102 protein-coding genes, 2 tRNA genes and 1 pseudogene (1 of these 105 cut by a window edge) are annotated in these 115,343 nt (G+C 40.7%); 50 read left to right on the top strand and 55 right to left on the bottom strand.

Annotation, left to right across the window (positions count from 1 at the left end; translation table 11 throughout):
• Nucleotides 1–56 precede the first annotated feature (56 nt).
• From AC2SLL_RS04000 to hemJ, 3 genes are all read left to right on the top strand, one after another.
• Nucleotides 57–563, top strand: coding sequence for a hypothetical protein (locus tag AC2SLL_RS04000; RefSeq protein WP_486530383.1), 507 nt, complete (start codon nt 57–59; stop codon nt 561–563).
• Nucleotides 564–1,069: 506 nt separating this feature from the next.
• Complete coding sequence (gene bioB, locus AC2SLL_RS03995) at nt 1,070–2,197, top strand: biotin synthase BioB (protein ID WP_486530382.1); 1,128 nt, start codon at nt 1,070–1,072, stop codon at nt 2,195–2,197.
• Between the two features lie 108 nt (nt 2,198–2,305).
• Nucleotides 2,306–2,740, top strand: coding sequence for a protoporphyrinogen oxidase HemJ (hemJ, locus tag AC2SLL_RS03990; RefSeq protein ID WP_486530381.1), 435 nt, complete (start codon nt 2,306–2,308; stop codon nt 2,738–2,740).
• A 188-nt stretch (nt 2,741–2,928) separates the two neighbouring features.
• On the opposite strand, the gene AC2SLL_RS03985 is transcribed toward hemJ, so the two are convergent.
• The 5 genes from AC2SLL_RS03985 to AC2SLL_RS03965 all read right to left on the bottom strand — a co-directional run bounded on the left by AC2SLL_RS03985 (nt 2,929) and on the right by AC2SLL_RS03965 (nt 9,166).
• Nucleotides 2,929–3,588, bottom strand: coding sequence for a hypothetical protein (locus tag AC2SLL_RS03985; protein WP_486530380.1), 660 nt, complete (start codon nt 3,586–3,588; stop codon nt 2,929–2,931).
• Nucleotides 3,589–3,834: 246 nt separating this feature from the next.
• Complete coding sequence (locus tag AC2SLL_RS03980; protein WP_486530379.1) at nt 3,835–4,320, bottom strand: hypothetical protein; 486 nt, start codon at nt 4,318–4,320, stop codon at nt 3,835–3,837.
• Between the two features lie 28 nt (nt 4,321–4,348).
• Entirely contained in the window at nt 4,349–5,065 is a 717-nt protein-coding gene (rph, locus tag AC2SLL_RS03975) for a ribonuclease PH (protein ID WP_486530378.1), read from the bottom strand.
• 185 nt (nt 5,066–5,250) lie between these two features.
• On the bottom strand, nt 5,251–7,017 hold the full coding sequence (locus AC2SLL_RS03970) for an AMP-binding protein (protein ID WP_486530377.1): 1,767 nt from the start codon (nt 7,015–7,017) through the stop codon (nt 5,251–5,253).
• Nucleotides 7,018–7,447: 430 nt separating this feature from the next.
• Nucleotides 7,448–9,166, bottom strand: a complete 1,719-nt coding sequence (locus AC2SLL_RS03965; RefSeq protein WP_486530376.1) for an AMP-binding protein — start codon at nt 9,164–9,166, stop codon at nt 7,448–7,450.
• Between the two features lie 828 nt (nt 9,167–9,994).
• On the opposite strand from AC2SLL_RS03965, the gene parC reads away from it, so the two are divergent.
• The gene (gene parC, locus AC2SLL_RS03960) at nt 9,995–12,307 is read left to right on the top strand and encodes a DNA topoisomerase IV subunit A (RefSeq protein ID WP_486530375.1); all 2,313 of its coding nucleotides are present in this window, start codon (nt 9,995–9,997) and stop codon (nt 12,305–12,307) included.
• Nucleotides 12,304–13,350 carry an NYN domain-containing protein gene (locus AC2SLL_RS03955; RefSeq protein ID WP_486530374.1) on the top strand — a complete coding sequence of 349 codons (1,047 nt, stop codon included), beginning with the start codon at nt 12,304–12,306 and terminating at the stop codon, nt 13,348–13,350. Before parC ends, AC2SLL_RS03955 begins: the two co-directional genes overlap by 4 nt.
• Before the next feature lie 136 nt (nt 13,351–13,486).
• Here AC2SLL_RS03955 and AC2SLL_RS03950 read toward each other — a convergent pair whose 3' ends face one another.
• The 3 genes from AC2SLL_RS03950 to AC2SLL_RS03940 all read right to left on the bottom strand — a co-directional run bounded on the left by AC2SLL_RS03950 (nt 13,487) and on the right by AC2SLL_RS03940 (nt 17,001).
• On the bottom strand, nt 13,487–14,500 hold the full coding sequence (locus tag AC2SLL_RS03950) for a branched-chain amino acid aminotransferase (protein WP_486530373.1): 1,014 nt from the start codon (nt 14,498–14,500) through the stop codon (nt 13,487–13,489).
• Between the two features lie 454 nt (nt 14,501–14,954).
• Nucleotides 14,955–16,313: an FUSC family protein gene (locus AC2SLL_RS03945; RefSeq protein WP_486530372.1), complete on the bottom strand. Its 1,359-nt coding sequence runs from the start codon at nt 16,311–16,313 to the stop codon at nt 14,955–14,957.
• 127 nt (nt 16,314–16,440) lie between these two features.
• Nucleotides 16,441–17,001: a DUF421 domain-containing protein gene (locus AC2SLL_RS03940; RefSeq protein WP_486530371.1), complete on the bottom strand. Its 561-nt coding sequence runs from the start codon at nt 16,999–17,001 to the stop codon at nt 16,441–16,443.
• Between the two features lie 302 nt (nt 17,002–17,303).
• Here AC2SLL_RS03940 and AC2SLL_RS03935 point away from each other — a divergent pair, with 302 nt between their 5' ends.
• The 6 genes from AC2SLL_RS03935 (at nt 17,304) to AC2SLL_RS03910 (ending at nt 22,464) form a co-directional block, all read left to right on the top strand.
• On the top strand, nt 17,304–17,459 hold the full coding sequence (locus tag AC2SLL_RS03935) for a DUF1328 domain-containing protein (protein WP_486530370.1): 156 nt from the start codon (nt 17,304–17,306) through the stop codon (nt 17,457–17,459).
• A 230-nt stretch (nt 17,460–17,689) separates the two neighbouring features.
• A complete protein-coding gene (locus AC2SLL_RS03930) occupies nt 17,690–18,652 on the top strand; it encodes a metallophosphoesterase (RefSeq protein ID WP_486530369.1) in 963 nt (320 codons plus the stop codon).
• 126 nt (nt 18,653–18,778) lie between these two features.
• Complete coding sequence (gene purE / locus AC2SLL_RS03925) at nt 18,779–19,327, top strand: 5-(carboxyamino)imidazole ribonucleotide mutase (RefSeq protein WP_486530368.1); 549 nt, start codon at nt 18,779–18,781, stop codon at nt 19,325–19,327.
• Between the two features lie 269 nt (nt 19,328–19,596).
• Nucleotides 19,597–20,796: a 5-(carboxyamino)imidazole ribonucleotide synthase gene (locus AC2SLL_RS03920; RefSeq protein WP_486530367.1), complete on the top strand. Its 1,200-nt coding sequence runs from the start codon at nt 19,597–19,599 to the stop codon at nt 20,794–20,796.
• Nucleotides 20,793–21,242 (top strand): YaiI/YqxD family protein, encoded by a 450-nt coding sequence (locus AC2SLL_RS03915; protein WP_486530366.1) that lies wholly within the window; start codon nt 20,793–20,795, stop codon nt 21,240–21,242. Before AC2SLL_RS03920 ends, AC2SLL_RS03915 begins: the two co-directional genes overlap by 4 nt.
• Nucleotides 21,243–21,417: 175 nt before the next feature.
• On the top strand, nt 21,418–22,464 hold the full coding sequence (locus AC2SLL_RS03910; RefSeq protein WP_486530365.1) for a threonine aldolase family protein: 1,047 nt from the start codon (nt 21,418–21,420) through the stop codon (nt 22,462–22,464).
• Nucleotides 22,465–22,797: 333 nt separating this feature from the next.
• On the opposite strand, the gene AC2SLL_RS03905 is transcribed toward AC2SLL_RS03910, so the two are convergent.
• Entirely contained in the window at nt 22,798–23,193 is a 396-nt protein-coding gene (locus AC2SLL_RS03905) for a GNAT family N-acetyltransferase (protein WP_486530428.1), read from the bottom strand.
• Between the two features lie 409 nt (nt 23,194–23,602).
• On the opposite strand from AC2SLL_RS03905, the gene AC2SLL_RS03900 reads away from it, so the two are divergent.
• From AC2SLL_RS03900 to AC2SLL_RS03870, 7 genes are all read left to right on the top strand, one after another.
• The gene (locus AC2SLL_RS03900) at nt 23,603–23,887 is read left to right on the top strand and encodes an HvfA family oxazolone/thioamide-modified RiPP metallophore (RefSeq protein ID WP_486530364.1); all 285 of its coding nucleotides are present in this window, start codon (nt 23,603–23,605) and stop codon (nt 23,885–23,887) included.
• 273 nt (nt 23,888–24,160) lie between these two features.
• The gene (locus AC2SLL_RS03895; RefSeq protein ID WP_486530363.1) at nt 24,161–24,475 is read left to right on the top strand and encodes an HvfA family oxazolone/thioamide-modified RiPP metallophore; all 315 of its coding nucleotides are present in this window, start codon (nt 24,161–24,163) and stop codon (nt 24,473–24,475) included.
• A 357-nt stretch (nt 24,476–24,832) separates the two neighbouring features.
• Nucleotides 24,833–25,939: an HvfB family MNIO-type RiPP peptide maturase gene (locus AC2SLL_RS03890; protein ID WP_486530362.1), complete on the top strand. Its 1,107-nt coding sequence runs from the start codon at nt 24,833–24,835 to the stop codon at nt 25,937–25,939.
• The gene (locus tag AC2SLL_RS03885) at nt 25,926–26,870 is read left to right on the top strand and encodes an HvfC family RiPP maturation protein (protein ID WP_486530361.1); all 945 of its coding nucleotides are present in this window, start codon (nt 25,926–25,928) and stop codon (nt 26,868–26,870) included. The genes AC2SLL_RS03890 and AC2SLL_RS03885 overlap by 14 nt, the downstream gene beginning before the upstream one ends.
• 157 nt (nt 26,871–27,027) lie before the next feature.
• A complete protein-coding gene (locus tag AC2SLL_RS03880; protein WP_486530360.1) occupies nt 27,028–27,708 on the top strand; it encodes an HvfX family Cu-binding RiPP maturation protein in 681 nt (226 codons plus the stop codon).
• Between the two features lie 34 nt (nt 27,709–27,742).
• Nucleotides 27,743–28,363: a sigma-70 family RNA polymerase sigma factor gene (locus AC2SLL_RS03875; RefSeq protein ID WP_486530359.1), complete on the top strand. Its 621-nt coding sequence runs from the start codon at nt 27,743–27,745 to the stop codon at nt 28,361–28,363.
• Nucleotides 28,364–28,568: 205 nt separating this feature from the next.
• Nucleotides 28,569–28,751 carry a zf-HC2 domain-containing protein gene (locus AC2SLL_RS03870; RefSeq protein ID WP_486530358.1) on the top strand — a complete coding sequence of 61 codons (183 nt, stop codon included), beginning with the start codon at nt 28,569–28,571 and terminating at the stop codon, nt 28,749–28,751.
• A gap of 91 nt (nt 28,752–28,842) precedes the next feature.
• On the opposite strand, the gene AC2SLL_RS03865 is transcribed toward AC2SLL_RS03870, so the two are convergent.
• The 8 genes from AC2SLL_RS03865 to AC2SLL_RS03830 all read right to left on the bottom strand — a co-directional run bounded on the left by AC2SLL_RS03865 (nt 28,843) and on the right by AC2SLL_RS03830 (nt 38,460).
• Nucleotides 28,843–29,730: an SDR family NAD(P)-dependent oxidoreductase gene (locus AC2SLL_RS03865; RefSeq protein ID WP_486530357.1), complete on the bottom strand. Its 888-nt coding sequence runs from the start codon at nt 29,728–29,730 to the stop codon at nt 28,843–28,845.
• A gap of 66 nt (nt 29,731–29,796) precedes the next feature.
• Nucleotides 29,797–30,789, bottom strand: a complete 993-nt coding sequence (gene epmA / locus AC2SLL_RS03860; RefSeq protein ID WP_486530356.1) for an EF-P lysine aminoacylase EpmA — start codon at nt 30,787–30,789, stop codon at nt 29,797–29,799.
• Between the two features lie 207 nt (nt 30,790–30,996).
• Nucleotides 30,997–31,200, bottom strand: coding sequence for a hypothetical protein (locus AC2SLL_RS03855; protein WP_486530355.1), 204 nt, complete (start codon nt 31,198–31,200; stop codon nt 30,997–30,999).
• A 30-nt stretch (nt 31,201–31,230) separates the two neighbouring features.
• Nucleotides 31,231–32,391, bottom strand: a complete 1,161-nt coding sequence (locus tag AC2SLL_RS03850; protein WP_486530354.1) for a 4-phosphoerythronate dehydrogenase — start codon at nt 32,389–32,391, stop codon at nt 31,231–31,233.
• Nucleotides 32,392–32,429: 38 nt separating this feature from the next.
• Nucleotides 32,430–33,659, bottom strand: a complete 1,230-nt coding sequence (locus AC2SLL_RS03845) for an AI-2E family transporter (RefSeq protein WP_486530353.1) — start codon at nt 33,657–33,659, stop codon at nt 32,430–32,432.
• A gap of 307 nt (nt 33,660–33,966) precedes the next feature.
• Nucleotides 33,967–36,060, bottom strand: coding sequence for a glycine--tRNA ligase subunit beta (glyS, locus tag AC2SLL_RS03840; RefSeq protein ID WP_486530352.1), 2,094 nt, complete (start codon nt 36,058–36,060; stop codon nt 33,967–33,969).
• Between the two features lie 695 nt (nt 36,061–36,755).
• Entirely contained in the window at nt 36,756–37,700 is a 945-nt protein-coding gene (glyQ, locus tag AC2SLL_RS03835) for a glycine--tRNA ligase subunit alpha (RefSeq protein ID WP_486530351.1), read from the bottom strand.
• 547 nt (nt 37,701–38,247) lie between these two features.
• Nucleotides 38,248–38,460 carry a PspC domain-containing protein gene (locus tag AC2SLL_RS03830; protein ID WP_486530350.1) on the bottom strand — a complete coding sequence of 71 codons (213 nt, stop codon included), beginning with the start codon at nt 38,458–38,460 and terminating at the stop codon, nt 38,248–38,250.
• Between the two features lie 285 nt (nt 38,461–38,745).
• On the opposite strand from AC2SLL_RS03830, the gene nadR reads away from it, so the two are divergent.
• The 4 genes from nadR to AC2SLL_RS03810 all read left to right on the top strand — a co-directional run bounded on the left by nadR (nt 38,746) and on the right by AC2SLL_RS03810 (nt 42,438).
• On the top strand, nt 38,746–39,801 hold the full coding sequence (gene nadR / locus AC2SLL_RS03825) for a multifunctional transcriptional regulator/nicotinamide-nucleotide adenylyltransferase/ribosylnicotinamide kinase NadR (protein ID WP_486530349.1): 1,056 nt from the start codon (nt 38,746–38,748) through the stop codon (nt 39,799–39,801).
• Between the two features lie 221 nt (nt 39,802–40,022).
• Entirely contained in the window at nt 40,023–40,772 is a 750-nt protein-coding gene (gene pnuC, locus AC2SLL_RS03820; protein WP_486530348.1) for a nicotinamide riboside transporter PnuC, read from the top strand.
• 131 nt (nt 40,773–40,903) lie between these two features.
• Nucleotides 40,904–41,350, top strand: a complete 447-nt coding sequence (locus tag AC2SLL_RS03815; RefSeq protein ID WP_486530347.1) for an Mpo1 family 2-hydroxy fatty acid dioxygenase — start codon at nt 40,904–40,906, stop codon at nt 41,348–41,350.
• 503 nt (nt 41,351–41,853) lie between these two features.
• Nucleotides 41,854–42,438, top strand: a complete 585-nt coding sequence (locus AC2SLL_RS03810) for a YceI family protein (protein WP_486530346.1) — start codon at nt 41,854–41,856, stop codon at nt 42,436–42,438.
• 119 nt (nt 42,439–42,557) lie between these two features.
• On the opposite strand, the gene AC2SLL_RS03805 is transcribed toward AC2SLL_RS03810, so the two are convergent.
• The 4 genes from AC2SLL_RS03805 to tyrS form a co-directional block, all read right to left on the bottom strand.
• The gene (locus tag AC2SLL_RS03805) at nt 42,558–42,887 is read right to left on the bottom strand and encodes a hypothetical protein (protein WP_486530345.1); all 330 of its coding nucleotides are present in this window, start codon (nt 42,885–42,887) and stop codon (nt 42,558–42,560) included.
• A 92-nt stretch (nt 42,888–42,979) separates the two neighbouring features.
• Entirely contained in the window at nt 42,980–43,228 is a 249-nt protein-coding gene (locus tag AC2SLL_RS03800; protein ID WP_486530344.1) for a DUF1653 domain-containing protein, read from the bottom strand.
• A complete protein-coding gene (locus AC2SLL_RS03795; protein WP_486530343.1) occupies nt 43,215–43,799 on the bottom strand; it encodes a GNAT family N-acetyltransferase in 585 nt (194 codons plus the stop codon). The genes AC2SLL_RS03800 and AC2SLL_RS03795 overlap by 14 nt, the downstream gene beginning before the upstream one ends.
• Before the next feature lie 62 nt (nt 43,800–43,861).
• Nucleotides 43,862–45,094, bottom strand: coding sequence for a tyrosine--tRNA ligase (gene tyrS, locus AC2SLL_RS03790; protein ID WP_486530342.1), 1,233 nt, complete (start codon nt 45,092–45,094; stop codon nt 43,862–43,864).
• Nucleotides 45,095–45,355: 261 nt separating this feature from the next.
• Between tyrS and AC2SLL_RS03785 the strand changes: the two genes are divergently transcribed.
• The gene (locus AC2SLL_RS03785) at nt 45,356–46,789 is read left to right on the top strand and encodes an anhydro-N-acetylmuramic acid kinase (RefSeq protein ID WP_486530341.1); all 1,434 of its coding nucleotides are present in this window, start codon (nt 45,356–45,358) and stop codon (nt 46,787–46,789) included.
• A gap of 420 nt (nt 46,790–47,209) precedes the next feature.
• Here the strand turns inward: AC2SLL_RS03785 and trxC are convergent, their stop codons facing one another.
• Nucleotides 47,210–47,653 carry a thioredoxin TrxC gene (trxC, locus tag AC2SLL_RS03780; RefSeq protein WP_486530340.1) on the bottom strand — a complete coding sequence of 148 codons (444 nt, stop codon included), beginning with the start codon at nt 47,651–47,653 and terminating at the stop codon, nt 47,210–47,212.
• Between the two features lie 900 nt (nt 47,654–48,553).
• Here trxC and AC2SLL_RS03775 point away from each other — a divergent pair.
• The 4 genes from AC2SLL_RS03775 (at nt 48,554) to AC2SLL_RS03760 (ending at nt 52,241) form a co-directional block, all read left to right on the top strand.
• Entirely contained in the window at nt 48,554–50,299 is a 1,746-nt protein-coding gene (locus AC2SLL_RS03775) for a SulP family inorganic anion transporter (RefSeq protein WP_486530427.1), read from the top strand.
• Between the two features lie 129 nt (nt 50,300–50,428).
• Nucleotides 50,429–50,755: a protein tyrosine phosphatase family protein gene (locus tag AC2SLL_RS03770; protein ID WP_486530339.1), complete on the top strand. Its 327-nt coding sequence runs from the start codon at nt 50,429–50,431 to the stop codon at nt 50,753–50,755.
• Between the two features lie 74 nt (nt 50,756–50,829).
• A complete protein-coding gene (locus AC2SLL_RS03765; RefSeq protein WP_486530338.1) occupies nt 50,830–51,162 on the top strand; it encodes a protein tyrosine phosphatase family protein in 333 nt (110 codons plus the stop codon).
• Between the two features lie 299 nt (nt 51,163–51,461).
• Nucleotides 51,462–52,241, top strand: coding sequence for a dienelactone hydrolase family protein (locus AC2SLL_RS03760; RefSeq protein ID WP_486530337.1), 780 nt, complete (start codon nt 51,462–51,464; stop codon nt 52,239–52,241).
• Nucleotides 52,242–52,274: 33 nt separating this feature from the next.
• Here AC2SLL_RS03760 and AC2SLL_RS03755 read toward each other — a convergent pair whose 3' ends face one another.
• Nucleotides 52,275–53,147 carry a LysR family transcriptional regulator gene (locus tag AC2SLL_RS03755; RefSeq protein ID WP_486530336.1) on the bottom strand — a complete coding sequence of 291 codons (873 nt, stop codon included), beginning with the start codon at nt 53,145–53,147 and terminating at the stop codon, nt 52,275–52,277.
• Between the two features lie 419 nt (nt 53,148–53,566).
• Here AC2SLL_RS03755 and AC2SLL_RS03750 point away from each other — a divergent pair, with 419 nt between their 5' ends.
• Nucleotides 53,567–54,340, top strand: coding sequence for a glutathione S-transferase (locus tag AC2SLL_RS03750; protein ID WP_486530335.1), 774 nt, complete (start codon nt 53,567–53,569; stop codon nt 54,338–54,340).
• Between the two features lie 45 nt (nt 54,341–54,385).
• Here the strand turns inward: AC2SLL_RS03750 and AC2SLL_RS03745 are convergent, their stop codons facing one another.
• The 3 genes from AC2SLL_RS03745 to ahpF all read right to left on the bottom strand — a co-directional run bounded on the left by AC2SLL_RS03745 (nt 54,386) and on the right by ahpF (nt 58,970).
• Nucleotides 54,386–55,174: a helix-turn-helix domain-containing protein gene (locus AC2SLL_RS03745; RefSeq protein WP_486530334.1), complete on the bottom strand. Its 789-nt coding sequence runs from the start codon at nt 55,172–55,174 to the stop codon at nt 54,386–54,388.
• Between the two features lie 304 nt (nt 55,175–55,478).
• On the bottom strand, nt 55,479–56,933 hold the full coding sequence (locus AC2SLL_RS03740) for an alanine/glycine:cation symporter family protein (RefSeq protein ID WP_486530333.1): 1,455 nt from the start codon (nt 56,931–56,933) through the stop codon (nt 55,479–55,481).
• Between the two features lie 444 nt (nt 56,934–57,377).
• Nucleotides 57,378–58,970: an alkyl hydroperoxide reductase subunit F gene (gene ahpF / locus AC2SLL_RS03735; protein WP_486530332.1), complete on the bottom strand. Its 1,593-nt coding sequence runs from the start codon at nt 58,968–58,970 to the stop codon at nt 57,378–57,380.
• 415 nt (nt 58,971–59,385) lie between these two features.
• Here ahpF and AC2SLL_RS03730 point away from each other — a divergent pair, with 415 nt between their 5' ends.
• From AC2SLL_RS03730 to AC2SLL_RS03720, 3 genes are all read left to right on the top strand, one after another.
• Complete coding sequence (locus AC2SLL_RS03730; protein WP_486530331.1) at nt 59,386–59,607, top strand: HP1242/YdcH family protein; 222 nt, start codon at nt 59,386–59,388, stop codon at nt 59,605–59,607.
• 463 nt (nt 59,608–60,070) lie between these two features.
• A complete protein-coding gene (gene rnr, locus AC2SLL_RS03725) occupies nt 60,071–62,374 on the top strand; it encodes a ribonuclease R (RefSeq protein WP_486530330.1) in 2,304 nt (767 codons plus the stop codon).
• A gap of 496 nt (nt 62,375–62,870) precedes the next feature.
• Entirely contained in the window at nt 62,871–63,080 is a 210-nt protein-coding gene (locus tag AC2SLL_RS03720) for a dodecin family protein (protein WP_486530329.1), read from the top strand.
• A gap of 396 nt (nt 63,081–63,476) precedes the next feature.
• Here the strand turns inward: AC2SLL_RS03720 and AC2SLL_RS03715 are convergent, their stop codons facing one another.
• The 3 genes from AC2SLL_RS03715 to AC2SLL_RS03705 all read right to left on the bottom strand — a co-directional run bounded on the left by AC2SLL_RS03715 (nt 63,477) and on the right by AC2SLL_RS03705 (nt 66,594).
• On the bottom strand, nt 63,477–64,076 hold the full coding sequence (locus AC2SLL_RS03715; RefSeq protein ID WP_486530328.1) for a class I SAM-dependent methyltransferase: 600 nt from the start codon (nt 64,074–64,076) through the stop codon (nt 63,477–63,479).
• A 315-nt stretch (nt 64,077–64,391) separates the two neighbouring features.
• On the bottom strand, nt 64,392–65,150 hold the full coding sequence (locus AC2SLL_RS03710) for an endonuclease/exonuclease/phosphatase family protein (protein WP_486530327.1): 759 nt from the start codon (nt 65,148–65,150) through the stop codon (nt 64,392–64,394).
• Nucleotides 65,151–65,484: 334 nt separating this feature from the next.
• Nucleotides 65,485–66,594: an AOC03_06830 family ribosome hibernation factor gene (locus AC2SLL_RS03705; RefSeq protein ID WP_486530326.1), complete on the bottom strand. Its 1,110-nt coding sequence runs from the start codon at nt 66,592–66,594 to the stop codon at nt 65,485–65,487.
• Between the two features lie 391 nt (nt 66,595–66,985).
• Between AC2SLL_RS03705 and AC2SLL_RS03700 the strand changes: the two genes are divergently transcribed.
• The 3 genes from AC2SLL_RS03700 to AC2SLL_RS03690 all read left to right on the top strand — a co-directional run bounded on the left by AC2SLL_RS03700 (nt 66,986) and on the right by AC2SLL_RS03690 (nt 69,628).
• Complete coding sequence (locus tag AC2SLL_RS03700; RefSeq protein WP_486530325.1) at nt 66,986–69,175, top strand: M3 family metallopeptidase; 2,190 nt, start codon at nt 66,986–66,988, stop codon at nt 69,173–69,175.
• A 1-nt stretch (nt 69,176) separates the two neighbouring features.
• On the top strand, nt 69,177–69,419 hold the full coding sequence (locus AC2SLL_RS03695; protein WP_486530324.1) for a YheV family putative metal-binding protein: 243 nt from the start codon (nt 69,177–69,179) through the stop codon (nt 69,417–69,419).
• A gap of 77 nt (nt 69,420–69,496) precedes the next feature.
• Nucleotides 69,497–69,628: a hypothetical protein gene (locus AC2SLL_RS03690; RefSeq protein WP_486530323.1), complete on the top strand. Its 132-nt coding sequence runs from the start codon at nt 69,497–69,499 to the stop codon at nt 69,626–69,628.
• Nucleotides 69,629–69,974: 346 nt separating this feature from the next.
• On the opposite strand, the gene AC2SLL_RS03685 is transcribed toward AC2SLL_RS03690, so the two are convergent.
• Nucleotides 69,975–70,796 (bottom strand): hypothetical protein, encoded by an 822-nt coding sequence (locus tag AC2SLL_RS03685; protein ID WP_486530322.1) that lies wholly within the window; start codon nt 70,794–70,796, stop codon nt 69,975–69,977.
• 556 nt (nt 70,797–71,352) lie between these two features.
• Between AC2SLL_RS03685 and AC2SLL_RS03680 the strand changes: the two are divergent.
• A pseudogene (locus AC2SLL_RS03680) lies at nt 71,353–72,390 on the top strand (serpin family protein).
• 152 nt (nt 72,391–72,542) lie between these two features.
• On the opposite strand, the gene AC2SLL_RS03675 reads toward AC2SLL_RS03680, so the two are convergent.
• From AC2SLL_RS03675 to tpiA, 17 genes are all read right to left on the bottom strand, one after another.
• The gene (locus AC2SLL_RS03675; RefSeq protein WP_486530321.1) at nt 72,543–73,034 is read right to left on the bottom strand and encodes a hypothetical protein; all 492 of its coding nucleotides are present in this window, start codon (nt 73,032–73,034) and stop codon (nt 72,543–72,545) included.
• Nucleotides 73,021–74,427 carry a chymotrypsin family serine protease gene (locus tag AC2SLL_RS03670; protein WP_486530320.1) on the bottom strand — a complete coding sequence of 469 codons (1,407 nt, stop codon included), beginning with the start codon at nt 74,425–74,427 and terminating at the stop codon, nt 73,021–73,023. Before AC2SLL_RS03670 ends, AC2SLL_RS03675 begins: the two co-directional genes overlap by 14 nt.
• Nucleotides 74,428–74,781: 354 nt before the next feature.
• Complete coding sequence (locus AC2SLL_RS03665; protein WP_486530319.1) at nt 74,782–75,141, bottom strand: hypothetical protein; 360 nt, start codon at nt 75,139–75,141, stop codon at nt 74,782–74,784.
• Nucleotides 75,142–75,637: 496 nt separating this feature from the next.
• Nucleotides 75,638–77,779, bottom strand: a complete 2,142-nt coding sequence (pnp, locus tag AC2SLL_RS03660; RefSeq protein WP_486530318.1) for a polyribonucleotide nucleotidyltransferase — start codon at nt 77,777–77,779, stop codon at nt 75,638–75,640.
• Nucleotides 77,780–78,325: 546 nt separating this feature from the next.
• Entirely contained in the window at nt 78,326–78,592 is a 267-nt protein-coding gene (gene rpsO, locus AC2SLL_RS03655; RefSeq protein ID WP_486530317.1) for a 30S ribosomal protein S15, read from the bottom strand.
• Nucleotides 78,593–78,758: 166 nt separating this feature from the next.
• Nucleotides 78,759–78,914: a hypothetical protein gene (locus AC2SLL_RS03650; protein ID WP_486530316.1), complete on the bottom strand. Its 156-nt coding sequence runs from the start codon at nt 78,912–78,914 to the stop codon at nt 78,759–78,761.
• Nucleotides 78,915–79,029: 115 nt separating this feature from the next.
• Entirely contained in the window at nt 79,030–79,194 is a 165-nt protein-coding gene (locus AC2SLL_RS03645; protein ID WP_486530315.1) for a hypothetical protein, read from the bottom strand.
• Between the two features lie 38 nt (nt 79,195–79,232).
• On the bottom strand, nt 79,233–79,760 hold the full coding sequence (locus AC2SLL_RS03640; protein ID WP_486530314.1) for a type 1 glutamine amidotransferase domain-containing protein: 528 nt from the start codon (nt 79,758–79,760) through the stop codon (nt 79,233–79,235).
• Nucleotides 79,761–80,179: 419 nt separating this feature from the next.
• Nucleotides 80,180–81,199 carry a tRNA pseudouridine(55) synthase TruB gene (truB, locus tag AC2SLL_RS03635; protein WP_486530313.1) on the bottom strand — a complete coding sequence of 340 codons (1,020 nt, stop codon included), beginning with the start codon at nt 81,197–81,199 and terminating at the stop codon, nt 80,180–80,182.
• A 12-nt stretch (nt 81,200–81,211) separates the two neighbouring features.
• A complete protein-coding gene (locus AC2SLL_RS03630) occupies nt 81,212–81,634 on the bottom strand; it encodes a ribosome-binding factor A (protein WP_486530312.1) in 423 nt (140 codons plus the stop codon).
• A gap of 264 nt (nt 81,635–81,898) precedes the next feature.
• Nucleotides 81,899–84,616, bottom strand: coding sequence for a translation initiation factor IF-2 (infB, locus tag AC2SLL_RS03625; RefSeq protein ID WP_486530311.1), 2,718 nt, complete (start codon nt 84,614–84,616; stop codon nt 81,899–81,901).
• An 18-nt stretch (nt 84,617–84,634) separates the two neighbouring features.
• Complete coding sequence (gene nusA, locus AC2SLL_RS03620; RefSeq protein WP_486530310.1) at nt 84,635–86,122, bottom strand: transcription termination factor NusA; 1,488 nt, start codon at nt 86,120–86,122, stop codon at nt 84,635–84,637.
• 241 nt (nt 86,123–86,363) lie between these two features.
• Nucleotides 86,364–86,870, bottom strand: a complete 507-nt coding sequence (gene rimP, locus AC2SLL_RS03615) for a ribosome maturation factor RimP (RefSeq protein WP_486530309.1) — start codon at nt 86,868–86,870, stop codon at nt 86,364–86,366.
• Nucleotides 86,871–87,011: 141 nt separating this feature from the next.
• Nucleotides 87,012–87,088: transfer RNA gene (locus AC2SLL_RS03610), tRNA-Met, on the bottom strand.
• 206 nt (nt 87,089–87,294) lie between these two features.
• Nucleotides 87,295–87,379, bottom strand: a tRNA-Leu gene (locus AC2SLL_RS03605).
• 232 nt (nt 87,380–87,611) lie between these two features.
• Complete coding sequence (secG, locus tag AC2SLL_RS03600) at nt 87,612–87,941, bottom strand: preprotein translocase subunit SecG (RefSeq protein WP_486530308.1); 330 nt, start codon at nt 87,939–87,941, stop codon at nt 87,612–87,614.
• Nucleotides 87,942–88,210: 269 nt separating this feature from the next.
• Nucleotides 88,211–88,990 carry a triose-phosphate isomerase gene (tpiA, locus tag AC2SLL_RS03595; protein ID WP_486530307.1) on the bottom strand — a complete coding sequence of 260 codons (780 nt, stop codon included), beginning with the start codon at nt 88,988–88,990 and terminating at the stop codon, nt 88,211–88,213.
• A gap of 635 nt (nt 88,991–89,625) precedes the next feature.
• Between tpiA and pilB the strand changes: the two genes are divergently transcribed.
• The 4 genes from pilB (at nt 89,626) to coaE (ending at nt 94,738) form a co-directional block, all read left to right on the top strand.
• Nucleotides 89,626–91,341, top strand: a complete 1,716-nt coding sequence (gene pilB / locus AC2SLL_RS03590; protein ID WP_486530306.1) for a type IV-A pilus assembly ATPase PilB — start codon at nt 89,626–89,628, stop codon at nt 91,339–91,341.
• A 103-nt stretch (nt 91,342–91,444) separates the two neighbouring features.
• A complete protein-coding gene (locus AC2SLL_RS03585; protein ID WP_486530305.1) occupies nt 91,445–92,668 on the top strand; it encodes a type II secretion system F family protein in 1,224 nt (407 codons plus the stop codon).
• Between the two features lie 159 nt (nt 92,669–92,827).
• The gene (locus AC2SLL_RS03580; RefSeq protein ID WP_486530304.1) at nt 92,828–93,724 is read left to right on the top strand and encodes a prepilin peptidase; all 897 of its coding nucleotides are present in this window, start codon (nt 92,828–92,830) and stop codon (nt 93,722–93,724) included.
• A 309-nt stretch (nt 93,725–94,033) separates the two neighbouring features.
• Complete coding sequence (gene coaE, locus AC2SLL_RS03575) at nt 94,034–94,738, top strand: dephospho-CoA kinase (protein WP_486530303.1); 705 nt, start codon at nt 94,034–94,036, stop codon at nt 94,736–94,738.
• Between the two features lie 152 nt (nt 94,739–94,890).
• Here the strand turns inward: coaE and rlmB are convergent, their stop codons facing one another.
• Both rlmB and AC2SLL_RS03565 read right to left on the bottom strand, forming a co-directional pair.
• Nucleotides 94,891–95,700 (bottom strand): 23S rRNA (guanosine(2251)-2'-O)-methyltransferase RlmB, encoded by an 810-nt coding sequence (gene rlmB / locus AC2SLL_RS03570; protein ID WP_486530302.1) that lies wholly within the window; start codon nt 95,698–95,700, stop codon nt 94,891–94,893.
• A 193-nt stretch (nt 95,701–95,893) separates the two neighbouring features.
• Nucleotides 95,894–96,226: a pyrimidine/purine nucleoside phosphorylase gene (locus tag AC2SLL_RS03565; RefSeq protein ID WP_486530301.1), complete on the bottom strand. Its 333-nt coding sequence runs from the start codon at nt 96,224–96,226 to the stop codon at nt 95,894–95,896.
• Between the two features lie 597 nt (nt 96,227–96,823).
• Between AC2SLL_RS03565 and AC2SLL_RS03560 the strand changes: the two genes are divergently transcribed.
• The 10 genes from AC2SLL_RS03560 to AC2SLL_RS03515 all read left to right on the top strand — a co-directional run bounded on the left by AC2SLL_RS03560 (nt 96,824) and on the right by AC2SLL_RS03515 (nt 105,951).
• Nucleotides 96,824–98,635: a DNA repair protein RecN gene (locus AC2SLL_RS03560; RefSeq protein ID WP_486530300.1), complete on the top strand. Its 1,812-nt coding sequence runs from the start codon at nt 96,824–96,826 to the stop codon at nt 98,633–98,635.
• A 163-nt stretch (nt 98,636–98,798) separates the two neighbouring features.
• Complete coding sequence (locus AC2SLL_RS03555; protein WP_486530299.1) at nt 98,799–99,362, top strand: YqgE/AlgH family protein; 564 nt, start codon at nt 98,799–98,801, stop codon at nt 99,360–99,362.
• 63 nt (nt 99,363–99,425) lie between these two features.
• Nucleotides 99,426–99,938 carry a Holliday junction resolvase RuvX gene (gene ruvX, locus AC2SLL_RS03550; protein ID WP_486530298.1) on the top strand — a complete coding sequence of 171 codons (513 nt, stop codon included), beginning with the start codon at nt 99,426–99,428 and terminating at the stop codon, nt 99,936–99,938.
• A 107-nt stretch (nt 99,939–100,045) separates the two neighbouring features.
• On the top strand, nt 100,046–100,543 hold the full coding sequence (locus AC2SLL_RS03545; protein ID WP_486530297.1) for a hypothetical protein: 498 nt from the start codon (nt 100,046–100,048) through the stop codon (nt 100,541–100,543).
• 170 nt (nt 100,544–100,713) lie between these two features.
• A complete protein-coding gene (tusA, locus tag AC2SLL_RS03540) occupies nt 100,714–101,007 on the top strand; it encodes a sulfurtransferase TusA (RefSeq protein WP_486530296.1) in 294 nt (97 codons plus the stop codon).
• A gap of 557 nt (nt 101,008–101,564) precedes the next feature.
• Nucleotides 101,565–103,100 (top strand): aldehyde dehydrogenase family protein, encoded by a 1,536-nt coding sequence (locus AC2SLL_RS03535; protein ID WP_486530295.1) that lies wholly within the window; start codon nt 101,565–101,567, stop codon nt 103,098–103,100.
• A gap of 325 nt (nt 103,101–103,425) precedes the next feature.
• Nucleotides 103,426–104,364, top strand: a complete 939-nt coding sequence (gene xerD, locus AC2SLL_RS03530) for a site-specific tyrosine recombinase XerD (protein WP_486530294.1) — start codon at nt 103,426–103,428, stop codon at nt 104,362–104,364.
• A 3-nt stretch (nt 104,365–104,367) separates the two neighbouring features.
• Nucleotides 104,368–104,667: a BrnT family toxin gene (locus tag AC2SLL_RS03525; protein ID WP_486530293.1), complete on the top strand. Its 300-nt coding sequence runs from the start codon at nt 104,368–104,370 to the stop codon at nt 104,665–104,667.
• A complete protein-coding gene (locus AC2SLL_RS03520) occupies nt 104,660–104,881 on the top strand; it encodes a hypothetical protein (RefSeq protein WP_486530292.1) in 222 nt (73 codons plus the stop codon). The genes AC2SLL_RS03525 and AC2SLL_RS03520 overlap by 8 nt, the downstream gene beginning before the upstream one ends.
• A 215-nt stretch (nt 104,882–105,096) precedes the next feature.
• Entirely contained in the window at nt 105,097–105,951 is an 855-nt protein-coding gene (locus tag AC2SLL_RS03515) for a DMT family transporter (RefSeq protein ID WP_486530291.1), read from the top strand.
• A 539-nt stretch (nt 105,952–106,490) separates the two neighbouring features.
• Here AC2SLL_RS03515 and AC2SLL_RS03510 read toward each other — a convergent pair.
• Together AC2SLL_RS03510 and mraY are read right to left on the bottom strand one after the other, a co-directional pair.
• Complete coding sequence (locus AC2SLL_RS03510) at nt 106,491–107,528, bottom strand: putative RNA methyltransferase (RefSeq protein ID WP_486530290.1); 1,038 nt, start codon at nt 107,526–107,528, stop codon at nt 106,491–106,493.
• A gap of 166 nt (nt 107,529–107,694) precedes the next feature.
• Complete coding sequence (gene mraY / locus AC2SLL_RS03505) at nt 107,695–108,789, bottom strand: phospho-N-acetylmuramoyl-pentapeptide-transferase (protein ID WP_486530426.1); 1,095 nt, start codon at nt 108,787–108,789, stop codon at nt 107,695–107,697.
• Here mraY and AC2SLL_RS03500 point away from each other — a divergent pair.
• Nucleotides 108,701–108,889 carry a hypothetical protein gene (locus tag AC2SLL_RS03500; RefSeq protein WP_486530432.1) on the top strand — a complete coding sequence of 63 codons (189 nt, stop codon included), beginning with the start codon at nt 108,701–108,703 and terminating at the stop codon, nt 108,887–108,889. The genes mraY and AC2SLL_RS03500 overlap by 89 nt on opposite strands.
• A 45-nt stretch (nt 108,890–108,934) precedes the next feature.
• On the opposite strand, the gene AC2SLL_RS03495 is transcribed toward AC2SLL_RS03500, so the two are convergent.
• The 4 genes from AC2SLL_RS03495 to ftsL form a co-directional block, all read right to left on the bottom strand.
• The gene (locus AC2SLL_RS03495) at nt 108,935–110,779 is read right to left on the bottom strand and encodes a UDP-N-acetylmuramoyl-tripeptide--D-alanyl-D-alanine ligase (RefSeq protein WP_486530289.1); all 1,845 of its coding nucleotides are present in this window, start codon (nt 110,777–110,779) and stop codon (nt 108,935–108,937) included.
• A 392-nt stretch (nt 110,780–111,171) separates the two neighbouring features.
• Entirely contained in the window at nt 111,172–112,884 is a 1,713-nt protein-coding gene (locus tag AC2SLL_RS03490; RefSeq protein ID WP_486530288.1) for a UDP-N-acetylmuramoyl-L-alanyl-D-glutamate--2,6-diaminopimelate ligase, read from the bottom strand.
• Nucleotides 112,885–113,154: 270 nt separating this feature from the next.
• Nucleotides 113,155–115,272: a peptidoglycan D,D-transpeptidase FtsI family protein gene (locus AC2SLL_RS03485; RefSeq protein WP_486530287.1), complete on the bottom strand. Its 2,118-nt coding sequence runs from the start codon at nt 115,270–115,272 to the stop codon at nt 113,155–113,157.
• Nucleotides 115,265–115,343, bottom strand: the final stretch of a protein-coding gene (gene ftsL / locus AC2SLL_RS03480; RefSeq protein WP_486530286.1) for a cell division protein FtsL. The gene runs 560 nt beyond the window's last position; only the last 79 of its 639 coding nucleotides appear in the window; its start codon lies off the right edge, out of view; it ends in the stop codon at nt 115,265–115,267. Before ftsL ends, AC2SLL_RS03485 begins: the two co-directional genes overlap by 8 nt.

The raw sequence follows: 115,343 nt of genomic DNA, 5'->3' as shown, positions 1-115,343 counted from the left end.
TAACCTATCGTTATGACATCACTTTATTAACTTTTGTTTAATTTCTGGACACTACTATGTTTACTATTCCTGTACTAAATATCAAAGCCGACCCATTAGATGGTCTATTAGCAGCAGTTGGCTATCGTTTATCTATGCTGGCAAATAGTGATAATGAAGACTTCGCTGCGCTATTAGACGGCCGCAATGTTACCATTCAAATTGGTAGCGCTGCCGCGGGTGTTTCTCGTTATTATACTTTTGAAGAAGGTAAATTTAGTCAATATAGTGGCGAAGCCGTTGAGCCAGACCTTAGTATTGACTTTCAAGACTCAGCGACTGGTATAAGATTATTGACGGGTGGTAATGTGGCTGCTTTTATGACGGCAGTGCAAGAAAAAGAAATGAGCATGGAGGGCGATTACAGTTTACTCATGTGGTTTAATAAGCTGTCTAAACACATCGTCCCTGAGATACCAGAAGAGATTAAGCCTTTGCTTCAAAAGGCAAAACCCTATGCTTATAAAGCACAAAGCTTAGCTTCAAATGTTATTGGAATGTTGAAGCATAAACTGTCGAAATGACCAAACGATTGGACAGACTTAATGAGAGCATGTTCTTTTTGACAATAATCTACAGGTTATGCATTAAAAATGGCTGTACTTGCGCTAACCTCTGGATGATTTCTCGTTAATATTTCATTGTTTTGGTTTAAATCAGTCCTGTTTGGCGACCTTTTATTCTTTTTTTTATGCTTATAAGTAAGGTTAATAAAAATACGCCCTAATTTTTAATCATTGCGTTCTTAATCGTTACATCATACTCGATTATAATAAGCGGTTTGCTGTCAGATGATAGGATTGTAAGACTATTGTATTGTTATAATAAGCCTATTTGGACGCCTAAACGCTATCATGCGCTTTAGGCGTTTTTCGTTTATTTAATATCATCAAATAAATGGTACAATTGTACACATAAACCCTAGATATATACTCTATTAACTGAATTATTTGAATTTTAAGAATTAGGTCACTTCATTAGGTATGCCTGAAACACACTCTTATACAAATAATTTGCAAAGGATTGTAGCATGACGATTTTGGTAAAAATTGCAGAGCCCAACTCTGCCGCTAACGATAATATGAATAATAGTTTAGACTACGCCGCTTATACAGATTTAGAGCATTCAAATTTGGATACCGCACCAGTAACTCGTGACCAAATTGCTGAGCTTTTTGAGTTGCCTTTTATGGACTTACTCCTTAAAGCCCAAACTGTACACCGTGAGCATTTCAACGCAAATGAAGTTCAAATCAGTACGTTATTGTCTATTAAAACAGGCAATTGTCCTGAGGACTGCGGCTACTGCTCACAATCAGGACATCACCGCGATAAAACCAAACTACAGGCAGAAAAACGTCTGGAAGTCGATAAAGTGCTAGCCGCTGCTAAACGAGCCAAAGCATCAGGCTCATCACGCTTCTGTATGGGTGCAGCATGGAAGCACCCAAGTAAAAAGGACATGCCGTATATCGCTGAACTTATCAAAGAAGTCAAAGCCTTAGGGATGGAAACCTGTATGACATTGGGTATGCTTAGCCCAGAGCAATCCTCACAACTTGCAGAAGCTGGACTTGATTATTACAACCATAACTTAGATACCTCGCGCCGATATTATAATGAGGTGGTCAGCACACGTAGCTATGATGACCGCCTTGACACCATTCAAAACGTGCGTGATGCTGGTATTAATGTGTGTAGTGGCAGTATTGTGGGTATGGGAGAGAGCCGTGACGACCGTATAGATTGGATTTATGAACTTACCAGCATGCCTCTTCCACCAGAGTCTATTCCTGTCAATCTACTGGTGCCCATTGCTGGCACACCTCTTGGCGATAAAGTCATCAGTGAGGGCCAACTGCCAGTACTGGAATGGATTCGTACCATTGCCGTGACACGTATTTGTTGTCCTAAAAGCTATGTACGGCTATCAGCAGGCCGTGAGAGCCTATCTGACTCTGAGCAAGCATTGGCATTCATGGCAGGCGCAAACTCGTTCTTTTATGGTGATAAACTATTAACCACAGGAAACTCTAGCCAATCTAATGATGATAGGCTAATGGCACAACTTGGGCTTAAGCCTACTAAAGCAATGCCCTCTACAGTACCTGTTGTTAATGCCATGAGTGGTACACGTAGCCATATACACAAAATTTAACAGCCTAACACTTTAACTAATCGTTTAGAGAATAGGCTGGCTAACCTTTTAAAAATGAGTTATAAAAGCGCTTAATCCTTAACACGCACTTAACTCGGTAACTAACCTATGGCAGACTACTTTAACTGGATAAAAGCAGCACATGTTATCTCTATGGTGTGCTGGTTTGCAGCCCTATTTTATCTCCCACGTTTATTCGTTTATCATGCGATGAGTGAAGATAAAGTTAGCCAAGATCGCTTTGTGATTATGGAGCGTAAACTATATCGCGGCATTATGACACCATCGATGATAGCCACTTGGGTGTTTGGCCTATGGATGGTATTTCTAGGATGGGATGTTTATAAGACGCAAGGTTGGCTACATGCCAAAATCTTACTCGTCGTTCTGCTCTCCGCTTATCATGGTATGTGCGGGGCGTATCGTAAGAAACTTGCGTTGAGCCCTCAGCATAAAACGCATGTGTATTGGCGCTGGTTTAACGAAATGCCTGTATTTGTATTGATTGGAGCCGTGTGCTTGGTTATCGTCAAACCCTTTTAACACGCCCGTCAAATTAAAAAACCTGTCAAACCTCTCCCCTTTATAGTGACATACTTAATAGTGACATACTTAAATAATTTCGCTACTAATTTCCCTAAAACGCAGGCGACCAACCCTAGATAGGACAACAAGTAGTATATTGAGGAAGGTCAACAAATACCGTAGCGGATTTATTTGAGACAGTCTAACTATATAGGCCGTATGACATTATAGACATGACTTAAGTCATATACCTTATAACGAGCCGGCTCTTGGCGATTTTCTCCTGCATAGCTCAAAATGAGAGCTTGACTGCTGTCAGGCTCTACCCTACCAATAAATAGGCCACTGTGTTCGACATCATTATATCCATGATTGATAAAATACAGCCAATCTCCTGAGCGCAATTGTTCACGACTAGCATAGGGCCCTGCTTCATAGCTACCTTTAAGCACTGTATCACGGCCTACAGTCGCTCTTGAGAATACCATATTTAAATAGTCCCAACAGCCACCACCGACGATGACTCTTTGGTTCAAGGTCATTACTCTTGCTTGTCGCAATACCCGCTTAGCAGGCTCTGAAGCCATTAACTCTGACGCCTGAACGATCGAAGCGTGTTGCATGGGTAAGTTACTATATGGAGTGCTTTGCAACGCAAAAAGCTGTGAGGGTTGCCACTCATCCGCCTGATAGATTGAATCCTCAGCGCTTGCTAAGGGCATTGTGCTAAGAGCCATGCAAGTGATGGTAAATGTTCTAATCTTCAGATCTGCTAGTAGGTTTGCTACTCTTATTATTGCTACGCTAACTTTATACGTCGTTGCTTCTAATTTAGATAAATTGGGTTTAAATAGGGGTAAAGTCATGGTAATAACCTCAATCTATACACTATGTTGACTGTATTATCTTTGGATGACGGATTCTACTGATGCTATAGTCAAGTAGTCTAAAACTGTTACTAGGTAACAAACAGTATTTAGTATTAGTTTGAATAATATATCATTATTACCGCATCTAAACCCACAAAAAAAGAGCCCGTATACTATTTTATACAGGCTTTTTTTATACAGGCTTTTTTAAAAAATAATGTAAGACTCATATTAGGCAGTGTCCTAGTTTGATTGCATTCTTATATTAGCATTACGCTTATCAAACTTCTGGCCCTGTAGCACAGCTTGCATCACTTGTGCTTCTTTAGGAGAATCAAACCCTGATACCTGACATTTAACGTTGCCATTGACATCAGTAATCAGCAATTCTGCGCCATTAATCTGAACCTTATCATTTGCATGAATAATAATTTGCTGCCGTTTACCAAGCACATTATGCACAAACATACCCTTTTGTACTTTTAGAACCCCATTATTAATTACCTCAGCCGCTTTAGCATTAGAGCGCAGCCTATTAAACACAAAGCTACCAATAATCAAAACAGCTAAAGCGCCAATGGCTAATCGTTCAGGAAGTAAACTCATCGCCAGTGCTACACCAACGGCGCCTATCAATAAGGCACTTGCAAACCAAAACAGTCCATCACCAAAGCCTTTCGCTTTGCCAGAGAGGGTTATATTGGCGCCATGGTCAGTCACTTGTAGCATAATTAACCTTTGAGTCTAGCCTATGAAATTACCAGCCCAATGCCGTTTGCTGTAGTTTCACTAAATCAGCAATACCTTTTTCAGCGACAATAAGCATTTTATCTGCTTCTGCACGGGTAAAAGGCTTTTCCTCAGCTGTTCCTTGAATCTCGATAAACTCACCTTTTTGTGTCATTACCACGTTAAGGTCGGTATCACAGCTTGAATCTTCGCTATAGTTTAGATCTAGCAATATGTCGCCATTTTTAACCCCAACAGAGACAGCAGCCACTAAACCAATCAGAGGATCTTCTTTGATTTTTTTGTTTCTTTGTAGGGTTTCTAAGGCATCAATCAATGCAACAGCCGCACCAGTGATACTGGCCGTACGGGTACCCCCATCTGCTTGGATCACATCACAATCAACATAAATTGTATTCTCGCCAAGTTTACTCATGTCGATCATAGCACGCAAGCTCCGACCAATCAGGCGCTGAATCTCTTGAGTACGTCCCGACTGCTTGCCACGAGCGGCTTCACGTTGGTTACGAGTGTTGGTGGCGCGCGGTAACATGCCATATTCAGCGGTTAACCAGCCTTGACCCTTACCTTTTAACCAGCGAGGAACGCCTGCTTCAACACTGGCTGTACACAGTACTTTGGTGTCGCCAAAACAGACCAGTACTGACCCTTCGGCATGTTTGGTATAGTTTCGTTCAAAAGTTATATTACGAAGTTCATCATGCTGACGGTTATCTATACGCATTGTTTAGCGGTATCCTTTATAAATTAGCTCGTTTATAAAATCGTTGTTTAGTATCTATTTGCTGTTATCGTAACGTCATGGCTACTCAATAGCAAGGCACACCCTTTTAAACAGCGCGATAGCTCAATCATTATCACTGAATTCTAGCGCCAAGTGTGAGCCTCAATCAGGTTTGCAAAATGCGTTTAATCTAAACCTTCCATCTTACGTAACTCTTTACGTAAGATTTTACCGACATTTGATTTAGGTAGCTCATCAACAAACTGTACATGGCGAGGACGTTTATAACCTGTCAACTGTTTTTTGCCAAAATCAAGTAACTCTTGTTCGGTAACATTACCCTTTTTGACCACAAATATTTTAGGCTCCTCGCCACGTTCTTCACTTGGTATACCAATAGCCCCAACCTCTAATACATTTGGATGCTCTGTCATTGCTTCTTCAATCTCATTAGGATACACATTGAAACCAGACACCAAAATCATATCTTTTTTGCGATCAACAATTTTGATAAATCCTTTTTCATCTATAATCCCAATATCGCCAGTCTTGAAATAGCCATCATCAGTGAAGCTATCAGCCGTCTCTTTAGGTCTGTTTTGATACCCTACCATGACTTGTGGTCCTTTGACGCAAATCTCTCCACGTTCGCCAATTGGCATAAGATTACCATCATCATCAATCAAAATAACATCAGTAGCGGGGGCTGGTACACCAATCTTTGCAGTAAAATCTGAAATCGTCATAGGGTTAAAAGTTACCACAGGGGAGGTTTCAGATAGTCCATAGCCTTCCACGATAGGTAAACCTGTTGCTTCGTGCCACTGTTTAGCAACACTTGGTAATACTGACATACCACCACCAATAGAAGCTTTAAGGTTCGAGAAGTCAAGACTTTTAAAGTCTTTGTGATTGACTAATGCATTAAATAAAGTGTTGACTGCTGGAATATAAGCAGGCTTGTACTTAGCCATATCTTTAATAAGACCATCTAAGTCACGCGGGTTTGGAATGAGTAAACCAGCAAGACCTTCATACATCGAATAAAGACCACAGACCATAAATGAGAAAACATGATACAGAGGCAAAGCTGTTAACATAATCTCCGTCTTATTCGGTGTATCTTCAAATGCCGCGCTGATTAAGTTATTTATCTGTAGCATGTTAGCAATCAAGTTGCCATGAGTCAGCATAGCACCTTTTGCCACACCAGTTGTGCCCCCAGTATACTGTAGTAAAGCAACATGACTTAAATCTAGCGTTGGCCTTTCGTATTGATGCGCAGAAACAGACTCAAGCACCTGTTTGAAGGTCTTACTACCTGAAAGTGAGTAGCTTGGCACCATCTTTTTAACATGACGCACTACCATGTTAACCACAAACCCTTTTACTAATCCCAGCATATCACCCATGCTACACACAACCACATGTTCAATATCACCTTTGTCAACAACCTTCTGATAGGTATTAGCAAAGTTCTCAATAACAAATAAGGCCTTAGCCCCACTGTCATGGATTTGATGCTCAAGCTCACGCGAGGTATACAGAGGATTAACATTAACTAATATCATGCCAGCACGAATAATACCCAGTGCCAGTATAGGGTACTGAAGTACGTTAGGCATCATTACTGCTACTTTATCACCCTTCTTAAGCCCTATTGACTGTAAATAGGCCGCTATCTGACGGCTATAATGATCTAGCTCGCGATACGTAATAGACGCATCCATACAGATATAAGCATCTTTACTGCCATAACGAGCAAAGTTACGCTCAAACACATCAAGTAATGAGGTGTCATCTGCCGGCATATCAATGGATGATGACAACCCATAACGCTTATATGTTTCAAGCCAAGGGCGATCGCTTAGAATCTCCGGAAATGTCGGATAGGTACCATGTAAGTGGCTGTCTATAACATGGGTAGAGTCTTGATTGTCTGCTGTAGTCATTAAATTACCTGTAAAATCGTTGGATGTTGTTAATTCGTGTTATGTGTTTCTTTATAAGATAAAAAATAAGATGAAAATTAATAAGATAATAATCTTCATAAGAAACCAGTTCGTGATTATATTTATCTTATATCAAAACATTCTAGAAAATGGAAATTAAAACAAAAAACTAACTGTAAACCAAAACCTGATCCATACTAAAAAAAGGATACGGTGGCGACGCGTATCCCTTCTCCTTGGTCTCTCTTCTCCTTCGTATCCCCTCTCAAACTCAAGTGGGTCACAATACTGTTTATTAAACACTTAACCTTATGTAAAGGATTAAACGTGAACCCTATAGCTTCTTACAGCCTACAAATATAACGTCTACATTAATTCTATTGGCAGTTTCTTGTTGCAGAGATAATGTCAAAGCTTGCTGCTATTTTGACTATCTAGACGCTTCAAGCTTACGCAAATCTTTACGCAGTATTTTGCCGACATTAGATTTAGGTAACTCATCAATAAACTCAACTATACGCGGGCGCTTATATCCCGTTAAGTTATCATGGGCAAACTGTAATACCTCTTCTTCAGTCAAACTCTCATCGCTACGTACCACAAATATCTTAGGTCTCTCACCCGTCCTGCTGTCTTCAACCCCAATGACACCACACTCTAAGATTTTTGGATGATCTGCCATGACATTTTCTACTTCGTTTGGATAGACGTTAAATCCAGAAACAATAATCATATCTTTTTTGCGATCAACGATAGTGAAAACACCTTCATTACTCATAATACCAATATCACCGGTACGAAAGTAACCATCATCGGTCATAACCTCTTGTGTGGCCTCTTCACGATGCCAGTAGCCTTTCATAACCTGCGGCCCACGCACACATATCTCGCCACGCTCTCCGCGCTCAACCTCGTTACCCTCTTCATCTAGAATTGCCATTTCCGTACCGGGCATTGGGGTGCCAATATTGCCCGTAAATTCAGTTGACACTCGGGGATGATTTGCTGACGCGACAGGCGACGTTTCTGACAGCCCATAACCTTGTACGATAATATTCCCCGTTAATTTCTGCCACTTATCAGCGGTATCTTTTAAAACCGCCATACCACCACCCATAGACATCTGCAGCATACTGTGATCAAGTTCTTGAAACGTCTTATCATTGGCAAGCGCATTAAACAGCGTGTTAACAGCTGGGAAGAATGCAGGTGGATACGCTTTATAAGCTTTAATCAAGCTATCTAAATCACGAGGATTCGGCACTAACAACCCAATACATCCTCGATACAACCCAAACATACCACAGACGGTAAACGAAAAAATATGATAGAGCGGCAACGCTGTTAAAATGACCGCTTGCTCGCTTTTGTATGAATCAAACGCCTCACCTAAAAACAGATTACACTGAATCAAGTTGGCTGCCAAGTTACCATGAGTCAGCATGGCACCTTTAGCCACGCCAGTGGTACCGCCCGTATACTGCAACACGGCAACATCTTCTAAAACGATATTGTTCGGACGTTTATAATGCCCCGTAGAAAATCGATTTAAAGCATTTTTAAAAGTCACACTGTTTTTAATGGCGTAATCTGGTACTAGCTTTTTAATATGGCGTACAACCGTATTGACAAGCAAGCCTTTAAACGACCCCATTAAATCGCCCATAGATGCCACGATGACGTGATCTACCAGATCCTTACCGATATCGGCGTAGGTCTTAGCAAAATTTTCTAATATAAACAGTACTTTGGCCTCAGAATCTTCTAGCTGGTGCGCAAGCTCTTTAGAGGTGTACAATGGGTTAACATTTACTAAGGTATATCCTGCCCGCAACACCCCCAGTATTGTCACAGGAGATTGCAAAATATTTGGCATCATGACCGCCACTTTATCGCCTTTTTCAAGCCCTAGTGACTGCAAATACGCGGCAATTTTTCGGCTATATTGGTCTAACTCGTCATAAGAAAGCGCGGCGCCCATACATACAAAAGCAGTTTTACCTTTATAGTCCATAAAGCACTGTTCGAATATGTCTATTAAACTGGTATCGGCTGGCGGCAGTGTCACATCATACTGCACCCCTAGTTTTTCATAGATTTTTAACCAAGGTTTATCGTTATAGCGAATGAGGGTGTCATGATTATCCATAACCTGTAGATCTCCTGTGTTAATACTTACTCTTTCATAGATTTTTTATCTATACTAATCAAAAATCTATGAAAAAATTATATTTTATTTGACGGGTCAGGTCTGTTTTTTCTGTTTCTACTCACGGTCAATGCTGGTATTAACAGGACGCTTGGTTCCAAAATGCTATTATTTGAAAGTCTAATACCCAAAAATAACACATTAATGCCCTCTTATATATAAAACTTATGCCTAATGACTTATATGATAAATTAAAAAGTCAATACGATCTAAATAGCTAGACGGGTTATAAATGCCTTGGCTATACCCATACCTTGGCTATACCCCTATATGATGATGAGGCGCAATGAACATCCTGTTAATGATGCCATCTGATAAATGACCTTTTATCATATGAATTGTATAAAAAGCACCATAATGCTTATGTCTACGATGACGCTTGACGACTTCTTTGCGCCATCTGTTGACGTATGACGCACACATCGTCTTTTCTATTGCAGCAATTTAAGCTAGGATACTGCAAACCTATTCATAACTTAATAACTAATAAACATTGAATAGCTATTCATCCAAAAAACTATTTATTCAAAAAACTAAGAGCCTGTATTCATTAGCTAAAGTTAGGAGATTTTTAGAATAAAATGAGTCAATACGAGGCACCATTAAGTTAAAAGCTCGGGTTGAATAATCACTCTATTTAATCCTAACTTTAACTAATAATAGTGGCTTGTTTTAGGCGAAAACAACCAATTATAGGTTGTGAATACAGGTTCTAAAAGAAAAACAATCTGTTAACAATCTCAAACCAATAAGGCAGTCCCTCTCATTATGTCTGACACTATAAGTCCCCCTGATAGCCCTATCCCAAGTGAGCCAATGGATACCCGATCCGTTGCTGAATTTACTGAGCAGGCGTATTTAAACTACGCCATGTACGTCATTATGGATCGTGCCCTGCCTAATATTGCCGACGGTTTAAAGCCTGTTCAGCGCCGCATCGTCTACGCCATGAGTGAGTTGGGGCTTAAATCGACCGCAAAACCTAAAAAGTCGGCTCGTACCGTGGGTGATGTGCTTGGTAAATATCATCCACATGGTGATACTGCTTGCTATGAAGCCATGGTATTGATGGCTCAGCCGTTTAGTTATCGCTATCCGCTTATTACCGGTCAAGGCAACTGGGGCAGTCCAGACGATCCAAAGTCATTTGCGGCGATGCGTTATACCGAAGCGAAAATGTCCGCCTATGCCAATACCCTGCTCGCTGAGCTAGGACAAGGTACCGTAGACTGGCAAGATAACTTTGATGGCTCGATGCAAGAACCCGTTACTTTGCCCGCCCGTCTTCCCAACATTCTGCTAAACGGTACGACAGGTATTGCGGTTGGTATGGCAACTGATATTCCGCCACATAATCTAAATGAAGTGGTACGGGCGGCGATTCGTCTGCTTAAAAACCCTGATCTTTCGGTCAAGCAATTAACCCAATCTATCCCTGCGCCTGATTTACCGACCAAAGCTGAGATTATAACTTCTAAGAAAGATTTACAAGCCATTTACGAAACAGGACGTGGCAGTTATAAAATGCGTGCGGTGTATCACGTTGATAAGAACGAAAAGAATCTGGTTATTATCGACGCGCTCCCCTATCAAGTCTCTGGCAATAAAATTCAAGAACAAATTGCCAAGCTCATGACCGACAAAAAGCTACCTTGGGTAGTGGACATTCATGACGAATCGGATCACGAAAACTTCTGCCGTATTGTGTTAGAGCTGCGTTCAACCCGTGTCGATGTCGACAGAGTGATGAGTCATCTATTTGCCAGTACAGAGTTAGAATCCAACTACCGCGTCAATATGAATATGATTGGCCTTAATGGTAAGCCACAAGTCAAAAATCTAAAACAAATTTTATCCGAGTGGCTCATATGCCGCCGCAATGTGGTCACCCGCCGCTTGCAATACCGCCTCGATAAGATTGATAAGCGCTTGCATATCTTAGAGGGCTTACTGATTGCCTACCTCAATATTGATGAGGTCATTCGGATTATACGTGAAGAAGATGATCCAAAAATGGAGTTGATGACTCGCTATGATTTAACCGAGATTCAAGCCAACGCCATCCTAGATATTCGCCTGCGCCAGCTTGCTAAGCTTGAGGAAATTGAGCTTAAACGCGAACAAGATGAGCTTGCCTCAGAGCGAGCGACCATTCAAGAGCTGCTTGATAACCCTGATAGTTTAAACAATCTGATGGCTGAAGAGCTGACAGCGGATATGAAAGAACACGGCGATGAGCGCATATCGCCCATTGTTGAACGTGATGAGGCGACTGCGCTTAAAGAGTCTGACCTTGTGCCAAGCGAGCCCATTACTGCTATTTTATCGCAGGCAGGCTGGATCCGTGCAGCGAAAGGTCACGATGTTGATGCCGCTGGTATGAGTTATCGCTCAGGGGATAGCTATCAAGCCCATGTCAGAAGCAAATCCAACCAGAAGATTTACATCATGGACAGCACTGGCCGAAGCTATAGCATTGAAGCGCACACGTTAGCGTCAGCGCGTGGTCAAGGCGACCCATTAACCAGTGTGTTAAAGCCTCCTGCTGGCGCTAAGTTTACCCAGCTACTCGCTGGCGATGACACCCAGCGCATTATCTTAGCTAGCTCACAGGGTTATGGATTTATCAACACGCTTGGTAACTTAGACACCAACCAAAAAGCAGGTAAAAACATCATCAACTTTACAGGTAATGCACGCCTGCTAAACGTTGCCGAAATTGACGTAAAAGAAGTGTCTGACAGCTCCGATGGCTCAGACGAAAAAAGCACATTGGACAAAGCCGCACAGGACCAAATTGCGGTGGTCACGTCAGCCGGTTATTTGCTGATATTCCCTATCGATGAGTTGCCTGAACAGCAACGGGGCAAAGGCAATAAGCTGATTAACCTTAAAAAAGGCGAAGAAGTGATTGCCGTGACCCCGCTCCATCACGCCGACAGTTTGGTCATCACTGCTGGCAAACGCCATGTGACCTTAAAGCCGCATGATTTAGCCAACTATACCAGCAAGCGAGGCAACCGGGGCAGCCAATTACCACGTGGCTTCCAGAATGTAGATGCCGTTGAGGTTGCTCAGTGAAACGTTTTGCCGTATTGATTGACGCTGATAACTCTTCGCATCGCAATATTGAAGCGATACTAGAAGAAATTGCAAAGTATGGCATTGCAAGTGTCAAAAGAATTTATGGCGATTGGAGTGTGGACTCACTTCAATCATGGCGTGATAAATTATTACCGAATGCCATCACACCAGTACAGCAGTTTGCTTATGTGGCTCAAAAAGATGCCACAGATATGCGATTGGTCATTGACGCCATGGATTTACTTTACGCTGGAGATTTAGATGGATTTTGTATTATTTCTAGCGACAGTGACTTTACGCCATTAGCCTCACGTATCCGTGAGAGCGGGCTGTTGGTGTATGGTTTTGGCGAAAAGAAAACCGTATCCTCTTTTGTAAATGCATGTGATAAGTTTATCTATGTTGAAAACATAGACTCTAATTTAGATACTAATTCAGAAATATCAAATAGCCATCACTTAAAGTCTGACAATCATCCTAAACCAGCACCTACTACTGATGAAAAAAAGACTATAAATAACGTATCAAAGCACAAAGACGATATTGAACAATCCACGCCTGATCCAAACAAAACAGATAAGACTGAAATAGATTTGCCAACGTTAAATCTCATTTATAGAGCTATTAAAGACAACTCTGATGATGATGGCTGGGCAAGTCTGTCTACTGTTGGAACATATATTAACAACGTTAAACCCGACTTTGACCCTCGTACCTATGGTCGCTCTAAACTCTCTACCTTACTTAAAAAGCTTGTGAAGTTTGAAACTAAAATAGAAAATAGCCAGATGTTTGTTAGAAAGTTTAACTTTACGCCATTTATTGAAAAGGTTCAAAAAACGATTAAACGTTTGAATAACGTGAACAAAGATACTGAGGGATGGGTCAAACTGCCTGACTTGGTACAATCTCTCGCTGAACAACCAAATGAACCGTTAAATCGCCTATCAGACCATGATATTGAACAAAAGGTTTTAGCCATTTATTCAAATGTTATTGAGATTTCAAAGGATGGAAGTCTTGTACGTATGACACCTTAACCCATAATATAGGCAATGTGAATTGCCTCAAACATGATAAATTCATTCTAAAATCTCAATACAATGCCAAATAAAAAAAGAGCCTTAATTGAATTGAGGCTCTTTTTTGTTTTTTAAACGTTGTTATTTAATTGTATTAAATCTGCGTAATCCAGCCAAAAGAATCTTCAGCTAGGCCGCACTGAATGTCGTTTAAAGCTTTACGGATTTTGACGGTGTTTGGCGATTGTGTGCCGCCTTTGACGGGATAAATGTCATCTTGATAGACCACTTCGGTCACGGGGGTTAATACGGCAGCCGTTCCTGATAAGGCAATCTCGCCTGTTTTTGTCCATTCTATAAGTTCTTCAGCTTGAATGGCGCGTTCAGTAATTTTGTACCCAAGCGTCTGTGCTACTTTTAAAACGGAGTCACGGGTAATACCGGGCAAAAATTCACTGGTTAACGATTTGGTAATCACTTCTTGTTCGTTGATAAGTAGGCAATTGGCGGCTGCAGTTTCTTGTACATCGCCATTTGGCGCAAAAATGACTTGCTGAGTACCGTATTTCTCTTTGGCTTTCATGACAAGCCCAAGTGCAGAGGCGTAATTACCGCCACTTTTTACTGCGCCAAAGTGAGGCGCACAGCGTAAGTCAGTAGTATTGAGCAGCACACGCATGCTTGATCCCGGCACAAAGTAATCGGCAACGGGAGATATTAGCACATACAATAAAGCGGTTTCGCTGGGAGCTGCGGCTCGGCCAATGGAGGGATCGGTTCCAATAAGCGTGGGGCGAATGTAGGCAGCGCTTGGAAAGGCGGGAACCTCATCACGGTATTTGACAAGCAGGTCAATAATCATTGATTTTAGCTGCTCGGCGTCGGGCACTGGTAAATATAAGGCTCGTGCTGAATTTTGCATACGGCGAACATGGTCATCAATTCGGAATATATTAATTTTGCCATCATGGGTACGAAACGCCTTCATGCCTTCAAAACAAGTGCTAGCATAATGTAAAACATGAGTGGCAGGGTGCAGTGATAAGCTATTTGACGGCACAAGGCTGGTGTCTGACCATGCTTGACCATCATATGACGCTATTGTCATTTCATCAAAAAACACGCTACCAAATTCATTGTTCGCCATTTTCTTGCTCCTTATTTTCATTATTTTCTACGATTTATTTTATCCTGTCTAACAAGATGCTATCGCATGAGGTAGGTCTAATCAAAATTTATTATAATATCTTAACCACTATTGACACTATTAGCTATAGAGAATTTATGCTTGTGAGAGTTGAGGTATTCTTAATAGCAATGATTAACGAGCATCGATTAAGGAACATTGATTAAGGAGCATTGATTAAAGATCGTTCATTAAAAAGTATTCAAGACGCTATGATAAGTTGATCCTCAGTTTGATGCATAGTCCCTTATAGTCATTTATTGATAGTCAGTGATTGATATTCATTTATGAACATTTATAGGTATTTATGTATAGGTATTTATGGTCATTTATAAGTTGGGCATTTATAAGCAGGCATTTGCTTAGATAAGCAAGTCACACAAGCAAAGCGATGCACACATGAAGGGTAAGACTAAGCTGCTTTTGCTATCAAGTCTCAAACATCTAAATCACTCTCGCCACCATGTGCATGGATGCGACGCTGCTCTTGACGCTGATAACGCAGACCCGACGCGGCAAACCACTTATCTTTACTGTGTTGTAATAAGTCACTCAAACTTTGCAGCTGGCTTTGCAAGGTTTGCGTCAGCCAAAAATAGCCTTTCCATTCAAATTCTAAGTGGCGGACGCTGGGGTAAGTAGAGACCGGAATACGTGTAATGGGACGAAACACCTCATCACTCGGGCTTCTAAGTACTGCTGCCATATGGCGCATGGCCTGTGTCAGCTCATGGTGATAATGATCCAGCAGCACACGATTTTCGCTATCAATGGGAATATAGGCAAGATGCGGTGCAGCACTAAGCAGCAAGTCAATCGTACCAATAATATTACGATGGGTACGTTGAATCATATCCAATGTTGGGGTATCAATGCCAGATTCGCTTGCGGTTGCAGCAATGTGTCCGCGTACTCTCAGCAAACGCTGATTGATTTTTTTAAATTGCTGTACCATATCGGTATCAACAAAGCTTGCCTCAGTATGGTCTGCCATACCATCTAAAGACGTTGCCGTTGTTGCCCCCAAATCAATATGAGCTTGCACCGTTTGCTCTGTATTAACGAGGTTCTGTTGTTCAAAATTTGACCCACTTACACTTTCAATGGATTGTGAGGCGTTCGAACTTCCGCCACTGTCTTTTACCGTCCTGATGTTAGAGGTATCTTGATGAGTCGGGACAATATTAGGATCTGAAATATGAGCTTCAACGCCATCGTACATATCAGCACAGGCATCGAGGTTTTTCGCTAATAAAAATCGCCACATAAGGGTGGATTTTAGGGGCACAACAAAGGTAGCTGCTACGGCGATTAAAGTACCTATCAACACATTTAGAGCGCGGTACATGCCGTCGCTCGCCACATCACTGGTACTAGAGATAATCATACACATGGTTATACCCGTCAATAAACCAATATAACCCAGCTGCTTTACCGCATGATAGCCAATAATGCCACTGATAATACCTATCAGTAAAAAGTATAACCAAATACCTGTGAGCAGATGGTGCCCCAACCACAATAGACTCAGACCCACACCAATACCCAAAAGCGTGCCCAGTATTCTCTCTTTGGCTTTGGTATAGATAGCACCTTGATACTGTAGCAACCCCAAAATAATAAAAATGGTAATGGTGGTCCATTCGCCATGCGGAAATTGGCTGAAATGATTGGCAATCAGAGATACTACGACAGCGGTTCCCAGTCTAAAAGCATGCAATATGTCTGCATATTGGTAGCGAGAATAAGGCTCAACAAAGGAAGCAATTAGACGTGTTTTAAGTGTTTTTGTCATTTTAATGGTTCAGTTGATGGATGGGTCATTATAGTGTTATTTACGCCCCATATATATAACAGGACTCACAACCCTAAATACCCTAACTTTAGCTTATGAATACAGGTTGTTAAACATAGTGCACGAATTAACGCTTAAATCTTTCATTATTAATCAAGTCTTCACACTCTCTGATATCATCAAATAAGTCAATATCAGGTTGAACATCATTTTGCTTAATGACACTCATATCACCAGTGGTTTCCATCACGACGGCAAATACCTCACTTTTTGATTTCAGCCCATTTTTGCGAAGCACTTCTTGAATATCACTTTTAGCTAAGTTAGCCTTTTTGAGGTTATTCCAATGATATTCTCCATGTGCCATCAGAACTAAAGGTTCGTTATCTACTAAATCTTTAATCGGTTTTATATTCCGGCGCAGCGCAGAAACGACTGCTTGCAAGATAAACAATATGGCCATAGCTATTAAGCCTTGAATTAATGAGGGCGTCTTAGACAATATAGTAGATGCCAAAATACTACCTACCCCTACTGTCATGGCAAAGTCATGGCTAGATATTTTGGAAAAGCTACGTAGCCCCATTAGCCGAGTAAATAGCATTAATCCAACATAAATACCAATGGCAGATAACACAATGCCAACGGCCTGACTCCACTCTATTGCGAACCAGTCTGACGCTTTCATAATCTTTCCTATTAAACTTAAAGTTGTTATTAAAGCTTAGCGCACATTCTCTACAAACGTACGAAAAATATGATGTTAAAACAGTACTACCTATAATAGATAACAATACTTTACTCTCGTTACAATTGAATCGGCTATTCTTAAAGTGTTGTGAGCGTTTTGTTTAAAAGTTCTTAGCATTTCACTTAAGAATCGGGTCACTTAAGAATCGAGAGTTTTAGAGTGTCCAACTCTATTTTACACTCTAGACTTAACTACGTTATATTCCCTTTTTTTTATTTAGGTTTTTTTAGGAGGATGTTATGGTTAGATGGGCTATCATATTTGCCGTTATCGCTTTGATTGCTAGTTTCCTAGGATTTGGTGGTGTTGCTGGATTAAGCAAAAACTTTGCTTATATTTTCTTAGCAATCGCAGTTATTTTATTTATTGTGAGTTTTATTTCACGCAAAACATAAGCCAGTAAGATCTAATTTTAAGTAAAAAAATGCTGGAAAGCACCTGTTATCAGGTGCTTTTCTAGTTTTGGGGGAAGGATTCAATACGAATATGACAATACGGTATACTAATTAAGCAAAGAATAACTTAAGCGAAGAATGACTTAAGCAAAAAACCACTAAAATCAGCAATCAAAATCGGTAATAAATATCAGTAATTAATATCAGTAATTAAAAGGTGCAGTGCATTTATGATTTATGATGTCATTGGCGATATCCACGGCCATGCTACAAAACTTAAAGGCTTGTTAAATAAGCTTGGTTATACCGTGCACACTGATCTCAAATCTGGCAATCCTTATTATCAACCGCCAAAAGGTCATCGTGCCATGTTTATTGGCGACTTGATCGATAGGGGTACAGAAGAGCTTGAAACCTTACAGATTGTTTATGCCATGATTGATGCTGGGGTTGCAGATTGCGTGATGGGCAATCATGAATACAACGCCCTTGCCTATGCTACTGAAAATAAGCGGTCAGATAGTTCGCATTATTTACGTGCTCATAACACCACACATACTCGTCAGCACCAAGAGTTTCTAAATGAAGTTCCCTTTGGATCAAAACGTCATAAATATTGGCTAAAACGCTTCTACGAGTTGCCATTATGGATTGAGACTGAGCACGCTTGTTTTGTTCATGCGTGCTGGCATGTCGATCAGATGAACGTGCTTAAGCCCCTGTTGGCAGAAGCTAATCGATTAACTGAAGATGCTTTGCAGCGCACCGGACAGAAAGGCTCAGTGGAATATGAGGCACTAGAACGTGTTCTTAAAGGTATCGAGGCACCGTTGCCAGAGAATGTTACTTTTACCGATAAAGATGGCACAGTACGCTCAAGAGTACGAGTCAACTGGTGGCAGGATAATCTTAGCGGCCAGCGCATTGTTGATATTGCACGGGCCATGCCTGCGGATTTAGCACAGATTCCGCAAGGCGCTATGATTGACCATGTTGACTTTAAACTACAAGCAACCAAGCCTGTTTTTGTGGGTCATTATTGGATGCAAGGCACACCAGAACCGCTTAGCCCACAAGTTGTTTGTACAGATTATTCCGCTGCGGGCTCTGGCTATTTAACGGCCTACCTATTTGACACTACTAACCCAATGCCGTTATCAAAAGATAACTTTGTCCAATACATTCCTGACTAGGGGGTATCCTCATAATTTATATGGCCTTACGCCCTAATGCTTTTTAAATATACAAAGTTATGACTTTTACACTTTTTATTGATGTAAAAATTTTGTATCATTGAGGTTTTTCTAAAGGATATAGCCGTGTCAAAGATACAGCAACCCGAGCAACCCAACCCTATTGAGTCTCCTGAGGGCACAGCTAAAGTTGGTATTATTATGGGCTCGCAGTCGGATTGGGCAACCATGAATTTGGCAGCGCAATTGCTCGCTGACTTTGGCGTGGCTTTTGAATGTGAAGTGGTCTCAGCACACCGCACTCCAGATAAACTATTTGATTATGCTAAATCGGCTAAATCCAAAGGGCTACAAGTGATTATAGCAGGGGCCGGAGGAGCGGCTCATCTGCCAGGCATGTGTGCGAGCCAAACCGAGCTGCCTGTGTTAGGAGTGCCTGTAAAGTCATCTACCTTAAGTGGCTGGGATAGTCTACTGTCAATTGTACAAATGCCGAAAGGAGTTGCGGTAGGCACCTTAGCCATAGGTACGGCGGGCGCTTATAATGCAGCGTTATTAGCCGTTCAGATACTGGCGCTACAGGATGGCAGTCTCGCCAAACAGTTGATTGCGTTCCGTGAAAATCAAACCAATACTATTTTAGCCAGTCCAACCCCTGGTATTATTAATAATTAGCTATAACTGCTTAAGCCAATCTGACTTATCGCAAGGCTAACTGACGCTATAACCAGAATAATTTCTGTTATACTTATAGCCAATCTGAACACTAACCTGTGAATGAGAGCTCTACAAACAGTAGGGTTAGCGACTTTGACAAAGTACGGTTGTTTTCAGATTGACTATTTAATTATCTTAATTATCGTTATGATCCAAACCTTAAATTAAAGGTGCTAATAGCACCTTTTTGTATTTTTGACCAATCAAACTGCTAATACGAGCCCATCATGACCACAGCTAACGCTTACCCTGCTAATCAAAAGATTCGTACCATTGGCATCCTTGGAGGCGGCCAGCTCGGTATGATGCTCGCTGAGGCTGCACTACCCCTTGGCTACCGTTGCGTCTTTTTAGAGGATGCACCGAAATGCCCTGCATCTTTATTTGGCGAGGTTTTTACCAGTGACCAGCTCGATGAGTTTATTGCTAACGCAGATGTGTTTACCCTAGAGTTCGAAAACACCCCTTTAGAAACAGTGCGTAAACTTAAAGATTTGGCAGATAAAGGCATCAAACAAGGCATGTATCCACCGCCACATGCACTACAAGTTACCCAAGATCGTTTATCAGAAAAAACCTTGTTTAATGAACTGGCTATTGCCACTGTGCCCTTCATGCCGGTCGGTTCAAAGTCTGATTTGAACACTGCTTGTGAGCGATTAGGCACACCGTTAGTCTTAAAAACAAGCCGTGGTGGTTATGACGGTAAGGGGCAGTTTGTGGTTAAGTCGCCAAAGGATATTAATGAGGCATGGCAAGTGCTTGGCGATGCAGTAACCGGTAAAGGAGACTTAACGCCTACCCCTGCACCGCTAATAGCAGAAGGCTTTATCAAATTTAGCCGTGAGGTATCGATTATTGCAAGCCGTGCTCAAGATGGCACTATGCGCACTTATGACTTGGTCGAGAACTATCATCACAACGGAATCTTGGCAAAATCACAAGCCCCAGCGATTGGCACCAGTCATCTCTTGCCTGCAGCAACATCAGCCATCGAAACACTCATGACCCACCTAGACTATGTCGGCACAATGGCACTAGAGCTATTTGTCAGCAAGGACAGTGAGGGCAAGGATATCATTCTGGCGAACGAAATTGCCCCACGCGTGCATAATTCTGGTCATTGGAGCATTGAGGGTGCGGTTACTAGCCAGTTTGAAAATCATATTCGGGCTGTGGTTGGTCTACCCCTTGGCGATACCGACAACGTCCATCCCTCTATTATGATTAACGTGTTGGGCAACTATCCAAATATTGTAGAGGTACTAAGCATCGATGGCACCCATTATCATACCTATCATAAAGAGGAGCGGGAAGACCGCAAAATTGCACACATAACCTTGATGCCTAATGATGTGGCTAATCTAGAGCCCGCATTAAAAAAACTGGTTGCCACCCTACCAAACCCAATGGGTCTAGCTAAATGAAAATTTGGATAGATGCCGATGCTTGCCCGTTAGTAGTTAAAGACTTAATTATTAAGACAGTGATTCGTACCAATACGCCTGCTATTTTTGTGGCAAATCAGACTATTAAAGTTCGAAAATCGCCACTGATTACCATGAAGGTAGTTGGCTCGGGCTTTGATGTGGCGGATGATTATATTGCTGATAATGTCGAAAACGGCGACTTGGTCATTACCAGTGATATTCCTTTAGCCAATGACGTGCTAGCCAATGGTGGGCAAGTGCTCACGCCACATGGTATTATTTATGATAAGAATAACATCAAGCAAAAGCTAAACGCCCGTGACTTTATGGACACCATGCGCTCTACTGGGGTACTTGATTTAACCCAAATGGGTGGTCAAAAACCCTATTCTGATAAGGATAAAAAGGCGTTTGCAGATGGGCTGAATAAGTTGGTGCGTTAATGGTTGGGTAGAACTAAAGAGTAGCTATCATTCTTTTAAACCCTTTCTTTATAAAGTAACAACCCTTCGATGAGCAACCAAGCGTCCGCCCTCCTTCATACGCATCCTCAATAACGATAAATCCATGAGCTAAATAAATCGATTTTAACCTTGCATGATTATCTACGAGATTCCTATGTACTTTTTCTTGAATGACTACTGTGAAAGCGCCCATCCAGATATCATCAACGCCATTCAGGACCTACATCTGACACAATATGAAGGCTATGGCTTTGATACCTACTCCGATAAAATTACTCAAATTATTCGCCAGAAATTGACTAATGATGGTTACGAGAAAAGTGATGAGGTAGCTGTACATCTTTGCATGACGGGTACACAAGCGAATCTTGTCTGTATTGATGCCATGTTGTCGCCGATTGATGGGATTATAGCTTGTAGCTCTGGTCATATTGCCATCAATGAAGCGGGTGCTATTGAGACGTTAGGACATAAAATTATATTAGCAGAACCAGCGGAGGGTAAATTAACCGTAGAAGCTGTGGATGCTCTACGAAAACGTCATGCATTTAAGAAGCCACATGTTGTTCGTGCAAAAGCCATATATATATCTAACGCTACTGAAATTGGTACGGTATACACTTATGATGAGCTAAAATCTTTATCAGACTATTGCCGTCAACATGATATGTTAGTGTTAATGGATGGGGCACGACTCGGTGCTGCACTAGCCAGCACTCATCAAGATTTAACATTAGCTGATATAGCTCAGTTTACAGATATTTTTTGGATTGGTGGCACAAAAATGGGAGCATTGTTTGGAGAGTTAATTGTTATCCCAAACCCTAGGCTTGCAACTGATTTCAATATCTACCTTAAACGTCATGGTGGATTGATGGCTAAAGGCTATATTTTAGCGCTACAGTTTTGTGTTTTATTAGAAAATAATAAATTTCTAACATTATGTGCTCATGCCAATACTATGGCAGAGAAACTAGCAAAGGGAATACAAAATAGTGGCTATCAACTAAGCTCTGATACCAAGAGCAACCAAGTTTTTGCTATTTTACCTCAAGAAGTCATCAAAAAATTAAAAGCTGAGTTTATGTTTTATGAATGGGAAACGCTTGAGGATAATCGTAGCATTGTAAGACTTGTTACCTCTTGGGCAACGCCTGAGACTAAAGTTGATAATTTTATTCAGCTTTTGCAGGAGTGTTAAAAAACCCGAGATTATACGTTGCAATCCCTCATGTTTCCAGTTGAGAACTTAATTCTAGGCATTATAGGCGGATAATTGAAGTACAAGGCGGCCTACCGAAAATAGTACATCTAGGGAGGTCAACACTGTATTAAAATTAGCAGTTATGGCTTCATCATTAAAACTGTGATTCATGACAATACGCACAATACACCTGCTATTTTATTGTTGTGGCAAACCAGACCATTAAAGTACGAAAATTGCCACTGATTACCTTGAAAGTCATTGGTTGTGGCTTTGCAAATGAGGTAAGTAAGTTGGTGCGCTGATGGGCTGATAGATGGGTTGCCGTAATTAGAGAGTCACAACCATTCGATGAGCAACCAAGCAGCCGTTTTCAAACACATCCTCAATCACACTAAATCCATGCGCTAAATAAAATGGTTTTGCGGTTAACGTTGACTCTGCAAACAGCTCTTTTACGCCTTGTTGCCGATATTGTACTTTTATCCTCTCAAGTAATTTACCGCCAATTCCTTTATTTTGACAATCGGGACTAACATAATTCAGTAACACCGCCCCTTTTTCTGACACTAAAATAAATCCTGCTATCTTGTCAGTGTCGTCTTGTCTAAAGACTAAAGCAAAATTCTGGGCAATCCAGTCTTTAATATTTCTTGGCGTCTTATTTTCAAGCCATTGTTTTATGATAATTTCATCATTTTGGTGATCAGCCGTACAAGATAAAATACTGTCTCTTATGACGTAAGCTATCTAATAGGCATCTATCTGTTTTGCCACATCAATCATATTGACCCTCCCGTGCTACGTTGTCTGCGTGTCCAGTCTCGTTATTTCACTCAACTTTCTTTTACCTAACCCTTTTTACTCAATAAGCTTTTTATTTGAACTTTTTTCTACTTTATAGCAACTTTTATTATAAACATTTATTTTTAATATCAATAGGTTAGCCTAACCATGAATATTTATTTTTAAATATTTAAAAAATAAGTGTAAGAAAACGCCCCCCTCTTACGTCTAATCTATAACAGTACAATAACTTGCCATTGCTATTGATGACACATCTTTTACAGGGCTTAAGTTTTGAAACTGTTCATTCATAACCTTTACCTAATCCCTATTATCAATGGAGTTCATCATGAAAAAAATGTCAGTTATTACCAGTTTAGCGCTAGGTTCACTCATGGCAATGGGCGGAGCCAATGCTGCAAATCCATTTGATGCCAAACCTATGCAAAATGCACATCAAAGCCATAGCAAGGCTCATGATGCCAAATGCGGTGATGCAAAGTGCGGTGCTAGTGTGAAAAAAACCACTAAAAAAGCAGATAGTAAATGTGGCGATGCTAAGTGCGGTGCCAGTGTAAAAAAGACTGCCAAAAAAGCAGAGGGTAAGTGTGGTGAAGGCAAATGCGGGAGCTAATATGGTCGTTAGTATATTCCATCCGTTCAAGTTTTGAACTCAAATGATGGCACTACAAGACTATCGACCGTAGAGAGTACAAGACGTACCTTCAGGAAGCTCAACAACATAGCGAATGTATTTGACACCATATACATCTAATTTGACGTTCAACCCTTTAACAATAGAATGTGATAAAAGTTTAGGCAAATAGCTTTCAGGTTAAATAAGCTTGCAAAGCCACTTTTATTCACTCATTCAAACATTAATTCACTCAAAAATATGGAAACTATTATGAATAAATCATCAATCCTTACCTCATTAGCCTTAGGCTCTCTAGTTACTTTAAGCGGTTGTGCCACTAACAATCCATTTTCCACCAAGCCAATGCACGACGGCTATCAAAATAGCAGCAAAGCTAAAGAAGGCTCATGCGCTGCTCACAAAATGGATAAAAAAGCAGACGGATCATGTGCAGGGCATGCCACCACTATGGATAAAAAAGCGGATGCTAAGTGCGGCGATGCCAAATGCGGTGCTGATTTAAAGAAGACCGCTAAAAAAGCTGACGGCAAATGTGGCGAAGCCAAATGCGGTGGTAATCAGTAAACCATCATTTCATTATAAAGAGCAATAAAAGTAATAAAGATCGATAAAGTTAGTTTCCTATTGCCTTAAGACAGTTATCGAGACAATTAAACGAGTGAAAATAGCCACTGATTTCCAATCAGCCCTATCTAGCAAGGCTCATATCGTCCCAAACATTTAGGAAGCTAACTATATAACGACTGTCAAACCCATTTAAACTGACGGCAAGGAAACTGAGTGCACGCTATAAAAATGTTATGGCTAGCGAGGGTATAACCTTAGTCATTTAAGCATTATTTAACCCGTAATTTAGCATTGGACAGACTATATAGCGCCACATATCAGCAAGTCTCATTAGTAAAAGTTTTAAGGATAATCATGACCTCAACATTCCCAACGTCTATAGCATCAGAAACGACAGAGATTAGCAGCCATCAACTCAGCGGTGCAGGGCTTGGATTTCGTCGTGAATTATTAAACCAAATGAGGGATGCAGATTTATCCGAGATTGATTTTTTTGAGATATCTCCAGAAAACTGGCTTAATTCTAATGGTCAAATGGGAGGGCAATACGCGAGACAGTTGCGTGAATTTAGTGAGCAACATCCCTTTATTTGTCACGGTTTATCTTTATCAATCGGTAGTACCGCTCAGTTAGATACAGCACTGCTTCACAACATAAAATCTTTTATGAATACGCACAATATTGACTTATATACGGAGCATTTATCTTGGTGCAGCGATGAGTCAGGACACCTATACGATCTACTACCCATACCCTGTACCGAAGAGGCAGTGCACTGGGTCGCTGATCGTATTAAAAAGGCACAAGACATTCTAGGGCGCCAAATAGGTTTTGAGAATGCGTCATACTACTTTGTCCCGCCGCACAGCGATATGAGTGATGCCGAATTTATTAGCGCCGTTGCTGAGGAAGCAGACTGTTTATTACATCTAGACGTTAATAATATCTATGTGAATAGTCAGAACTTCGGCTTTGATGCACATGATTACTTACGTCAACTGCCCCTTGAGCGAACTTGCTATATGCATGTGGCTGGACATTTTATCGATGACGATGGTCTTATCATCGATACTCATGGTAGCAACGTGATAGATCCCGTTTGGGCACTTTTGGCTGACGCTTACACACTGATTGAAAATAAAACAGGTGTATCTGCGAGTCGTCTACCTACGTGCCTTGAACGTGACTTTAATTTTCCGGACTTGTCAGAGTTAATATCAGAAGTTAATCATATCAGGCAGATACAAAATAGCATTTGTGAGCAGAAATCTTATGAACATAGCTCTGGTAAACATAGCTCTGGTAAAAACAGACTTCATACAAATAGCTCCGATAAAAGCCATATCATAAATGCTCATACAGCAGACAAAGCAAACTCCTCAACAACCTATATTAAACAGACTATAAATGGTAATTGCCCCCAATCTCTGCAAAAGGAGAGCTACCATGTTGTCTTTTAAACAGCAAACAGAAGGTTTACTTCAACAAGAAAATTATTTAAATCATTCTACCAGTACCCGCAGAGTATTTTCTGAAGCCCCTTCTCTAGCCGAATTCCAAAATAGTTTTGGGCAGTATCTACGTCTTCAAGATAAAGGGGATTCATCACAGGTTTTACCCATTGAACCAAGGCAGTCTTCGGATAACCATTCCTATCAAGGCGCTGAACCTAGCCGCCTACCTTCAAGTAGAATCGAGCGAGTAAGTCAGCTTTATCAAACGCTTGTTTTTAATAATGTCTGTGGGTTTTTGACTCAATGCTTTCCTGTCTGCCAAACCCTTATCAGTTTGGAGGATTGGCAAAAAATCTGTCAGCAGTTTTTCTTACATCATCACTGCCATAGCCCCTACTTTACTGAGATTAATCAAAGCTTCGTTGACTACCTAAGTCAACCTAAACAGCTTGACCGTTTAGGGCTACCGCCTTATTTTGCCGAGCTCGCACACTATGAATGGGTAGAGCTACTGGTTGAAACACTTCCTGATTCAACTTCAGATAACTCTGATAGGACAGAATCAAAGGAGGATCATGCACCAACCAATAGCTTATTGACGGTTAACCCAACGGTGCAGAACTTACATTATCAGTGGCCAGTACATACGATCAGTAGTGATGAACTGCCAGATTCAGCAGACGACAGTTTCTTTATTGTTTATCGTAAAAATGAGAGTGTCGAATTTATGCAAACAAATGCACTAACCCACGCCTTGATTGAGTTCATCAAAGCGCAAGTGCCTATTGCAATAAGCCCTGTTGCTCTGGCCTCTCTACTTGAAGAATTTGCTCAGATGCTTGGCTATGACAACAAGACTACTTTAATCGAATTTGGATTGCCTTTGCTTGAGCAGTTATCCCAACAAGGCATCTTATTTCCAACCTTTGAACTATAGTCAATTTCATATAATAGTCGGTAACCGATAAAAGAGTTACCAATAGCGCATCTAGAGGCGTAAATAACAACTTTTTATTTCATTGTTTATCTTCTAGATTGTATTTGCCGTTTTATCATTTTTTAATACTCCTTTTTAATTAGCACAAGGCACACCCATGAATGCTCTTTCTAATCTGCTAAAACCTTTAAATAGAGGCACTCTAAAACTTGAATCGTTGAGTTTTTTAGCTCCGTTAGCGATTCGCTTGTATCTTGCGCCTATTTTTATCAGCGCAGGATGGAACAAAGTAACTGGCTTTTCAGATATTGTTCAGTGGTTTGGCAACAGCGATTGGGGACTGGGATTACCCATGCCTAGCCTTATGGCTGTATTGGTCATAGGCGCAGAACTATTAGGGGGTTTTGCTTTATTACTTGGCGTAGGTACACGTTTTGTGTCATTCTCACTTATTATTACTATGTTAGTGGCCATGGTTAGTGTGCACTGGGCAAATGGCTGGTATGCCATTACGCCAACCAATCCAGACACAAGCATGTCAAGCCTAATGAATAGCTTTGGCTTTTGGGGCAGTGACGCAAGTCTTGCTAACTCTCAAGAAGCTGCCCTTCGTTTAGATAAAGCCCGTGAAATACTACAAACGCATGGCAACTATGACTGGCTGACTGAAACAGGTAATTTTGTTATATTAAACAATGGTATCGAGTTTGCGGCGACATACGCTATCATGTTGTTGGTTACTTTGTTTTATGGCGGCGGACGCTATATGAGCTTAGATTATTGGTTAAACCCCTCTCGGCTTAAGCGTCAATATCGGAACTTATACCATAATGATTAATATGTTTTTATAAAGCCAATATACGAGCCCTTCTATGACAAACCACACGAAATCCTCAGCAGAAGATTTTGGTAAAGTTACGCCTAAATTTGTCGCGTCAGTGCGCCAGCAAATGCTTGCTTTTGCCAGATCCCAATTGGGCGATTACCATTTAGCTGAAGATGTGGTTCAAGAAACATTTATTGCGGCGCTACAATATGGGGATCAATTTAAAGGCGAAGCGGCCTTTAAGAGTTGGGTATTTGCCATCTTAAAAAATAAGATTGTCGATAATATACGCAAAAACAGCAAATATACTACGATGTCTAGTTTATCTGATATGCAAGATGGCAATGAAGATACTTTGATAGATGCTCTATTTGATGAAGCAGGGTCTTGGTATCCAAATAGTAAGCCTAGCCAATTTGATAACAGCTGGAGTGATCCAGACGTTCAGGTTCAATCGGAAGGGTTTTGGCAAGTTTTAGAAGCTTGCTTAACTAATTTGCCCAGTGAACAAGCTCGCGCCTTCTTAATGCGTGAATACATTGAGCTTGGCACCAGTGAAATATGTCAAACTCTTGAAATTAGTACCAGTTATTATTACGTACTAATGCATAGAGCAAGGCTAGGTTTACAAACCTGTCTAAGCATTCGCTGGTTCGAATCCACCTAAACACAGATTTTATGACATTGAGTAGGCGTGTCAATATTGAGCATCAAAGACTATAGATATATTGTTAAACCACTGCCTTAAGTCTTCTCAGCCAGAGCTAGTAGTGTTTACGCTCACATGTCTTGTCTCACACCACTTTTAAACTTGATTGGCTTGATTGACTGGCTTGTTCGACTATAGTCACAGAACTTTTATTAGGATTAACATGAAAGACTGCCTACGAATAACCCAAATTGCCAGTGATGCTAAAGAAAGAAAGCTCACTGCTCGCGAAAAGCTGCGTCTCAATACTCATCTCATGTTATGCCCAGGTTGTAGAGCCTTTACCAAGAATACAGAAACGTTGAGTCAAATTATGCAGTCTTTTAAATCTCAAAATGACACTTAAATCAGTCCTATTCAGATAAAGATAAGAAGCAGTTTGCCGATGGGCTGAATAAGCTGGTGTGATAAATATTATTTTTACCAACTGACATCATTTAATGATGCTCGCCAGGTAAAATTTTGGCAAAAGCCTTTTGCATAAGGTTAGGCTTACGGTCTTTGGTTTGTGCCGCTTTCGTACTTGGAAAAATACTAAAACCTGCAGACTGTATCGCCACATTAATTGAGGGCACTAACGCATAAGTTGCAGACGCAAATTTTCCCATCGTACTCGCAACGCTAGGTGGCTTATCGATAATGGCTTTTGCTATCATCTCAGCTGCTTGTTCCGGCGTTAAAGCAGGCATGTATTTATATAGCTTAGTAGGTGCTATCATTGGGGTGCGTACCAGTGGCATATAAACGGTGCTGATATGGATATTTTTGGACTTCACTTCGGCAGCTAGGCAACGACTAAACGCATCTAACGCTGCTTTGGATGCCACATAAGCCGAAAACCGAGGACTATTTGCCAATACCCCAATAGACGATATGTTGATAATATGCCCAGACTTGCGCTCTATCATACTGGGCAACAGCTCCAATATAAGCTTAACTGCACCAAAGTAATTGATGTCCATGGTGCGTTCAAAATCATGAAAACGTTGCGACGATTCACGCACCGAACGACGAATCGAACGTCCCGCATTATTAATCAGCACGTCAATATGGTTGTGATGGCTTAAGATTTTCTGAGCGGTATGAACCACAGCGGCAGTGTCTGTTAAATCACAGCTATAAGTGCTCACTTTGCCCGCTGCATTAATAATATTCTCTCTCACTATTTCTAGCTTATCTTGCGAACGCGCAATTAATATCACATGCGCCCCTGCCTTAGCTAATAAATAGGCTGTGCTCTCTCCAATCCCACTTGAACCGCCGGTTATCAAAATTGTTTTATTACTGACCTCAAAAGGTAGGTGTGACATATTTATCCGAGCCATCTTTTTATATCCTAATCAACTTATCATCAAACGAGTACATAGATTATTTTTCGACTGTTTAAAGTTTTAACTTTTGGCTATGGTAAAGCCCATCACTTCATCGATACTTTTAGCACCTGTTAAAACCATCAGAAGCCTGTCAACGCCTAGAGCAATACCGCTACACTCTGGTAATTCATCGCAAGCCGCCAACAAACGCTCATCAATGGGCATGATAGGCAGTCCCCGCTTTGCTCGGTCGATATTATCCTGCTCAAAACGAGCTTGCAATGCCTGCCTATCTGCCAGCTCATCATAGGCATTGGCTATCTCAATACCATTGATATATAGCTCAAAACGGCGGGCAACTTTATTACCATCTTTATCTGTTTCAATTTTGGCAAGTGCGGCAGTAGCAGGTGGGTAGTCAATAATGAGTGTGGGCATCTCATGCCCCAAATTTGGCTCTACCAAATGGCTAAACAGCATATCAAGCCAGCCTTGATGATCATCGCCTAAATCCAAACCGCCTAGCCCATTATCTGACGCAATGCCAGCGAGCACGTCACAGCTTGCAGATAACGGATGGATACCAACATAATCTAAAAATGCTTGCGAATAGCTGTAATGCGTCATTATTTGAGGGTGCCCATACAACACCGCCATTAAATCAGCCAACTCATGACTCAAGTCATTTAAGGTAAACCCAGGGCGATACCACTCAAGCATTGTAAATTCAGAGTTATGACGGCTACCCACTTCATTATCCCGAAAAACAGGGCATATCTGATAGAGTGCCACTTGCCAACTTGCCAGCATTCTCTTCATAGCAAACTCGGGAGACGTATGTAAATAATAGGTTTTTCGCTGATCTTGCACGGTTACATTAGCGGTTATCGAGGGTACAAACACATCGGTATTACCCGATTGAGACATAAGGGGTGTTTGCACTTCCAGCACGTCACGCTGAGCGAAAAACTCACGAATCTTAGCCAACATGTCGGCTCGTTTGTGCGCCATATCCAAAGACATACTGGGATGATAATTAATGGATTGCATAATAGTTGGTTTAGGAGACATGATTCACTCTTAAAAGGTAGTATAAAATAACGAAAGGATAATTAGAGCATGTCTTAAAGAGGGGTTTGGATGTTAGGGCACAGTTTTTGGCTTATAGATCATTGCAGTATCGCTATAATCGGCACATTTTAAGACTGCTAATAGGAATCAAACGTAAACAGTAGCTCGTTTATCAGAGAAAGCACCTTATGCAAGGTTACCACCGTGTTAAGGTATCAATGCTTTAATTAACACACTTAGGCTTGCTTTTGCCGAGGGACGAGGCACGGTCATAGCTTTGCAAGAACGACTACACTTGCCTTGCATATTTCTCCCCTTTTTAATAGCCCCGATATTAAGGCTCATCTTTTGTTTTTTATCTTTTGGTTTTTGTTTCAATGTAAGTTTTACTGGTAAATCGAGCGCATCCATTAATAAAAGATTGCTTTATTAATATATACGCTATGAGTTATCGAACTGCCATTCACGGCGTAGCGCATAGTTTTTGCGTAAAGAATCAAAAGCAGAACTGGTAACTTTTTGTCGCTTGCTGTCTACGGCTTGTCGAAGCAGGGCATCATCCGCTTGAATGTCATAAAACTCCGATAAACGCTCAGGGTTATTTTTTAATGACTCCCATGAATAAGGGTTGTCTGGCAATAACTGATCCATTAGAGGTTCAGTTTGACCGTCTATGCTTTGAGTTTGTAAACCCTGCCCCTCTAGGCCAAATACCTTCACAAAGGCATCGAATATCATTTGGGTGCCACGCAGCTTGCCTTCCAGTGTATAGCCTGCAATATGCGGGGTCGCTATTAAGAGGCGCTCAAGCAAGTGTGTAGAGACCGTTGGCTCATATTCAAAGACATCTAAAACCACATCCCTTTTATGGGTCATTAAGTCTGCTAATAGTGCTGACTCACTAATCACTGCCCCACGTGCTGTATTTATCAATAAGGTGTTCACGGGCATCTTTGCGAAAGCGGAGCTGCCCATTAAATGATAGGTAGGATATGCACTGCTGTCTGGGGCTGTTAAAGGAACATGCAGGCTAATTGCCTGACTTTGAGTGAGCACCTCATCAAAGCTTGCATTGTTGATATCGGAATGTGGCAAAAAAGGGTCGTAACCCAATACTTGCCAGCCTAAATCCTGAGCATACTTTGCCAGTGTAGATCCAATATTTCCTAAGCCAATGATGCCCAGTTTGATGGGCTCAGCAGGATGGGCAGAGTGGCCATACAAGTGTGAACACGATTGCCAATAACTAGGGCGCAAGGTTAATGCGGCGGTTAGTACATACTGCGCTACTGAGTGCTTGCTACAGCCTGCGGCATTTTTGAAGACGACATGACGCTTTGCTAAATAATCTTGATCTACATGATCCGTACCAATCGTGGCAGAACCCACAAACGTTACACTCTGATTGATATCAAGTAGTGAGGCATCCACCTTGGTTACTGAACGAATAAGCAGCGCGTGGGGCTGATGTTTTTCGATAACGCTACTGGTAATGTCTCGCCCTGCCATTGCGATCACTTTTACAGGATGATTTAAAACGGAAGCGTTAAAATAATCGTGTAAATGGGCGATGTTGCTATCGGCAATAATGGTAAGGGTCAATGTTAATCCTTATTCAAATGAGTGATGCAATCGACAGTCTACTTGTTTTTATCATGGCTGGCGTCACTAAGCTTAGAATCACCTATAGGCGAGTCAGCAAAGGGATATTTGCTAAAAGTAACCACATCCGGAGACATCTCAAACGACATAGGTCTATCCGCAGGCCTCCATTGATGCTCATCTAACTGAGCATAACAAGGCGCAAATATGATATTACGATGCTGATTAATCCACTCGCGCCAAACAGCTAATGCAATGGCCAATACGACAGGCCCAATAAATAAGCCAACAAAACCAAAAGCCGTTAATCCGCCAAGCACACCGATAAAAATGATGATAAACGGGATCTTAGTTGCTCCCGAGATAACGATTGGGCGAATAAGATTATCAACCCAACTAATGACCAATGTGCCCCATAGTGCCAATCCAATTGCTTCTGTCGCATGACCTTGAGTAAATAGGTAAATAACTACCCCACCCCAAGCAAATGGCGTACCAAAAGGTATGAGCGCAATCGCAAAGGTTAAAATGGTTAACAGTATCGGGCTGGGGGCGCCTGCAAAGAAATACCCGATGCCAGCAAGAAAAGCTTGGGCCAATGCAGTCAAGCCAATGCCATACACAACCGCTTGCGTCGTACCACCAACCGAATCAATATAGCCGTCTATACGATTGCCAATAATATTGCGCAGGGCTTGACGGATTTGCTTCATGAGGCTAATACCATCACGGTAAAAAAAGAATAGCGTCATAAACGCCATACCTGTTTTGGCCAAGCTACTTAACATAGCATCAAGAGCCACTTTGCCGTAGTACAGGTGCGACTGTAGCCACATCTTAAAAGCATTCAGCGACGCTTCTGGATTTTTATTTATCTCCCACAAGATATCTTTTACTTGTTGTCCAATAACGGGTAGATTTTTAATCTCTTCAGGTAAATCGACATAACCGACCTTAAGTCGATAGAGCAGATTACCGTATAAGCTTAGGGCTTCTTGCTGCAATACAAACAGCCCCATAACGACGGGTACACCGATAATTAAAGATATGGTTACTGTCATAATGCTTGCACTAATATTAGGGCTAAGCTCTACCTTTTTATGGAAAAAATTATATAGAGGAAAGGTCACATAAGCTATGATAGCGGCCCACAAAGCAGGAACAATAAAAAATTGTACAATACGAAAAGATAATATAAACAAGATTACCAATAAGGTAGCTGTTAATACTCGCTGAGTCACAAGTTCTCGGGTCCAGTTTTCAATCATTGCAAGGCTTACCAAAATAGCAGAAGTTGTCGAATAGTTATAGCGCCCCTATTATGCGACATTCAGACTTGAAAGAATAATGATAACTTGTAACTTTTGCTTACAATATTACTTCAACCCTATTCTCAGGTACGAAATAATTAAAAAACTGCCAAAGACATCGTTCAAATCATAGCCAATATGTTGGAATATGGACTAGATAACTCGTATAGTCGCCTCACTTATAACTCGCTAAGGTATTAAAAAGCTGACCCTCCAGAGTCAGCTTTTAACGGATATAAAATGGCTACCTATCATAAACTTTCTATCAGATTTGCAATTCGCCGACATCAGCTACCGTTAAGAAAAGCTCACGTACCTGCTTTAGTAATGCCAAGCGGTTGGCTTTTAGTTTCTCGTTATCACTATTTACCATAACGTTATCAAAAAATGCAGTCAAAGGCGCTTCGAGCTTTGTTAACGATTGCAAAATCTCATTGTATTTAGCATTGGCTTGTAATGGTGCTACTTCTTTTTGCGCCTCACTCACAGCAGCATATAAACTTTTCTCTGCCTCCTCATTCAATAGGTCTATATCTACTTTCTGGCCTACTGCCCCTTCAGATTTGGCTAAGATATTGGCCACACGTTTGTTAATCTCTGCCAACGTTGCCGCTTGTGCAAGCTCACGAAAAACAGTTACTGCACGAATACGATGATCAAAATCAAGTGGCATATGGGGGTTGATGGCTTGAACCGCTTGAATGGTATCAACGCTTACCCCTTTTTCAGTATACATGGCACGATAGCGTGAGTTGATAAAGTCCATCACGTTGGTAAAGGTATCGCCCATTTTTGGTAGTTTACCGTCATAATTTTTAATGGCTTGTTCAACCAGTGCAATTAAGTTAATAGGCAGTTCTTTTTCAATTAAAATACGTAGCACCCCAATGGCACTGCGGCGCAAACTAAAGGGATCTTTAGAACCTGTTGGGGCTTGATCAATGCCAAATATACCCACCAAAGTATCTAAGCGATCTGCTAAGGCAAGGCATATACCTATTGGTGTTATTGGCAATTTATCACCACTAAACTTAGGTAGATATTGCTCTTCAAGAGCCGCTGATACTGCTTCTGGCTCACCATTTAAACGTGCATAATAGGTACCTGCAATACCTTGCAGTTCAGGAAACTCGCCCACTAAAGTACTCGCAAGGTCGGCTTTAGACAGCACTGCCGCACGGGTGGTTTGCGCCACATCTATATCAGTATAACCTTCAAGCTTTAACTCTTTAAGGGTTGACGCAATGAACGCTGCTAATTTAGCTATACGTTCAGACTTCTGCCAAATGGTACCGAGCTGATCTTGGAATACCCGATTTTTAAGACTTTCAGTCAGGGTAAATAAGGGGTGTTTTTGATCTTGCAAAAAGAAGAATTCAGCATCAGCAAGGCGCGGACGCACCACTTTTTCGTTGCCATTAATCACTTGGCTTGGGTCTTTTGACTCAATATTACTGATAAAGATAAAGTATGGCTGCAATTTGCCATCACTATCCGTTAAGCAAAAATACTTCTGATCCGCTTGCATGGTTTTAATGAGAGCTTCTTGTGGCACTTGTAAAAAGCGCTCTTCAAAACTGGCGCGCAGGGCAACAGGCCAATCAACCAATGCAGTTACTTCATCGAGTAAATCTTGCGGCATAATGGGCTTTGCGTTTACCTCATCTGCTAGCGTTTTTACCCTCTCAATAATCAGCTGCTGACGACGGTCAAAATCTGCAATCACTTTAGCACTCTGTAAAATACTCTCGTATTCTTTAGCATGAGCAATTTTATGCACCTCTGGCGAATGAAAACGATGCCCTAACGTCGTATTTCCGGCATTTAGCCCTTGTATCGTTGCCTCAAGCACCTTATCGTCTTGCATAAATATCAGCCACTTAACCGGGCGGACGAACTCTTCTCTAGTCGCACCAGAACGCATACGCTTGGCAATAGGTAGTTGATCAAGTGCTGTTTGAAATATATGGGGCAGTAACTCTGTGGTTGCTTGACCAGTGATGGTTAAGTCATAGCCGATATAATCGCCCTTGTCTGTTTTGATGGTCGTCAGTTCGCTGACATCAATGCCTAATCCTCTAGCGAAACCTTCTGCAGCTCGAGTGGGGTTGCCCTCTGCATCATAAGCGGCCTTTACCGCAGGCCCTCTTTTTTGTTCACTGCGATCAGGCTGCTTATCAGCAATACCTTCAATTTGGATAGCCAAACGACGGGGGGCGGCAAACGCTTTTAAGCGATCAAAACTGATATCAGCCTCTTTAAGCTGACTCTCAACGCTGGATTTAAGCGAATCCCGTAGTGGCTTTAAGCTCTTTGGTGGCAGCTCTTCACTACCAAGTTCAAATAAAATTGTGCTCATGAGGCTCTCTATCTATGATTAATTTTTATAATTTTAGTGTTGTTTATTCCGTATTCGAAAAGCACTGGTATGCAGCTTGCGGTACACCGAGCAGTGACAGTTTAAAACGTCACTAATATCGCCGTGAAGTTCATATTCAATGCCACTACGCAAACAGCCGCCTTTATGCATCATCAATTATCTTACTTTTTATTGCTCCTGCTATTGCTCCTGCGCTATATTAATCTTAGCGTTAATCGAGTATCAGAATAAACTTATTTAGTTTGGGTAATTAGGGTCTGTTGAACATTCAAATATTAGGACTGCTGATAGCTAAAATTGTTCCAAACTAGGTGTAAACCGACGATAATGTCTAGACCTTAGCTAGGTTTATAACAACGTTTGGGGCAATTTTAGCATCAGCCCTGTGGGGCAAGGCTATTTTTTGTCAATATATTGCGAAATTTTCTAACTTAGAATGACTAAGCGTCAAAAATCTCCCTGCATATTGCCTAAAAAATCGCCTCCGCCAGTTCCACATTTGAATGTTCAACAGACCCTAAGCTTAGTACTGAAACATAGTATATTACTCAATAAAACCTAGTATATTACTGAAGCTTAGTGTTTAAACATAGCCGTAAACAATAGGTTTTAAACACCGTTAACACAGATTATTACTCTTAGGAATTAACACTTAATGTGCTGATATTTCGGCTTTAAACCTTATGCTCAACGGTTTCATCTTTTGGTAAATACTTTTTCAGCGCCGCTTCACTATGCGCTTTGTCCGCTAATGGGAAACCTAGCTTCGCACGAGCTTCCACATACCCCTGTGCTACCTTACGTGCCAATGTACGCACCCGTAAAATAAAGCGTTGGCGTTCAGTCACTGAGATGGCACCGCGGGCATCAAGTAAGTTAAAGGTATGTGACGCTTTTAAGACCATCTCATAGGCAGGCAGTGGTAATCCAGCCACTACTAGCTTATCCGCCTGTTGCTCATAGAAGTCAAATAACTCAAACATTTTTGGCACATCAGCATACTCAAAGTTGTAAGTAGATTGTTCAACTTCGTTTTGATGGAAGACATCGCCATAAGTGACTTTACCAAATTGTCCATCTGTCCAGACTAAGTCATAGACACTATCAACACCTTGAATATACATTGCCAAACGTTCAAGACCATAGGTAATTTCGCCCGTTATAGGAAAACATTCCATACCACCTACTTGCTGGAAATAAGTAAACTGGGTAACTTCCATACCATTTAGCCAAACTTCCCAACCCAAGCCCCAAGCACCAAGCGTTGGCGACTCCCAGTTATCCTCTACAAAACGTACATCATGCGTTAGGGTGTCAATGCCAATGGCTTTTAGCGAATCAATATACAACTCTTGAATATTAGGCGGGTTTGGTTTCATGACAACTTGAAACTGATAATAATGTTGCAACCGGTTTGGGTTATCACCATAACGACCATCTGTTGGGCGACGTGACGGTTGTACATAAGCAGCGTTCCATACCTCAGGTCCTAACGAGCGTAAAAACGTTGCTGTGTGAAACGTACCCGCGCCCACTTCCATATCGTAGGGTTGCAGTACCACACACCCTTTATCGGCCCAGAAAGCTTGCAAGGTTAAGATGAGTTCTTGAAATGTCATAGTATTGCCACTGTTAAATTAGAATTGTTGTTAAACTTAATTAGAAAAAATATTGTCAAACTTATGCTCTTAAATACAGCCCAAGTCATATAGTCGAAGGTTGGTTTTGGTAAAGAAGTTAAGCAAAACGCAGATGAAAAGGCAACCGATAGCAGATTTCATCTTATGTATCTTGAATTTTATTTATCAAAGCACTTATCAAATAATTAACCTATAGTCCGCTTCACACTTCGAATTTTAGCCCATATTTATCTAGATTATGACTGACGAACTAAGCATTTTAACTTAGTACGCACACCTTACTAAAAAATGGCACTTTTATCTATATTTTAAGCGTTATATCTCGATAAGCAGGCAAAAAAATACCTAGATGGCAACCCATCTAGGCAGGAGGAAAGCGGTTTAAAGATTAGCTTTTTTGTTATTATAATCGTTATTATAATTCAAATAATGGCTAAATCTTACAGCTTACGATAAAAGGACAATAGGGCATTGTCTATAATATTACTGTATTAATATAATATACTAAATATAGTTGCTAACACGGCTACTGGTAAGATGCTTGGCTGGCATTAGGCATCACTATCCAAAGCAGCAAGTAAATAAAAATTCCTGGTACGGCAGCGCTTGCTGTTGATATGATAACGAATAGAAGTCGGGTAATATTTGGCGACCATCCAAAATATTCAGCAATGCCACCCATAACGCCTGCAACCATACGATGATTACGTGAGCGATGTAATTTAGTTAACCTTTGCATTTTACCTCCATTACTCGCAGTATAATTATTTATCTTATCTTGAAATTAAAAATCTCTTTCAAAGTTTTTCGGGGTAATTTTATAAAGGATGATTATCTAAACTGTACTGGTCTAAATATACTTTATTTGACTCATTAACCACTTAATTTGATATATTTATTATATATAAATTAGCCAACAATGATGTTTAAACTTAACACTGAATTTGTAACATTATTTACTTTTACTCTTGCAGAAGCTTAGTAATTGTTATTAATATCTAGTTAGTAGATAAGGATGCAACTTATGCTTAAATCAGATGTCATACGCTCAGGAATTATGATTGGTCACTTTGAACCTCTACACTTAGGGCATATGCGTAGCATCTTGTTTGCGTCTGATTTGGTTGACACCTTACATATTGTTATCACATCACATCCAGATCCTAACCCTCGTTTTCCCGTAACACTCGAAGACAAAGCTCGCTGGCTACAGATGGCGTGCCGTGATCTCCCTTTCATTAAAATACACACCTGCTCTGACTTTTTATTCCCTGTGCATGACAGTGTTGAAGACATTACTTTGAATATTGACGCCTACACTGCCAAGATTGGCTATATTCAAGACAAACTTAATATATCAGAGCATAATGCCCTATTTGTTACTGAGGGTCATCCAATGGCCACAGAAGCCGTCAAAACGGCACTCAATATTGAGGTAATGACCACACCTAGACATGATGAATTCGATAGTATCGCCATTCATTACGACCCAATTGCAAATTGGGACAGCATTCATCCAGAAGCAAGAGGCGAATATACTCGAACCGTGGCAATTGTAGGTGGTGAAAGCTCTGGAAAGACCACTTTAGCGCACAAAATTGCTAATTATTATGGGACAAATTTAGCGCTTGAGATGGGTCGGCTATACGTAGGTACAGACCTTGGTGGCTCAGAGGTTGGTTTACAATATAGCGATTACGCCCCTATAGCATTAGACCACGCTCACGCTGTACGCGAGGTAGTGTACAAAGCTATCTCACCCGTTACCATTGTTGATACTGATTTTGTGACCACACAAGCGTTCTGTGAAGAATACGAAGGTCGCTCACACCCTTTTGTTACCGCCTGTATTGATGAATTCCGTTTTGACCATACACTATTTTTAGACAACAACACACCTTGGGTTGATGATGGCATGCGCTCATTAGGTTCTCAGGAGGCACGTGAGCGTTTTGAGACCAGACTAAAAGATATTTATGCACGTCATAACATTAAGACTCATCATATTAATAGCCCAGAATTTTCGGAACGCTACCGACAAGCCATTGCCTATATCGATGCACAAATTTTCAATAAATAATGTTTCATGAGACGGCTTTTCAGTATACTACTGGTTAATAATAAATACTTTAATTACGTACTTTAATTACGTACTTTAATTATGAGCTGACACCTTGTGTTCATAATTCATTGTTACTATTAACAGTAAATTTCTCACCTCGTTATCGACTGATGTATAGACCTCGAACCACAATATAACGATTCAACTATGACCATTACAGTGACAAATTAGGGACTCACATGCGTATCAGACTTTTGGACAATCTTACCGGTAAATGGTCAATGCAATGGGTTGTGACGTGGTTTATATTTGGGGTTGTTGCCTTAACAACGGGCTTTTGGCTAACCACTGAACATACTAGCCTTGATGTGTTTTATCTGATTGTGTCATTGATTGGCTTGGTGTGCGTAGTATCATTATCATTTCGCAAAAATGTTATGGGGAATGGGCTGGGTTTAGCGGCCACATCAGGAGAAATAGTTGTGCAGGCGACTGCTGGTGCGGTTGGGCTAATGCTTGCACCCCTATTTAACTTTTTTACTCACCTGTATGGTATCGTCTATTGGTCGAAGAATACCGATCCTGATGGCAATATGGTACCCAAATCTGCCTCGAAATTAGTATGGGTAATAACTATCGCTTTTATTATAATTGGTTTAGCTATTTTTCCTACGGTTAACGCATGGCTCAGTGAAAAAGGCTATGCTGTGGTTAACAATGATGGCAGTCAGTTTTTGGGCTTGATTGACTTTTATTGGATTAACGTTTTAGCATTTGTGCTCTCTATTACTGCTCAAGCTACCATGATTTTGCGCTACTCTTTCAGCTGGTGGATTTGGATTGCGGTTAACTTTGTTTGGCTTATCGTAAATCTTATGACCGGCAATTATATTTTTGCTATTCAAACTATGGTTTATCAGATTAATGCCTTTATTGGCCTGTATGAGTGGTATCGTAGCGAGCTTGATTCAAAACTAATCAACGCATAATTTGCTATCAGTTCTAAGAATCCCCTGCGGTTGAGTGGCAAACATGTATTTACAAGACTTACCCCTATTGCCATAATTATTCTTACCTATAGAGAATAGATCCAACTCACATTTTTAATAAGGACGTTAAAATGACAAAATTCATTACCAGTAAACGCTCACTTGAGCAATGGCTTGCAGAGTATGCGGTTAGCCATCAAAATCCTATTAACAAGAAAATCCACTGGCTTTGTGTCCCTACCATTTTTGTGAGTATCGTGGGTATGAGCATGTCGCTATCAGTTTGGTTTACTATTGTATTAACCATGTTGGTGTGTCTGTTTTATCTAAGGCTGTCTGCCCCTTTATTTATTGCAATGGGTATATTTACTTTAATGTGTTTATCAGCAATCGCTCTATTGCCTTTTGGATTTAAAGCATGGGCAACGGTATTTGTAGTGGCTTGGATTGGACAATTCATTGGGCACAAGATTGAAGGTAAAAAACCATCATTCTTAGAAGACTTACAGTTTTTACTCATAGGTCCAGCTTGGGTTGCCAATACGCTAATGGGGCGAAAAATTCAGCCTGCAAGCTAATGCCTACCGCTATTGACCGATTCTATTACCTTATAATTTCTATTACCTTATAATAAGGTTAAATAGTGAATGAATCGTTGTTAAAGTAAGGCTGAAATGGTGTGGGTTGTTTATAACTAAAATACAACCAAAATGTTTCATTCTGTAACTTTCCAATACTAAAAACTTACTTAATCTTTGTTAAACTATACAATATTATATATAAGCTCTGCTTAATGAGTAATCAATGAGCAGTGACACAGCGCATACCATTTCTTTAAATAAGATCCTGAGGAAATAGGAATACAAGTCCCCCCCTTATTGATAAGTTTTACCAATGATAAGTCTTACGAGCTTGACAAGTGTCGGTTATTTTTAGAGCTGGTAATGAGTCTATATCTTTAGTAAATCTTTATTGAATAATGGTGTGTAGCAAAAAATCCGCTTAAAAATGTACGACTCTAATAACATCTTATATTGTTCAAATTTGACCGCTAGAGGTCTCACAAAAAGGAGAACTAACTGTGAATTTATTAAAAAGCACACTAACTATTGCCGCACTGGCTGGTTTAAGCACATTCAGCGTATTAGGTCAGGCAGCTACCTATGAGATTGACCCTCATCATGCTCATGCACGTTTTTCTGTTGATCATTTTGGCACCTCTACCAACGCTGGTGGCTTTTATGGTTTATCAGGTATAGTTGAATACGCCCCTGAAGCCAAAAAAGGCTTTGTGGGTATTACGATTCCTATTGGAAGCTTGGATACCGGCATTAAAGCTTTTGACAATCACTTAAAATCGCCTGACTTTTTTAATGTAGAAAAATACCCCACTGCTTATTTTAAGTCAACAGAATGGCAGTTTGATGGCGATAAAGTAACCGCTGTAAAAGGCGACTTAACCTTACTTGACCAGACACATCCCATTACCCTAACTGCCACTAAGTTTAATTGCTACGATAGCCCAATATTGAAAACTCAAGCTTGTGGTGGCGACTTTGAAACCACTATTGACAGAACGAAGTGGGGTATTGATACCTTTACTGATGGTGGTATGATGAAAGATGTTAAGTTAAACATTCAAATCGAAGCAAGTTTGAAGAAGTAATCCCCTTACTTTCTTTTACCCTTACTTTCTTTTGATAGATATTTGAATTAAAGTTCTATATCAATAAAGCGCCAATGATTCAGTCAATGGCGCTTTTTGGTGTTAATAATGGCTAAAAATTAGAACGTGCCACCTATCCAGTCATGGAAATACAATAGGGCGACAATAATAAGTCCCCATGAGGCAAGCGTGTGTACAACAATCTGAATGGGGAGGGCTAACCAACGTTTAAGACCATCAAAAGGCGATGACTTATAGAAGATGAGTGCACTAAAAAATATGCCTGCAGGAAATAAGATGCCCCAAATGACGCTATCCAGCTTGGAAGTATCGTACTCATTGCGCACATTGAGCCAGTCTATCGTCAATATGACGACCAATTGAATGATAAAAATATAAAGTAGCTTTAGGAAGGGAGACTGCTGAGCCAGCCGTTTAAAAATACTCATAACGTCCCTGTTAGTGAAATATACCTTGCTTAAAATTTAAGGTCTTTTTAATAGAGAGATTGAAATAGAAAATCTGGACTGATTGCTTCTGATTAACTGCTTAAAGCTTTGATTAACTCAAAACGGGGTACTTGTTTGCCCTCTACTTCCACAGTTTCGGTAAACATTTCAAGTGGACGTACCCAGACACCGTATTCACCATAGAGACAGCGATAGACGACTAACGCTTCTTCGGTTTCAGAATGATGTGCGTTATGCAAAACCTGATAAAGATTGCCTTTGTAATGGCGGTAAATACCTTGGGGAACCTGTTGCACAGGGTCTGTTTTATATTTGCTCATAACGTTTCAGCTTATTTTCTAGTTTCGTTTTTGCTTGTGGCCACTCATTAATCGTCATGCTATAAACGACAGAGTCTGTAATAGTGCCATCTTGACGCATGCGATCACCACGAATCACGCCGTCTTGTTTAGCGCCTAATCTCTCTATCGCTCGTTGTGATTGAGTATTTATGATATCTGTACGCCAACCTACCGTCAGATATTCTAGCGTCTCAAAAGCATGTGTCATTAACATCAGCTTACATGAGGTATTAATATGACTGCGCCAATACGATTTAGCATACCATGTGTATCCAATCTCTAACCGTTTCATCATTGGCATAATATTATAAAAGCTGGTCGACCCAATCGCTTTACCTGTGGTCTCATCAATAACGGCAAACGCGATCCTATCTTCCATATTATGAGCTTTGTTAATATAGTCAGATATGGTTTCTGGACTTGGTACAGAGGTATACACCGTTTCCCAGAGCTTTCCATCTTGGCAGGCTTTGGCTAAGTCATTTGCATGACTTTGAGTGAGTGGTTCAAGGGTTATGCCATTGTAAGACAGCGTTATCGGCTTTAGCATGGTGGTTCCTAATCGAAAACGATATAATCTGTCATTTTAATATAACCCATTAAACCGTTTAACTAAACCACTGTCACTTTAGCAAACGCTTTTTTACCCGCTTGAATCACTACCGTCTGACCTGAGGTTAAGCTAAAGCCCGCGTTCACTTCTTCACCATCCACTTTAACCGCATGACGCTTTAGCATATCTTTTGCTGCGGCATTATTCTTAGCAAGGTCTGCTTGGTTTAAAATTTGCGTAATGAATAAGGCCTCTTGACCCTCTGGCAACTCAAGTGTCACCTCTGGCAAATCTACTGGCAACTCACCATCCGCCAACACATTTCCCGCTGATTTATGTGCATTAGCTGCTGCTTCTGCATCATGAAAGCGCTCGATAAGCTCTTCAGCTAAAATACGTTTAATCTCTTGCGGATTACGCCCATTTTCAATCTCTGCCAATAGTGCTTCGACCTCATTCATGGGTTTAAAGCTTAAAAACTCATAATAGCGGCGGATAAGCGTATCTGGCATCGATAGAATTTTTTGATACATTGTGCCTGGTGCATCATAGATTGCCACATAGTTGCCCAGTGACTTTGACATTTTATTAACGCCATCTAATCCTTCTAAGATAGGCACAGTGATACACACTTGCGACTCTTGACCGTAACGAGACTGCAACGTACGCCCCATTAATAGGTTAAAAGTTTGGTCAGTTCCGCCAAGCTCTACATCCGCCTTTAATGCGACCGAATCATAGCCCTGCACTAACGGATACAAAAACTCATGAATAGAGATGGGTGTTTGCGCCGCATAGCGTTTTGAGAAATCATCACGCTCTAGCATACGGGATACGGTTTGCTGACTAGCAAGCGCAATCATATCGCCAGCACTCATGTCATTAAACCACTCAGAGTTAAATACCACTTTGGTTTTGTCTTTATCTAGAATTTTAAACACTTGCTCGGCATACGTTTTGGCATTTTCTTTAATTTGTTCATCGGTTAATGGCGGGCGGGTGGTGTTTTTACCCGTTGGATCGCCAATTTTGGCAGTGTAATCGCCGATTAAGAAATAAATCTCATGCCCTAAGTCTTGAAAATGCTTGAGTTTATTAATCAGCACTGTATGACCCAAGTGTAAATCAGGTGCCGTCGGATCAAAACCAGCTTTGATTTTTAACGGACGATTTAGCTTAAGTTTAGCAATCAAGTCTTCTTCGGATAGAATCTCATGCGTGCCTCGCTGAATAATGGCAAGCTGCTCTTCTACTGATAAGTTGTTGCTTGATTCTGGTAGTGCTTGGGTCATGGCTGCCTCTAATTCTAGTAAGATAAATGATTATGACTCAGTATAAACAATAAAAACTGTAAGAATTTTTAGATTATACTACTTTGAGGCTCATTTCGTCTCAACCCATAATCGCACTTTAATTAATTCCTTATTTTTATAGTGTAACCGGTTAAGATATTATCTATTATAGTTGCACAAGATTTCGCAATAGCGAAGCGTTAAACCAAAACGGCCCATATCTTTCCCCATACTCTTTTTAAGTTAATTACAGGTTTCATCATGGCGACCACACCGCTCAATAAAGACAATAACAATAAAAATAATGATCTCAACACAACGAACAACATGGATGACAAGAACACCTTTGCCGGTGTTATATCAGAAACTTTGTTTGATAGTTTTGATGAGGGATTTTACATTGGCATGATGTCTGGCACTAGTCTAGACGGACTTGATGCCGTCATTTGCCAGTTCAGTAACTGTTTTGATACCAGCGAGCCAACTCACTGTCCCAATAGGATTATTGCAACCCACAGTAAGGGATTCCCTCCAAGTTTGCGCCGAGTCCTCCTCGCTTTGTGCCAGCCAAATAGTACCAGTCGTTTGGCTGAAATAAGCACCCAAATAGTCAAAGACTACCCAACTCTAGAAAAACTGCCTGAAAGTGAGCTTGAATGGTTTGGTTGGGCAAGCCGAGAATATGCTGAATTTGCCAGCACTGTGGTCAATGAGCTATTAGAGAAATCGGGCTTAGATGAAACGTCTATTTTAGCACTTGGTTGCCACGGACAAACCGTACGCCATCGCCCCAACTTAGGGTTTAGTTTGCAATTGGTTGACCCTAATGTGATCGCCGAACGTACCGGTATTAGCGTGGTCTCTGATTTCCGCCGTCGAGATATGGCAGTAGGGGGACAAGGGGCACCACTTGCCCCTGCATTCCATTTGTCTCAATTTGGTACTATCTATAATCGTGAACATTGTAACCGCATTGTGGTTAATTTAGGCGGCATCTCTAACATTACTGTCATGCCTGCTGGGCAAACTGATAACGTCATCGGTTACGATACTGGGCCTGCCAATATGTTGCTTGATGCTTGGTATCAGACCCATGTCGACTCTGCCACCTTAACGCAAGATGACTCAGCGGATGACAATGCAAACGACCCAACCAACGACTCTTTATACGATAAAGATGGCGCGTGGGCAAAAGCAGGGCAAGTCCATCATCCGTTATTACAGAAGCTGCTAACACACCCCTACTTTGCTCAGCCCACACCCAAAAGTACTGGCCGTGAAGACTTCCATTTAGCATGGTTGAATGAACAGATTGCCGAAATAAGCGACAAGCTTGGGGCTAATATCGCTCTTGAAGATGTGCAAGCCACGTTAACAGCGTTTACGGTACAAACCCTTAGCGATGCGATTCAAGCTGAATCAGAGCGTCTTAATATGCACAGTGGCGACAAGGGTTGTGAGCTCATTGTTTGTGGCGGCGGGGCTTATAACACCAACCTACTTACGCAATTGGCACAGGCATTACCAAATTGGGAGGTAAAAACCAGCGCTGACTATGGCATTGCCCCCACTTGGGTTGAGGCCATGGCATTTGCTTGGCTAGCCCGCCAGACTATTATGGGTCAAACAGGCAATCTGCCCGCAGTCACTGGTGCTAGTAAGCCTGTGGTATTAGGTCAGGTGTGTTTTGCTTAGATGCGCCAAACCAAAACGATAAAGTTGATTCTATACTTTACAAAATAGTGCCTTTGAACATTGATAGTAGCCATAGATGAGGGCACAAAGCCACATTTAGCCCTTAACTAGATAACATTAAATTCCACACCGAAGGGTAATACCTTAGGATTGAATAGATTAGAATTGAATACCTTAGGATTGAATAAATTATTATGCTAATAACGCTTTGCCGAGGGACGAGGCGCGGACATAATCAGGTAAGAGATACTCCTCATGCCTCGCGTATTTCTTACTCTTAAAGAATCCCCGATATTGAGGCTAGTCTTTTGGTTTTTATCTTTAGGGTTAGAAATGAATATACGCAAAAGACTAGGCTTTGTTATTGCTCAAGCTAAGAGGCTAGTGTTAAGCAAACGTCAAAACTCAACTGTAAAACTCCTAACCCAACGACTGCACCCACTGCACTATCTGATTACTTGGCAGTGCGCCAGACTGACGGGCAATCTCTTTGCCACCTTTAAATGCCACCATTGTAGGCAGGCTTCTGATACCATAAGGGGCAGCGGTTTGCTCATATTTATCCGTTTGTAGTTTAGCAAACACCACCTGAGGCAGTTGCTTTGCGGCTTGCTCAAACTGTGGTGACATCATTAAACACGGCTGGCACCAACTTGCCCAAAAGTCGACGATGGTTAATACGTCATTCTTTTGAATGGTCTTGTGTGCAGTTGCGTTTGTCAGCTCTCTTGGGGCACCTGTAAGCAGGGCGTGCTGACACTTGCCACATTTTGGCGATTCGCTGATACGCTCAGCAGGAATGCGATTCGTTGCAACACAATGGGGACAAACCAAATGCAGTGCTTCTGTTGTAGCGTGCGTCATACGCCCTCCTTTTTTCTAAAGTTCCAATGTAATCTACATAATTTAGCTTATTATACCTCTGAATATATCATGTGTAGATAATGTTATTATTAAGATTAGTTAAAGACGTCATAAGTGTTATAACGTGTCAAGTTGTATAACGTTTAAGTGAGTTGCTATAGCCAGCGCCAACTGCGCCTGATTCATCAGCTCTTGCCTTAAGTACGTCTTAACCTACTATCTACTACACTATCTATCTACCTAACTAACTATCTAACTATCTAACTATCTAACTAAGCTAAGCCCCCAACCAAAGTGGGCAATAATGAGAAACTTCGGTATGATAAACCCGTTGCCAAGACAAAACACATGGCATGATTTACTTATTGCATTAGGGCGTGTCGTCATTTAGATTATAAGTATAAAAATAAGATAGATTATCACCTAATACGAATAATTTCGAAGAAAAAGCAGTCATTAAATAGAATCATATTAGCGAGACTTCAGACACTGTTTGACGTGGGTATAATCATTTTTAGGGCGTGTCCTCATTTTGAAAATGGAGATAAAAATAAGTTAAATCGCAGTCAGACAAGGAAAATAATAGGTAAATATCGAGATATTCCCCCGTTATTTGACGTGGTATGACAAGATTTAGCTATTTTTAACCCATTTAAATGCAATTGTACGAATTGAGGATACGCCCTAGCCCCTAAAATGTCAGTTCTTGAAAATGAAGACCGACTCTAATGATAGTATCAAACCATTATGACATTGCCATAAGGCACCCACTGCGAATATTTTAGTCTTACAAGGGAATGAGCACAGTCACAGTTTTCAATTGTGCCGACTATAGTACCTACACGACGTAACTGAGAGGCCATGGTGACTAACAAGCACGCGACGCTCGTACAAAAGTGGATGACATTGCTCGGGCCAAAGTGGCTAACGCAATACTCAACCAGTACGCTGCCTTCCGACATGGTGGCCGGAATCGTGGTCGGTGTGTTAGTCATTCCGCAAAGCTTAGGCTATGCAGTATTGGCTGGATTACCGCCCGTTTATGGGCTTTACGCCTCTATTGCGCCCGTACTGGTTTATGCTTGGGTGGGCTCAAGTAATGTGCAGGCCGTTGGTGCGGTTGCCATCACTGCTATTATGACCGCCAGTAGCCTGCATGGTATCGCTGAGGAAGGCAGTACTGAATATGTGATGCTTGCAGGTCTTCTTGCCCTCATGGTCGGTATTTTGCTGTGGCTGGCTGGTAAATTAAAGCTTGGCTGGATTATGCAGTTTATTAGCCGCGGCGTCTCGTCAGGCTTTGTCAGCGGTGCTGCTGTGCTGATATTTGTCAGCCAACTTAAATATATTACTGGCATACCCGTGCAAGGGAACACCCTGCCAAGTTATCTTGAATCTATTGTCAATCAGATTGAAAGTTTGCATCTTCCTACCCTAATATTGGGCGGAATCACCTTTAGCTTATTTTTATTAAATCGTTATGGTAGTGCAATACTCTGGAAGTCTTGGCTTCCAGATTCAAAAGCCAAATGGGCGGGGCGGCTTTTTCCTTTAGTGATAGTCATCATTGCTATTATTATTAGTCAGATTAGCAATTGGTCAGCGTTGGGTATTCGTATTATGGGCGTGATTCCAAGTGGGCTGCCTAAGCTATCAATACCTGAGTTTGAGTCTTTTTCACAGATAGTCTCACTACTGCCGACAGCGGGGCTGATGGCGCTTATCGCCTTTGTTTCCAGTAGCTCAGTTGCCAGTACTTATGCACGTTTACGTGGCGAGAAATTTGATGCGAATGAGGAGTTAAAAGGATTAGGACTTGCCAATATAGCGGGTGGATTTAGTCAAAGCTTTCCCGTCGCAGGTGGATTCTCACGTACGGCCATTAATGTCGACTCTGGAGCAAAAACCCCACTGGCCAGCCTCATTACGGTTGGCGTTATGGTTGCTGCTCTCCTAGTGCTTGGCAGTATCATTGCGCCTCTACCCTATGCACTGCTGGGTGCCATGATCATGGCCTCCATCATCAACCTTATTGATGTTAATACCTTTAAAATGGCGTTGAAAACCGATCATTTAGATGCGATTAGCTTTGGTGCTACCTTTATTGGGGTATTAATTTTTGGCTTAAATACAGGGTTAGTAATTGGTATTATCGCCTCATTTGTTGGTCTTATTTGGCAATCTAGTCATCCACACATTGCGGTGGTTGGGCGCCTGCATAACACCGAGCATTTTCGTAATATCAATCGCCATAATGTCATTACTTATGACAACCTACTTATTATGCGGGTGGACGAAAGCTTGTTTTTTGGCAACAGCCAAGCCGTTTATAACCAGATTTATGCGGGACTTGATAAGTACCCAAAGGCAAAGGACTTGGTGCTGATTATGTCTGCAGTCAATCATATTGACCTCACGGCGCAAGAGATGCTTATTACCTTAAATAAAGAGCTGGTGGCGCAACACAAACGTCTGCACTACAGCTTTGTGAAGGGCCCCGTCATGGATATTCTGCAAGAGACGCCCGTTATTTCTGAACTGTCAGGACGTGTGTTTTTAAGCACGGTCGAAGCCATTACTTTATTAACGGATGATGACCCTGTTAATGATGTTGCGCCCAAAATCCAAACAGAAGAAGCACATTAAAATAACCCCTTAATACAACATTATGAACACCACACAATCGGTATACATATATTCTTAATTGGGCAATAGATAATGAAACAAAAATGTTAGTATATAATTCTTATTGACACCTATAAAGCCGTATAAACCATGACTGAATCAATTACCATTTATAAGCAAATATACCCTTCGCAATGTACAAAGCTGTGCGAGCTTGGTTATCGCTCTCTTATTAACATTCGCCCCGATGGCGAGGTAGCAAACCAACCTAAAAGTAACACTCTAAATGAGGCAGCGCATCAGGCAAAGTTGCAATATGCTTATCTGCCTTATGACTGTGAGCGCTTAAGCTTAGATACGATTAAAAAGTTTGCTGAATATTATCATCAGCTTCCAAAGCCTATTATGCTTTTTTGCGGTACAGGCAATCGAGCTAAACTGCTCTATCAAAGTGCAATGATGCAAGGTTTACTGTAGATTTCATCATAAATTTATTTATTGAATGTTTAATTAAAGCATCCCCATTTACTCAATCAAAATAAGGATTCACTATGTCGCATCAGGTTAGTTTTGCCGGTCAAATGACCCCAGAACAAGTTCAAGATATTGCTGCTAAAGGCTTTAAAACCATCATTAATAACCGTCCAGACGGTGAAGCACCCGACCAACCTAAAAGTAGCGAAATCGAAGCCGCTGCCAAACAAGCAGGGCTTGCTTATAAAGAAATTTCATTTGCCGGCAATGCATTGACCCAGCAACATGTAGAAACATTTGCTGATTACTTTAATCAAGCTGAGCAGCCAATTTTGATGTTTTGCCGCACGGGTAACCGCTCGAACGGTCTATATGAAGCGGCCAAACAAATGGACCTATTAGACGATTGAATCATCTGATCTATTAAAGGCTGACTAAGGCGTATCCTTATTCAAAGTAATTGACAGTTTTATGGATTAAAAATAGTTAAATCCCCGCTAAACTTTGTTTGATTTCTAGCAAATATGTCTTATATTTGTTCGAAACCACCCATGTTTGACGATACTCTATCTCATTTTTACTCTCATACTCTAGGGTCTATTGAACCGTCAAACATGTCAGTGGCAATGAGTATTTTTTGAATGTTCAACCGCCCTTAAATGAGGAATACCCTAAAACAAATATGCCTTAAAATAAAAAAGGAGCTGTTATGTCAAGTCTTCTAAACAACCCATTTAAAACACTGCTTATTAACGTAGCCGTTGGTCTAATGACATTAAGTACCAGCCAAATTGCAGCCGCCATAACCAGTAAAAACGTCACTTATTCTGTTGAAAATAACACCTATGAGGGATATTACGCCAAGGCGGATACCCCAAATGCACCTTTTATCCTGCTCATTCATGATTGGGACGGTTTAACCGATTATGAGCGTAAGCGTGCCGACATGTTAGCTACCGAAGGGTATAACGTATTGGCAGCAGATCTTTATGGACAAGGCATTCGACCTACTGAATTAGAAGATAAAAAACGGCTCACTGGGGAGTTATATAATGACCGCAATAAAATGCGCCATTTGCTTGCAGGTGCTTTAAATGCGGGTCAAGCGGAAGGTAATAATGTACGTGAAGGGGTAACCATGGGATACTGCTTTGGTGGCAGTGCCGCACTTGAGCTTGCAAGGTCAGGTTTCCCCCAAAAAGCCTTTGTACCGTTTCATGGTGACCTTGCGACACCTGCCCATCAAAATTATGACAATACCAAAGGCGAGATTTTAGTTTTTCATGGAACCGCCGATCAAGTTGTGCCCTTTGAGGACTTTACCACGCTTGGTAAAACACTTGAGGTCGCGAATGTACCTCATGAAATGATTACCTATAGCGGGGCTAAACATGCGTTTACAGACTTTGAGGCGCAGTCTTACGACGAACGTGCCGATAAACGCTCATGGCAGCGTTATTTAGAGTTTTTAGATAATTTATATGAGTAAACGCCCTTCTGACCATACCTAAGCGACTACAGGTTAATTGGCATAACCCTCACAAACCTCAAGCAACTGCGCCCGTCCAAAATTTGGATGGGCGTTTGCCGCTATCACCATCTCAATAATCACGCTAGGCAACTTTGGCAACGTAAACGGCAACGGATTGTTGGCGCCTGTTAATATCGACATCCCCCTCACACTACTTTTAGCTACCACGGTTATTCCCTGTCCTGCCAACACCAAGCTGCGGATAGCACCCACACTGTTACTACTGCACACCACTTGACTGCTGACATTAAGCTGGCTTAACCCTTGCACCGCAGCATGGTGAAAATGGCAACTTTTCTCAAACAAAACCAATGGCACACTCCCTAAAGCTCTATACGCCTCTGCCAGTTTATCGCTGTCCCCATTAAATGCCCACACCCCGTCACTTTTTTCTAAATACTGCCCCGCTACCTTTGCGGCCGAACGAGAAACAATCGCCGCATCAATCGTACCCGCCACCAACATGTCTTGTAAGTTAGTCGAGTTGTTACAATGAATTTGAATGGGCATGTTGGGCACAATGGCTTGTATTGAGGCCACAATTTTAGGCAATATCAACTCGGCATAATCGTCAGGACATCCTAATTGCAACGGGCGCATAATTTGCTGACTTTCTTTCATTTGGCGTATCATATCATCATGAAGACTAATAATATGACGGGCGTATCCCAGCAAAAACTTGCCATCTTCGGTTAATTCAAGCGCTCTACCTGCCTTTATAAATAATGTCTTGCCTGTCTGCTCCGCCAGTTTTTGCATTTTTTGGCTGACCGCACTTTGGCTACGATGCACCTGCTTTGCCGCTTGCGAATAACTACCCGTTTCCACCACCGCAATAAAACAGCGTAGCGCTTCTATATCCATAATTTTTCAACTTCTTAGACCGACTTTGTTAAATGACTTATAGTCATAGGCAACTAAATGAGATACAAGGCAACCGAACGCAAGTACTACTCTAGTAGGCTTAGTGAGGTTAACGCTGTAGCTCTTTAGTTTGCCTACGACTATAGTCCTACTTTAGCACAGCCAAACCCCTAATATTTACTATCCTGTTCCTCGAATATCTGATAGGTACTATCAGAGTTTTGCGTTTGTTCAATGACGACAACTGCGACATACTAAAATCCTTAGCCAAGTTAACTAATCACTTTAATTTTGTAGCACATCCAGCTTTACGCTCATATCTTGGCTAAACCCCTCTTACCTTTATAGCTCAGTTGCCTGTATAACTCAGTGCTCTAAAAAGGCTAAAAAGGGATATCCATCACATAAGGAAAATCGTTATGAACACACCGCTACTTATCATCGGTAATAAAAACTACTCCTCTTGGTCACTACGAGCATGGCTATTGCTTAAAGGGTTTGAGATTAACTTCAACGAACAGCTTATTCAGTTGTTTGATGCCTCTGCCACCCCAACACTCGCTAAATACTCATCCACGGGTAAAGTGCCTGTATTGGTTACTAATCGAGACACAGAGAATCCTAATGCTTACCAACACCTCGCCATGACTGACAGCCTAGCCATCGGTTTATTTGCCAATGATTATCTTACTGACTTAGATATTTGGTCTGGTAAAAACAAATCCTCTCTGAGTAACGAAGATATAACGTTACAAAAACAGCGTGTCTTTTGCCAAAGTATCGTTGCTGAGATGCACTCAAGCTTTATGGGTGTTCGTAATGAGATGCCAATGAACATTCGGGCAACGGCTAAAATTAATCCAAGTGATACTTGTTTGGCTGACCTTAATCGCATCGAAGATATCTTTGCGCACTGTTTGGGTAGCGACGCTTATAAGAACAGTCAAAATAACTATTTGTTTGGCGACTTCACCATTGCCGATGCGTTTTATGCACCTGTTATTTTTCGCTTACAGAGCTATGTTGAACATTCAGGCTTTACTCTAAGACCAACCACTCATCAATATATAGACGTTATGCTGAACAATCCATATATGAGGCAGTGGCGTGAGGCAGCTTTACAAGAAACACGAAAGATTGATCAAGATGAGGCAGGGGATATTTTGGCTGTGGAGGGAGTATTGGGGGGTTAGTTGGTTAAATAAACCTCCTTAACTTTGGCTTGCAGGGGTGGTTTTTTAATATAATGTCAATTCAATGGTTTGGTTTTGAGTGATAGGAAATCTAATAGGCTGACGGAAAATCGCACGTTTAGCAGAATCTAATACAAAATAGTGTATCGGGTTGGTATTCAGTCGAAGCTCGCATGCCATGACATAGTACTCTCCGGGTGGCATATAAAGTATGGAGACGTCATCAATCCCGAATAGCGCTAACCCCTCAGCAGGTGGACCACTTGGAATAGCTTTTTCATATAGACCAACAAAGGTAATAGAATGCTGACTTTGGGCGTGAAGTTTAATTCGTAACTTGGCGTTTATTGTTTGATTATAAAATAGTGCTGACTGTCTTTTATTGGAATCAATTATCTTCAAATTGGCTAAACAGTGAGTATTAGGCTTTCGACTATTTTGTGGATTATAGCGAATCACGGTTTGATAATTATTTGAATAAAATGACTCTACAAACTTTTGTAGGGAATGAATGTTGCGTTTATAAGTTCGTGGGGAGAGTCCAGTGCATTGTTTAAAGGTGTGAGAAAAACTACTGGTACTGGTATATCCTGCCTCATTTAATGCATGCGTTACCGAGTTTTGTTTGAGTATAGACTTTATACTTATCTCAATTTTTTTGGACGCTAAATACTCTCGAACAGACAACTGCATGTAAGACTTAAACAATTGACTAAACTGCGAAGGGCTGTAATGAAACCGTTGTGCTAAGGTATGTGCGTCTGGAAAGGCACCTTCATAGTGATAAAAATCATCGATATACTCACATACTTTATCAACTTCAAGTCTATTCACGATGACTGCCTATCAATAACCAAATTTATAGTCTGTTGCTGTTAAGAGTAACACTTAATATATTATATAATTAACAATCTTGATAGCCTAACTCATTAATATAACCTGCTGATGACTGCTCCTCGTTATGATAAAGCGATACAGTTATAAAGCGACACCGTGTTCACATATACAATGACCGTTACCCTAAAAATCGGTTTAGCCTTGAGTAGCGAAAAGCAAAATCTGCGCCAAAACCTACAAAAAAAACCACCCAAGCTAATTCTAGCTAAGGTGGCTTTTGAAAAACAAAGATAAACTTAAGTTAGGAGTCTTCTTTCATAGCTTTCGCTTCTTGTACCGCTTTTTTACCCCAAGCACTTAAATCAATATCTAATTTTTCATACTCTTGAGCATCAAATAACGGCACTTTAACACCTGCTTTTAGCTGACCGGCAAAGTCATCAAGCAAGCGTTTAGCACGTGGGAACAACATAATCAGTGCCAATAAGTTTGCTAGCGCCAGTACACCCATTAGTGGATCAGCAAAGAAGAATACCGATGTAGCCGTTGGCGCCGCTGCTCCAACGAATAATATTATAACCACCACCACACGTAGGAGAAAAGTAGCTGTTTTGATATTCTTTTTAACAAGGAAGTTGATTGCGTTTTCGCCCATATAATAATTATACATGATGGAGCTTAACGCAAATAATAATAATGAGATAGTCAGAATATATTGCGACCAATCTCCAAGCTCGCTCGATAAGGCTTGCTGAGCCAGCACGATACCATCAACCTCCACACCCGGCTGATAGACACCGCTTAACAAAATCATAAATGCTGTGGCACTACATACTAATATTGTATCTATAAATACAGATAAAGATTGCGAGATACCTTGGCTAACAGGGTGCGTGGCGTAAGCGGTGGCAGCGATGTTTGGCGCCGAACCTAAACCTGCTTCGTTTGAGAATAAGCCACGCTTCATGCCCTGCTCGATTGCCACACCAATACCACCGCCAACGACAGATTCAAACCCAAAGGCATTTTTCACAATCATGACTATGAGGTTGGGTAGTTCTGTGATATTAAGTACAATAATAATAACGGCCATAGCCAAGTAAATTAAGGCCATGATAGGAATAACAATATCGGCAGCTTTGGCAATACGCTTAATACCACCAAAAACAATAAACCCACCAGCAGCGACTAATACAAGACCAGAAATCCAACGCTCGATACCAAAGCTCTCTAATGCAGATCCCGCTACAGTGTTACCTTGGAAAGCAATAAAACCAACCGAGAAAGATAATAATAAGGAGATAGCATAAATGACCGCAAGCCATTTATAGTCTTTGCCTAACCCATGCAGAATATAGGTTGCAGGGCCACCGCGAAAGTTACCTTCGTGATCTTTGCGCTTATATAACTGCGCTAAACTACACTCGACAATACTGGTCATCATCCCCACTAAGGCAACAACCCACATCCAAAATACAGCACCTGGGCCACCTAGTGAAATAGCAACCGCAACACCAGCAATGTTACCCCCACCCACACGTCCGCCAATAGAGACTAGCAACGCCTGACGAGCACTAATGCCATCGTCGCCAATTTCTTCATTACGAAAAACCGAAAACATGCGTTTAAAGTATCTAAACTGGGCAAAATTTCCGACAATGGTAAATAATAGTCCGAAAATAATCAGCATTGGAACAAGCGACCAGCCCCACGTTAAATCACCTACTTTGGAGAAAAATGCTTGAATTAATTCCATCGTTACGCTCCTTCCTTTTTAAAATAAGTCCTGAATCATCTAAACGATTTTATGAAAGAGTCAGGAAGGTAAATTAATATACATCTAATATAGGTCTTTAAATACCTTTTATAGTCAGCACTTAATTAAGTAACCTAAAACTCATAATACCTTATCAATCAATTACTCATCATTGCTTATTAAGCCAACTTTATGATTGCTACGTTTGTTAAGCAAAAACAAAGTTGGAGATTATAACAAAATTTGGAATAGGTATATATTCAAATATCGTCAGTAGATTTTATAACGTTTTATCAAGCTTTTTTTACACAATAAAAAACCACCAAAGCTTACCGCTACGGTGGTTTTTAGCTTAACACTAGACTTTTTATACAAACAGAGTGGGTAGAGCTTCGCTACACGCTACCCACTCTGTAGGGAGTCATAAATAAGTATAACTGCCGCTTATTGCATGACAAGGTATTCAAATGCGGATAACGCCGCTTTACTACCCTCGCCCATTGCAATATTGATTTGCTTAAACGGTACGGTAGTCACGTCGCCCGCCGCAAAGATACCTTTACGATCTGTTCGGCAAGCTTCATCGATTTCGATTTCGCCAAAGCGGTTAACATCGACAAACCCTTTAACAAACTCAGAGTTTGGTACCAGACCAATTTGCACAAACACCGCTGACAAGTCTTGTTCTTTGGTTTCGCCACATGTACGGTCTTCATACACAATGGATGTTACTTTACCGTCAGCTGCTTTAATTTCTTTGGTAGCCGCTGAGGTAATGATGTTGATATTTTTAGTCTCTTTGGCTTTGTTAATCAATACTTGATCCGCTTTTAAGCTGTCAGCAAACTCAAATACGGTAACGTTTTTCACGATACCTGCTAAGTCTAATGCCGCCTCGATACCTGAGTTACCGCCACCGATAACCGCGATGTCTTTACCTTTAAAGAATGGGCCATCACAGTGTGGACAATACGCAACACCGCTACCGATATTTTCTTCTTCACCAGGGACGTTCAACTTACGCCACTGCGCACCCGTTGCGATGATGATACTGCGAGTATCAAACTGCTCACCGGTATTCAGATGAATGGTGTAGTTTTCATCTTCAGTTTCTGACAGCTCTTTAACACTGACGTGCTCTTTGATGTTAATGTCGTACTCTTTAAGGTGTTTTTCAAAGTTAGCTGACAGCTCGTTACCCGTGGTTAATGGTACAGAGATTAAATTTTCAATTGCTTGGGTATCTTTCACCTGTCCACCGATACGATCAGCAATGATAGTGACTTTTAAACCTTTACGGGCGCTATAAATCGCTGATGCCACGCCTGCTGGACCACCGCCAATAACGGTAACATCTTGACGCTCTAACTGCTCTTGGTCATCGGCACTCGCCGCATTTAATAAATCTGGGTATTCTGCTTGCAGCTTATCGATAATGCGAGCCGTATCCACTTTACCATTTAAGAAAGGTTTGCCATTCAAAAATACGGCTGGTACGCCTTGAATGTTGTTGGCTTCGACTTGCTCTTGGAATAAGCCGCCATCGATCATCTCATTGCTGATACCGTCATTAAGCAGCGCAAACTGGTTTAATGCCTGCACCACATCGGGACAGTTATGGCAAGATAATGATACGTAAGTTTGGAACTGTAATGGCTGACCAATACGTTTAACCATTTTCTGAATGCTGTCATCAAGCTTTAACGTATGTCCACCGGCTTGCAGGATCGCTAAGATTAGCGATGTAAACTCATGACCGCCTGGAATACCACTAAATACGATACCCGTTTCATTATCAACATCATCGCCTTCGGTTGTAATCTTGAAGCTGATTGGGCTAGGTAAGCGGTCATCTGTATTGCTCACATCAAAATTAATTTTATCAGTTGTGCCTGCAATTTGAGTTAGAAAGTCAACCAATTCGGCACGTTTTTCATGGTTGCTATCATCATTGGCACTACCAATGACAAAACTGATTGGACGAGTCATGTTGTCACTGTAGCTTTTAACCGCATCTAATAAACTTTGGTCTAACATATTTAAATCCTCTTATAAGAATAATTTGATTATAAAAATGATCATTTAATGCACTATATAATAGATAGCTTTATTATCGTAACTCCAACTGTAAACTACAATCTGAGAAACTCAAAGACTCAGTTTTATAAAACTGAACAATATTAATTTTTCATGATGTTTTATAAATCCATTAATTTGTTTTTATACTCCACTATTGATATAGCATTTAATCAGTAGTTTTTATAGGGTTTCAATAACCCTATAATCTGATGTCACAAATTTAGTTCATTCAAGCATGGTCAATCTCACTAATTTTGGTTACAATTTGACTAGGAGATAATTTTCTCACTGGTCTAATAGGATTATGGCAGTCACTACTTTTTGCGCTAGACTCCTATGACACTTATTCAACTGAACCAATAAGGATACTGATATGTTCCACGAACACCGCGACCTAATTACTGAGCTAAAACAATCAGATGCTCACTTTCAAAAGATGTTTGATGCGCATAATGAGCTTGATACAGAGATTGATAAACTAGAAAATGACGTGGTTAAATCAGTCAGCCGTGAAGATGAAATTGAAGAAATGAAACGCCGTAAGCTTGCGTTAAAAGACCAAATTGGTAAATACTTAGAAGAGAAAAGTAAATAACAATAAAAACACGTGGTTTAGCTGTTGTTTTTTTGATGCAAAGAGCCTTATCATTTGATAAGGCTCTTTGGCATAGAAATATGTCAAACTAGGGCTAACAGAAACAATATGTTCTCAGGCGAACGCTTATTTAACAATCATTAAGAGTCATTTTGTGACCTTTGATACCAGTTACCTCCTTATTGGGTCATACTTATTACCCAATGATTTATGGTAAGATACGATTATATATTAGCATCACTATCAAATCGCCATCTACATTTCTGATACGCGACCGCTTTAATCCAGATTGCTAACTTGTATTTTATCCGCACAATAATGAGACAAGCTAAAGTATGGCACTTCCATATTAGCTATTAACCATTAAGTTAGTCGTATACGAACAGACATTAAGAGTGTACCCCTAAGTTTACATCACACTTATATTATTTAAATTAATCTAATAAAAAAGAAACGGTATTCTATGACCTGGAACGATCCAAACGCACAACAAGAAGCACAGAATTATGACAACCCCATTCCAAGCCGTCTGCTTATCTTACAGACCTTGGTTGATAAGGGCGAGTTGACTCATAAACAATTAGCCGAAAGTTTTGGTATCAATAATACCGACCAATTTGATGCCCTAGGTAACCGACTAAAAGCCATGACACGCGATGGCCAAATAAATCGTGACGGCAATCCCGTCAAATATCGTGCAGTGACTAAGCAAGATGTTGTTTCTGGAACAGTGTCAGCACATGCTAAAGGCTTTGGTTTTGTGGTGCTAGATGACATGCCAGATTTGTTTTTACATGAAAAGCAAATGCGCTGGGTATTTAATGGTGATGTTGTCGATGCCATAGCAACTTCAACAGATCATCGTGGTCGTACCGAAGGTCGTATTCTCGAGGTAACTGAGCGTTCACAAGCACAGTTTATTGGCAGACTTGAAAAAGACGATGAGGGGTTCACCGTTACTCTGTCCAGCCCTAATAACCATCAGCCTATTACGGTTACTGAGGAGAATGTTGCGGCTTTAAAAGCAAAACCTGGCGTGCCTGTTAAGGTTGACATTATTGACTGGCCTAATCAGCACGAATTTGCTACGGGCAAAATTGTTGAAGTCATGGATGATGAAAATGATCGCGAAGTTATCATTGAAACGACCCTACTTAACTATGATATTCCGCACGAATTTAGTAGCAAAGTATTAAAGCAGGCCAACAGTTATTCCGAACCTTCTGAAAAAGAGATAAAAGGTCGCAAAGATATTCGTCACTTACCCATGGTCACTATCGATGGAGAGGATTCACGAGACTTTGACGATGCCGTGTATGCTGAGAAGCGCTCTGGTGGCAACTACCGTGTGGTCGTCGCCATTGCTGATGTTAGCCACTATGTGACCCCAAATTCTGCGCTTGATCATGAAGCCTTTGAACGTGGCACATCGGTTTATTTCCCACATCATGTTGTGCCTATGCTGCCAGAAGTATTGTCTAATGGACTGTGCTCACTAAACCCAGGGGTTGACCGCTTATGTATGGTAGCGGATATTAAGCTGTCTCGTGCCGGCAATGTGACAGGGTATGAATTCTACCCTTCTGTAATGCACTCACAAGCCCGTTTGACTTACAATCAAGTAAATGCATATTTTGATAATGAGTTACAAAATGTGCCTGACTCATTAACCAGTAATAAAGACGTTAAAAAATCTATTGATATCATGCATCAGCTATATAAAGTACTGGTTCAAAAGCGTGAACAGCGTCATGCAATGGAATTTGAAACGCCTGAAACTTATATTAAATTTAATGAAGAGGGGGGCATAGACGCAATTGTTCCCCGTACTCGTGGCGACTCCCATAAGTTGATCGAAGAGCTTATGTTACTGGCTAATACATCAGCAGCAAACTTCGCATTAAAAAATGAACTGCCGGTATTGTATCGTAACCACGATAAGCCAAGTGATGAAAAATCACGAGTAGTCCATGAATACGCCAAAAACTTTGGCATTGGGTTCCCAGAAGAAAGCCCTACTCAAGCGGACTATAAACGTATTATCGAAGCAACCAAAGAACGTCCAGATGCGGTAAGTATTCACAGTATGCTATTACGCTCTATGATGCAGGCCAACTATGCGCCTGATAATATTGGTCACTTTGGCCTTGCCTACGATGAATATTCTCACTTTACCTCGCCAATTCGTCGTTATCCTGACCTCATGTTGCATCGTGCAATTAAAGCAAAAGTCACGGGCGCGAAGCAGCCAAATATGGACTTCTCGTTAGAAGAAGCCGGTCAGCAAACCTCAGACACCGAGCGCCGTGCCGAAAAAGCCTCTCGCTTTGTTGAAGGCTGGCTCAAATGCCATTACATGAAAGATCATGTGGGCGATGAGTTTGACGGCGTTGTTACCACGGTAACCAGTTTTGGACTGTTTATTACCCTGACTGATTTGTTTATTGATGGCCTTGTACACATCTCTAATGTTGGCCAAGACTACTTCGTCTATGATGAAAAGCAACAGCAGCTCATTGGTAAAGATAAAGGCAACTTATTTGGCTTAGGCGATCTTGTGCGCGTTAAGGTCGCTGGTGTGAATATGGACTTATTGCAAATTGACTTTGAGCTAGTGGCTAAGATTAAAGCAAGTGCTATGAATCAAAGTAAGAAAACCTCTTCTAAACCTACTAAGGCCGCTACCAAAGAGGGTGGAGACAAGAAGCCCTCACGCCGTCGTAGTTCACGCAGTAGAGGCAAGAGTAAGCCAAAAACCGACAGTTAGTAGTAGGTTAAATGGTTGAATGGTAAATGCTCAGAAGGTTTGGCACTACTCATTTAACTTTTCGGCAGACGATAAGGGTTGTACAGGAAACTGTGCAACTCTTTTTTTATCCCCATACAATGCATTTTTTTAATGTGAAATTTGTTTAAATAGATCTAAAACGCCGGAAGAGCAGCCCAATACAAACACTTTGTGCTTTATTAAAGATTAAAGCATTGACAAATTTGGAATAAAAAGCGTAACAGTTTACAGACTATTAAGCTCTTTATTCCCTACTAATACCCTATTAGTTAAACTATACCGGGCTTGCTTTACAAACCTTTGCTTAGCGTAACATCTATTGACTAAAGTTAACGGTATAGGTCTATCTTATTTGATAGAGTTATTAAAGATAATTTGAAGGTAATGGAATAAATAACTTTCATACTATCTAACTAGTGTATATACGACTAAGTTTAATAGCTTAATTAGCGTGATAAATAATAAGGATATAATTATGACAGTTGCAAAAAATATTGAAGTAAGCAGTACGTCAACGAAAAGTTTTGAAGATGCTATCCAAAAGGGTGTAGCTCAAGTTTCAAAAACAGTTAAGAATGTACAAGGTGCTTGGGTTAAAGAGCAGAAAGTAGGTATTAGTGATGGTAATATCAGTACTTTTCATGTCGTTATGATTGTTAGCTTCGTCATCGATGACAATGTATAACTGATGCAGTTAATCAGCCTTGTATAATCATTCAATAGCTGATTGGATCAGTTAGAAAAGTACATAGTAAACCGCAGCCTCTGTCTGCGGTTTTATTTTTTGTAGATAGTCTCTTTAAATAGATAATCTCTATATAGATAGTTTCTTTAAATAGATAGTTTCTTTAAATAGATATCCTCTTTAAATAGATAGCCTCTTTAAATAGATAATCTCTTTAAATAGATAAAGAGCTTTAAAATCGATACAAGGTAACCAAGTAAAGGTACGACACTTGTAAACTAAACGAGGTTAACACCGTACCGATTTACAAGGTAAACGACTATAGCTTGTTGTTTAACTTAATAGCTTATAAATAATTAAATAGCTTATTGTGCATAAATTTTATGATTAAATACCTTATGGCTTAACGCCTACAAACTGTACCACAGCACTTAATCCCCTGTGGCCTTTACCTTCGTCGATCTCACGCTGTATTTCTTGACCGATCACCATATGTAAATCCTTAAGCTCATTTTTTAATTTTTCTAACGACATAAACTTGTCAATTTGGTTCGCTGATGGTCCACCTACACCTTCTGACTTGAGCTGTTCTGGCGTATAGGCTTCTAATATAAAAATACCCTCTGACTTTAATGCCTTACTAACTCTGGTATGCAAGCCTTGGCGTAGTACCTCTGGCATGTGCGCCCAAATAGACACGATCCCATCCCATTTATCCTTGCCCAAATCATACTCCGCAAGATCTGCCACTTGAGTGGTAATGCTGACGCCTCTTTCACTGGCCAGTTTTTGCGCCTTATCAAGCCCAACTTGTGATAAGTCGATTGCCATTACCTCAAATCCTCGTTCAGAAAGAAAGACGGCATTTCTACCTTCCCCTTCTGCCATGCAAAGTACACGCCCATGTGCAGGTATGCGCTTGTATTGTTCAATCAAAAAATCATTAGCCTTAGTACCATAAACATATTCTTCTTTACTATATCTATCATCCCACATTATTATTCGCCTCTATAGACCTTATTGATTTTAATGACTATATTTAAGATGTTGAGTCAAACAGCATAATTAACATAGCATGATCAGAGTGATAAGAGATAGTCTGTCATGAACAATAGGAGCGATATAGAATTGACATATGTCACTGTTAGTTACCATTTTTAGGCACTGCTTCAATTAAGTGCCGGCGAAGAGTCTCTAATTTAGTCCTTTTAAATGGATCTTCTTCAATCTAGTAGCGTCAAAAAGAGTTTTATCGCTTACTCTAAGGTCGCTATCAATAGTTCTAATATAACAATTCTATACAACTTTTTATCAATCAAGGGTAATTTCTGCACTAATTGGTAGATGATCCGATAGTTCAGACCATGGTTTACCTTTATGTACCCATGCTCGTTTGACAGTCAAGTTACGCACATAAATACGATCTAAGGATAGCATAGGGATGCGGGCGGGAAATGTGGGTAATAATTTATTATGTATCTCCAAAAAGGCTTCTGTCATATTCAACTCATTTGCCATTTTTTTGCATGAGTTTTTTTTCCAATCGTTAAAATCACCGGCAAATATGAGGGGTTGATTTTGATTAATTGTTTCATTTACATATTTTGTGATCGCATCATATTGTTTCTCCCTACCACCTTCTAAAAGATTAAGATGAGCACACAATACCACAATAGGCACCTCCCATCCCGCAGGCAAGATTTCACAATGTAACACCCCCCGTTTTTCTAGATTATTTACCGTAATATTGACGTTATGCTTTGGATCTAAAGGATGACGGCTTAAAACGGCATTACCATGATGGCCATTATTATACTCAGAGTTTTTACCATAACTGTGCTCACAGTCCAAAAACTCACCAAACCATTCATGCTGCGATTGATCAGGGTACTCATTGTACTTAACCATTCGCTTTAGATTTTGCCCTTGCACCTCCTGCAAACAGAGTATGTCAGGGTTAATACCTTTTAATGCCATGCCAATTCTTTTAGTTACCACTTGACGATTAAGCGGTGACATGCCTTTATGTATATTGTAGGTAGTCACAGTAATACTATTTATTTTTGTCATTCTATGCGCACTTAATTAATAGAGGTATAGTCATAGGCAACTAAATGAGATACAAGGCAACCGAGCGCAAGTACTACTCTAGTAGGCTTAGTGAGGTTAACGCTGTAGCTCTTTAGTTTGCCTACGACTATAATTGATTGGTTATCGCAATAAACCTATGCATAAGAAATTATAGGACAATTATATTACAATAAAAAACACTGGTACCGTTACCAGTGTTTTTATAACATCAGCGAGTGAGAAAGATATCATTTGACCCGCATGCAGGTATTTTAAAAGGATGCTCGTCTCAAGCTTTATGGCTAAATTTTAAAGGCTAATTTTTAAAGGCTAATTAGTAGCGAGTAACTAGCGCCACGGGCAGGTCTTGACCCATAGTGTCTTCCGGTAGGAAAACAACTTCACCACCATTGTGAATAACCAACTCAATAATGTCGCCCACCGCATCATCGCTAACACCTTCTACGGCTGGATCATCTGCTAACTCAAGCGTTTGAGCTTTTGCATCAATCTTAGCAGGCTGAATATACCCTTGACGTACGTATAACGTCTCGCCCGCTCCTTGGAATGCCGATTGATACACGTCTTGTAAATCCGTACGAACCAAATCAGCACCTCTAGCCTGTTCAATCCGCCCTAGTGCGTCTTTATGAAGATTGGCACGATATTCTTCAATAGCTTCCTGCACCCCATCAATAATATGTTGGGCGGAGCCAGTTTCTAAATCAGAGATATTATCGACAGTGGCAATAATATTTTCAGGACGATCACACACGTCTTTGTAGAAGCTAATATTACGAGCGTCACCAACGATTACCAAAGGCATCTTATGATCACCCCAGAGCTCTTGTACACTCTTGTCTACCCGATTTAAAAACTCCTTTAAATAGTTGTCTTCATTGGAAGCATTAGAGCGGGCCGCTCCACTAGAGGTGTGCAAGGTCGTATTTTCAATTGGGAAAGGGATGTTTTGCATATGGTTTTGAGCATCATCATTTTTATCAAACTCAAGCACAACACGGTCATTTGATGCTTCAATTAAACGAGCGTGTTCACGGGTAATGACGACCGCATAAAAATGAACGGCACTGGCCATATCACGAATTAAGTCACGGGTTGCAAAGTGCGTATCGACTATGACACGTTCGTCTGTATCAAGTGGCATACGTATGACTTGTACATCGTCTTCGTGCGCAAAAATCGCCAAAGTATCTAAGTTATAGTTATGGTCTAACTCATCCGTTTTTTCATGAATTTTATCCAATATTGCAGTAGCAGTGCGCTTATCGTATTCATTGGTAATACGCTCCTCTGCCACTTTTAATTGATTTTTTAAGGCAATGTGATCCTGCTCGTTGGCAGGATGTTCACGGTGCGTTTTAACAAAAATACTGACCGCTGGCTTAGCAGTTACGTCACGTAGACTTTTAAGTGTTGCCTTCATAGAGAATCTCCTATTGAGTAATGTAATGAGAGTTTATGATTTAATTTGAGTTAATAGTTATTTGTCACTTTTATTAGGGCGTGTATTAGGGCGTGCCCTCAAGTCCTACAATTACATTTAAATGGGCTAAACTACTTTTTTACCTTTTGTTGTAATTAATACTTCTCGTAATTAATACTTATTGTTATTCATTTAGACATTTTCTAATTTTTAAGCTTATCAAGCTAGCTCTATGCCAACTAGGTAAGCTTTGTAAATAACTTTGAACCCCTATCTGTTCTTGTTCTGATTATGTAACCCTTGTATTCTAAAGATAGTGACTCAATAAATATAAGTAACCAAAATTATTATTTCTATAAAACTAATGGTTACAATTTCTGTGGAACGAACTATGCAAAACAATCAAATCATTTCCAATAGCGATGCTAATCTCCATCTTGTCGACTTCTCAAAAGCCGCACCTGATGCGCTTAATACCAAAGTGCGAGATGCCATTGATAAAGGCAATCAGTTTTTGGATACCCTTGAAGAGCTTGATAAAAGCATGGGTAATGCGTCGTTAACTGCTAAGCAAGCGTTAACCGACGTCGGCCATTTTGAACATATCAACCTAGATTTAGACCGAAACTGGGGGATCGTCTCGCATCTTAACAGTGTTATGAGTAATGATGACATTCGCCACGCCCATCATGAGCTACTGCCTCTTATTTCAGCCTATAGCACTCGAGTTGGTCAGCACAAGCCACTGTTTAAACGTTATCAACTCATTAAAGATGACCCTGAGTTTTTTGAGACCTTAAACCCAGCACGCCAGCGCGCAACTCAGCTCGCTATTCAAAGTTTTGAGTTGTCAGGCGTTGCCCTGCCTGCGCAAAAACAAGATATCTATGCAAATATTCAAAGCAAACTATCCACCTTATCTGCAAAGTTCTCAGACAATATTTTAGATGCTACCCAAGCTTTTACTCTACCCTTAACAGAGTCTCAACTGGCGGGGATTACTGAAACAGGACTAGCCATGTTGGCATCGGCTGGGGAGCAGTACAAAACCAAACTAAATGGGAATTTGCCTACGCCTTATTATGTGGCTACGCTTGATATCCCTGTATATTTGGCAGTCATGACTCATGCCGATGATCGCAAGTTACGTGAAACACTATACAAAGGATATGTGACCCGTGCCTCTGAATTTGACCGTCATAAAAACAGTAAAGATGAATCGTTAGACAATAGTAAGGTAATGGCAGAAATATTGGCTTTGCGGGCTCAAAAAGCAGAATTGCTTGGCTTTGAGAACTACGCTGACATGTCATTATCTAAAAAAATGGCCGATAGCGTGCCTGAAGTAGAAACCTTCTTACGAAATCTAGCCGCTAAAGCTAAGCCTGTGGCAACGCAAGACTTTAAACAACTGCAACAAGAAGCCAGTAAACACGGCATTGACGCTGATGACGTGCAACCTTGGGATACCGCCTATTTAGCTGAAAAAGTAAAACAGGCTAAATTTAAACTATCGCAAGAAGAGATCCGCCCTTATTTCCCCCTGCCTAAAGTTATCGATGGACTGTTTACCATTGTCAATAAACTATTTGCTATTAAAGCAGTCGAAAAAACAGGTACCGTATCTGTGTGGCACGATGATGTGCGTTTCTATCAGCTATTCGATGCAGATAACAGCTTAATAGGTGGTTTCTATTTTGACTTGTATGCTCGTCAAGGCAAACGAGGTGGCGCTTGGATGAGTGGCTTTCAACCTCGCTACAAAATTAATAGCAGCTTAACTAGCAGTTCAGCTTCTACAACAAAGGCGTACAGCCAACTCCCTGTCTGTTTTATGGTAGGTAACTTTACCCCTGCACACGCCGATAAACCGAGCCTATTGACCCATAACGAAGTTCTGACCCTATTCCATGAATTTGGACATGGTCTCCATCACCTGCTCACTCAAGTTGATATTAGCGATGTCGCGGGGGTTAATGGTGTAGAGTGGGATGCAGTAGAGTTACCCAGCCAGTTTTTAGAGAATTGGGCATGGGACCCTGAAGGCATTAACCTAATCAGTGCTCATGTTGACACTGGCGAGCCTTTACCAAAAGACAAACTAGACGCCCTACTTGCTGCCAAGAACTTCCAAAGCGGTATGCAGACGCTTCGCCAAATTGAGTTCGCCCTATTTGATTTACTGTTACATGCTCAAGCGCCCTCCCCTGACTATCAAGGCATTTTAGCTACCCTTGATAGGGTTCGTGATGATGTCGCCATTACTGATACCCCAGATTACAACCGGTTTGCTAATGGCTTTAGCCACATTTTTGCAGGTGGTTATGCGGCAGGATACTATTCATACAAATGGGCTGAACTACTGTCCTCTGACGCTTTTAGTCGGTTTGAGGAAGAGGGCGTATTTAACCCTACCATAGGCAAAGCATTTAGGGAGAGCATCCTAGAAGTCGGTGGTAGCTTACCGGCTAAAACCAATTTTGAAAATTTCAGAGGTCGTGCCGCAACGATAGATGCTCTGCTGCGTCACAGTGGCTTTGCAGATGGCTTCGATAATGAAAGTGATAACGAGGTAGCCTAAGATGCGTTATGAATCTAAACGCCCAAAACGCCAGTTTTTAGCTGGCGTTAAGTGTCCAAAATGTGACGAGATGGATACGGTGGTGCAGGTTCGTATATATGAGCCTATCGAGGACGAATACATTGAGTGTACCAAATGCGGGCACAGCGAGCGCCGACCAGACCCCGAAGAAATCAAAGAGAAAAATGCATTAGCCAATGATGCGATGAGTACTGGCACGCAGGGTACGGTAAAGTTTTTTTGAGTAGATTTTTGACTGTAAAAATAAAAAAGGGCGTTAAGCCCTTTTTTTTATGGATTAAACTTTTATAGAAGCTAAAAATGAAAAAGCAAAAGCTTAGCCTCATTATCGGAGCATTTCCAAAAGTGAGAAATATGCGAGTCATGGGTAGTCTACTTTGCATAGCGTTACTCGGTGCTCGTCCCTCGCACAAGAGCAACGCACATCTCTAGTCCATATATGGATATTCCCAATCAAATGACCGTCTATTCTTAAATTGACAAGTTCACTTGCTATTGAAAAAGATAGTGGACTTCTAATTTAGCCTATCATGTTCGAATGCATTATGTCTATTGTGATTATTCCCAATATATCAGTCTATTTTAAGTGGTCTATAACCCAGTTATAGGTAGCGCTTGTACTTGAAAGGTTCTGCTAGAAGATACTTAGAAAAATCCCGCTAGTTGTCTGACTAAAATATCTCAAGCTTGAGCGTACGGCACTGACTGCAGGCGGCAATATTTCTTAAGCGGCAATTATAGGTTAGGTCCGAAAGGGGTTAGTTTTGAGCAAGCTAGGTTAAAGTAAAATGTTTCTACTAGACGTTGTATCAATCAATATATCTAAGCTAGTTAATGATTCTAATTCAGCCTCAAGTTTATCTAAAGTAGATTGGCTAGGGTTGCCATCTGGAAAATAAATCGTCACATTTGTCATTTGATTGTCAGGCATATAGCCAATTGATTGTATTTCACCACGGTACTTATTTCGAATCAAGAGGGTAATCTTTTCAAATACTTTTTGATCACCATAAATAGCCACTGATTCATCCGCTGAGCGGTTATTTGTCGGCAAGATTTGAATTGGAAGGCTAAAATCCTTAGCATCACTACTGGTAAATACATAATGATGAATTTCTGCCTTCACATTAGGTTTTACCATAATAAACAAACGATAGTCTCTAACAGCTTCTTCATCACTTACGGGTTTATCAGCTTCTCTAATACCTTTTTGGTCAGGTGTTACAAATCCCCAGCTTGCTGCAACCAGATCGTCACCCAGTTGAGCAAACAAACCTTGCAATACACCCTCGTCTTGAACCCCGCCTTGCATTGCCAAAATCCTCATCGCTTGCGCCTTACTAACTTTAGAGTCTGACATAAAAGATTTTATTATGACGTCATCAATTTGATAGCGTTGTGTCACTTTCTTAGGAAAATTATCAACGATATGAGTATATGGTTTATCAATTTTTGACCAATCAATGGCTTTGGTCGTCACTGGCTTTGAATTGACTTTTGGCGATTCGACGACGTTAGGATTTGGTAGCTGCGTATTAACAGTTTGACTGCAGCCATTTAAAACTAGACTCGTTACTGCTAAAAATATTATTTTGTTCACTTTTATTATCCTAATTCTCATAGTAGGTCTAATTAGCCAGCTTAGAGATGACACGTGTCGTCAATGCGATACATTTAAGTTTGGAATTACTTTAATCGTGAAGTTCAACGACAATAGATATTTTTTCCATAATATTGCTTAGGGTGAATAAAGACAATGATCCAAAAGCTCATAGTATGTACTCAACTAAACACACTGAAACTAGCTTAGTGAGTAAAGCTGTCGATACCTTTTGGCTACGACCGAATAGTCAAGTTTTTAGTCAGCACTAGACTGTTCGGCTATAAGCTACTGTTATCAGTATTATGAATTATGTATAACAGATTCGTTTACATAGCTATGTACCTCTCAACATGAAATGGATATATTCCAATTCTTAGTGAGTTGCTTAACTCTATTATGCACATAGAGATGCGCCAACTAGCAATAGTATATATTTACTAGATTAATCCAAACCCTTGTATATAATTAGAACATCATTCGAGTTTTGAAAGGATACAAAATCGTGAAAGGTAATAACCAATACGTTTATAAAAAGTCTACGAGTCAGCTTATTATGGGTATGTTTGCTTTGGGCAGCTTAATCGCCATAAGTGGTTGTAATAGCGGTCTTACTAATAGCCAGCCGACGCTGGAGGTAGATAATAAACCTATAGTAAGCAAGACTGTGAACGCTTCGCCCCCAAAGACTGATAAGGATTATGTCGCTGCTGACGACTCTGCTGCGACAGCAGATGGTATCTCTCAAGTGGTTAGTGCCAATAATAAATTCGCTATTAATCTATATCAGCAGATAGGTAAGCAACCTGACCAAGTAAATAAGAACGTGTTTTTCTCACCCTATAGCTTGTCTTCTGCGATGGCAATGCTCTATGCCGCAGCCGAGGGAGAGACCAAGCAGCAAATTAAAGAGACCTTTCATTACCCCTCAATGGATATCCTTAACCCCAATAGTGCCGCGCTTTACAATCAATTTAACAAACCTAGTCCTGACTACACCCTTACGACGGTCAAAGATCTGTGGATGGAGCAAGAGCTAACACTTACTAAGTCCTAAGTCGACACCGTACAACGTTATTACGGTGGTCAAGTGACCACTCTTGATTTTGGATATAATCCTGAGCCGTCGTGCCTCATCATTAATAAAAAAATCGCACAGCATACCAACCAGCTGATCCCTGAATTACTACCAAAAGGCAGTATTAAAAAAATTACGGTCGCCGTGTTAACCAACGCCGTCTATTTTAAGGGCGATTGGAAAATGCCTTTTACGGTTCAAAGCACTAGTGAGCAGCCTTTTTATAATTATACTGGTACAAGCTCCCCTATCAAGATGATGCATACACAGGCGGACTTTGGCTATAGCGAAGACAAACAAGTACAGGTCGTGCAATTGCCTTATAAAGGGGACGACTTGTCCATGCTCATAGTATTGCCCAAAGCTAAAGACAAAGCCGCCATGCAGCAATTAGTGAATGAGTTGAGCGTTGATAAGATCAAACAATGGAATAAAGACTTAGTTAGGCAAGAAGTGAACCTGCACTTACCAAAGTTCAGTATATCCCTCAATGTCCGAAAAGTTCATTATTTGTAGTAGCAGGATAATGACTAAACGGTGTGATGGCTATGCTAAAGATTATTGCGTCCTTGACCTCAAAGACTGATATCTTCAAGTTTTTAGCCTGAAGTTTCAGCCAAAAGCGGATAAAAAGAACTGCTTAATCATAGCTGAAACTCCACTTTAAATTATTTCGCTAAAGATATACTATGTATCAATAAAGCCCTATCTCCTTCAACACAATTATGCTTATCACCTAAGATGTAACTAGGGTTAATAGGTCCTCCCCCTAAGTCCAAACTCTGTCCTAGTTCAAAGAACTCACCCTCAAAATTCAATGCTTTTAAATCATTGTTCCAAAAAATATTATTCGTTTTTTTACTCTCATCTAAGGGGAAAACCAATGCCCATTCGCCATCTTTGCCGCTATCCAAGATAAGGCAATTATTTTTTATTTTTAAAACTCCCCAGTACCTAGCACTAGAGAAAACTGAACTTTTATTAACTTCAAATCTTAGTATATTTATGCCATGTTCAGTAACTTTATGAGGGCTAATTGGTTTAATGGATTCATTTGGTTTAATGGATTCATTTTTTTCCATCTCAGTGTTTTGACTGGAAGAATAGCAACCCATGATCATTAGCGGAAACAGACAAATAAACATTTTACTTTTTAACAACTGTAGCTCCTACTAAATTTGCATAATCAAGACTTGTATAAACTACAGTTAAAGCTTGTTTTTGTGTTGATCTATCAACCCAACTACAACCTGACTGTATACCATAGCCAATTGTGTAAGCAAACCAAGGTCCACCACTATCACCTGATATGCATCTCATTGTCCCAACGCCATCAGTCGCAGGGTCATATTTTGTTCCACCACCCTTTTTGGTATTACTAACAACGACGTAAGTACTTCCTCCCACCCCATCAGAACCCTGACCGTTAGTGCTGGTAACCTCTCCGCAACTTTGTATCAGTGTAGAATCTGTCTTAGAAATCTGCCCTAGATGACATATATATGAACCCGTTACAGTTCCGCCTTTGACTCTAGTGTTAACTCTGCTCATTGTACCTGTAAGAGTTCGTGGAGTTGAAGTATTATCGGCGTAAAACTGACCTTCTGAAGTAGCGTGGTTAGCTGTAACAAATCCAATATCGCCTCTACTATCAAAAACAATATTTTTGCTATCAATAATAAGCGGATATTTAGAGCCATCTTTATCTGTATACGAAAGATTTGAATAGCCTTTCAAACAGTGTCCAGCTGTCAAAACCCCTTTATTCCCTGCACTATCTTCAGCAACAAAACCAGTCATACAATGCAAGCGATTAGCTGAATTTACTATTTTAGAACCGCCCCTAGTATGCGTCAAAACAATACCTGAAGGGATTACCTCTACCTCTATAGGCAAGTCAATAATCTTGCTTGCTGTTTCTTTTACAGTTCCGTCATCAGATTTAACGTACAAGATAATAGCTCCAGTTTTTTCATTATCTGCAACCATTTCTAGATTAGGAACTTTTGAAAACAGCTTACTTTTCTGTTTCTCAATTTTATCCAATCTAACTGTTTTTTTATTTTTGGCATTAGCCTTAAATTTAATCTTACCTTTCACCCCTTCAGATAATTTTCTTTCCGCTTTTGAAACAAAATCTTCAGACACACCTAAATCTCTTAACTTCCTATTAACTTTTTCCTTCTTTTCTTTTTTCTCTTTCTTTGGTTTTACGTAGATCTCTTTATTGGTAGGAACGTTGTTACTAACCAATTCAACCTCAAGACCGAAGTCATTATTACTCTTAGTGCTATCAAAATACAGACCTGATATATCCTCTCCATATGTGTCTTTCAATTGTTGAATAGAGTCCTGAGTCTGAGTCATCAACAATAAGCGTCGTATAGCCTCCTCTTCAGAAACACTATAAGATTCTGCATAATACTTGGCATCTACAGCCAAGGCTTCTGCTTCTGTTAACGGTTCAATATCAACTTCTGAGGCTACTGACGCAGTAGACAATAACCCTAAAAATAATAAAGCAATTCCGTTTCTTGTTGTTGAAAATAACATATTAAAAACATCCTTATTGTTAAACACTTAAGTATTAGTAATATACTATATCACTTATTATACATAATTTGTTAGGATTTATTTAGTGAGATTAATGTACTACATATATAAAAATTTCAACTTATGACTAATAATCCAAATAATCATTAAAGCGCTTTTATTAAATCGGCTAGCGTCTTTCTTCAGCTCATTAACAAAAGGATTAACTTATGCTTGCCCTGTATAGTCATTATATATGGCGCTTGTGGGCGATATTAGATGGTTGTAATCCCCCTTAAATTGCTCACTTGTAGCTATCCTAGCCAGCTGTTTATCGGTCATTAACATATCGCCAGTATTGGGGTCACGTTCGCCCTATAGCAATTTTTTAGGCTTGCCTTTCATCTTAAATTTGAATGTAAATCCATTAATAACACGCCCTTTCTTGTGTTGCTCGTAACTGGCTTTGATGTCTGTATGCTCGTTTATTTGCTTAATCGCATTATCGAGTACATATCTCTTAAAGTCATACATTCGCTCATATTCATTATCAAGAACCCCTAGTCTATTTCTTAAATTCTCAAGCTTGATTTGTGGGGTTTTACCGACAGAACGCCATGCAATTAGAAATTCATAAAGCCTTACAGCATAGGCACTGCTAAGGTTTTTTGCAACTTGTTGTAACTCATAGCTTGTTAGGTATTTTTCTAATTGGGTAATTAGAAAAATACCCAAAACAAAAAGAGTCAAGTTATCTATGAAATTTTATTCAGCTTTAAGGATGTCTGGTAAATTGTAATTAAGCGTAGAAACAAAAGAGTCATTTAAATAGACCCATCCACCAATGCTTCACTTATTAAGTTAAACGAAAAACAACTATCTAAAGCAGTGCACAGTAAAAAATTTACTGCTGATTACAACAGTTAGGTATCCTAAAACCCTTCAAATCAATCAAGTAGCGCTTGGATTAGTCACAGGGTTGAGTGGGTTAAAAAGATCCTGTGCGCTTTACTAAGCTTCCTATACATAAGTATTTAGACGATTAGCATGCGTCTAGACATACACCGCAATCGTCTATAATCGTAGCTTGTTACATAAGCTACTTACACTATTGTAGATTATTTTGATGAACTTGGAGTAAGTATCATTAATATATCCTACCTGAAACAAAAAAATGCTCCCAATCGGGAGCATTTTTATTAAAGCTATTAGTTAGCTAAATTGGCTCAAACTATTCAGCAGTTGGTTCTGAGGCTGTTGCGCCATTAGTGCCATCTTGCTCAACACCCTTCATAGTCAATTTGATGCGACCACGGTTATCAACGTCTTGAACCAATACTTTAATAGTTTGACCTTCTTTCAGGTAGTCAGATACGTTTTCAACACGCTCATCAGCGATTTGCGAGATGTGCACTAAGCCATCTGTACCTGGTAATACAGTAACGAATGCACCAAAATCAACAACACGAGCAACCGTACCTTCATAAACGGTACCCACTTCAACTTCAGCAGTTAACGCTTCAATCTGGCGAATCGCATCTTTAGTGGCGGCTTTGTTTTCACCAAAGATACGGATTGTACCGTTATCATCAATATCGATAACCGCACCTGTGTCTTCGGTTAATTGACGGATGGTTGCGCCACCTTTACCAATCACGTCACGAATCTTATCAGCATTGATTTCCATAACGGCATAGTTCGGTGCATGCGCATTAATCTCTTTACGGCTGGCTGGCAACACTTCATTCATAGCGTTTAGGATATGAATACGACCGGCATGAGCTTGCTCTAGGGCTTTTTCCATGATGTCTGGCGTGATGCCTTCGATTTTGATATCCATTTGCAGGGCAGTAATACCGTCTTTTGAGCCCGCTACTTTAAAGTCCATGTCGCCTAAGTGATCTTCATCGCCTAGAATGTCTGACAATACCGCAAAACGATCGCCTTCTTTAACTAAGCCCATAGCGATACCTGCAACAGGCGCTTTCATTGGCACACCAGCGTCCATCAAGGCAAGGCTAGCACCACATACTGATGCCATAGAAGATGAGCCGTTTGATTCAGTGATTTCAGATACCACACGCATCACATAAGGGAAGCGGTCGCTGTCTGGAAGCATAGCCTGAACACCACGGCGGGCAAGACGCCCATGACCAATTTCACGGCGTTTAGGACCACTTTCACGACCCGTCTCGCCCACTGAGAAATGCGGGAAGTTGTAGTGCAGCATGAAGTGATCTTGCAGTTTACCTGCCAGTGAATCAATTAGGTTCACGTCACGTGTGTTACCTAAAGTGGCAGTTACTAAAGCCTGAGTTTCGCCACGTGTAAATAATGCTGAACCATGTGTATATGGAAGAACGCCGACTTGAATATCAAGCGCACGTACCGTATCTAAATCACGGCCATCAATACGTGGCTTACCAGATAAGATGTTATCACGAACGGTGCGGTATTTTAGCTCATCTAAAATAGCTTTGATTAATGACTCATTATCACTAAATTCTTCAGAATCAGGGTCGCCTGCAAGGGCTTCAATCGCAGCAGTTTTAATCTCATCCAGCTTACTGTAACGCTCTTGCTTATCGCTGATGGCATAGGCTTCGCTGATTTGCGCGCCAAACTGAGCAGTTACTTTTTCTTTTAGTTCTGCATCTAACTGCGGTGCTTCAAAGGGTCGTTTCTCTGTACCAACAGCTTTAGCAAGCTCAATGATATTATCAATGACAATTTGTTGCTGCTCATGACCATAAAGCACAGCGCCTAGCATTTGATCTTCAGACAGTTCAGCGGCTTCTGACTCAACCATTAATACGGCTGATTTAGTACCCGCAACAATCAAATCAAGATCGCTTTTTCCGAGCTCTTCGATTGATGGATTTAATACATATTCGCCATCAATAAAACCAACACGAGCACCACCAATTGGGCCATTAAACGGCGCACTTGAGATAGCCAAAGCAGCCGACGCACCAATCATGGCAGCGATGTCAGCATAGTGCTGCTTATCGCTTGACAAAACGGTTGCCGTGATTTGAACTTCGTTAACATAGCCTTCTGGAAATAAGGGGCGAATCGGGCGGTCAATCAAACGCGAGGTTAAGGTTTCAAACTCGCTAGCGCGGCCTTCACGCTTACCATAGCCGCCTGGAATCTTACCAGCTGCATACATTTTCTCTTGATAATTAACCGTTAATGGGAAAAAGTTTTGACCTTCTTTGGCATCATCTTTAACAACTGCCGCTACAAGAACGGTTACGCCACCCATATGTACCAATACTGAGTTGGCTTGTCTTGCAATTCGACCAGTTTCGATAACAACTTGCTGATTACCGTACTGAAATTCTCTTGAAATGGTATTAAATATTGACATTAATTTTTCCTATTATTTGAATGGTCTTTCTAAATGATTGTATTGTCTATAATACCGTCTATGGTAATACCGTTTTGAAATGCCATAACTGGCATTTGCATAAAAGTAAACGGTCAGCCCCTAACGTTTGGGTGCTTGAAGGATATCACCATCATATTTTTCGATGAGTTGAACAACCCAAATGTTAGAAGCCAGTTATCTTCACATAGACATTGACTTATTTTACAGGGATTTACCGTACTTGACCAATGCAGAACCGATAAAAGTTGTTCGTTACTATCAAGTTACCCAATATCTTACGCTATTTAACATGATTTTTTTAAATTACTGATTCTTTACTACACTATTCATAACTGCTTTGATTGTTTACTCAATCCAAACCAATAAACATAAATGGCATAAAAAAACGGCGTGAACTATAGTCACACCGTTTAGTAATCATCTAATCATATTTTAACAACTTGAAATATTTGCCTGTTACACAAGCGATAAGACTAATGAAAAAGATAGCATTATGTATGATAAAGCCATGCTTAACCATATTGATTATCGACGTAAACCCAATTCACTAATAAGCGTTGAATAACGTGATAAATCTTTACTTTTCAAGTAATCTAATAGTTTACGACGTTGGTTTACCATACGGATAAGACCACGACGGCTATGATGATCCGCTTTATGTTCTTTAAAATGGTGTTGTAGATCATTGATACGTGCAGTTAATAGCGCTACTTGTACTTCTGGTGAACCTGTGTCGCCAGGGGCACGTTGGTATTGAGCGATGATTTGTTGACGATCGGTATTAGTTAACATAGATTTCTCCTGCAATGCATTGATACAAGTCGCTAATTTCATTGGGGACATCCCTGCATTACTAGAGATGACCTAAAAAAATAGCGATGTAAGCGGAGCATTATAACAAAAAAACTGCCAAACAGTTAGCAGTTTTTCATGTAGAAATGAGACGATAAATATAATGCTATTTTTCAACACCGCCTTGATTTGCATGACCACCCAAAGCGTCATCATCTAATGGAGCAGTCGTTGCTTCTGCTAGACTCTCAGGATTTTCATGGTCATCCAAAGATTTATCAATGGCTTCGCCTTTAGGCGTTGTTTTTGGATCATTGCACATAAAGAACTCCAAACAATTATGTTCGTTAAACTGATCTTTCTAAGTCGACCAAGCCAACAGAGCAATTGAGCATATCTTGATCTGATGCTAAATTCTACAGTTCAACAATTTTAAGCTATTTAGAATGAGATTTTTCTAAGTTCTCAGCCAAACCTTCTGCAGCATCTTTAGGGTCTTTGTCCTTATTGGGACCAAGATTACCATCAACCTGATTTTTTAGTGCTGTCAGCTCTGCTTCTGGTTGTTGCTGTGGATACTTCTTATCATCTGAAGTTGACATAATAAGCTCCTTCTAAAGTAAAAATTTAAATAAGTGAGTTAACTAAGTGCTTTGTCGATAGCCTCTGCAAAAGCTTCAATATCATCTGGATTACGAGAGGTAATTAAATTTCCATCTTGCTGAACCTCTTTATCGACAAAGGTAGCACCCGCATTTTCAATGTCTTTTTGCAGAGTATGATATGCCGTCATCGTTTTACCTTTAACTAGTTCCGAATTAATCAATAGCCATGGAGCATGGCAAATAGCGGCAACTGTTTTATTGGCATCATAAAAGCTTCTGACGAAGTCTTGAGCACTTTTATCGGTACGAATGGTGTCTGCATTGACTGTACCACCCGGTAATACAACTGCATCGTAATCATCTGCATTTGCTTCTTTCAAAAATAAATCTGCAGTAAAGGTATCCGCTTTATTAACGTCACTCTCCATACCTTGAACCGTCTTGCTGTCATTAGTGGTCACTAAGATAGTGTCATATCCTTTATCTTCTAGTATAGTCTTAACTTTAGAATACTCTACTTGTTCGAAATAAGTGCTTAATAAGAATGCAATTTTCTTAGCCATAACTTCTCCTAACAGATTATCTATATCATTATTTACTCTTTACCTAAACTCACGTGATAATAAATATCGTTTTTATTGCTTGGTCTAGTAGTAGACTACCTATTATTAGACTCATCAATTATTAAATTACTCATAAAATCCTGATAACTAAAGACAGTAGATGCAATAAAATGTATTAGATTGTGGAATTATGTTAGGGGTGAGTAACTAAAACAGTGGGAAGATTTGGTTGCAAGTATTTCTGGATTATAAAAATTACTTAATTGCTGGTATGCTTATTTTCAGTTAAAAATAGCAAATTAAATGGTAAGTACCTAACACCCTTGCTTGAGACTTTATTGGATAGGTCAATTTAGTAGATCTGAAAAATCTGCCGATAACCATTAGGCAGTCACTTGTAGAGAACCACTTTAGGTAAATTATGGGCGTTTAATCATTTTTTTAGGTTGTAATCGCCCATTTATCTCGAGCTCACCTAAACCCACAAAGTCGCCATCGATAGTGTACAGTCTAATATCACAGGGTAAACCATCAACCGTATTTTGATCTAAATAAGTTTGAACTTCTGGGCTTAATTCATCTTTCACGTTTAACCTCTGACCTAAATGAAGACGTTGATACTGCAACTCAGATACTGTCAGCAGTGGCAATCCATGAATACAGCCATCAATACCCAGTAAATGATCGAATCGCTGTGAAAAGTCTAAAGATTCAAAATCATCTAATCTAATGGCTGAGCCAATATCAAATTGGCCAACACCAGTCCGCCTAAGGATCGTTAAATGTCCCAGAGTATCAAGCGACTTTGCGATGTCTTCACCTAATACCCGAATGTAGGTGCCTTTAGAACACGTCACTGTAATCACAATTTCGTCATACGATTCGCCCCTCTCAATCGTTAATTCTTTGATAGTTATAGGGCGAGGGGAACGCTCAACCTCAATACCTGCACGCGCGTATTCATATAGTTTTTTGCCGTTTTTCTTCAAAGCAGAATACATAGGAGGCGTTTGCTCAATACGACCTAAAAATTGTCCAATCACATTATCAAGCCTGTCTTGATTCAGGTTAGGCACTTCTTTGGTCGCAATTATCTTACCGTCTGCATCACCTGTATCAGTCTGCACACCTAGTTTAACCGTTGCTGTATAAGATTTATCAGCATCAAGTTGATAATGACTATACTTGGTTGCTTCACCTAAGCACACTGGCAGAAGACCAGTAGCCATAGGGTCTAGCGTACCCGTGTGCCCTGCTTTTTTGCTGTCATGCTTGGGCGATTTAAACAGATATTTGACTTTTGAGACCACTTGCTGAGAGGTCAGCCCCTTAGGTTTATCAATCAATATAACCCCTGAAACCCGAGTCTTTTTATTCGGATTTAAGGTAGCCATAGCTGATTTAGTAAAATCTGGGACTTGAAAGCTATCTGTAGTCATCAGTCATCAACCTTACTCTTTAGAGTCTAATGGCGCTTCTTGAAACTCTTCATCATCAGAGGTTCTTTGAGTTTTATCCACGGCTTGACTGATTAGATTCATCATATAGTTGCCACGTGCCGTTACTTCGTCATAATGAAATCTTAACCGTGGTGTTGTTCGGGTTTTTAAACGATGGCTAAGCTCTGTACGTAAAAAGCCAGCTGCTTTATTTAGCACTTTGATACTATCTTCATGGCTATACTTACTCATAGCATCATTTAGCTCAGGCTCCATTACGGTAACATATACATCAGCATAGCCTAAATCTGAGCTGACCTTAACACTAGAGATAGTAATAAACCCAGTCAAACGTGGGTCGTTTACGTCATCTCGAATAAGTACGGCAAGTTCCCGCTGAATTTGGTCGCCTAAACGTTGCATGCGTTGGTTCATGACTTTATTCCTTAAATACCTCTATTTTGAATTAAATAAAGGCATTGGTAAATGAATAATTCATACCAAACCCAGAAATTAAAGTAGCAAGGACAACGATTGTAATAACTACCAATAGTAGGCTAAGCGAATTTGACACTGCTAATTTATTTTTAGGAGAGGTACCATTATAAGTTTCATAACTAAACAGTACTAATAAAAAAGACCTAACAGGATGACCTGATAGGTCTTTTTAATGTTAATAATCATTAAGTGTAATACATATTAAATAGTACGTTGTATTTCTTGGATTTCAAATACCTCGATTTTATCCCCAGCTTCAACGTCATATCCACGAACCGCAAGGCCACACTCCATACCTGCTCTTACTTCGTTAACGTCATCTTTGTAACGACGTAGAGATTGCAACTGCCCAGTAAAGGCAACTTGATTGTCGCGTAGTACACGAATTGACTTGTTTCGATATATCGTACCTTCGACTACCATACAGCCCGCAGCGGCACCGAACTTGCTCGAGCGGAATACCTCACGAACTTCAGCAATACCCAATATTTTCTCACGATGTTCTGGAGATAACATACCACTCATAGCCGCTTTGACATCATCAATTAACCCATAAATGATACTATAGTAACGGATATCAATACCTGATTCATCAGCTTTAGCTTTTGCGGCATTATCTGCTCTAACATTAAAACCAAGCAGTACGGCTTCACTTGACTCAGCAAGTGTCACATCTGACTCTGAAATTGGCCCGACACCTGAGCTAATGACTTTTACTTTTACTTCATCAGTTGATAACTCTTCTAAAGCGGAGAGCAAGGCTTCTAATGATCCTCTTACATCTGTCTTCAAAATAATATTTAAGAATGACAGATCCTCTTGTCCCATTTGCTCAAACATACTCTCTAAACGCATCTTATTCTGACGTTCTAATTGCTTTTCGCGCTCACGTGTTGCACGGAATTCTGCAACTTCACGCGCTTTTTTCTCGTCCGTTACTACTAGGAACTCACTACCAGACGCTGGGGTATCAGGTAAGCCTAATATTTCGACCGGAATAGAGGGTCCAGCAGACTTAATACGGTTACCTGTTTCGTCATTCATAGCACGAACACGGCCATAGTATTCACCAGCTAATACCAGATCGCCTTGTTTTAGCGTTCCTTTCTTAACCAGAATACTCGCCACGGCACCTCGACCCTTCTCAAGACGTGATTCAATAACCACACCTTGAGCAGCACCATCAGTAGGTGCTTCAAGCTCCATAAGCTCTGCTTGAAGATTAATAAGCTCCAACAGCTCGTCAATGCCTTCACCCGTTTTGGCTGAAATCTTAGCAACTGGCGTATCCCCACCCCAAGCTTCAGTAACGACCTCTTTGGTCGTCAGCTCATTAAGAACACGATCTGGATCAGCAGATTCTTTATCCATCTTATTAATAGCAATAATAATAGGCGTATTAGAGGCGCGGGCATGATCAATCGCTTCAACCGTTTGCGGCATCATACCATCATCAGCAGCAACAACAATAACTACAATATCTGTTGCTTGTGCACCACGTGAACGCATTGCTGTAAACGCAGCGTGACCTGGTGTGTCTAAGAAAGTGATTAAGCCACGATCTGTTTTAACATGATAGGCACCAATATGCTGAGTAATACCACCTGCCTCACCAGACGCCACTTTCGCTTCTCTAATCTTATCAAGTAATGATGTTTTACCGTGATCTACATGACCCATGATAGTCACTACTGGAGGGCGTGTTTGTATGTTACTACTACGCTCTTCAACAGCTTCCTGTAAATCATCTTCAACCTTAGTATCGCTTACAGGAATAGGATTATGACCCATTTCCTCAACAATCAGACTGGCAGTTGCTTGATCTATTTCTTCGGTCTCACTAACAATCTCGCCCATTTTCATGAGTAATTTAGTTACTTCACGAGCTTTGACCGCCATGCGCTGTGCAAGATCAGCAACAACAATATGCTCTCCAATCTCAACATCATGCACAATTTTTTCAACAGGCTTCTCAAACTTATGCTGGGAAGCTTGTGTAGACTTAAGACCATGTTTACGATTGCGAATTTCTCTTTCTTCTTGTCCTTTGCGACGTCGGCCTCGAGAAGCAGTGCTTGAAGAACCACGCTTAATTTCTCGGCGCTCTTTTTCAAATGACTCCTCTAATGCTTCGCCAACAAGACCTTCTGCTAACGGTTCGTCTTTACGTACTTTAGCAACCGTATCTTTTTCACTATATTTACCCGCCATTTTACGCATTTGCTCTAGAGTTTTCTTCTGAGCTTCTTCTGCCTGCTTGCGACGGGTTTCTGCCTCAATTGTACGCAGACGTTCTTCTTCAGCTTCACGCGCTTCACGTGCTTTGCGTTCTGCTACAGTTTCAACTTTAGGCTTAGTGGGGGCTACTTTCTTTTTAGGCTTTTCTTTTGTGACTTCCGCTGTTTTAGCGCCTTTTTTGACCACAACAGTCGAAACATCTTCATTTTTATCACTTGAGGCTTTTCCACCACCTAAATTAGCACGCATTGCAGCCAATGTGGCGGCTTGACGCTGTTCAGCTTCTTTTTTAGCCTGCTCACGTTTTTTAGCTTCTTCAAGGGCACGTTCTTTTGCTTCAGCAGCTGCTTTTTCTCGAGCAACTATTTGCTCTGCGAGTTTGTTTGGATCGGGCTTCTCAAACACCTTTTTCTTACGAACCTCAACATTCACGCTTTTCGATTTACCTGATGAGCCTGTTACCCGAGCAGTACTCGTTGTTTTAGACTTCAAGCTAATACGGCGCTTCTGCTCTTGCCCGTGTGTTTGTTTTAAAAATGCCACCAGCTGTTCTTGCTCAAGCTCGGTGACTAGGTCATCCTCGCCACGAGCAGGCAGCCCAGCATCAATCAATTGCTGTTGTACAGCACTGACTTCTTTGCTTACCATGTCTGCTAGTTCTTTGACGGTCTTATCTGCCATTGTGTAGTCACCTATTTATTATTCTTCATTAAACCAAGATTCACGTGCTTTCATGATGAGTTTGCCAGCTGTTTTTTCATCAAGACCTTCTATGTCTTCAAGGTCAAAAACAGCTTGTTCCGCTAAATCATCTACAGTAATAATGTCACGTTGAGCCAATTTATACGCCCAGTCAGTGGTCATTCCTTCCATTGTGAGCAACTCTTCACTTGGCTCTTTCATATTTTGCTGTTTTACCAGTTCATCAGCTATAACGACTTCTTTCGCACGCTCTTGAATCATCGCAATTGCGTCGTCATCAAGGCCTTCAATATCATAAAATGTATCCGCTGGTACATACGCCACTTCTTCAATACTGGTAAAACCAATATCAACCAGTGCTTGAGCTAAGTCTTCATCAACCTCTAAGCGATTGTAGAATAAATCAATAAAGGCTTTAGTTTCATTTTGCTGTCTTTCTAAGTATTCTGCTTCGAGCATCATGTTTAACTTGTAACCTGTCAACTCTGATGCCAATCGTACATTTTGACCTTGAGCGCCAATGGCACGGGCTAACTGATCGTTTGCGGTAAAAATAATATCAGCCGTTTTGGCATCTTCATCTAAAATGATACTACTTACATCGGCAGGTTCAAGTGCACTTATAATATACTGTGCTGGATCATCCGACCAGACAATAACATCAATTCGTTCACCATCAAGCTCTTGCTGAACTGCTTGGATTCGAGTACCACGCATCCCAATACAGGCGCCGACTGGGTCAATACGATGATCATTGGTCTTTACTGAAATTTTAGCACGAACACCCGGCTGTCGGGCAACACCGCGAATCTCAATGATTTCTTCATTAATTTCGGGTACTTCTTTATTCATCAAAGCGGTCAACATATCTGGATGCGTACGCGATAGCAGTAGTTGAGCACCGCGATTATCGCGGTTAACATGGTATAAAATAGCTTGAATACGAGACTTAACACGCAGTTGCTCACGGGGTAGCATCTGATCACGTGATAAGTAGCCTTCCGCATTATCCCCTAAATCAACAATGAAGCCGTCGCGAGTCTGTTTTTTAACTTCGCCATACATCATCTCGCCAACTCTTGGTTCGAAGGCGTCAGCAACTAGCGCCCTTTCAGCTTCACGAATCTTTTGAATAATGACCTGTTTGGCCTGTGTGGCAGCAATACGCCCAAACTCGATAGATTCTATTTGTTCTTCTTTAATATCGCCAATTGACCACTCAGCTTCATCTAAGTCACTGATGGCTAATTGACATGCAGGCATCTCGTGATCTTCATCAGCAACAACCGTCCAATAACGATAAGTATCATAATCCCCTGTTTCACGGTCGATACTAACACGTACAGCAACTTCTGGCTGTTCGGTATAAACTCGTTTTTTTGTTGAAACCACTAACGCTTCTTCAATGGCTTCAAAAATATCTTCGGGGTTTAGCCCCTTTTCATTACTGACGGTCTCTACTACCGTTAAGATTTCACGACTCATTGCACACCTATCCTCACCTACTCCACATTTAGAGTAGCAACTTATATAATTGAATGTATTTTTTATATATGGCTCTAAAATTTTGTTTCTAGTTGTCTGAAATGACAGATTAATTATTGAACTATTGATACCTATCTTAATGTGATACTTATCTTAATGGTACTTTTGAGTGGCTATCTAATAAAAAACATTCAACCAAAATTCAATACACAACCTTGCTTAAAAGAACTTACATCAATACTTATAACTCTTGATAAATCAAATTAGCCTTATCAATATTATCTAACTGTATATCAAATTGGTAACCGTCAGTAGTCGCTATTGTCAATTGCCGCTTATCCAACTCTAATTTTTCAAGTTTGCCAGATACTTTACGGCGTTTCGCTGACTCAGTGCCAATCGCTTTAATCAAACGTAGATTCATATGTTGCCCAACATATTGCTGCATTTGCTCAGCAGAAAAAAACGGTCTATCTAAGCCAGGTGATGACACTTCTAATACATATTCGCCCGCAATTGGGTCATGTACCTCTAGAACACCACTAACCTGATGGTTAACTGCTGCACAGTTTTCAATGGTCACTTGTTTATTTATCGCCTTATCTTCTGGTAAAGCCTCAATAAAAATACGTAAAAGAGAACGCCTACCTTGTGGGACAAACTCAATACCCCAAAGCGCCACGTCACAAGCAGCAACCGCAGGCTCTATAATATCAGTCAATTGAGCGACTTTATTTGATACCTTCATGATTTATGGCTTCATCCAAAATATAAACATCTATTATAAGTAGTTATTGTGAAATACAAATAACAATAGAAAAAACAGATACAAAAAAACCCACAAACTATATGGTGGGTTAGATAAAAAAAGTAAGATTGAAATAAAAAATGGTAGCGGGGGCTGGATTTGAACCAACGACCTTCGGGTTATGAGCCCGACGAGCTACCAGACTGCTCCACCCCGCATCAATCTAGGTGGGTTATTATAGGGACGCTCTTCACAGTTGTCAAGCAGTAACTAAAAAAAACTAAAATTAATCTATCCTATAATAAAACGACCAAAAACACTCAAACTATGGCAACAACTAAATGAAGACTATGACCTTGTTTATAACAATCATATTAAGCTCAACATATGCTTGTTATAACCGTATTAGGTATAACGGTATTAATGGTGCGATTGGAGGGACTTGAACCCTCACGGCTTGCGCCACCACCCCCTCAAGATGGCGTGTCTACCAATTCCACCACAATCGCAAATCACTAATTTAAACACTAACTAATTTAAACACTAAATAATAAACCGCTACTAATAATTGAGGATTATCAAACGATAACGTTATAATTCAGACTTTATTAAACTAGGTCGGATATTCTACTCATGTTTGAGTGGGTGTGCAACCTATTTAACGTGAGTACATTCTTTTATACAGTTAACTTAACTATATAAGCTGAAGGTAGGGTTGTTTTAGTTATTTTAATCTATCGTTTAATCGTTGGGTGCTTGGTCCGGTGTGGGGACTGATACTGAATTAGCCAAAGGCGCTTCTGTGGCCGCTGGCACATCTAAACTATATTGATCTTCAGCTTGTTTGCGAGCATGCATAGCAAGGGTCAAACTGGTTGAAAAGAAGATAATCGCTAATACAGCTGTTGCTCTGGTTAAAAAGTTTGCACTGCCTGCGGCGCCAAATACAGTACCTGAGGCACCAGCGCCAAATGATGCGCCAGCATCTGCACCTTTACCATGCTGAATTAAAATCAGCCCAATCATGGCAATAGCGACAATAATGTGAATGGCTAAAATAATGTTGAACATGCTTTGCCTTACTAAAAATTAAGTAACAGTAATAAATAAAAAAATAGGATAAGAATTTGAAAGTAGTTAGTATGCTTGCGGCGTCCAATGGAGAATATAAACTCAGGGTTGTATAATATAACAAGTTGTATAGTGATGTTTTTTCTAAAACTATTACTTCTAAAAAAACGCTTACTCTCAAAAGAATTCAAACTCTTAAAAGACAGACAACTAGACATATACAATCAGTCCAGCTTACTTATTACACTGTATGCTACCGTTTTTTTGATTTACTTACAAAAGCTTTTTGCAATGGTTAAAAAACTATCAGCATTGAGTGATGCGCCACCTACTAGAACCCCGTTAATTGCATTGCAACTAGCAAACTCATGAGCGTTATCTGGCTTAACGCTTCCCCCATAAATAATCGGTGTGTTATCAAACCGGTCACTGATGCTCATCAAGTAGTCGTGAATAAAACTATGTACCGATTCCACATTTTGTACACTAGGTACTTTACCAGTGCCAATTGCCCAAACAGGCTCATAAGCTATAATGATATTAGCTAGCTTATTTTTAGCATCCTCAACATCTAGGCAAGCAACAAAGGATTTAATCACATCGAGTTGCTTAGAGAGTACCTTTTGCGTACGACCAGATTCAAAATCTGTTTCAGACTCGCCAATGCAAAAAACAACCCCCAAGTCATGTGCGTCACAATATGTTACCTTTTGCAGCAGTGCCTCATGATCTTCAGCATAGTATTGACGGCGCTCAGAATGACCGATAATAACCCACTCTACACCAACATCTTTAAGCTGAGCTACTGACACATCTCCTGTAAATGCACCTTTCGTATCTGTCAACGCAGTAACATTCTGACAGGCTAACTTCAAATTTGAAGCTTGAACTGCTTTAGCAACATGGCTTAAATGTACGAAGCTTGGTGCTACCATTAGGTTACAATCCACTGTATCATCAAGCTGAGAGACAATACAGTCAATAAGCGTTTGTGTCTCGGCAACAGATGCAGGATTTAGTTTCCAATTTCCAATAACCCAAGGCGTCATATAGTGAACTCTCAAATGATAATTTTTAGTAAATGAACTCGTACTGAATATAATAAGGCATATTTATAACTTATAACGCCTATTTATCACTCTAAAATTGCATTAACCCCGAATTATAACATAGTCTTTGATCTTGCATTTACCCTTTGTGGCTGAGAATTAAAAAATTAAAAATCGGAACGCCTAACATTAATTTAAAATATTAATCACTCTACCAGCTCGGTTACCAGTCTATACTCTTTTTAGAACTCAAATTAAAACGAGGCACTTATGTATGCAAACTTGTTTATCACTCAAATTTACGGTTAAATAATACAATTATAGTAAAATACTTTAACCACAAATTTTTATAAAAAAGCGTATCCGTTTTATTTTAATAGGTATGTCTTATTAAATAATTTTAAATATATAAGATTGAATACATAGGATTAGAGCTCTATAACTCAATATTACGTTCTATGAACAAAGCATTGGTTGGTTTTAACTGACCCATTAAAACAAATTTTACAGATTGACTTAGTGTATAAATAGCAAGTGTTTATTAAATATGAACTCATATTTATACAAGGTCATAAATACTTTTGTATTAATAAAAAAGTTAAACCGACATAAAAATCAACTAAAGGTAATTTCAAATGTCAATCCCCATGAGCTTTGGCGGTATTGCCCAGCGGCTTGTCCAAGATGGTTTGGTCAATAGTCAAGTGATGAGGAAGGCTGTGGCCGAGTCGCAAAAACAACATAAAAGTATCGTATCCTATTTAGTCGATCACAAACTAGCGCCAGCAAACAAAATAGCCACTGCGGTTGCCAAAGAGTTTGGAGACTCTTTGTTTGATTTAGACCAATTGAATCCAGATGCCATACCCAAAGATTTAGTTGATGAAAGAATAGTAAGAAAATATAATGCCTTGCCTATCTTTGTGCGTGGACAACGCCTTTTTGTTGCTATCAGTGATCCTACTCGTCTTGAGGCCATAGAAGCCATTCAATTCAATTCACGTCTTGCTGTGCAAACGATTGTCGTGGAAGAAAATAAGCTTGTCAAACTTATTGAAACCACTTTTTCAGATTCTATGAGTACGTTTAATAGCTTCAGTGATAACGACTTAAACATAGATTATGAACAGTTTGACGGAAACAATAAGCTTGGCGATCTAAGCACACTACCCAATGATATTAGAGAAGCACCTGTTGTAAAGTTCGTTAATAAGATGCTCATTGACGCCATACGTATGGGGGCATCAGACTTACACTTTGAACCTTATGAAAAATCGTTTCGGGTACGTTTTCGCATTGATGGCATCATGCAGCAAATGGCCAGCCCTCCTGTAGAACTTGGCGCAACTATTGCTGCACGTTTAAAAGTCATGTCGCAGATGGATATTTCAGAAAGACGCGTGCCCCAGGATGGGCGAATCAAATTAGCCATTTCCAAAGATAAAGCCATCGACTTCAGGGTAAACTCATTGCCCACACTTCATGGTGAAAAAATTGTACTTCGTATATTAGACCCGTCTTCTGCCATGCTTGGTATCGATGCCCTGGGCTATGAAGCTGATCAAAAGAAGGTGTTTTTAGAAGCGCTGCATAAGCCGCAAGGCATGATTTTGATTACGGGACCTACTGGCTCAGGTAAAACGGTTTCTTTATATACGGCGCTTAATATTTTAAACACAGTACAAACTAACATATCAACTGTTGAGGATCCTGTAGAAATCAATCTTGAAGGTATTAATCAGGTTAATGTAAATTACAAAGTTGGCCTAACATTTGCCAATGCGTTAAAGTCCTTTTTGCGGCAAGACCCTGACATCGTCATGGTGGGTGAGGTTCGTGATCTTGAAACCGCTGAAATTGCTATTAAGGCGGCGCAAACTGGCCACTTAGTTTTGTCCACTTTGCATACTAACTCAGCGCCTGAGACATTGACTCGACTTCGTAATATGGGTGTCGCTACATTTAATATTGCTACTTCTATTAACCTTGTTATTGCTCAAAGGTTAGCGCGAAGGCTGTGTAACAACTGCAAAAGACCTACGAGCGTACCTAAACCCAGCTTGTTAGAGATGGGATTTACAGATGAAGACTTGAGTAATCCTACTAACATTATTTATGAACCGGTAGGCTGCGATGAATGCCGAGATGGCTACAAAGGTCGTGTGGGTATTTACGAAGTTATGAAGGTTGATGATACCATTGCACGTATCATTATGGAGGAGGGTAACGCAATGGATATTAAAGAAGCCGCATATAATAATGGGTTTAGGGACTTGCGTCGCTCAGGCATCTTAAAGGTATTGCAAGGCATTACTAGTGTTCAAGAAATGTATCGAGTAACGACAGACTAAGCAAACTTACTTTCTGTTACTATAACCAACTAAAACAGAGTAACATTACTCATATAAAGTAACATTACTAATATTCAGCCCTTGGGCTGTTGAGGGAATGAACATGGCAAAAGCCACGACGGATATGCTATTGGACTTTGTCTACGATGGTATCAATCGCCGTGGACAAAAAGTGACAGGTGAACTAACCAGCAAAAGCATGGATTTAGCCAAAGCGCAGCTACGTAAACAGGGTATTAGTGTCCGTAGTATCAGAAAAAAACCCAAACCGCTTTTTCAAATAAAAAAGCGCATCAAAGCACTTGATATTGCTATTTTTGTGCGTCAGTTAGCAACTATGATGAAAGCGGGTGTACCATTAACCCAATCATTTGAAATTGTGGCAGAATCACTTGAAAATCCAAGTATGAAAGAATTGGTTTTAGATATTAAAGCTGAGGTTGAGTCAGGTAATACTTTTGCTGGCGCGCTGCGTAAACACCCCAGTCATTTTGATAACTTATTTTGCTCGCTTGTAGAGTCAGGTGAGCAATCAGGGTCTTTGGAGACCATGCTAGAGCGGGTAGCAACTTACAAAGAAAAAAGTGAATTACTAAAGTCAAAGATAAAAAAAGCGGTTAAATACCCTATTGCGGTTATTATTGTAGCCATCGTGGTTACTATTATCTTGTTAATAAAAGTTGTTCCTGCATTTGAGACTTTGTTTACCTCGGCAGGTTCTGAGTTGCCCGCTTTTACTCAAATGGTGGTAAATATGTCGGAATGGATGCAATCATATTGGTTTCTGTTAATCATAGCGCTAGGGCTGACTATAATTGCTTTTTTTGAAGCAAAAAAACGCAGTCAAAAATTTCAAGACTTTTTAGACAAGTTGATATTAAAACTGCCAGTTTTTGGTAATATAACTTATCAAGCCATTGTTGCCCGCTTTTCACGCACCCTGTCAACAACATTCGCCGCTGGCGTGCCTCTTATTGATGCGCTGGAGTCGACTGCAGGTGCGACAAACAATATCGTGTTTTATAATGCAACACAGCAGATTAAAGACGATGTCTCCACCGGTCAACAACTACAGTTCTCAATGCGCAACACCAATTTATTTCCAACACTGGCTGTACAAATGGTAGGCATTGGTGAAGAATCTGGCGACCTAGATCAAATGCTTGAAAAGGTCGCTACTTATTATGAGAATGAAGTTGATAATGCCATTGATGGGTTAACTAGTCTGATGGAACCCATCATTATGGTTGTATTGGGCGTACTAATTGGTGGCTTGGTAGTTGCAATGTACTTACCCATCTTCCAAATGGGCTCAGTTATTGGCTAGGAGCCTTGTTAGCACTGAGGATTTAGATGATTTTAGCTATCCGCAAAGTCATTTCCAAATCTGTAACACCCTACTTAACTACCTAATGAGCAATGTATTCTTATTTCATAGACCGCTATCTTCGTTATTACTTTTTCACGACAGCTTAAAGGCTACCTGATGCAACTGTGGCAACTTTTACAAGAGAACACCTTATTAGCGTTAACCTTATTTGGTCTATTAGGTCTTTGTGTTGGCAGCTTTTTAAATGTGGTAATACACCGCATGCCATTGGCAATGATGCTTGAGTGGCGTGCAGGTTCAGTACAAATTTTATCAGAACAGGATGACATCTCTCATTCATTAGTTGAACCGATTGCAAAAATAGTCGCCAAAGACCTGCCTTTGTCTTTGGCATATCCCGCCTCTCAATGTCCAAGATGTGCTCAGGGTATCCGCTGGTATGAAAATATTCCTGTCCTTAGCTGGGTGTTGCTCAAGGGTGCATGCTCTCAGTGTAAAAATTCAATAGGGATACGTTATCCATTGGTTGAAATTACTACTGCTGTACTAACCGTGTTGGTTATTGCTCAGTTTGGTGTGACACTTCCTGCACTGTCTGCACTTGTTTTAGTTTGGGCTCTGATCGCGTTAACAGGTATAGATTGGGATACTCAACTACTGCCAGATAGGCTAACGGTTCCTTTAGGAGCGCTTGGCTTAGTAGTTAACACCCAAGGCTGGTTTGTCACTGCTAATGAATCAATTTGGGGGTTAATACTGGGGTTTTTATCACTTTGGGTGGTGGTCAAGGTTTTTTATTGGATTACCAAAAAGAACGGTATGGGACAGGGAGACTTTAAGCTTCTCGCTGTATTAGGGGCATGGCTCGGTCCTATGATGCTACCTTTGATCATCCTACTGTCCTCATTGCTCGGTTCACTTGTTGGCATTGTACTAATGAGAAAGCATGGAGAGAGCAAACCATTCGCTTTTGGCCCCTTTATTGCAGTAGCTGGTATAATTGCTCTTTTATATGGACAGCACATCATGGGCTGGTATCTCGGTCAGTATTAATGATCAATACATATTATACAGTCGAAGCCGTCTAAATTGCATAATGGTTATAAGACAACCATGCTCAGAGAGTAGCTTTCAATTTTGACTGTTAAAGAAGGGTAAGACTGTGACTGGTTATATTTAGACCTTAGTTTATCGTAGTAGCCTTTGGTGTTGTGTTTAATAATAACACTCATCAACCCAGACTATCGACTGGTTAAATCGTTAATGCCTAATATCGTTAATGTCTAATATAGTATTGAGTTCTAATATAATATATACAGCAGGATTGAAACCTTTGCCATAGACACTTTGTGAGGTCTTTTTATGCCCAACTCTAACGTATCAACAACACCCTCTAATACCTCAGAGGATCAATCCGTTAGCTCACCACCGCAAATCTTTAACCGTTTTTTTATAGATAAACCAGTTATAGGGTTAACAGGGGGTATTGGCAGCGGTAAAACAGCGGTATCAGATTGGTTTGCTACACAAGGGGTTGATGTAGTTGATGCAGATGTGGTTGCCCACGATATAATGAAAAAAGGTAGCCCTACGCTAAATGAGCTCGCTCAAGCTTTAGGCGACTGGGTTATTGATGACGCTGGCAATATGGATAGGCAGGCGGTGAGAGAACATGTATTTGCTAATGATGACTCTTTGCTAAAACTTGAAGCGATTACCCACCCTGCCATTCGTCAACAGATAAAAAAACAACTGACTGAATCCCAATCGAAATATATAATTTTATCAGCCCCTTTACTGTTAGAGAGCGCAGCTGGCGGGCTAGCGTCCCTGTGTGATAGGGTATTGGTGGTGGATGTTAGCGAGGCCATTCAGCTGGAGCGAGCCAGTGCTCGTGATACCCAAAGCATGGATAAAATTAAAGCCATTATGAACAATCAACTGTCACGAAAGGCTCGGCTTGAACATGCAGATGACATTATTGATAATTCAGGTAGCTTAGAGGCACTTTATGAACAGCTTAAACCTCTACATCAAAAATATTTAACCTTAAAAAAGAAAATATAAGTCAGTCTCATAACACTTAAGCTACAACACTTAAGCTCACAACACTTAAACTTATAATACTTAAGAAAGCCACATAAAAAAGGTATGTCATAAAGTGACATACCTTTTTTGTGTGGCTTAATATGGGGGGTTAATGCTTACTTGCCAATCTACTACATATGGCGTTGACGGCTTACTTCATACAACACCATACCCGTTGCTACACTGACATTTAGACTTTGTAAAGAGCCATGACGATTGCCTGTCATTGGAATATACACTAACTCATCACAGCGCTCAGCCGTTAGACGACGCATTCCCTCGCCTTCAGAGCCCATAATAATCGCAACCTTACCCGTTAAATCAACATCAGTAATAGACTTTGCCGTGTCATCAAGAGCCGTCCCATAAATAAACACACCCGCCTGTTTTAAGTGTTCCATCGCGCGTGCTAAGTTAGTCACTGCAACGACCGGCATAATCTCCATTGCCCCTACGGACACTTTAGAGACTGTAGGCGTTAAACTTGCTGAGTGATGCTTTGGGCAAATAACAGCATCAACACCCATAGCTGCTGCTGTGCGTAGACAAGCGCCTAAATTGTGAGCATCTGTTAATTGGTCTAATACCAAAAAAAGACTATCATCTCGCTCAGTCCAAGCATCCAGCTCATTTTCATTAGCCATTGCTAATGGACGGGCGTGTAAAACCACACCCTGATGCTGTGGGCTATGGCAAAGTGCAGTCAGTTTGTCTTTACTAGCCTCTTGGATACTGACACCCATCTGCTCAGCCAGCTCAATTATTTCAGTCAGTATAGCGTCGGTGTTTGAGCCTTGGTTAGCACCTGAGGCGTGTGTAGAATAACTGTTATCGACAGCACTACGACCTTGTTGGATAAACAAGGCCATCGCATCCATCGGACGATGTGTCAATAACGCATGAACGGCATGAATACCGTAAAAATAAACGGGCTTTGCCATCTAATAAGCCTTCTTAATAATAAGCAACATAAATAAATAAATTAACAACGCCCCTCTCGGTGCTGGCTTGATACATAGTAACCATTGATTAGTGGTAACAGAGTCATAGCAATGACTAGTATCCATCCTTACTTAGTAGCCAGTGATTCGCAGCAACTGACTGATGACATCAGGTTAATAACTATTAAATAAGCTAGCCTTCCAGATGGCAAATGTACTGTACAATTTGATCCGTACGTAGGGTAAAGCTACTCTCGCCTGCAACCACAAAGGCCTGACCTGCTCGGTAATAGGTAAACTCATCTTCGCCCGTTACCTTAACCTCACACTCGCCACTCATAATTTCCATACGTTCAGAGGTGTGAGTTGCAAACTCATATTCTAAAACCTTATCATCACAAGGCAAAATAACACCAAGCATCTTTTTGCTACCATCATCAAAAAGTAATGTATGGCTACTGCAGCGTCCATCATATGAAATTGTTGCAGTTTTTTCGACAGAAACATGGTCATAAGTCGTCGGCATGATGACTTCCTCAATCAAAATCAAAGTATAAGAATGCAAAGTGTGTGGCTAACTATTACATCAGTCAACACCTAGCTTTTTAATAGTTTTATGTTATTTAATCCTACCACAATATAACCCCAAGAGTGATGACAGGGGCTTAATTTTTTACAATTTATGACGACATAATACTAATTATGCACTATCAAACCCTGTTCATTTAATCTTTGCCCTACTTTTCAACATTTTCTAATCACTACCGTATAGATTAGCCATGACAAAGATGAGGTGTGTCCTATCCTTTTTTAGTGAGGCCTAATGAAGCAGTAACGTACCATCAAATCAGTTAAAATAAACGCTCAATTTGCAGCATATATCTATAGTGACGCAATCTTTCTATTATATCTTTATCGTGTCTTGCCATATTTATCATTCATCCTATTTGACCTTAATTAAAAACTTAATTAAAAATAAGATGGTGTTTGCTTTTATACCCCCTAAACGCTACGATATCCATACTATTTAAGTATTTATTTACACTGCTTTCTTGTCATAATATCTTTTTTTAAAGACAGATTTTACAGACAGTCATATTCACAACCATTGTAGAGATTATCAATGCTCGCATCTATAACGTTGCAAAATTTTGCTTTGATTGACCACCATGAACTGTCCCTCTCTGGTGGATTTAACGTCATTACTGGCGAAACTGGTGCAGGAAAATCCTTACTACTGGATGCCCTGTCCTTATGCATTGGTGGGCGTGCCGATACTGGTATGGTGCGTCATGGCACTGATAGCGCTGACATTTATGCTCAGTTTGATTTCAGTGAATCAGACTCCAAGCCCTCCTCAGTAGTGATACAGAAGTGGTTTTTGAACCATGAGCGTGAATTTGATGGCGAAATTTTAATTAGACGCCAATTGAGCAGTAATGGACGGTCTAAAGCATGGTTAAATGGTGTTCCTGTAAGCTTAGCAGAGCTCAAAGAATTAGGGGCTATGCTGGTCAACATCCATAGTCAGCATGCACAGCAGGCATTATTAAAGCCCCTGTTTGTTGTCGACTGGCTAGATAGCATCGCTGGGCTAAAGCCTTTGGCTAAAAGTACCGCCCAAGCTTATAAAAAGTATCAAAAGCTTAAGCGCCAAGCCGATGATATTAGCGCTAAAGAAGCACACCGTCAGGACCGTATCGAGCTATTGACCAGTCAGCTAGAAGACATTGCACCACTCGTTGACGTCGATTATGCTCAAGTTGAAGCGGAGCATGACGAGCTATCTAATCTTGAAGCGTTGATGATTGAAGCCAGTCAAGCACTACAACTTTTAGAAAACGAAAGTGATGATCCTGATGCAATGGCGTTATTAGGTCGCGCCATTCGCCTATGTGATAACCAGATTGAAGTCAGCCAAACATTTGCTCAGGCCAGTGAGTCACTACATTTGGCCCAGCAACATATTAGTGAAGCTGCCGCCTTATTGACAGATTATGCCGAACAACAGCTACCAGACCCTGAACGTTTGCAACAACTAAACAGCTTAATCAGCTTAGGTCATCGCTTATCACGTAAACATGGTCTGCCAGCAGCAGATCTACTACTTGAAGCGAAAGCCTGGGCTAATGAGTTAGATGAATTAAATAATCAGCCTACCTCAGAGGTGTTAGAAGCTAAAATTAAAGAGGCGTGGAACGAGTATCTGACCATCGCTACTCAATTGAGTGATTCTCGTAAGCAAGTGGCACCAAATATTGGTCAAAAACTGGTCACACAATTACAACCTTTGGCGCTGCCTAATGCCCGCTGTGAATTTATATTTACGGATCGAGAAGAAGAAAACTATAACGCTCAAGGCTTACAAGATATTGAGCTCATGTTTAGCGCAAACGTAGGTATGCCTATGCAGCCGCTCTATAAAATTGCTTCTGGGGGCGAGCTTTCACGTATGGCTTTAGTCATGCAGGTGCTTTTAGCGACTCATATTGACGTTAATAGTGACCTAAATAGTGATGCTAATGGCGGTTCCGATAGCGCACAAACCCAAGCACAACATCATGATACAGTTGATGATAGCGATTTACCTGAAAGTAATGAACTATCCAATGCGGCACAGCCCATGCTGGTTTTTGACGAAGTGGACGTTGGCATCAGTGGTGGCACGGCACAAGTCGTCGGCGAGTTACTACGCCAACTTGGCTCGCATCGTCAGCTTTTGGCCATCACGCATCAAGCACAAGTCGCCGCACAAGCCCATCAACATATATTAGTACAGAAGCATCATGATACTAACGAGGGGCAAACTACCAGCGAGCTAAAAATCATCAGTGGGAATACTCAAGTCGATGAGCTGGCACGTATGTCTGGCGGTGTTAATATTACCGAAGTGACCCGTGAGCATGCTCGTAGCTTATTGGCTGATGTGACCTAATCTTTTGAAACGCATTATATAAAATGTACCTTACCAAACAAACATTAGATATAAATCGTATGCCTTTTTTACATTCTAGATGTCATCGTGTATAAACTGACTAACATATTGATTTATGCGCGATGATATCAAAATCCTTATAGCCACCGAGTTTGCAACAATTATGTCTCTTGAAAATCTAACGCATCATTTTTTAATTGCAGCACCGCATATGCCAGACGAACGCTTTGCGCAAACCCTAATTTATATCTGCCGCCACGACAAACATGGGGCACTAGGACTAATTGTTAATCGTCCAATTTTAGATACCCCTGTTGGTAAATTACTGGAAGATTTAGATATAGAAGTCAGTGATAACTCCGTTATGCATGAAGTAGCTTTAGATGGTGGACCTGTTTATCCGGAAGTTGGATTTGTTATTCATACGGGTCAACCTAGATGGGCATCCTCATTTGCAATTTCAGAAAATATTTGTATTACCACCAGTAAAGATCTGTTATACCGCATTGCAGAAGGACAGGGCGTTGGGCACTACCATTTATGTTTAGGTCATGCCAGCTGGACAAAGCGTCAATTAGAGCAAGAAATTAGTCAAGGTGATTGGCTAGTTTGCCCCGCAAACTTGTCACTGCTATTTGAGATACCCTTTGAAGAGCGTTGGCACCATGCTGCAGAAAACATCGGTATTCGATTAGACTTTTTAAGCGACGATATTGGTCACGCCTAAGCTATTTTTAACACCTTATATAATACTGATACCTTAACTGAGACCTTGAATAACGAGACAAGTATGACTGAACAGGCCAACGCTGAGCCCCACCCCTCCATGGGCAAAGCTCAAGACATGTTACTGTTAGGGCTGGACTACGGTGTTAAAAAGATGGGTATTGCGCTTGGTAATTCCTTGACCAAAGATGCCAGACCTTTTGATATACTTGCCATGAATAATGGCCAGCCTGCTGACTGGGATAATCTGCTTGGTATTATCTCAACATGGGAAATCGGACGTGTTATTGTTGGTCTACCGCTCAATATGGATGGTAGTAATTCAATGTTGGCAAAACGCGCCCATAAATTTGCTCGTCGGCTAGCCCATCGGCTAGTAGAACAACATATTCTTGTTCCTGTACAGCTATTTGACGAAAGATTGACGTCTATTGAAGCGCGTGATATGGCATGGGAGTTGGGCTTAATAAAAAATGAGCGTGATCCCATTGATGATATTTCCGCTTGTCTATTACTAACCACTTACCTTGCTAACCCTGATTATGCTCAAGATATCACCACGTATCGTGACGATTGACCTTATTTAATGTTCAGCAACATTTAATATTTAGTGACAAGATAGCTTAAAGTCAGCGCTAAAAGCACACCGCAACTAACTACACTTACCCATAAAAGTACGTACCTATGAGCACAGACCCTGCCACACCAACCGACCTACCTGTTACCACAGAACCCTTGGTCAGTCGAACCATTGCAGGTTTTCCTCCCCTAGCACTTAAACGTATTCGCGGCGCTCAAAGGTTAAACCGCATGACTATATGGCTGATTATGTTAGCGCTGTCTCTATTTGTGATATTTGGTACAATGGCCAGCTTAAAAATGTTCCACTCAAATGAATGGCTCTATTTACTGTTTCATTATGTTCCCTACATGTTAGTGGCTATTGCGATTCCAATCCTTTTGTATCAGACATTTGTTGTCTCACACTATCGCTTAAGCCAACCCTCCATGTTAGTTACCAGCGTCGGTTTAGCCAGTATATTAACCATTGCTTGCCTCGTATTTCAGCTGTCTAATTGGTTATGGCTGGCTATGGCAGCATGGATTGGAGTAGCGTATTGGTTCCAAGCCACTTTTAAGCGCTTCTTTAACTTTATAGATTCCCAAGAAAAATATAGTTAAAGAAGTCTAAAATGGTTACAAGGCAACCGAGTGCAAGTACTACTGGAGTAGGCTTAACGAGGTTAACGCCGTAACCGTTTAGTAGTTCGCTGACTATAGATACTCAATAAAATTGAATATTCTAAGGTTACCTTTAACATCATTTATAGACACAATTAATAGACAAACTTATGACTGATTCTAAAGACACATTACATTATGACATTGAACACCAATTAGATACCCAAGGTCTTATCTGCCCCGAACCTGTGATGATGCTGCACCGAGCTATCCGTAAAGCTAAGGGCGGGGAGTGCATTGAAGTATTGGCAACCGACCCTGCTACCACCCGAGATATCCCTAATTTTTGTCGCCATCTCGGTCATACCTTAGTAGAGAAGTCTGAAACCGAAAATGCAAATGGTAACCGTGAAACCCATACCGATACGCTTTATCGTTATGTGGTGCAGAAAAAGCAAAGTTAATATATTGTCATCCCTTTTGTTATCCTCACCTTTTTAAGAGTCCAATCGTCTAAAGGCAGTAAACCCTCTGGTTTACGCCTCTTTGACTTTGTGGCTTGTTTAATCTCGTTATATGTCATAAACGTTCCACTGTCTAACGTTATCTCCTCAAAATCCTTACTCTATTACCTATTCATGGATTAAAAACCTAGCCTGTTTCAATAATTGTGCTCTCCTTTTAATAAGTTCCCAATTAATAGGTCTCAAGCAACTCACATCAGTTAAGTTATTCTCTATCCAATATTTGATTTTTTAAGTTCTTATTAATAAACTCTCTTACAAAGTTACTTTTCATAAACAATACTTCAAAAGCAATCAACAATATTTATCTTTTCATATGCTAGGATGAAAGCACTTGCTTGGAAAGGTTAAAAAAGTACTCAAATCTATGCAAGACCTTTATTTATATTAAAGACAGTTCTTTTACAACATATCTGACCCTTTCAAGTATCACGCTAAGAGTCATGAATTAAAGAGCTTAATTAAAGTCAGACACTAAAGATAACTAAGGATGATTTATGAGTAATGATAAGACGAATAACCAATCTACCCCTTCTACTAACGGGTCTACTACTGCGGCTGATAGTGCACCTGCCTCTTACACAGATTTCAATCTACAATTCATCGCTGGCGAATGGGTAAAGGGTAAAGATGACAGGGTCAATAATGATACCAATCCCTATAATGGCGAGACATTGGTTGAGATTCCTCAAGCCACAAAAGAGCAATTAGATGAGGCTTTCAAAGCAGCAAGCGATGCTCAAAAAGAATGGGCGAAGACTACCCCTGCTGAGCGTACTGCTGTGATGTATAAGCTTATTGATTTATTAGATCAACGTCGTGATGAAATCATAGACTGGATAATCAAAGAGTCTGGCAGCACACGAATTAAAGCCGAAGTAGAGCTAAGCATTGCGCGCGCTGTTACTGTAGAAGCAGCAACTTATCCTAACCGTGTGCATGGCGAAACTCGCCCTTCAAATACCCCCGGTAAAGAAAACTTGGCATACCGAGATCCTGTTGGGGTGGTTGCCCTTATCAGCCCTTGGAATTTCCCCTTTCATTTGACTCAGCGCTCGCTGGCGCCAGCGATCGCCCTAGGTAATGCTGTCGTTTTAAAACCTGCCAGCGACACCCCAATAACTGGCGCCCTGTTACTGGCTAAACTATTTGAAGAAGCAGGCTTACCTAAAGGTGTGTTAAACGTTGTAGTCGGTGCAGGTAGTGAGATTGGCGATGCTATCGTTACCAACGACACACCTAGTCTAGTATCATTTACTGGCTCTACCCCCGTTGGTAAGCGCATTGGCGAGCTTGCATTTAGTGGCGACTATATCAAAGACGTTGCCTTGGAGCTGGGTGGTAATAGCCCCTTTGTGGTACTTAAGGACGCTGATCTGGATCAAGCCGCACGTGCCGCTGCCTTTGGTAAGTTTTTACATCAAGGACAGATTTGTATGGCCATCAATCGTATCATCGTCGAAGAAGAGGTACATGATACGTTTGTAGACAAGTTTAAGTCCATTGTAGAAACTTTAAAAGTGGGAGACCCTAACGAGAAAGATACCTTTATTGGACCGATCATCAATAAGAACCAAATAGAGTCTCTGCAAGAAAAAATTGCCACTGCCAAAAAAGAAGGTGCCAACCTGATTTTAGAAGGTAAAATTGAAGATCAACTGGTCTCACCTTATATCTACACAGATGTAACTCCTGATATGGATTTATTTCGCAATGAGATATTTGGGCCACTAGCCGCCATCATCAAAGCCAAAGATGAAGACGATGCCTTAACTCTTGCTAACGACACCTCATTTGGGCTATCTAGTGCCGTATTTACTCAGGATCTGCAAAAAGGGCTCCGCTTTGCTAAGCGCATTGAAGCGGGTATGACTCATATTAATGATATGCCTGTTAATGACGAGAGCATGGTACCGTTTGGTGGGGTTAAAAACTCTGGTATCGGCCGCTTTAATAGTGACCAAGTGCTTGAAGAGTTTACCAAAACCCATTGGATTTCTTTCCAGAATGAGCCTCGTGACTATGGTTTCTAATGGCATGGGCTATCGTTAAATGGCCTATAACTAACCTATAGTTTAGTTGTATTAATGCCCTTATCGATTGATTTAAACTGATATAAAAGAGATAAAGAGAGGCTACATCATGTGGCCTCTTTTTTTGTATTATGTTACTGGCTAAAAATTCTCCCCACTCTAGCTACACGACCCAAATTAGTGAGCAGTTATAAGCATTCAGCGATAAGCAGCGATTACCACTGTCTTTTTAGCAGACAGTGGAAAAGATAAGCGGTATAGTTTATTTATGGTATATTCAAAGTTTGATTATTGTTTCGTATAACAGACTAATTTAGAGCATTCTATGAGCCGTGATAGAGCCGTGCAACCCAGACAACCCAAAGCCTTAGCTGTAGATGATGAGCCTGCTTATATCACAGAATTTCGCCAAGCCATGCTGTCACGAGGGCTGTCAACGCGCACCCGTAATGCCTATGTGCGTGACCTAAAACTCTGTGAAACCACCAACCCAAAAGCGTTAACACTTTGGAATGACCTTGATGTGATGCAATGCTTGTCGGCTTTATCAAGGCAAGGCAAAACGCCCCGTACTCAAGCCCGTATGCTCTCCAGCTTGCGCCAATTTTATTTGTGGATGGTGGGTAATGAGCGCCGTGAAGACAATCCGTGCGAGCGTATTAAAACACCAAAAATTGGCCGCTCACTGCCCAAAGATTTATCTGAGCATGATGTAGAAAACCTATTGGCAGCCCCTGATACCAGCACCGCCATGGGGCTGCGAGATAAAGCCATGCTCGAAGTGTTGTATGCTTGCGGGCTTCGGGTAAGCGAGTTAATGAACTTATCGCTTGAACAAGTCAACTTAAATGCGGGCTGGTTACAAATCACAGGTAAGGGTAACAAGACAAGGCTGGTACCGCTCGGGGAATATGCAACTGAAGCGTTAGAAGATTATTTAACACATGGGCGTGGTGAGTTGATTGCCCATTTAAAATCGGGCAATTGCCAAGCGGTGTTTTTGACCACGCAGGGCGGCTATATGACACGGCAAAACTTTTGGTATATGTTAAAAAAGTACGCCAAACAAGCAGGATTAAACGACAGTTTATCTCCCCATACCCTACGTCATGCGTTTGCCACTCATTTGCTCAACCACGGGGCGGACTTGCGTAGCGTACAGTTGCTACTCGGTCACAGTGATTTATCGACCACCCAGATTTATACCCATGTGGCAACAGCTCGATTGCAACAGCTGCATGAAGCGCATCATCCGAGGGGGTAAATTATGCCAGAGATATTTAAGCACGGTATTTGGTTCTATTGGAATGACAGTAAATTCGAATTGGTGTACGATAATAGGCAAGTTGATTTTGAGGAAGTCATATCAGTATTTGATGACCCAATGCATGTAACCAACATGGACTCTCGTTTTGACTATGAAGAGTTACGATTTTTGACGATTGGTATAAGCAATAAAGGTAGACTATTAGCAGTCGCTTGGTTTGAGTCAAGTGATGATAGCTTAACAATTATTACTGCGTTTAAACCAAGCAAGAAACAAATAAAAGGATATAATCATGGTTGATACTAATTTAGATTATGAAGACATGGATATTTCTAGAGCAAATCACGTTATGCCAAACGTTATCAAAACCTATCAAACAAACAAAAGCCAATCACAAAATAATGCATCACCTATTGACGATGACGTGATGAATTGGTTAGTTAAACAAGATGATGCCACTAAACACCATATTAATGAAGTGATTCGGCATTTTATGGCGATTAAGCATGTATAGTAATCTACCTAGTCTGCGTAGATCGGGTTATCGAAGCATAACCCACCAACTAGATGCAATAATCATCCCTTTTTACTATTAACAAAAGATGAGTTTCGATTTTTTGCACCTTTATAATGCTTAAAAATCAAACCCACCCTCGTATAATTGTTGATGGTCGTTAGACTTCAGGTAAACTTCTTTAAATACCCCATGGATATAAATTGGAGTTAGAAGTGTTATCTCTAATAGTTGCAATGGTGATATGGGGGAGCATAGGTGCTGTAGTATTGTTTTCTAGGCTTACTGCATTAGAAGCTTCCTTTTTTCATTGTTTGTTGGGTGCCATTTGCTTAATCCCTTACTGTAGTTACAAAGATGAGCTAAAAATATCGCAATATAATATCAAGCAATTAAGCTTGGTGGCATTGGGTGGGATTTTCATCGTACTCAATTGGGTACTACTGTTTCAGTCATTTGTATGGGCTTCAATTACTTTAGGTAATGTGTCCTATTACTTGCAGCCTGTATTCTTAGTTGCTCTTGGCATCATTTTTCTAAAAGAAAAAATTTCTTATCAACGGTGGGTTTGGATATTATTGACAGTCTTCGGTGTTTTCTTAACTTTAGATGTCAATCCAAGTGATCTCGAAATGAACTCAACAAAGCTTTTGGGTGTTGCTTGTGCTCTAGGCGCAGGGTTACTGTATGCTCTTGCCACTATTGTGGCTAAATTCATTGATCAAGTCCCACCAAGCTTGATGACATTAGTGCAGTTATTTATTGGATGTTTGCTCTTATTTCCACTTATTGACTTTAGCGATATAGCTATAACTAAGCAATGGTTGCTTTGGGTTATTATACTTGGATCTGTACATACAGCCTTAGCATATATTCTGTATTACAAAGGAGTAAAAACGACCAATATAACTAATATAGCAATTATTGGTTATATTGACCCTATTGTTGCTATATTGACTGATATCGTATTTTTTGACAATCAGCTAAACCTACTACAAGTTATTGGGATTATCTTAACCATGATTGGAAGCTATTTCGTGATTCGGTTATCTATGAAGAAACGAGGTTAGTTATCATAGAGTAGGTTAGTGAAGCATAACCCACCCTCTCGCTGCGCCAATATATTTAATATGGTTTTTGTAGCATATGATCTTAATTTAGGTTTTTTAATGAAAAGACATAATAAAATCATATTAATAACTGCACTATGTGCATTTTTATATATCATTTTTGGTGCATATAATAACGTTCTTATGAGTGTTTAAACTAGCCAGCAAAACTGGGCTTTTAGCTTACATATGTTGAGTTCGACGCCCCATAAAAATAGCAATATTTAAATCGAAAATAATGGATGTAAATTGTTTCAAAATGACATTGAGGTTTTATTTCAGTTTATAGGTTCGATGCATCAACCCATTCTAACCCTTTTCTAAGAGGGTCGACTTGTGATGCGGTTTAGCCCCGATTGTAGCGGATATACTGTTTAGATAGACGAGTTGCAGTGGCTTGATGTGGCGGGGCGCACGAAGTAAGCGACATGCCACATCTTAGCCACTGCCTCGGGTAGATAAGCAGATAGTAGCGAAAGCGGGATAAGCTCCAAATATACCTACTTCTTAATCAGTTCATACACCACAAATTTGGCTTTTGTATTAAAGTCTTGCGACTCGGCTTGGGTTAATAGAGCTTCACGTTTCTCCGCTTTAGCACGATACGAATACGGGGTCATGGTCAGCAAGTCAGCTAATTGATCGGCATTTAGACGCAAATCCGCTTGGACGTGATGGGTCTTTGTCAGCTCAAAATACGGCGCAAGCTCCTCCAAAAACTTATCCGAATCATGCGGACGGACGTCATCAAACAAAGCATCGCGCATACGTTGTAAATGCCCAGCATCTGGCTTGGCAATAATCAATCTGCCGTCAGTTTGTAACACTCGGGCAAACTCTTTGGGTAATATCGGGCTAAAAATAGTGCTGATGGCATTCACACTTTCATCAGTAATTGGTAGGTTTGCCGCACTAGCAACCATTGGATAAAGGGCGGCTGGACGTTCAGTCAGGCCATTCGTTATCACTTCCTTATTTATAGCCGTAGTATTCATAGCCGTAGGGGCTTGGTCATCATTTGACTTAATCTGATACCACAGTTGATTCTTTAGTTTGGCAGATTTTGCCTGCTGAATGACCGCAGGTTTGCTGATATCTACGGCTATCAGATTATTAATCGGTTGAGCTAAGCGATGGGTCAATGCCGTCGCTATCGCGTCAGTGTAATACCCTTCTCCGCTGCCAATATCAAGCCAAGTCAGGTTGTTTGTACTCTCTTGATTGTATTGATTGTCATTAAGCTCAGTCGCAATACTCGCAATGAGCTGTTGTAAGGGTTGATAAAATCCTTGATGTAAAAACCGATGCCTAGCTTCTATCGATTCTTGAGAGTCGCCTGGGTCTTTAGACTTTTTATGTTGTACGGGCAATAGATTGACGTAGCCCTGACGCGCCACATCGAACGGATGCTGAGTGTGTTTGTCATTTAAGCTGCCATCACAGTGCCATGCTTTGCTATCAATAATCAAAGGTGAACGGCAATAGGGACAGGTAAAAGATGGGTGGATTAAGCCTGTCGTTGGGGCAGTCTTTAGCATGACGAATTACTCAGTGATGGAAATTAATATAATAAGACTCTAACTTAAAGACCAAATGATAAACGGTGTTGATACCCTTAAGCACCAACACCGTTTATCTCAGCTTTATAATTGGCATGATGTTCAGTAGCCATCCAAGATATCAACGCAGATATCAACTCAGTTATCAACGCAGTTTAAGGGTCATCAAACCAAGCACCACGAGCAAGATAGCAATAATCCAAAACCGCACCACAACTTGGGTCTCTTTCCAGCCCATCTCTTCAAAGTGATGATGTAGCGGCGCCATTAAAAAGACCCGTTTTTTACGCATTTTGTATGAGCCTACCTGAATCATAACCGACAAGGCTTCTACCACAAATAAACCAGCCATGATGGCAAAGGCAATCTCTTGACGGGTCATTACTGCAATCGTACCTAACATGGCACCAAGTGCCAGCGCACCGACATCTCCCATAAATACTTCGGCAGGATGCGCATTAAACCAAAGAAAGCCCAAACCCGCACCAATCATTGCGGCACAAACCACGGTTACTTCAGCATTATAAGAGATATAAGGGACATGTAAATATTCGGCAAAGTTTGGCGTGCCTGACACATAGGCAAAAGCGCCTAAACCAGCAGCGACCAAAACCACAGGTAGTATAGCCAAGCCATCTAGCCCGTCAGTTAAATTGACAGCATTCGATGACCCATTAATCACAAAATAGGTAAAGATGATAAAGGCAATACCAAACGGAATAGTCGAAAATGGAATGATCCAATCTTTAAAAACAGGCAATAATAAATCCTGCATAGCACGGGTGGTTTCTATATCAGGCTGCTGCAAAGCAAGATAATAGAGGGCGCCACCGGCAAATAACGCCCCAACCGACAACCAGAAGTATTTTTTGCGGGCAATGAGTCCAGTAGGATTCTTATGTTTAATTTTCAGCCAATCATCCGTCCAACCAACCCCGCCAAAGACTACCATGACAAACAGGATAATCCAGACATATGGATTGGTTAAGTCAGCCCAACACAGCGTAGCAAAAGCGATTGAGGTTAAAATGAGTACCCCGCCCATAGTTGGGGTGCCTGTTTTTGCTAAATGTGACTTGGGACCATCATCCCGAATTGCTTGACCATATTTAATATTACGCAAATAAGCAATGGTCCGAGGCCCTAATAAAATGCTAAAAGTTAACGAGGTAACTACTGCCAGTAGCGCACGCAATGTTAACGACGAAACCGCCGAAAACGGTGAATATATTTGGCTCAGCCAACTGTCAAATAACCAATATAACACCGCTTACTCCTCATCTATTTTTAATTTTAAGACCATCACTGACATTAAATTTTTGTGCTTAGCTACCATTTAAGATTGTTTTTAAAAAACTATTGCGGGCAGAAATATGAAACCATTTTTATTCATTTGCAAAACGTGCCGTCAAGCTTTCAATAACTGTTTCCATAGTGGCACTTCGTGAGCCTTTAAACAGTAGCGTACACGTTTTATTTTTACGATTACTATCCAAAATAAGTGCCTCTAATGTAGATAATAACTCAGATTTTGTGGCAAATGCCTCTGCTTGCTTTAAGTTATTAGCAGCGGCGTATGAGTTAGCGCCTTTTATCGTATTGGACGCATAATGGCCAACACATAAAAGTCTATCGATAGATTTTTCCGCAATTGACCGACCTAACTTTTCATGCTCATCTTGTGCAGAATCGCCCAGCTCGCCGATATCGCCTAAAACCAATATTTTCTCGCCAGTTTGTACGGCCAATACATCTGCCGCCGCACGTACTGCGTTCGGGTTTGCATTGTATGTATCATCAATAATGTTATGCCTACCCAAACTAAGCCTTACCAAACGCCCTTTTGTAGACTGAGCTTGAGTTAAGCCTTTTACAATACTATCTGTAGATATGCCGATAGCGTAAGCACAACTTGCTGCCGCTAACGCATTGCTGACATTATGTCGACCTGGCATTGGCAACGTAATCTTCAATGCTATTGGATCAACTTGTGTGTCATTTTTAGCGATATGTAAGGTAAAACTATTTCCAGTTGCCGTAGACACCACCTCTGTGGCGTAAATATCTGGCAGATTATCAGACTTGCCCTCTTCGGCAGCTAACTGGTCAAACTGCCAGCCAAAGCTGATAATATTGGACGTCTGTTTTTGTGCCACCTCTCGCAAAGTATTTGCATACTCATCATCATAGGGCACTATTGCAATGCCGTCAGTATTCAATGCTTGGTATATTTCTGCTTTGGTTTTGGCGATGTTATCACGACCGCCAAACTCGCCTAAATGGGCCGTCCCAATATTTAAAATACAGGCCACATCAGGTTTAGCGATGTTAGCGGTATATGCAATTTCGCCGACGTGATTAGCGCCCAGCTCAAGCACTGCATATTTATGATAGTCTGCCAACTCTAGCAACATCATCGGTACGCCATAGTCATTATTTAGATTGCCACGTGTGATCAAAGTAGTATGGCCTTTATGAAGCGTCTGAGAGTTCGCTTGAGAAGACGGCTGAATGGATGTTTGCGTTTGCAGGGAAGGAGGAAGCTGTGACGGAGATTGAGAGGCATTTGGTAGACTATCAGCCTGCAGGAAAATACTTCTAAGCATTTCTTTAACCGTCGTTTTACCACTTGAACCGGTAATAGCAATGACTTTTAGTTCTTGATGCAGTTGCCGACGATAGGCCGCTATATGACCAAAGGCTAAACGAGTGTCTTCAACTAGCAATTGCGGGATAGTACAGTCATGATTAATACGGCTCACAATAGCCGCCACTGCGCCTTTATCCATTGCCGTTGCCAAAAAGTCATGCCCATCAAATTTTTCGCCAATAACTGCTAAAAAGATATCACCTGCCTCGATTTTTCGAGTGTCCGTTATAATACGAGTGGCGGCAATATGCGGATATAAATCAGAGTCTTTATCTGGGACGTTTGAGTGAGAGAAATTTATCTCAATTGGCTCAACATTGCCCGTTTTAGAGTGCTGATCAGATCGAGTATTAGAGTGATGTTCTGAATTAGAAACCCACCACTGACTTTTTAGGTTTTGAGTGGCACGTATTAAATGCGGCGCTGTCCATACAAACAAACCTTGCCTATTATTATTGTATTTAACGCTATTATCTTGTTGTAAAAAGCTAGCTGGATTTTTCGCGGAATGACTGGCGCCTACATTTGCAGCGCTAGTATCTCCAAACTCTTCCGCTGTACCATCATGACCATCTTGCATCGCTTTATCCTGCTTGTTTAAAAGGTTCTGACAACGAACCTTATTTTATTATTCCGTTTTTTAAAACTACCCTAGGACTCTTTATTATGCCAAATCAATCATTGACCATTAACTCTGACCTTATAGTCAAAGAAGTCTAAAATGGTTACAAGGCAACCGAGTGCAAGTACTACTAGAGTAGGCTTAACGAGGTTAACGTCGTAACCGTTTAGTAGTTCGCTGACTATAGTTAACTGAAATATCGTTGATTAAAAAATACGTAGTCTATCAAAAAAATAGGCAACCTAAAAATAGGAGATCTGACGACAGGGTATTGACTCTGTCGTTATTAAGGACTGCATATGTCACTAAAAGAGGCTTAATTGAATAAAGACGCTAACTAGTTATTGCTTTTATTGTACTGTTTCCGAAAAGGCGTCCTGTAATACCCGTCTATCATCAAAATTATAACGTACACCGTTAACTTCTTGATAAGTTTCGTGCCCCTTACCCGCTATGACCACAATATCTTTTGTGCCAGCTTGCTCAACAACCTGCTTTATAGCTTGACGTCTATCAGCAATGACAGCCGTTTTAGCATGTTGTTCTTCACTCATACCCTGTGTCATATCTTGCAAAATACGACTTGGATCTTCACTACGCGGATTATCTGACGTCAATATCACTCTATCAGCAGCAGCTAGTCCTGCCTGTGCCATAAGGGGTCGCTTTCCACGATCCCTATCGCCACCACAACCAAATACCGCCCAAAGTTTTCCTTCACAGTGCGGCTTTAAACTGGTCAACACTTGGGTTAGCGCATCTGGGGTATGTGCATAATCAACAATAAAACACCCTTTTTCCGCATTAGAACTGCACTTATCAGGCAATACACGTTGCATACGTCCATTAGCCCCCTGCAATTTTTTTACCAAATATGCCATAGCGTCCAGTGGCAGACCTAGTGCCATGGCACCTGCAATGGCCGCTATCACGTTAGCCACGTTAAACCGGCCAAGTAACGGGCTATCAATCGTAATTGTGCCAAAGTTGGTGGTCAGACGAATTTCAGTACCTTCAAGGCTAGGGCTAATATGGGTCGCCACAAAGTCTGCACTACTATTCGGATTGAGGCTGTATGTCCACACGTCAACACCTGAAGACGCAGCGGTTTCTAGCATAATAGGTGCAAACTCATCGTCAAGATTAATAATGGCATGGGTAAGCTGGGGAAAATAAGATTTATCAAAGAGGCGGGCTTTTGCGCCCGCATAATCCTGCATATCGGAATGATAGTCGAGGTGATCACGGCTTAAATTTGTATAAATAGCGACTTGTACTGGAACGCCCTGCAAACGCAGTTGATCCAGCCCATGTGAGCTAGCTTCTAGTGCTAACACATCAACCTTTTCATCGCCCATTTGACGCAAAAAAGTCTGCACTGCTAAGGCATCACCTGTGGTGTGACTACTTTGTACTAAATTATCGAGTCGACCATTACCAGCCGTTCCCATTACTGCAGTATGCTTTAAACCTGAGAGATTAGACAGCTGACACAACTGAGCAACGAGCTGACTAATGGTCGTTTTGCCATTCGTACCCGTCACGGCAACAACATTGGGCAAATGCTTAGCCAAATACGAGACATTCGATATCTCTTCTAGGTCTTGCTGAGAGAGTAAGCTAAGCTGAATAAGCGTGCCTAAAACCTCTCGAATATGGGGGGCAGCCACCACAGGACAGGCATAGTTTGCAGCATTGTCAGGTAACCCTAGCTGCTCATCGTCTAGCTCTGAGATAATAAAAGCGGCGTGTTGAGACGCCATTTTTGCATACTCAATGCTCTTTTCAAGCGATTGCGTATGGCTTTTTAGCAAAACAAAGACATTTTTAAACTCAGCATACGCATTAGAAGTTGAATTCGTACTAAAAGCAGAGTCAATTGAAGAAGACATCTGGCGACTGTCTAATACAAAATAACCAAACGACTCATCCATTACTCCAGCCGACTCACCCTCTTCCTTTAATAGTCTTAATTCGTTGGCACGACTTGGCAATACCTTCAAAGCAACCGCAATAAGTTGTCGCAACGTGGTTATCTGGGTCGAGGGTCTTGAATCGGTCATCCGTTATCGCCTTATTATCACTTTCAACATAGCAGAACATAGCTAGCCCACATCGAACATACTAACAGGAGTTAGGCTCGCTAAAGCCTCTATCCCTCCATCAGTGCATTGTCGTTTATTTTTTAGTTATGCCATTCTTTAAACAAAGTAGGATACAGGATAGCTATGCTCAACTAGAAAATACGCTCCCCAATATATAACTAAAATATATGCCACTAACACAGGCTACATTAACAACAGGGCCGTGTTTATGCCAAAACTTGCTAAAAATCACTGCGCTTTTAAAGGTTTATCTAATGGTACATTGTATAAGCGTAGGGCTTCTTGCATCACATTCTTAAATACTGGAGCAGCAACTAACCCAGCATAGTGGTCTTTACGAGGGTCTTCTACCAGAATAACCGTGACTAACCGAGGGTTAGAGGCGGGTGCAATACCTGCAAAAACCGTGCGATACTGATTAGTGTAATAACCCCCATCTGGATTAACTCGACGTGACGTTCCTGTTTTAGCAGCAATGCGGTAACCATCAATGGCACCCTGTGTCCCTGTACCACCAGGCTCAGTAACGGTTTCCATCATCTTAACCACCGCCATAGCATTATCAGCATCAATCACTCTTTCGCCTGGCACTTTTTCGTCTCTTCTTATCAGGCTTAAAGGGTGCTTCACACCACCAGAACCAAGAATAGCATAGGCTTGAGCAATTTGTGCAAGCGTAACTTGCAGGCCGTATCCATAGCTGATCGTTGCCCGACGCGCGGTCTCTTTTTCTTTAGGCGTTGGAACGATACCTGACTGTTCTCCGGGAAATTGTAAAGCGGTTTTATTACCAAAGCCAAACCGTTTTTGTATACTGCTAATACCATCAGGCGGCAAGGACAAGGCAATTTTGGTAGAGGCCACGTTACTTGATTTTTGTAATAACTTTGCCATATTTATTGAGCCAAGATTACCGTGATCTCGAATGGTATAGCCTTTGACCCGTATATAACCGGGGCTCGTGTTGATCAAAGAGCGTTCAGTATATTTACCTGAGTCTAATGCGGCTGCTACTGTAAAAGGTTTCATTACCGAACCTGGCTCAAAGGCATCTAGCACAGCACGGTTACGCTGGTTGTTACCCGTCATTTCATTTAAGTTATTATTATTAAATGATGGCCATGTTGATAACGCTAACACCTCGCCCGTGTGCACATCAACCACCATGCCTGTTGACCATCGTGCTTGTTGCAAGCGTCCCACTTTTTCCAGCTCTTTGTATAGCAAATATTGCAAACGAGAATCGATTGATAGCGTTACATTTTCGCCCGGTATTTCAGGTTTAACTTGTTTCAGCTCTTTTAAGCTGTTTTGACGCGCATCCTTAAGCACCAGTACTTTACCGTCTTCTCCTGCCAACTTGGATTCATATTGACGCTCAATACCTGCACGACCCTGATAACCACTTTCTGGATCCTCGGAGTTATAGCCCATAAACCCGAGTAGCTGGGCATTGGGCTGAGGCTGCGGATAGTATCGGCGGAACTCCTGCTTCTCATGAACCGCAACAAAATCAAGGTCAGTAACCGCATCCGCAATCTCTGGCGTCACTTTATTAAGCAGGGGTAAATAGTGCGAACCTGAGCCAGTTGGTAGAGCCGCTTTAACCGCCTCTTCATCTGTGACATCAATATCATTGTTAATCGCCACCGATTTTTGTAGACGATCAAGTGAAATACCGGAAGCAGCTGCTAATCTCGCTAAATCCATTGCCTCGAGCCTTGTGCGCAACTTCTCTTGTCGCTTCGGTTTATCAGCACTTTGTTCAATCTCTTTTTTCAGTTCATAATAGGCAAGCGCATAATCATACGGACTAAACGATACGCTAGACAACGGGGCGCTGACCGCCAAGGGCAAATTATTGCGATCGGTTATCATACCTCGATAAGAATGCTGAGTACGTTGGCTGGTTATTAAAGTATTACCCTTATCGATATAAAACTGGGCATTTGCGACTTGCAGCACAAACGCACGACCTATCAACACCACTAAAAAAGCCAGTGCTATACCCCACACCAGCCTAAAACGATTGATATCATTTTCAACACTACCTCGTGTTGATGCCCCGACACTGGCTCTTGCAAATACTGGCTTATTACGAAGTTTGACGCTGCGATATGCATCAGAGCTAGCCTCAGTTCTCTTCCAAAATTTAAGCTTGCTAAGCAAAGTGCCTGATGTCGCTTTCTGAGTAGACCTTCTTGAGGTTAAAGGTTCTGTTATTTTGCCATGCATCGGCGAGCTACCAGAAATGCCTTTTTTATTTGTAACCTGTTTGGCCGTTGCTTTTTTAGTAGGGCTTACTTTGTCTTTACGACGGCTCAGTTTAGTAGGCTTTTTAGTCATTATTAGCCTCCTGCTGCATCGTAACATTTTCCTGATTAGCAGGCGCTGTGTTTGGCTGTTCTGTTGTTTCT

The sequence above is a fragment of the Psychrobacter sp. CX97 genome, assembly GCF_057396285.1.
The sequence above is the reverse complement of the archived record's forward strand: the minus strand, read 5'-3'. Positions and strand labels throughout refer to the sequence as shown.

Excerpts from the sequence above, each read along its gene's own strand:
- AC2SLL_RS04000 (WP_486530383.1), top strand. The coding sequence starts at position 57 with ATGTTTACTATTCCTGTACTAAATATCAAAGCCGACCCATTAGATGGT.
- bioB (WP_486530382.1), top strand. The coding sequence starts at position 1,070 with ATGACGATTTTGGTAAAAATTGCAGAGCCCAACTCTGCCGCTAACGAT.
- hemJ (WP_486530381.1), top strand. The coding sequence starts at position 2,306 with ATGGCAGACTACTTTAACTGGATAAAAGCAGCACATGTTATCTCTATG.
- AC2SLL_RS03985 (WP_486530380.1), bottom strand. The coding sequence starts at position 3,588 with ATGACTTTACCCCTATTTAAACCCAATTTATCTAAATTAGAAGCAACG.
- AC2SLL_RS03980 (WP_486530379.1), bottom strand. The coding sequence starts at position 4,320 with ATGCTACAAGTGACTGACCATGGCGCCAATATAACCCTCTCTGGCAAA.
- rph (WP_486530378.1), bottom strand. The coding sequence starts at position 5,065 with ATGCGTATAGATAACCGTCAGCATGATGAACTTCGTAATATAACTTTT.
- AC2SLL_RS03970 (WP_486530377.1), bottom strand. The coding sequence starts at position 7,017 with ATGACTACAGCAGACAATCAAGACTCTACCCATGTTATAGACAGCCAC.
- AC2SLL_RS03965 (WP_486530376.1), bottom strand. The coding sequence starts at position 9,166 with ATGGATAATCATGACACCCTCATTCGCTATAACGATAAACCTTGGTTA.
- parC (WP_486530375.1), top strand. The coding sequence starts at position 9,995 with ATGTCTGACACTATAAGTCCCCCTGATAGCCCTATCCCAAGTGAGCCA.
- AC2SLL_RS03950 (WP_486530373.1), bottom strand. The coding sequence starts at position 14,500 with ATGAAAATAAGGAGCAAGAAAATGGCGAACAATGAATTTGGTAGCGTG.
- AC2SLL_RS03945 (WP_486530372.1), bottom strand. The coding sequence starts at position 16,313 with ATGACAAAAACACTTAAAACACGTCTAATTGCTTCCTTTGTTGAGCCT.
- AC2SLL_RS03940 (WP_486530371.1), bottom strand. The coding sequence starts at position 17,001 with ATGAAAGCGTCAGACTGGTTCGCAATAGAGTGGAGTCAGGCCGTTGGC.
- AC2SLL_RS03935 (WP_486530370.1), top strand. The coding sequence starts at position 17,304 with ATGGTTAGATGGGCTATCATATTTGCCGTTATCGCTTTGATTGCTAGT.
- AC2SLL_RS03930 (WP_486530369.1), top strand. The coding sequence starts at position 17,690 with ATGATTTATGATGTCATTGGCGATATCCACGGCCATGCTACAAAACTT.
- AC2SLL_RS03920 (WP_486530367.1), top strand. The coding sequence starts at position 19,597 with ATGACCACAGCTAACGCTTACCCTGCTAATCAAAAGATTCGTACCATT.
- AC2SLL_RS03915 (WP_486530366.1), top strand. The coding sequence starts at position 20,793 with ATGAAAATTTGGATAGATGCCGATGCTTGCCCGTTAGTAGTTAAAGAC.
- AC2SLL_RS03910 (WP_486530365.1), top strand. The coding sequence starts at position 21,418 with ATGTACTTTTTCTTGAATGACTACTGTGAAAGCGCCCATCCAGATATC.
- AC2SLL_RS03900 (WP_486530364.1), top strand. The coding sequence starts at position 23,603 with ATGAAAAAAATGTCAGTTATTACCAGTTTAGCGCTAGGTTCACTCATG.
- AC2SLL_RS03895 (WP_486530363.1), top strand. The coding sequence starts at position 24,161 with ATGAATAAATCATCAATCCTTACCTCATTAGCCTTAGGCTCTCTAGTT.
- AC2SLL_RS03890 (WP_486530362.1), top strand. The coding sequence starts at position 24,833 with ATGACCTCAACATTCCCAACGTCTATAGCATCAGAAACGACAGAGATT.
- AC2SLL_RS03885 (WP_486530361.1), top strand. The coding sequence starts at position 25,926 with ATGTTGTCTTTTAAACAGCAAACAGAAGGTTTACTTCAACAAGAAAAT.
- AC2SLL_RS03880 (WP_486530360.1), top strand. The coding sequence starts at position 27,028 with ATGAATGCTCTTTCTAATCTGCTAAAACCTTTAAATAGAGGCACTCTA.
- AC2SLL_RS03875 (WP_486530359.1), top strand. The coding sequence starts at position 27,743 with ATGACAAACCACACGAAATCCTCAGCAGAAGATTTTGGTAAAGTTACG.
- AC2SLL_RS03870 (WP_486530358.1), top strand. The coding sequence starts at position 28,569 with ATGAAAGACTGCCTACGAATAACCCAAATTGCCAGTGATGCTAAAGAA.
- AC2SLL_RS03865 (WP_486530357.1), bottom strand. The coding sequence starts at position 29,730 with ATGGCTCGGATAAATATGTCACACCTACCTTTTGAGGTCAGTAATAAA.
- epmA (WP_486530356.1), bottom strand. The coding sequence starts at position 30,789 with ATGTCTCCTAAACCAACTATTATGCAATCCATTAATTATCATCCCAGT.
- AC2SLL_RS03855 (WP_486530355.1), bottom strand. The coding sequence starts at position 31,200 with ATGGATGCGCTCGATTTACCAGTAAAACTTACATTGAAACAAAAACCA.
- AC2SLL_RS03845 (WP_486530353.1), bottom strand. The coding sequence starts at position 33,659 with ATGATTGAAAACTGGACCCGAGAACTTGTGACTCAGCGAGTATTAACA.
- glyS (WP_486530352.1), bottom strand. The coding sequence starts at position 36,060 with ATGAGCACAATTTTATTTGAACTTGGTAGTGAAGAGCTGCCACCAAAG.
- glyQ (WP_486530351.1), bottom strand. The coding sequence starts at position 37,700 with ATGACATTTCAAGAACTCATCTTAACCTTGCAAGCTTTCTGGGCCGAT.
- AC2SLL_RS03830 (WP_486530350.1), bottom strand. The coding sequence starts at position 38,460 with ATGCAAAGGTTAACTAAATTACATCGCTCACGTAATCATCGTATGGTT.
- nadR (WP_486530349.1), top strand. The coding sequence starts at position 38,746 with ATGCTTAAATCAGATGTCATACGCTCAGGAATTATGATTGGTCACTTT.
- pnuC (WP_486530348.1), top strand. The coding sequence starts at position 40,023 with ATGCGTATCAGACTTTTGGACAATCTTACCGGTAAATGGTCAATGCAA.
- AC2SLL_RS03815 (WP_486530347.1), top strand. The coding sequence starts at position 40,904 with ATGACAAAATTCATTACCAGTAAACGCTCACTTGAGCAATGGCTTGCA.
- AC2SLL_RS03805 (WP_486530345.1), bottom strand. The coding sequence starts at position 42,887 with ATGAGTATTTTTAAACGGCTGGCTCAGCAGTCTCCCTTCCTAAAGCTA.
- AC2SLL_RS03800 (WP_486530344.1), bottom strand. The coding sequence starts at position 43,228 with ATGAGCAAATATAAAACAGACCCTGTGCAACAGGTTCCCCAAGGTATT.
- AC2SLL_RS03795 (WP_486530343.1), bottom strand. The coding sequence starts at position 43,799 with ATGCTAAAGCCGATAACGCTGTCTTACAATGGCATAACCCTTGAACCA.
- tyrS (WP_486530342.1), bottom strand. The coding sequence starts at position 45,094 with ATGACCCAAGCACTACCAGAATCAAGCAACAACTTATCAGTAGAAGAG.
- AC2SLL_RS03785 (WP_486530341.1), top strand. The coding sequence starts at position 45,356 with ATGGCGACCACACCGCTCAATAAAGACAATAACAATAAAAATAATGAT.
- trxC (WP_486530340.1), bottom strand. The coding sequence starts at position 47,653 with ATGACGCACGCTACAACAGAAGCACTGCATTTGGTTTGTCCCCATTGT.
- AC2SLL_RS03775 (WP_486530427.1), top strand. The coding sequence starts at position 48,554 with ATGACATTGCTCGGGCCAAAGTGGCTAACGCAATACTCAACCAGTACG.
- AC2SLL_RS03770 (WP_486530339.1), top strand. The coding sequence starts at position 50,429 with ATGACTGAATCAATTACCATTTATAAGCAAATATACCCTTCGCAATGT.
- AC2SLL_RS03765 (WP_486530338.1), top strand. The coding sequence starts at position 50,830 with ATGTCGCATCAGGTTAGTTTTGCCGGTCAAATGACCCCAGAACAAGTT.
- AC2SLL_RS03760 (WP_486530337.1), top strand. The coding sequence starts at position 51,462 with ATGTCAAGTCTTCTAAACAACCCATTTAAAACACTGCTTATTAACGTA.
- AC2SLL_RS03755 (WP_486530336.1), bottom strand. The coding sequence starts at position 53,147 with ATGGATATAGAAGCGCTACGCTGTTTTATTGCGGTGGTGGAAACGGGT.
- AC2SLL_RS03750 (WP_486530335.1), top strand. The coding sequence starts at position 53,567 with ATGAACACACCGCTACTTATCATCGGTAATAAAAACTACTCCTCTTGG.
- AC2SLL_RS03740 (WP_486530333.1), bottom strand. The coding sequence starts at position 56,933 with ATGGAATTAATTCAAGCATTTTTCTCCAAAGTAGGTGATTTAACGTGG.
- ahpF (WP_486530332.1), bottom strand. The coding sequence starts at position 58,970 with ATGTTAGACCAAAGTTTATTAGATGCGGTTAAAAGCTACAGTGACAAC.
- AC2SLL_RS03730 (WP_486530331.1), top strand. The coding sequence starts at position 59,386 with ATGTTCCACGAACACCGCGACCTAATTACTGAGCTAAAACAATCAGAT.
- rnr (WP_486530330.1), top strand. The coding sequence starts at position 60,071 with ATGACCTGGAACGATCCAAACGCACAACAAGAAGCACAGAATTATGAC.
- AC2SLL_RS03720 (WP_486530329.1), top strand. The coding sequence starts at position 62,871 with ATGACAGTTGCAAAAAATATTGAAGTAAGCAGTACGTCAACGAAAAGT.
- AC2SLL_RS03715 (WP_486530328.1), bottom strand. The coding sequence starts at position 64,076 with ATGTGGGATGATAGATATAGTAAAGAAGAATATGTTTATGGTACTAAG.
- AC2SLL_RS03710 (WP_486530327.1), bottom strand. The coding sequence starts at position 65,150 with ATGACAAAAATAAATAGTATTACTGTGACTACCTACAATATACATAAA.
- AC2SLL_RS03705 (WP_486530326.1), bottom strand. The coding sequence starts at position 66,594 with ATGAAGGCAACACTTAAAAGTCTACGTGACGTAACTGCTAAGCCAGCG.
- AC2SLL_RS03700 (WP_486530325.1), top strand. The coding sequence starts at position 66,986 with ATGCAAAACAATCAAATCATTTCCAATAGCGATGCTAATCTCCATCTT.
- AC2SLL_RS03695 (WP_486530324.1), top strand. The coding sequence starts at position 69,177 with ATGCGTTATGAATCTAAACGCCCAAAACGCCAGTTTTTAGCTGGCGTT.
- AC2SLL_RS03690 (WP_486530323.1), top strand. The coding sequence starts at position 69,497 with ATGAAAAAGCAAAAGCTTAGCCTCATTATCGGAGCATTTCCAAAAGTG.
- AC2SLL_RS03670 (WP_486530320.1), bottom strand. The coding sequence starts at position 74,427 with ATGTTATTTTCAACAACAAGAAACGGAATTGCTTTATTATTTTTAGGG.
- pnp (WP_486530318.1), bottom strand. The coding sequence starts at position 77,779 with ATGTCAATATTTAATACCATTTCAAGAGAATTTCAGTACGGTAATCAG.
- rpsO (WP_486530317.1), bottom strand. The coding sequence starts at position 78,592 with ATGTTAACTAATACCGATCGTCAACAAATCATCGCTCAATACCAACGT.
- AC2SLL_RS03650 (WP_486530316.1), bottom strand. The coding sequence starts at position 78,914 with ATGTGCAATGATCCAAAAACAACGCCTAAAGGCGAAGCCATTGATAAA.
- AC2SLL_RS03645 (WP_486530315.1), bottom strand. The coding sequence starts at position 79,194 with ATGTCAACTTCAGATGATAAGAAGTATCCACAGCAACAACCAGAAGCA.
- AC2SLL_RS03640 (WP_486530314.1), bottom strand. The coding sequence starts at position 79,760 with ATGGCTAAGAAAATTGCATTCTTATTAAGCACTTATTTCGAACAAGTA.
- truB (WP_486530313.1), bottom strand. The coding sequence starts at position 81,199 with ATGACTACAGATAGCTTTCAAGTCCCAGATTTTACTAAATCAGCTATG.
- AC2SLL_RS03630 (WP_486530312.1), bottom strand. The coding sequence starts at position 81,634 with ATGAACCAACGCATGCAACGTTTAGGCGACCAAATTCAGCGGGAACTT.
- infB (WP_486530311.1), bottom strand. The coding sequence starts at position 84,616 with ATGGCAGATAAGACCGTCAAAGAACTAGCAGACATGGTAAGCAAAGAA.
- nusA (WP_486530310.1), bottom strand. The coding sequence starts at position 86,122 with ATGAGTCGTGAAATCTTAACGGTAGTAGAGACCGTCAGTAATGAAAAG.
- rimP (WP_486530309.1), bottom strand. The coding sequence starts at position 86,870 with ATGAAGGTATCAAATAAAGTCGCTCAATTGACTGATATTATAGAGCCT.
- secG (WP_486530308.1), bottom strand. The coding sequence starts at position 87,941 with ATGTTCAACATTATTTTAGCCATTCACATTATTGTCGCTATTGCCATG.
- tpiA (WP_486530307.1), bottom strand. The coding sequence starts at position 88,990 with ATGACGCCTTGGGTTATTGGAAATTGGAAACTAAATCCTGCATCTGTT.
- pilB (WP_486530306.1), top strand. The coding sequence starts at position 89,626 with ATGTCAATCCCCATGAGCTTTGGCGGTATTGCCCAGCGGCTTGTCCAA.
- AC2SLL_RS03585 (WP_486530305.1), top strand. The coding sequence starts at position 91,445 with ATGGCAAAAGCCACGACGGATATGCTATTGGACTTTGTCTACGATGGT.
- AC2SLL_RS03580 (WP_486530304.1), top strand. The coding sequence starts at position 92,828 with ATGCAACTGTGGCAACTTTTACAAGAGAACACCTTATTAGCGTTAACC.
- coaE (WP_486530303.1), top strand. The coding sequence starts at position 94,034 with ATGCCCAACTCTAACGTATCAACAACACCCTCTAATACCTCAGAGGAT.
- rlmB (WP_486530302.1), bottom strand. The coding sequence starts at position 95,700 with ATGGCAAAGCCCGTTTATTTTTACGGTATTCATGCCGTTCATGCGTTA.
- AC2SLL_RS03565 (WP_486530301.1), bottom strand. The coding sequence starts at position 96,226 with ATGCCGACGACTTATGACCATGTTTCTGTCGAAAAAACTGCAACAATT.
- AC2SLL_RS03560 (WP_486530300.1), top strand. The coding sequence starts at position 96,824 with ATGCTCGCATCTATAACGTTGCAAAATTTTGCTTTGATTGACCACCAT.
- AC2SLL_RS03555 (WP_486530299.1), top strand. The coding sequence starts at position 98,799 with ATGTCTCTTGAAAATCTAACGCATCATTTTTTAATTGCAGCACCGCAT.
- ruvX (WP_486530298.1), top strand. The coding sequence starts at position 99,426 with ATGACTGAACAGGCCAACGCTGAGCCCCACCCCTCCATGGGCAAAGCT.
- AC2SLL_RS03545 (WP_486530297.1), top strand. The coding sequence starts at position 100,046 with ATGAGCACAGACCCTGCCACACCAACCGACCTACCTGTTACCACAGAA.
- tusA (WP_486530296.1), top strand. The coding sequence starts at position 100,714 with ATGACTGATTCTAAAGACACATTACATTATGACATTGAACACCAATTA.
- AC2SLL_RS03535 (WP_486530295.1), top strand. The coding sequence starts at position 101,565 with ATGAGTAATGATAAGACGAATAACCAATCTACCCCTTCTACTAACGGG.
- xerD (WP_486530294.1), top strand. The coding sequence starts at position 103,426 with ATGAGCCGTGATAGAGCCGTGCAACCCAGACAACCCAAAGCCTTAGCT.
- AC2SLL_RS03525 (WP_486530293.1), top strand. The coding sequence starts at position 104,368 with ATGCCAGAGATATTTAAGCACGGTATTTGGTTCTATTGGAATGACAGT.
- AC2SLL_RS03520 (WP_486530292.1), top strand. The coding sequence starts at position 104,660 with ATGGTTGATACTAATTTAGATTATGAAGACATGGATATTTCTAGAGCA.
- AC2SLL_RS03510 (WP_486530290.1), bottom strand. The coding sequence starts at position 107,528 with ATGCTAAAGACTGCCCCAACGACAGGCTTAATCCACCCATCTTTTACC.
- AC2SLL_RS03500 (WP_486530432.1), top strand. The coding sequence starts at position 108,701 with ATGCTAAAAGTTAACGAGGTAACTACTGCCAGTAGCGCACGCAATGTT.
- AC2SLL_RS03495 (WP_486530289.1), bottom strand. The coding sequence starts at position 110,779 with ATGCAAGATGGTCATGATGGTACAGCGGAAGAGTTTGGAGATACTAGC.
- AC2SLL_RS03490 (WP_486530288.1), bottom strand. The coding sequence starts at position 112,884 with ATGACCGATTCAAGACCCTCGACCCAGATAACCACGTTGCGACAACTT.
- AC2SLL_RS03485 (WP_486530287.1), bottom strand. The coding sequence starts at position 115,272 with ATGACTAAAAAGCCTACTAAACTGAGCCGTCGTAAAGACAAAGTAAGC.